Source organism: Yoonia sp. SWMV100 (assembly GCF_056108365.1).
Map to the genome: position 1 here is coordinate 621,224 of NZ_JBWBAQ010000003.1, position 114,804 is coordinate 736,027.

A 114,804-nucleotide genomic window follows, 5' to 3' on the forward strand; every position below is an offset into this window, starting at 1 on the left:
CGTTCCAAATTGAAATGCGGCTTTATACAATCATGGATGTTGCGTTGATGCTGTTGAACGGCGTCTTGATCGTAGGCGTCGTCGGTTGGGCCATTTATCTTTGGATGCAAGGCGTTGCAACGGTTGGTGTTGTGGCCGTGGCCACGTCGCTTGCGCTGCGCCTGAACGCGATGTCCGGCTGGATCATGTGGGCCGTCAGCAATTTCTTTCGCGAACTGGGCGTGGTGTCGGAGGGCATGAAAACGATCGCGCAGCCCACTACATTGCTTGACGAAAGTGGTGCGCACGCGCTGGAAATTTCGGCAGGCCAGATCGGTATTCGCGATGTGTCGCATCATTACGGTAAAAAACACGGCGGTCTTAGTGCGATTAACCTGACGATCGAGGCAGGAGAAAAGGTTGGACTGGTCGGTCAGTCAGGTGCCGGTAAATCGACCTTGGTGAAATTGCTCTTGCGGTTTTACGACTCTGAAAAAGGCCAGATTACAATTGACGGCCAAGATATCAAAAGCGTGAGCCAAGAAAGCCTGCGCCAATCGATCGGCATGGTGCAGCAGGATTCCGCGCTTTTGCACCGATCTGTGCGTGAAAACATCGTTTATGGGCAACCACAGGCGACTGAAGACGAAATGATTGCCGCCGCACAAAAGGCGGAAGCGCATGATTTTATCCTTGGGCTGGAAGATAGCGAAGGTAACACCGGATATGATGCCCGCGTTGGTGAACGGGGTGTGAAATTGTCCGGTGGGCAGCGACAGCGTATCGCCTTGGCGCGCGTTATTTTAAAGGATGCGCCAATCCTTCTGTTGGATGAAGCCACCAGCGCCCTAGATAGTGAGGTCGAGGCGGCGATTCAGAAGACGCTATACGGGATGATGCAGGGCAAAACGGTGGTCGCCATTGCGCACAGGTTATCCACCATCGCGCAGATGGACCGGATTATTGTGATGGATCAGGGCACGATCATCGAAGACGGTAGCCACGAGACATTGTTGGCGGCAAACGGACAATACGCACGGTTTTGGGCGCGCCAATCAGGCGGGTTTCTGGGCCAAGATGAACAGGATACGAAATGAGCGTTGCAGACTGGATCGATCCGCTAGAACCCGCTGACGGCCCACCGCCGCATCGGTTGCTGCCGTTCCTGCATTGGTGCATTCGCGGCAGCCTAAAAGTAGTCAGTTTCGCTGGAATAGTGTCTGCTTTGGCCGGTGTTCTTGAGGTGCTGACCGCACTGATGTTGGGATGGGTTATCGATGCGGCGCTGAATACGCAGGCAGATCAATATTTTTCAAACAACATGGTTTTGCTGATCGGCGTGACGTTGTTTTTTGTTGTTTTGCGACCTGTGGTTTTAGGGGCGGCAGGGCTTTTGCAGAACGTCACCATGGCCCCCGCGCTGGGCAATCTTATTTTGTCACGGCTTCACCGCCATTCATTGGGGCAGTCAGTCACGTTCTTTGACAACGACTTTGCCGGACGTATTGCGCAAAAGCAGATGCAAGCAGCGCGCGCCGCGACGGATCTGATGGTGGACATGATCCACACCGTGGCCTTTGCGCTTGCGTCGCTGGTCGGATCTATCGTGATGTTGCTGACGATGGATGTGCGGTCGGCCGGCTTATTGACGCTGTGGGTGGTCGCTTACATCGGGATGATCCGTTATTTTATGCCGCGTATCCGGCTTCGGTCCAAGGCGCGTGCGGCGACGCGGGCGATGGTCACCGGACAGGTGGTCGACACGATCACCAACATCAAAACCGTAAAGCTGTTCGCCCACGATGATTTCGAAGACCGTGCGGCGATCGATGCGATGGAAAATTTTCGCGGAACGGCCGTGCATTACGGGTGGCTGTCTGCGTCGTTCCGGTTTTGGTTGATGACATTGGGTGGGCTTTTGCCGATCCTTTTGGTGGGAACAACGCTGTATTTTTGGTCACAGGGCGCTGCAACAGCGGGGGATATCGCTGCCGCTGGCGCGATTTCGCTGCGGTTATCGCAAATGACGGGCTGGGTGAGCTTCACGCTGATGGGCATGTACGCCAACGTTGGCGAACTAGAGGATGCAATGCACACGCTAAGCCCGGCACACACGTTGTCAGATGCACCAGATGCGACGGTTTTGACGGCCGATCAGGGGGCGATCAGCCTGCGCGATGTCAGTTTTCGCTATGGCGGCGGACCCGGTGGGTTGGACCACGTGAACCTGACAGTGCATCCCGGCGAAAAGCTGGGACTGGTCGGGGCGTCCGGCGCGGGCAAATCCACGTTGGTTGCGTTGTTGTTGCGCCTATATGACACCGAAGAAGGCGCGGTGTTGATCGACGGTCAGGATGTGCGCGATGTAACACAAGAAAGCCTGCGCCGCCAGATCGCGATGGTGACGCAGGAAACAGCGATGTTTAACCGGTCAGCCGTGGACAACATCCGCTACGGTAAACCTGATGCCACAATGGAAGAAATTGAAGCTGCCGCGAAAAAGGCCGAGGCGCATGAATTCATCCAGCACCTTGTCGATCACAAGGGTCGCAAAGGATATGACGCGCATCTGGGCGAACGCGGCGTGAAGCTGTCAGGCGGCCAACGCCAGCGGCTTGCCATCGCGCGCGCCATTTTAAAAGACGCGCCCATTTTGGTGCTGGACGAAGCAACAAGCGCGCTTGATTCCGAGGTAGAAGCAGCGATTCAGTCTGCGTTAGACACTATTATGGATGGCAAAACTGTGATCGCGATTGCGCACCGCTTGTCGACATTGGCACAGATGGACCGGATCATCGTGCTTGACGCGGGGCGTATAGTTGAACAAGGAACGCACGATGACTTGCTGGCAATGGGTGGGCTTTATGCGCGCTATTGGGATCGGCAGTCGGGTGGTTTTATCAACGTAAAAGATGCGGCGGAATAAATGCTAACAATTGAAAGCCTGACACATCTGGGCATGGGGCGCGCATCCGATGGGCGGTCTTTGCTGCCGCGCGTTCTGCCCGGCGAAGAGGTCGAAGTGGCCCAAGACGGCACATTACGCATCATCACGCCGTCCGTTGACCGCGTTGCGCCGCCCTGTCGGCATTTCAAAACCTGCGGTGGCTGCGCCATGCAACACGCGACTGATGCCTTTGTCGCGGACTGGAAGCTGGATATTGTGAAAAAGGCGGTCCACGCCCACCGTATCGAAACTGAATATCTGCCTGTCCTTACATCACCTGCGCAGTCACGGCGCCGCGCCAAGCTGTCTGGTCGGCGTACCAAGAAGGGCGCGATGGTCGGATTTCACGGCAAGGCGTCGCACACGTTGGTTGCCGTTCCTGATTGCCAACTGTTAACCCCGGCATTGCTGACGGTCTTTCCGGCCCTTGAAGACCTGACAGTGATGGCCTGTTCGCGCAAAGGTGAAATTGACCTTACCGTGACCGATGGCGCGTTGGGTGCTGACGTGCTGGTCGAAACTGACAAAGACCTCACACCGCAACTGCGGCTCGAGCTGGCGGTGTTTGCCAATCAACATGGTCTGTCACGCCTTGTTTGGAACGACGAACCTGTCGTGACAATCAACCCGCCATATCAAGATTTCGGCGGGACCAAAGTTACCCCACCCCCCGGTGCATTTCTGCAAGCCACAAAACACGGCGAGGCCGCGCTGCTGGCGGCTGTTGAACGGATTACTGCCAAGGCACATCGGATCGTTGATCTGTTTGCGGGTTGCGGCACATTTGCCCTGCCACTGGCCAAACGCGCAGAGGTACACGCCGTGGAAGGTGAGGCGGATATGATGGATGCCTTGAACCGCGGCTGGCGCGAGGGGCATCAGCTGCGCAAAGTCACTACCGAAACCCGCGATTTGTTCCGTCGCCCGCTTGAGCCAGACGAGCTGCGCCATTTCGATGCTGCGGTCATTGATCCTCCGCGTGCGGGTGCCGAAGCTCAGATTGCGGCGTTGGCTAATTCGAACGTCAAAACGATCGCGATGGTGTCATGTAACCCGATCACTTTTGCCCGCGACGCCAAAACGCTGATTGACGCGGGGTTTGATATGCCTTGGGTGCAGACAGTGGATCAATTCCGCTGGTCGCCCCATGTCGAAATTGTCGCACCTTTCACGCGAAAATGAGCGATTACTGTCAAGTTCTTCTACCTTTTGCCACAATTTCCGGCTAAATTCCAGCAAAACGGCATAGACCGGGACAGTAGGCAGTAAAATGATAACAAGACGATCAGTGATGATTGGCGCTGCAGCGGGCTTGGCCGGCTGCGCGGCAGGACCAACCGTATACACCGGGCCAGAAGTGACCCGTATTCAGGTGTTTAAAGGCGCGCGACGGATGCAGTTGTTAAGCAACAACCAGCTTTTGCGCGAATACAAGTTTGAATTGGGATTTGCGCCAGAGGGCCACAAAGAATTTGAAGGCGATGGACGCACGCCAGAAGGCGCGTATCTGATTAACCGACGCAATCCCAACAGCCGTTATCACCTATCGTTGGGTATTTCGTATCCAAACACCAATGACGTGGCACATGCGCGTAGCCTTGGTTTGAAACCAGGCGGGGATATATTCATCCATGGCACGCCCGACCCTTGGGTGGGTCAGCGTGATTGGACGTGGGGCTGCATCGCCGTTTCAAACAAAGAAATGGACGAAGTTTACGCCATGGTGAACACGGGCACCCTCATCACGCTGTACGCCTAGAATCCAGCACCCGTGATTGGACGCGACATCGCGGGATCGCTGCCCATGTTCATGCACCACCACAGCTTGCCTGCGGGTTCTTGGTGCCACGCAAAACCCATATAGCGCGCGGTTGGATCAAGAATCACTGCGCGCGTGTCGTTCTGTTCCATCCACGCCGCGAGGGTCTGTAGTTCCGTCTCATAGGATTCAGAGATGTTTTCGCCCAAAAGTCTGCCGGAAAAGCCCGCGCGAATTGCGCGGTCAAGTGGGCTTGAACCGTCAGACCCGAACAACCAGGGGCGGTTTTGTACCGACATATCGCGTGCATGTGTTGCCGCAGCAGCGTTGAGCTGCGAATTCAGTTGCACAGGGGCGACACCCGCCTTGGCGCGCAATGCGTTAACGCTGTCGAGCATCCGAAACTGAATCGCAGCAGCGTCGCCAGGGTTGATCTGATAGGCGGTTGGTAGCGGAAGCCCGTCAGGTCCGAGATTTCGCGCGGGTTCACATGCGGCCAGGCCCATCGCAGCAAGTCCAAGGATCACTTCACGTCTTAACATAGATCATCCGCCTCATTTACCTGATCTCTCTTTATCTAACGGCGCGCGACACTTCAAACGCACATTCGCGTGTGAACCGCGTCCTGACATTTGTTTGAATTGCGGTGGCACGAGAGACACATTATAATCCGAAAATGAAACATGTCCTGGAGACTGCAATGAATAATGACCTGTCACGTCGCGGATTTATGGCGGCAACAGCGGCTGTGATCGGCACAGGGGCCGTTGCGCAGACCGCCAATTCGACTGAAATCGAAAGCGATATCTCGCAGGGGGTTCAACGCAATGTTGCAAGCTTCCGGTCACTTGACTGGCAGCCCTATTTTAGCAACCTGACAAACGGCGCGGTCTTGGTCGATATACAGTCGCGCACGCTGCATTACTGGTCCGAGGATCAGTCGATCTATAAGCTATTCCCGACAAGTGTGCCGCTGACCGATGATCTAACCCGCAAAGGCCGCACGGAAATTATCCGAAAGGTTGTTGGTCCAAGCTGGTCACCAACCCCATCGATGCGTGAACGCAATCCAGAATGGCCAGAATTTATCGGCCCCGGTCCAGATAACCCATTGGGAACACACGCTCTTTGGTTGTCTTGGCAGTATTACCGGATTCACGGCACTCACGATACGCGCAAAATTGGACGGCGGTCGTCAAACGGATGTGTTGGCCTGTTTAACGAACACATTTCAGAGTTGTTCGATTACACCAAAGTCGGCACGCAGGTTCTGTTGATTTAAGGCAATCTGCGGTTCAGCCTAGGTGCTGAACCGCTGCCGCAGCCATAACCACACGCGTGATTTTTGACGTTCCTGATAAACAGGCGGCGGAGAATATACCGGCACAGACCGTGGTTTTGTTTTGGCACGTTCATGCGATCGCGATGTTTCTTCGTTAAATTCTTCGACCCACTTCGGGACGGTTTTCTTTGGTGCTTCGACCACAGGTTGTTTGCGCGTTGATTCGAGTGGTTGTGAATTAAGCACGTATTCATTCGTTTCAGAAACGAGGCGGGTCAGGACCTGGCCTAAATTATTGCTTTGCTTCAGGATAAGCGGGCGAATCCGCTCTTGGGCGCCATCAATGATATCGAGCCATTCGCGTGCGGACTGAATACGGTCTTTTGGAAGCACGCTCATTGCTTTGTCGATGGCGGCCAAAAACGGGGCGTCATATTCATCGAACCTCCCTGCGAGAGGTTCGCAGGGGTCGGGGTTATTGCTTGCAAATTCAGCCATCCGTGTTTGGCTGTTTGGCGGCGGATTTCCGGAAATCAGATGATAAAAAGTAGCACCCAAGGCATATAGATCGCTGCTTGGTGCCTGCTTTCCGCCTGCAAAATAGAATTCTTGCGGTGAATACCCGTCTTTTACGACCAATACGGCAGATAATTCGCGTGTCTCGCGACTGGCTTCTTCGCGTGCAGCGCCAAAGTCGATCAGGACCGGACTTCCCCATTTGTCCAACAGAATGTTGTCTGGTGAAATATCGCGGTGCAACAAATCCTGTCGGTGGACCAAATCAACTGCATCAAGCAGCTTGATCATGATATTTTTCACTTGCTTTGGTCTAAGCGTCTGATCGGGATCTTTGATAATATCCAGAAGGTCACGCCCGGAAATCAGGTCCAGCACCATATAGGCGGTTTCGTTTTCTTCGAAAACACGGTGGACGCCGACAATGTTAGGGTGCCGCATTTTCGCGATAGTGCGCGCTTCTCGCATGAACATTTCGACGATCGAGCGGTATTTTTTGTAATGCGATTCAGACCGAACAAAGACGTTCTTTTCGTCGCGAAGGCAAAACACCTCTGGATAGCATTCTTTGATGACGACACTGCGTTCAAGATAGTTGTCTTCGGCAAGATAGGTAATGCCAAACCCGCCATTGCCAAGGCGCTGCTGAATCGTGAACTGGTCCCCTAACAGCGGAGTTCCGTTTGGAAGTGCCTCACCTTGGTTGGAGGAGCGTCTTCTTTTTGCCTCTGGCGCAGCAGCAGTCATCTTTCACCAAACCTAAGCATCGAAAATGATGCAATAAACACAAAATAACAAACCAAGGCATGCAGCCAAAATGTGGTTGGAATTGGGCAAACAGGCAATTTTCCGCCTACGCCGCGTTATCAAGTTGCACGATAAGCATACTTTTTAGCGTGCTATGTGACATTTGATACTAAATCGCCCAATTTTGTAACGACTTGATCAGTCCAGCCAGCCCTGCAAGTTGTTTTTGATCAACCCAGACAACGCATCAATATGCGCAGGAGAATCGTTCAAACAAGGCACATAAGTGAAATGTTCTCCGCCGGCGTGTTCAAAGCTTTCTTTGATCTCTTCGTTAATTTCTTCCAGTGTTTCGATGCAATCAGCAGAAAATGCGGGCGCGCAAACGGCTATATTCTTGATGCCATCTTCGGCGGCCAATCGCGCGACTTCTTTCACTGTATACGGCTTTAACCATTCTTCGGGGCCAAACTTGGACTGGAATGTCGTCATGATTTGCGTGTTGTCCCAGCCAAGCCGCTCCTTCAGCAAGCGCGTCGTTTTTTGGCATTGGCAATGATACGGGTCACCTTCGCGCAGGTATCGTTCCGGCACGCCGTGATAGCTGCAAATCAGCTTTTCTGGCTTTACCTCTGCCTTTGCGTAAGCTGTTTCGATAGATTGGGCGAGGGCGTCGATATAGGCCGGATCAGCAAAGTACGGTTCGACAATGCGCGCAACCGGCTGCCATTTTTCCTCCATGAGAGCGCGGAAAAACTGGTCATTGGCCGTTGCAGACGTCGCCCCGGCATAATGAGGGTAAAGCGGGAAGAACAGGATTTTGGTACAGCCGGCTTCGACCATCTCGCGCACCTTTGATTTGGTGGACGGGTTGCCGTAGCGCATGCAGAAATCGACCATGACCTTGTCACCGTAGGTTTCGTGCATCTTGGCTTTGATCGCGGCTGTTTGCTGTTTGGTGATCGTAAGCAGCGGGCTTTCGTTCGCTTCGTTGTTCCAGATAGACCGATAGGCGGCGCCAGATTTGGTTGGCCGGATACTTAGAATGATCAGTTGCAGAATTGGCTGCCATTTCCATGCCGGATAATCGACAACGCGTTTATCGGACAAAAATTCGCTTAGATACCGCCGCATCGGCCAATAGGTCGTGGCGTCAGGTGTTCCCAGATTGGCCAACAAGATGCCGACCTTGGCGGGTTTGATTGCGGGGTGATCGGCAGGTGCGTGTGCTGGGCAGGTGGCAGGTGGCTGGGTGTCGGACATATGCGTTGCCTTATCAGTCTGGGTTCTGTCGGAATTAGCGGGTTTACGTCCCACGTCAATCTTTGGATCGTTCAAGCGGCTGTTCTGCCGCACCTAGCGCATCGGCCAAACGCGTAATTGCGCTACCGGGGCGCAAGGGCTGTTGCTGGGTGTCGGACGGTGCCCAGCCGGTGAGCGTGATAATCTCGAATGTTGCGTCGATACGGTTGTCGGCATTGCTAAAATTTTCGGCATAGACGCTGGCCGCTTCTGTCATCACATTCCGCCGGGTAAAGTGTTTGATGCGGTCGGTCATCGCGTTTGTTTCACCCATTTTGCGCAGGTCATGCATCAGGTGGAACGCGTTGATATAGCTGACCGTCAGTGATGTGGCATCAGCGACGGGTAATGCAAATCCCGCCCTTTGCAGCAAGGCGCCCAAATCTCGAATTTCGCCCATTGGTGCTATTCTGGGCGACAGGCCACCTGCAACGACGGCCTCTGCCTCGGCCAGCGATGCGCGGAGTTCATGCAGTGTTTGCCCGCCCAAAAAACTACACAGCAACAGCCCATCGGGTTGCAGAGCGTGCCGGCATTGCACCAACTGCCCAACCGGGTCGTTGGCCCAATGCAATGCCATGGTGTGCAAGATCAAATCATGGGTGCCGGGGCTGAGTGATAGGGTATCATCATCAGGAACCACCGTTGCGCCGGGAAACTGCGCTGACCAAAAATCTTGGTAACGCGTCACAATGGCGACGGACGTAAAGGTTCTGTTAACCTCGTTCAGTCTTTCATGTAGTTCAGCGGCCAAGGTTTCATGCAAAAAAAGCGCCTCGATATCGGCGCGTGCGCGGTTGCGATGCAGGGTGGCGCGGTCAAACAGTGCGGGCATTTTTTCCATGCCCCTCATTTAGGGTGCAAACATGCAGATGCAAAGCATCATCCGCGCGATCTATCCTGCACAATGTGTTGCATGTGACGCGCAAACCGAATCCGAATTCGGTTTGTGCGGTGTGTGTTGGCGCGAAACCCAATTTATCGGGGGGCTGATTTGCGACACCTGCGGCACCCCACTGCCGGGCGAAGACACGGGCACACCCGAACAATGTGATGACTGTATGACGATTGCCCGCCCGTGGGATCAGGGGCGCGCAGCGTTGATCTATTCCGGCATCGGGCGGCGGATGATATTGGGATTTAAACATGGGGATCGTACCGATTTGGCCCGGCCTGCGGCAATTTGGCTCGCGCGGGTGACGAGACCACTGTTGCACGATGACACCGTATTGGTTCCGGTCCCGTTGCATTGGTTGCGCCGGGTAAAACGGCGATACAACCAAGCGGCGGTTTTAGCGCATGCGCTGGGTCGGGAACTGGGATGCGCTTTTGGTGCAGATGCGTTGTTACGCCCCAAAATGACAAAATCGCTTGATGGGCACAGCCGCGACGCGCGCTTTGCGGCGCTGTCCGGGGCGATTGTGCCAAATCCGAAACGGGTCGCAATGCTGCGCGACAAATCGGTCATTTTGGTAGACGATGTCATGACCTCCGGGGCAACGCTCGCGGCTTGCGCCGAAGCGGCCAAAACGGCGGGCGCCCGCGCTGTTTCGATCGTGACACTGGCAAGAGTAGTCAAAGACGCTTAGATACCGTTTAACGGCTCTAAGGACGAAGATGATGAAAACAGTTGAAATATATACCAAACCGACCTGTGGTTTCTGCCACATGGCGAAACGCTTGCTTTCTGCGAAGGGCGTCGGGTTCTCGGAAGTGAACATTACCGCAGAGCCCAATCGGCGCGCCGAGATGATCCAGCGCGCCAACGGCGGCAGCACGGTGCCACAAATTTTCATCGGCGGAAAACATGTCGGTGGCTGCGACGATTTGATGGCGCTTGATCGGAGTGGCAAATTGGATGCTATGCTATCTGAATGAAAGCAGCAGTTGTTCAATTGACCGCAAGCGATGATCCGGCAGCGAACCTGCCGGTCACGGTCGATCTGATTGCCCAAGCCGCCGCCCAAGGGGCAGGGTTTGTTCTAACGCCCGAGGTCACAAACTGCATTTCCCAAGACCGGGCGCACCAGCAAATTGTGCTGCAACACGAAACCGACGACCTGACGCTTGCGGGACTGCGCGCGGCTGCACAACAACACGGGGTCTGGTTGTCAATCGGGTCGCTTGCGCTGAAAACGAATGATGCAGATGGGCGTTTCGCCAATCGGTCGTTTCTGATCGATCCAAATGGGCAGATCGTCGCGCGCTATGACAAAATTCATATGTTTGATGTCGCGGTCTCTGACACTGAAACCTACCGCGAATCTGCGGGGTATCGACCGGGCGACAGGGCTGTGATTGCAGATACGCCGTTTGGAAAAATCGGTCTAAGCATCTGTTACGATGTCCGTTTCGCGTATCTTTACAGAGCATTGGCGCAGGCGGGTGCGCAAATATTGCTGGTCCCTGCCGCGTTTTCGCCTGTGACGGGTGCCGCGCATTGGACGACGTTATTACGTGCACGCGCGATTGAAACAGGGTCATATGTTCTGGCTGCGGCGCAGACTGGCACACATCGCAGTGGGTCGGGCAAGGGGCGTCAAACTTACGGTCATACGATGGCGATCTCGCCATGGGGCGAGGTTTTGGTGGACCTTGGCACAACGCCCGGGTTGGCTTTGGTTGATCTCGACCTTAACGAAGTGGCAGAAAGCCGGCGAAAGATCGGGGCACTGACCCATGATCGCGTGTTTGAAGGTCCGTAATGTCTGATGCATCCCATAATCTCGCGGTGTCACTGTTCAGTGAAATCTTGGTTGTCGACCAGTTGGCCCGCGCCAACGTGGCCCGCGTCCTTCCCAAGGGAATGGAGCTGTCACATTTTTCAGTTTTGAATCAGTTGGCCCATGCTGGGGTGGAAAGGACCCCTGCGCAGCTTGCGAAAACTTTTCATCTGACGCGGGGCGCGATGACAAATACTGTCAATAAGCTAGAGCGGGTCGGCTGGGTGCATATTCGTCCTGACTGGGATGATGCCCGCCGCAAATTGGTATCAATTAGCCCGGCTGGTCAGGCCGCGCGTGATGCGGCCTTGGCCGCGATCGCGCCAGTCATTGCAGAAGTCGTGGACAAAGTCGGTGCCGAAAAGGTGCGCATCGCATTGCCGGTGCTGCGTGAAATGCGGCAAAGACTAAGCGAGATCGATTAGACGGCTGGCTTTGTTGCGGTAGTCACATAGTTCACCGATAGGTCGCGATCCGAGATGGACCAAGTGAACCGCGCAAAGTTGAAAACAAATCCTTTGCGATCGACGGGGGTTAACCCGGCATCGCTGAGCAACTTGAACAATTCGTCGGGTGTGATGAATTTGGACCATTCATGGGTGCCTTTGGGCAACCAACGCATGACCCATTCAGCCCCGACAATCGCCATCGCAAAGGATTTAGGGTTGCGGTTGATCGTCGAACAAATGTGGATTCCGCCGGGGCGTAGCAGTTGTTGGCACGCGGTTAGATAGCCAAGCGGGTCTGCCACATGTTCGACCACTTCCATGTTTAGCACCGCGTCAAACTGTTCACCTGCCTCGGCGAGCGCCTCGGCGGTGGTGTGTCGATAGTCGATGGTCAGCCCGGATTGTTCCGCATGAATACGTGCCACCGGAATGTTGCGTTCGGCAGCGTCTGCGCCCACAATTGTCGCACCCAGTCGGGCCATCGGTTCGCACAGCAGTCCACCGCCACAGCCGATATCAAGAATACGCAGCCCTTTGAATGGCTGTGGTTGGGACAGGTCACGCCCGAATTCAGCGGCGATTTGCCGGGTGATATAATCAAGCCGGACCGGATTCATCATATGAAGCGGCTTGAATTTCCCGTTCAAATCCCACCACTCTGCGGCCATTGCCTCAAATTTGGCAATTTCAGATGGGTCGACAGTATTCGTGGCAGACATTTGCTGGCTCCGGATGGTCAGTTGTACTCAGACGCGATATAGGGTGAATATGGACAAAGTCGTAGGACAAAAGAGCGCATTCGCTTATTTATACGCCCCCATTGACCCGTTTGACCAGCGTATGCTGGACGTGGGCGACGGACACAAAATCTATGTCGAACAGTGTGGCAACCCGCTTGGGATCCCCCTTGTGGTGCTGCATGGTGGGCCGGGCGGAGGCTGTAGCCCTGCGATGCGCCGCTATTTTGATCCCGCAATCTACCGTGTTGTGCTGTTTGATCAGCGTGGCTGTGGGCGTTCGCGCCCGCATGCAAGCGTGGACGCAAACACGACGTGGCATTTGGTGGCCGATATTGAGAAAATCCGCACCGTTTTGGGAATTGACCGGTGGGTCGTCTTCGGTGGAAGCTGGGGTGCGACCCTTGCATTGATCTATGCGCAAGCCCATGCCGATCGGGCCTTGGCGCTTGTTCTGCGCGGCGTCTTTTTGATGACCCAGCCTGAACTTGATTGGTTCTATGGCGGCGGCGCCGGGAAGTTTTGGCCAGACCTATGGGACCGGTTCACCAGCTTGGTCCCGGTCGCTGAACATGGCGATTTGATTGCAGCGTACCACCGCCGTCTCTTCAGCGGCGACCACGCCCAAGAGGTGCGCTATGCCCGTGCGTGGGCTGCATGGGAAAATGCGCTGGCGTCTATCGACAGTGACGGCAGAACCGGCGAAAGCCCTGCCGAATATGCCCGCGCTTTTGCCCGCCTAGAGAACCATTATTTTGTGAACAACGGGTTCTTGGCCGCTGATCAACAAATTTTGCATCTTAACCAAATGGCTAAGATTGCCGATATTCCCGGTTTCATTGTGCAAGGGCGCTATGACATGATCTGCCCCCCGGCTTCTGCGCACCGCTTGTCAGAGGCGTGGCCGAAGTCGAAGCTATTGATGATTGGTCGCGCTGGGCACGCATTGTCTGAGCCGGGGATCAGTGCGGAACTGGTCCGGACGATGGATCTGATGGGTGCAGCGCCCGACATCTTGGGGCTTTAGGGTTTACAGTGCGCGTTCAGGCGCTAGGGTTATGTCTAGAATAACGAGGAAAACCTTATTTTGGACAACGTCCTAAAGATCATTTTGCAGCGCCTAGCATTAGGACTGCTGACTTTGCTCGTTGTGTCGATCGTTATTTTTGTGGCGGTGAATACGCTGCCCGGCGACTTTGCCGAGGCCACGTTGGGACAGGGTGCCACACCAGAGGCTGTCGCGGCCATTCGCCGTGATCTTGGCCTCGATCAACCGATGGTGGTTCGTTATTTTGATTGGCTGGGGGGGGTGTTGCAGGGTGACTTTGGCACCAGTTTTGCCAACGCGAATGCTGCAACTTTTTCAGGGACCGATTCCGGGGCGGCGACGATTGTTCAGCAAATCGCGCCGCGGTTTGCCAACACGATGTTCTTGGCGGGGATCACCGCAATGTTTGCCGTGCCGCTGGCATTGGTGTTGGGCGTTCTGACCGCGCTTTACCGTAATTCGCCGTTTGACCGTGTCGCGAACCTGTTCACGCTGACATCGATTTCGTGCCCTGAATTCTTTTTGGCGTACATCCTGATTTTGTTCTTCGCGGTGTTGAACCCGATTTTTCCATCGCTTTCCAATATTTATGACGGGATGACCTTTGGGGATCGGTTGGATAAATCGATGTTGCCCGCGCTGGTGCTAACCCTTGTTGTCACGGCACATATGATGCGCATGACGCGTGCGGCGATCATCAACCTACTTGCCAGTCCTTACATCGAAATGGCCCGTCTGAAAGGTTTGTCGCCGATGCGGGTCATTGTGAAACATGCGCTGCCGAACGCGTTGGCGCCGATTATTAACGTTGTGGCGCTGAACCTGGCCTATCTGATTACCGGCGTCGTCGTGGTCGAGGTGGTTTTTGTCTATCCCGGTATTGGCCAGCTGTTTGTCGATAGCGTGAAAACCCGTGATATCCCTCTTGTGCAAGCCTGCTGTCTGATTTTTTCGGCGGCTTATGTATTGCTGAATTTGACGGCGGACATCATGTCGATGCTGTCTAACCCCCGTTTGAGGCACCCGAAATGATGTTATGGAGTGCGATCATTCTGGTGGCGATTGCTGCCGTGGCCTGGGGTGGGCGTTTTGTGGCGCAAAAGGTTACGGGGAACGCACCTAAGTATCGCGATATGACATTTGGCGTGGCCTTTGGTTACGTTTTGGGTGCTGTCGCGGTGGGCTGGTTGATTTGGGCCTATGCCCAAGGCCGCAGCGCGGACCCTTTGGTCGCCAACAAGTTCTTTTTCCTGCGCATCGCGATCGAGGGTTTTGTGATCTTTTCGGTCGCGGCGTTTTTGTTTCGCATCGCAGGGCGCCATATCGGTACGGCATGGACGCGTAAAATGTTTCGTAGCATGCCGCTCACAGCCGCGTTCGGGGTACTGATCATTTTGATTTATGCGTTCGTCGCCATTTTTGCGGCGGCGCTTGCCCCCTATGGCCAAGAACAAATTCTGCAGGGTGTTGCCGCCAATATCACGCCCGGCGGTGACCCGACCCTTGGTGGTAACCCTGATTTCCCGTTAGGGACGGACCAAATTGGCCGCGATATCCTAAGCCGTTTGATTTATGGCGCACAAAACACAGTCGGAATCGCTTTTTTGACCACGGTGCTGGCCTTTCTTCTGGGTGGGTCTCTTGGGTTTTTGGCCGCCACTTTGGGTGGCTGGGTCGATCAGATTTTGTCGCGCACGGTTGACGTTTTAATGGCCACCCCGTCGTTGATTTTTGCGTTACTACTGATGACAATTGCTGCCGTATGGGCGCCGCGCATCGGGTTTCCGCTGACCGGGTTCATGGTGATCATTATCGCCGTGATCGACAGCACACGTGTTTTCCGGCTGGCCCGCGCTGTTGGCCAGAATATCGTGGTCATGGACTATATCGAAGCAGCAAAGCTGCGCGGCGAAGGTATGGGGTATCTGATTTTCAAAGAAATCCTGCCAAACGCCATGTCGCCTTTGTTGGCTGAATTTGGCCTCAGGTTCTGTTTCGTTTTCCTGACCATTGCGGCGCTTTCGTTTCTTGGGGTGGGCATTCAACCACCGTTGGCCGATTGGGGGACGATGGTCCGCGATCTGGCAAGTTTCATAAATTACGCGCAATTTGCGCCTATGGCCGCGACCGCACCACTGTTGGCGGCAGGCGCAATTGCTTTGCTGACTGTGGCGGTGAATTTTGTCGTGGATTGGATGCTGCATAAATCATCGGGGCTGAAAGAATGACCGAACCGCTGTTAAAAATGCGCGGTGTCAAGATCGAGGGCCGCAGTGACGAAGACTGGTCCCCGATCATCAACGGCATCGATCTGACCCTTGCCCGGGGCGAAGTGTTAGGCCTGATTGGTGAATCCGGGGCGGGAAAATCCACGCTGGGGTTGGCCGCGATGGGCTATACCCGCGACGGTGTGCGGATCAGCGAAGGCACTGTGGAATTCGACGGCGTTGATCTGCTTAACGCGTCTGCGTCAGTCAAACGTGATCTGTTGGGCAAACGGATCGCTTATGTCGCGCAATCTGCCGCCGCCAGCTTTAACCCCGCGCACCGTCTGATCGACCAACACGCCGAAGGCCCCGCACGCCATGGCGTAATGTCCCGATCCGAGAGTGAAGCGGACGGAATGGAGCTTTATCGTAAACTGCGGCTGCCAAATCCGGACGAAATCGGGTTTCGGTACCCGCATCAAGTATCGGGCGGTCAATTACAGCGGGCGATGACCGCAATGGCGATGTCGTGCCGTCCCGATCTGATCGTGTTTGACGAACCCACGACCGCGCTTGATGTGACCACCCAGATTGAGGTGTTGTCTGCAATCCGTGATATTGTCGATCAATTCGGGACGGCCGCGATCTATATCACCCATGACCTTGCGGTCGTGGCGCAGATGGCGGACCGGATCAAGGTTTTGCTGAAGGGTGACGAGGTCGAAACAGCCGATACCCGCACCATGCTGGATGCACCAACGCAGGAATACACCAAATCGCTTTGGGCTGTGCGTAGTTTTAAAACCCCAGCGAAACCTGCTGTGTCTAGGGGCGCCGTGCCTGTGGTTAGTGTGCAAAACGTGTCTGCGGCCTATGGCAAAACGCCTGTGTTGAATGACGTGAGCTTTGATATGCACGCGGGTCGGACGGTGGCGGTTGTTGGTGAAAGCGGATCGGGAAAATCGACGACCGCGCGCTGTATCACCGGGTTGTTGCCGCCCACATCCGGTCAGATCTTGCTGGACGGTGATGTGCTGCCACCAAGTTATAAGAAGCGCAGCAAAGACCAGTTGCGGCAAATTCAGATGATCTATCAGATGGCCGACACCGCGCTGAACCCGCGCATGTCGATCGGCCAGATCATTGCGCGCCCTGTGCAGTTTTATATGGGGCTCACGGGGGCCGCCAAACGCAAACGCGTTGACCAGTTGTTGGAACAAATCGAGCTAGAGCCAAGCGCGTATTACAATCGGCTTCCTTCCGAGCTTTCTGGTGGGCAAAAACAGCGGATCGGTATTGCGCGCGCATTGGCGGCCGAGCCAAAGTTTATTATCTGCGATGAGGTCACTTCGGCGCTCGATCAACTGGTCGCCGAGGGCATTTTGCGGCTTTTGGCACGACTGCAAAAAGAATTGGGCCTGTCCTATATGTTCATCACGCATGATTTAGCGACCGTGCGCGCCATCGCTGACGAAGTTGTAGTGATGAAGGATGGCTGTGTGGTAGAACAGGGGCCAAAGGCCGACATGTTCACGCCACCGCATCATGCCTATACCGAACTGTTACTCAGTTCGGTGCCGCAGATGGACCCCGATTGGCTGACTAACCTTCTGCATGAACGCGGCGATGATCCGTTTGGTGATCAAACCGTTCACAAGACGTAACACGAATCACGCATCCTTGGATGCGATAACGGGCCGAAACGGTCTAACCGATGAACTGGGAGAACGATGATGAATGGAATTAGCAGACGCGGATTGTTGAAAACAGGTGTTGCTGCCGGTGTGCTTGGCTTATCTGGCATGCCACTGCGTGCGCAATCACGGGGCGGCAAATTTACCGCTGGCGTTAATGGCGCAAACACATCTGATAGCTGGGATGGCCGTACACACGCAGACATGTTCATGATCGGTGCTGGGCAAGGCGCGGTGTTTGACTGCCTGACCGAGGTTGCGGCCGATGGGTCGCTTAAGGGCGAATTGGCTGAAAGCTGGGAAGCCAGCGCAGACGCCAAAACCTGGACATTCAACCTGCGCCAGGGTGTGACATTCCACAACGGCAAATCTTTTGGCGCGGATGACGTGATTGAATCACTGCAACTGCACGTCGCCGAAGGGTCAAAGTCTGGTGCGCAGCCGATTGTTGCCGCGATCACCGACATGACGAAACTGACCGATCATCAGGTGCAGTTCACATTGGAAGCCGGGAACGCTGACTTCCCTTATTTGATGTCCGACTATCACTTGCTGATTTACCCTGCGGGCCAGATTGACGAAGCGATCACCAAAGGGATTGGGACCGGCCTTTACGAGGTCGTTGCATTTGATCCGGGTGTGCGGTTTGTCGGTAAGCGCGTCGCAGATCACTATAAGGGTGACACCGCCGGTTTCTTTGACGAGATCGAGTTTATCGCGATCAATGACAACAATGCCCGGATGAACGCGCTTTTGACCGGTCAGGTCGATGCCGTTAACCGTATCGACTTTAAGGCAGAGGCGCTGTTGAAAGCCAACCCGATGCTGCGCATCCAAGAGGTGACTGGCAACCAGCACTATACTTTCCCAATGCTGACCGATGTTGCCCCGCTGAACGATGTGAACGTACGCAAGGCATTGAAATACGGCGTCAACCGTCAGGAAATGGTCGATAAAATCCTGCTGGGTCACGGTGCCGTCGGCAACGACAGCCCCATCGGTCCTGCGAACCAGTATTACAACGCCGACATGGAGCAGATTGCCTATGATCCGGATAAGGCCAAATATTACCTGCAGCAGGCGGGCCTTGATAGCCTGAATATTGACCTGTCCGCATCCAGCGCGGCGTTTGATGGTGCCGTTGATGCAGCACAATTGTATCAAGCAAGCGCAGCAAGTGCGGGTATCAATATCAATGTCGTACAGGAACCTGCGGATGGCTATTGGTCTAATGTTTGGCTGAAAAAGCCATTCAGCGCGGCATACTGGTCAGGCCGCGCCACCGAAGACTGGATGTTCTCTTCGGGGTATGAGGCAAGCGCGCCGTGGAACGACACCCATTGGAATAACGCACGTTTCCAAGAGTTGCTGATCGCCGCCCGTGCCGAGTTGGACAGTGATACGCGGCGTGCGCAGTACTATGAAATGCAGGAAATTCTGCGCGATGAAGGTGGCGCGTTGATCCCGATGTTCGCCAACTCTGTGCAGGCGGTGAACAACCGTATTGCGTCACCAGATGTCATTGGCAACCTGTGGCAAATGGATAACGTCCGCATGGCCGAACGTTGGTGGGTGGCCTAATCCGTTAATCTAGCCTTAAACGCCCCGCCGATTGGTGGGGCGTTTTTGTTTTGAAACGTCTTTCCGGGGTTGGGGCCGAAAATTAGTTTGGGTCAAACCCGATGCGCTCGCAAAAATTTAATATGCCGCGATCCTCGACCGTGTCTCGCTCCATTTCAAGCACACGGTTGGTTAGCTTTGTTGCGCGTTCATCCGAGCCTTTAAAGTCTTTTGTGAATTCGGATAATCCAATCGACCCTTTCGCGATCTTTTCTGCGAGCTGTTGATCTGATTTTGCAAAGTAGTGATTCAGCTGTAACGCGTGATGGGCATTGAATGTTGGCTTGTAGTGACCCCCAAATTGAAACTCTTGGCCCGCTGAGTTCCAGATTGTCTTGTTCCCATTCGTTTCGAATCCGTGAACATATACTTTTGTTGTCGCCGCAGGGCTCACGACACATTTGAAATTCAAAATACCTTTGACCGCGCTGGAATACGGGTCGCGATGGCGTTGAAGGTAGTTGGGCAGTACCTTTTCAGGTGTATGGCTAAAGCCCTGACGCCCAAACATTTGCCAAGGCAAAAGAATATTATCGACATGCGCCATTCCCGCCAGAGCGTCGGGAATACTATTTGCCATTGTGGGGTACAAAAATTCATCGATGTCGATAAAGCCCATCCACCTGAATCGATCGCGAAAGTTTGAAATCGCATGTGCAAATGCCAGACCCTGGCTATGGATCACCCGGCCTTGTGGCGAAGCATCGCGCAGCCGCTGAGACCAAGGCATCATTGTCAAATTTTCGGGCGGCAGTATTTGCCTTGCGATGCGGATAGTATCGTCGGTAGATCCGTCATCGTATAGGATAAAATGGTCTACCCCCGCCGCCTCGTGAAATCTGAGCCATTCTCCGATTGATGCCGCCTCGTTGTTAACGATCACAGCAAGGGCGATACCGGATCCATTCCCTGCAGAGCTTGGGGGCTGCACGTAAAATTGTGTTGCCTCCAGCTTTTTCGAGCGAGATGGAAAGATACGCATGTGCCGTCTCCGTGTTTGGGCGTCTCGATTTTTGTTGCCTACCCTTACACACGGCATCGCGTATTGGCCATATAAGCAGCCTGCGGCTGTGAACGGTCGACTGTTTATATTCGTTCTAAGAAACGAGCCTTGCAGACTCGGGCCATTCGATCTATATGAACCTCAATAGCGGCGCCTTGGCTTCCAAACCCAACGGTTCCACCGGGAAACATCAACGGGCCGCGCGCCCGTTTTTTTGTGCTTGAGAGAATTATGAACGACCTGATCGCCAAAGCGGCCATTGACCGCCGTATCGCCGAGATCATCACCCCTGTCGTGGAAGACATGGGGTTTGAGGTCGTGCGCGTCCGTCTGATGTCGGGCAAGGAAACCATTTTGCAAGTCATGGTCCAGAAACCGGACGGCACGATGGAGGTTGATGATTGCGGCCACGTATCCACAGCGCTGAGCGCGGTTCTGGATGTCGAAGACCCAATCGTAGAGATTTATAACCTCGAGGTGTCGAGCCCCGGTATCGACCGTCCGTTGACGCGGCAGAAGGATTTCGATCAGTGGGAAGGTTTCGAAGCCAAGCTAGAGACCGACATGCTGATCGATGGCCGCCGTCGGTTTAAGGGGCTGCTGGCCGGGACCGAGGGTGATGAAATTCTTATCACCATTCCCGAAGGCACAATCGGCCTTAAGTTTGAATGGCTGTCAGATGCCAAACTGGTGCTGACAGATGAATTGATCCGTGACGTTTTGCGCGGGCGCAAGGATGCGGGCCAGATCGACGAGGCCCAATTCGACGAGATTGAAACCATAATTGATGGTGAGGAGAACACCTGATGGCATATACTTCCGCAAACCAGCTGGAGCTTTTGCAAACGGCTGAAGCCGTCGCGCGCGAAAAGAATATCGATCCCGGCTTGGTTGTTGAGGCGATGGAAGAATCGCTCGCCCGGGCGGCAAAGTCCCGCTACGGCGCGGAAATGGACATTCGGGTGTCCATCGACCGTAAAACCGGCAAGGCGACGTTTACACGCGTCCGCACCGTCGTCGAAGATGACGCGCTTGAGAACTATCAGTCCGAATTCACCGTTGCCCAAGCCAAAGACTATATGACTGACCCAGAAGTCGGACAGGAATATATCGAAGAAGTGCCACCCGTTGAATTGGGCCGCATTGCTGCGCAATCCGCCAAGCAGGTGATCTTGCAAAAGGTCCGCGAAGCCGAACGTGATAAGCAATACGAAGAATTCAAAGACCGCGCAGGTACGATCATCAACGCGCTCGTTAAGCGTGAAGAATTCGGGAACGTCATCGTTGACGTAGGTTCCGGTGAAGCTGTGTTGCGTCGCAACGAAAAGATTGGTCGCGAGGCGTACCGCCCCAACGATCGCATCCGTTGCTACATCAAGGAAGTTCGTCGCGAGCAGCGTGGCCCGCAGATTTTCCTGAGCCGGACTGCACCAGAATTCATGGCCGAGCTGTTCAAGATGGAAGTGCCTGAAATCTACGAAGGCGTCATCGAGATTAAAGCCGTCGCCCGTGACCCGGGTTCGCGCGCGAAGATCGCGGTCATTTCCTATGATAGCTCGATCGATCCTGTTGGCGCTTGCGTTGGTATGCGCGGGAGCCGTGTGCAGGCCGTTGTGAACGAACTGCAGGGCGAAAAGATCGACATCATTCCATGGAATGAAGATATGCCGACCTTCCTTGTGAACGCGCTACAGCCAGCCGAAGTCTCCAAGGTTGTTCTGGACGAAGAAGCCGGCAAAATCGAAGTCGTTGTTCCTGATGAACAATTGTCGCTGGCCATTGGCCGCCGTGGTCAAAACGTGCGCCTTGCCTCGCAGTTGACTGGTCTGGATATCGATATTCTGACAGAAGAAGAAGAATCCAAGCGTCGTCAGGCCGAATTTGAGCTGCGGACAAAATTGTTCATGGACACTCTTGATCTGGACGAGTTCTTTGCCCAACTACTGGTATCTGAAGGCTTTACCAGCCTTGAGGAAGTCGCCTATGTCGAAGTTGGCGAATTGCTGGTCATCGAAGGCGTTGACGAAAGTACCGCAAGCGAGCTGCAAGCACGTGCCCGTGATTATCTTGAAGCGGTCGCCAACAAGGCAATGGAAGCTGCACGCGCGTTGGGTGTGGAAGATAGCCTTGTGAACTTTGAGGGGCTGACCCCGCAGATGCTAGAAGCGCTGGGTAAAGACGGCGTGAAAACGCTGGAAGACTTTGCAACCTGTGCAGACTGGGAACTGGCTGGCGGTTGGACTATTGTTGATGGTCAGCGCACCAAAGACGAAGGCGTGTTAGAGCAATTTGATGTGTCCTTGGAAGAGGCGCAGACGATGGTCATGACAGCCCGTGTGATGTTGGGCTGGGTTGATCCTGCTGAACTCGCATCCGACGATGAAGAACTGAACGAGGAAGAAGAGGCCTGAAATCAGGCCTTTAGGGGATAATTTATGGCGCGTGGTGGCCACAACAAAGATCAGGACGATGCGGCGGAACGTAAATGTATCGTCACCGGAGAAGTGCAGCCAAAGGCTGGGCTGATCCGCTTTGTTGTGGGTCCCGACAACGCTGTTTATCCAGATGTTTTGGGCAAATTGCCCGGACGCGGTATGTACGTGACGTCAACGCGCGACGCGTTGGATGCGGCCAGCAAAGGCCAATTTTCACGTGCGGCGAAACAGGCTGTCACTGTTCCTGACGGTCTTGCTGACGAAGTCGAACGCCAGTTGGCGCGTCGGACTCTTGATCTGATTGCGATGACCCGAAAAGCGGGCCGTGCGGTTTGTGGGTTTGAGAAAGTAAAGGGGTGGCTCGCAGGCGGCGAGCGAGTCCGCGTGTTGTTGCAAGCCTCTGATGGATCAGAGCGCGGCAAGGCGAAATTGTGGACGCCCGAAGGGGCCCGATACTTTGGTTGCTTTACAGCAGAAGAATTGGGTTTGGCTTTTGGGCGGCAAAGTGTGATACATGGCGCGCTTGCGACTGGTGGACTCAGCAACCGTGTTGTAGAGGAAGCCACAAAGCTACGTGGCTTGCGCGAAGTGGACGGTGGCGATACGGCCACCGAGAAGGATAAAGAAGCTAAATGAGCGATAACGACGGTAAAAAAACACTCGGTCTCGGTGGTTCGCGTCCAAGCAACGTGAAACAAAGTTTTAGCCACGGGCGGACCAAGAACGTTGTGGTGGAAACCAAGCGCAAGCGCGTTGTGGTTCCCAAGCCGGGTGCGCCAAAGACAACCGGTGGATCTGCCCCGATGGGCGGCGATCCATCAAAGCGTCCCGCTGGGATCTCTGATGCCGAGCTAGAGCGCCGGATGAAGGCGCTCGCGATGGCGAAAGCCCGCGAGACAGAAGAGCAAGCAAAGCGCGAAGCAGAAGAAAAAGAACGTGCCGCCGATCGCGAAGCACGCCGCGCCGAGATGGAAGCCAAAGAGGCTGAAGACCGCGAACGCGAAGAACGCGCCAAAGCGAAAGTCGAAGAAGAAGAGCGTAAGCGGGCTGAAGCCGCAAAGGCAAAATCTGCTGCCGAGGCACCACAGCCTTCTGCAGGGGCTGCGGCCGCTGCTGCTGCGCCGGGCGAGACGTCTATTTCGCGCCCCTCTGCTGCGCCGCGCAAAACGGACCGCGATGATCGTGAAAAGGCAACAAAAGCAAAGCCAGGCCGCGAAGACGATAGCCGCCGCGCTGGCAAGCTGACATTGAACAACGCCTTGACGGGTCGCGAAGGTGGCCGTCAGCGGTCGATGGCTGCGATGAAGCGGAAGCAAGACCGCGCGCGCGCCAAAGCGATGGGTGGTTTGGTTGAGCGTGAAAAGATTATTCGCGACGTTCAATTGCCAGAGGCGATCACTGTCTCTGAATTGGCGAACCGGATGGCCGAACGTGTATCTGATGTCGTTAAGGCATTGATGACAAACGGTATCATGGCAACCCAGAACCAAACAATTGACGCGGATACGGCTGAACTGCTGATCGAAGAATTTGGCCACAATGTTGTACGTGTGTCTGATGCTGACGTCGAAGACGTGATCAAGCCAGTTGAAGAAGATCCAAAGCACCTGAAGTCGCGTCCGCCGATCATTACGATCATGGGCCACGTCGACCACGGTAAGACATCTTTGTTGGATGCGATCCGGAACGCGAAAGTTGTCGCTGGTGAAGCCGGCGGTATCACGCAGCACATCGGTGCCTATCAGGTCAAAACGGCAAGCGGTTCACTGCTGACGTTCCTTGATACACCCGGCCACGCCGCGTTTACATCCATGCGGTCACGTGGCGCGCAAGTCACCGATATCGTGGTTCTGGTTGTTGCTGCTGATGATGCGGTGATGCCGCAAACCATCGAGGCGATCAACCACGCCAAGGCCGCCAAAGTTCCGATGATTGTTGCGATCAACAAGATCGATAAGCCGTCTGCGAATCCGGACAAGGTGCGCACAGATCTGCTGCACCATGAAGTGATCGTCGAAAAGATGTCTGGCGATGTTCAGGATGTCGAAGTTTCTGCGATGACAGGCCAAGGTCTGGATGAACTGCTCGAGGCGATTGCGCTGCAAGCCGAGATTCTGGAACTGAAAGCGAACCCTGATCGCGCTGCCGAAGGTGCCGTGATCGAAGCACAGCTTGACGTGGGCCGTGGACCAGTTGCGACTGTTCTGATCAGCACAGGTACGTTGCGTCAGGGTGATATCTTTGTTGTCGGTGAACAGTACGGTAAAGTCCGCGCACTGATCAATGACAAGGGTGAGCGCGTCAAAGAAGCCGGTCCATCGGTCCCTGTTGAGGTGCTTGGCCTGAACGGCACACCCGAGGCGGGCGACGTTTTGAACGTGGTCGCGACCGATGCGCAAGCGCGTGAAATCGCTGAATACCGTGAAAAGGCGGCGAAAGAAAAACGTGCTGCGGCTGGTGCTGCAACGACGCTGGAACAGTTGATGGCGAACGCAAAAGCGAACGAAAACGTCAGCGAACTGCCTATCGTGGTGAAGGCCGACGTTCAGGGGTCTGCGGAAGCTATCGTTCAGGCGATGGAAAAGATTGGCAACGACGAAGTCCGCGTACGTATTCTGCATTCGGGTGTTGGTGCGATCACGGAAACCGACATAGGTCTGGCCGAGGCATCTGGTGCCCCAGTATTCGGCTTTAACGTGCGTGCAAACGCGTCGGCGCGGAACACTGCGAACCAAAAAGGCGTCGAAATCCGGTATTATTCGGTGATCTATGACCTTGTGGATGATGTTAAGAAAGCGGCCTCTGGTCTGCTGTCTGCGGAAATTCGCGAAAAATTCATCGGCTACGCCAATATCAAAGAGGTCTTTAAGGTCTCGAATGTGGGTAAAGTTGCCGGTTGTATTGTGACCGAAGGCGTTGCACGCCGTTCTGCGGGTGTCCGTCTGTTGCGTGACAACGTGGTTATTCACGAAGGTACGCTGAAGACGCTTAAGCGCTTTAAGGATGAAGTGCCGGAGGTTCAGTCGGGCCAAGAATGCGGTATGGCATTTGAAAACTATGACGACGTTCGTCCAGGTGACGTGATCGAAATCTTCGAGCGTGAAGAAATCGAACGCAACCTGTAAGGCCAGCCTTATAACAATAAAAAAAGGCGACCTATTATTGGGTCGCCTTTTGTGTTTTCAACAGAAACGCTGCGATCAATCACGCTGATCGGTTAAAGCCAGTCACGCAAAATTGGGATCAGTGGGATGTCAGCCGCTGGCATCGGATAATTGCGCAGATCGTTCGGCCGCACCCATTTTAACGCCTGACCTTCGCGTGATTGCGGGGTGCCGGCCCATTTGCGGCAGGCAAACAGGGGCATCAGCAAATGGAAATCTTCATAGCTGTGGCTGGCGAACGTCAGCGGCGCAAGGCATGACGCCCAAGTATCAATCCCGAGCTCCTCTTGAAGTTCGCGGATCAGGGCGATTTCAGGCGTTTCACCCTGTTCGACCTTACCGCCCGGAAACTCCCAAAGCCCTGCCAATGACTTTCCCGCCGGGCGCTGTGCCAAAAGCACGCGCCCGTCGGAATCAATCAGCGCAACCGCAGAAACGAGCAGCGTTTTCACGACCGGTAGTCTGCGTTGATGTCGATATAACCGTGGGTCAAATCACAGGTCCACACCGTTGATGCGCCGCTACCCAAGCCAAGATCAACGCCGATCGTCAGCTCTTGGTTCTTCATATAGGCGCTTGTGACCTCTTCCGAGTAATCCGGCGATCGCCAGCCCTGTTCGGCCACAACGATGTCACCAAAACGGATGCTGAGCAGGTCACGATCCGCCTTTGCGCCAGATTTTCCAACCGCCATCACAACGCGACCCCAGTTGGCATCTTCACCCGCAATGGCCGTTTTCACCAGTGGTGAATTCGCGATGGCCATAGCAACCTTGCGCGCATCGGCGTCATCGGCAGCCCCGGTCACGTCCACGGTGACAAATTTTGTCGCGCCTTCGCCGTCACGGACAACCTGCAACGCAAGATCCAGCATGACATCGTGCATCGCCTGCGTGAAAACCGCGTTTCCGGTTACATCGACACCGGATGTGCCAGTCGCCGCGGCAATCAAGCTGTCAGATGTTGATGTATCGCTGTCGACAGTGATGCAATTGAACGTCTTGTCGTTCTGCGTACTGATGATTGCTTGCAGATCAGTCTGGCTGATTTTGGCATCGGTGAAGATATAGACCAACATTGTTGCCATGTCGGGGGCGATCATACCTGAACCCTTGGCAATACCGGCGATATTCACCTGTTTGCCGTCGATCGTGATCGTCGCGCTTGCCCCTTTGGGAAAAGTGTCGGTGGTCATGATGGCGCGCGCCGCATCCGCGATTTTGTTGGCAGCTTGATCGGCAAGCAGTTCTGCGATTTTCGCGGTGATCCGATCATGGGGAAGCCGTTCACCAATCACGCCGGTCGATGACGAGAAAACCCGGCTTGGGGGTGCGCCAACCGCCGCGGCAACAGCGGCACTGATCGCGGCGACGCTGTCGTCACCGTGACGCCCGGTAAAGGCATTCGAGTTGCCGGAGTTCACGATAATCGCGGCCTTGCCGCTTGGGTCACCCCCCAATTTGGCCTGACAATCCAGGACACAGGCCGATCGTGTGGCTGACCGCGTGAAGACTCCGGCGATTGCGGTGCCTTCCTGCAAAACAGCGAGCATGACATCGGTGCGCCCTGCATAGCGCACGCCCGCCGCTGCCGATGCAAAGGTAACACCTGCGATTTCAGGAAGATCTGGAAATTCGGCAGGGGCAAGTGGGGAAATGGTCATAGGTATTAGTCCAACAATTCGAGAGCGTTGATCAGGTTGGGATCAAACTGGCCATCTTCGGGTTTCGTAATATCCTGTTTTTCGGCCAGTTCACCCAAGTAGGCGGTGATAGCGGCCTCTTGCAGTTCAGAGGTCAACTGAGGGGTCATTTCGTCGAGCGTTGGCAAGGCCTGCACGCGCTGTTCAAGCAGCGTGGCAAGGTGCCAGCCGAATTGCGTTTCAAAAGGCTCGGATACTTCGTTAACCTCTAGGCTGGTGATTGCGTCTTCGAATTCGGGGACCATGGCACCCTTGCCGAACCATCCCAAATCACCACCCGTTGGACCTGTCGGGCCAGTTGACACATCGCGCGCCACATCCGCAAACTCTGCGCCCTCGTCGATGCGGACCTTTGCCGCTGCGGCCTCTTCTTCGGTTTCCACCAACAAATGCGCGGCGTGGAATTCAAGAACGTCTTCTGCGTCAGCAAAGCGTTCGTCATAAGCCGCCTGGATCATTTCGGGGGTGACAGATGTTTCGGCGATTTCCGTGATGACCGCGTCCGCGCGCAGCGAACGTTCTTCGTTTTTCAGCGTCAACGTAATCCCTGCAGGGACGTCCACCAATTCATCGGCTAGCAACTGCTGTTGGATAAGCTGGTCAACGAGACCCGGAAACAACATTTCATTTGGAAGCTGGGCATACTGTTGCGGTAGCAGTGTGCGGGCGATGATCAGCTCACCCAAGGTGATTTCAGTATCACCGACTGTCGCGACTACGGTCTCTGCGGTTGCATCTTGCGCAACTGCTGCACCAGTCAGCGAAAGCGAAAGGGCGGTAGCCCCTAAAAATGTGACATGTTTCAACATAAAACGATCCCTTGATAGGCCACGCTGGTGCGTGGCGTTGACACTGCATATCCGGCCCCTTACATCCCTAAGATGCCTCGAGGGGGCTGGTCTTGGTCCTTTGTATGTGGCCAGTCACGGGCCTACAAGCGACCTCCTCTCAAAATGATGTCAGACAGGCGCGGATGCGCCTCCGGAGTGAATATGCTGGGTATCGGAACGATCGCCAAAAAGGTCTTTGGCACAGCGAATGACCGCAAAGTCAAAGCCATCCGTCCTTTGATCGAAAAGATCAATGCGCTGGAAACCGAGTTCGCGGCGCTGTCCGACGAGGGCATAAAGCAAAAGACCGAAGAGTTCGCAAAGCGCGCGATGGGCGGCGAGAGCCTTGATGCGCTATTGCCAGAGGCATTTGCCAACTGCCGCGAGGGCGCTAAACGTGCCTTGGGACTACGCGCCTTTGATACGCAGCTGATGGGTGGTATTTTCCTTCACCAAGGGAATATCGCAGAAATGAAAACCGGCGAGGGGAAAACCCTTGTTGCGACATTCCCGGCGTACCTGAATGCCCTGACGGGCAAGGGCGTGCATATTGTCACCGTCAACGATTATCTGGCCAGCCGCGATGCGGAATGGATGAGCAAAGTCTATTCCTTCTTGGGGCTGACAACCGGTGTCGTGGTTCCCAACCAGCCTGATGCCGACAAAAAAGCCGCTTACGCCTGTGATGTGACGTACGCGACCAACAACGAGCTTGGTTTTGATTATCTGCGCGACAACATGAAATCTGAACTGTCCCAGATGTATCAACGCCCCCACAATTTTGCGATCGTGGACGAGGTTGACAGTATTCTGATCGACGAGGCCCGCACGCCTCTCATCATTTCTGGCCCGGCGCAAGACCGCAGCGAAATGTACGCGACGATCGATAAAGTTATCCCAGGTATTCTGCCCGAACATTATACCTTGGACGAAAAAAGCCGTCAGGTGACGTTCACCGAAGACGGCAACGATTTTCTGGAACAGCAACTGTCTGCATCCGGATTGCTGCCAGAAGGGCAAACGCTGTACGACCCCGAAAGTGCAAGCTTGGTCCATCACGTGAACCAAGCCTTGCGGGCGCATAAACTGTTCACGAAGGACGACAATTACATCGTGCGCAATGGTGAGGTCGTGCTGATCGACGAATTCACTGGTCGCATGATGGAGGGTCGCCGCCTGTCTGACGGCCTGCACCAAGCCATCGAAGCCAAGGAAAACGTGGCTATTAAGCCCGAGAACGTTACCCTTGCGTCTGTGACCTTCCAAAACTATTTCCGCCTTTATCAGAAACTTGCCGGCATGACCGGAACAGCGACTACCGAAGCCGAAGAATTTCTGGAAATCTACAACCTTGGCGTTGTCGAAGTCCCGACAAACCGGCCTGTCGCGCGCGTTGATGAGCACGACCAAGTTTACCGCACATCGAAAGAAAAATTCGAAGGCGTGGTAAAGGAAATCAAAGCAGCGCACGCAACGGGCCAACCTATTTTGGTTGGGACCACGTCGATCGAAAAGTCCGAAGCGCTGGCGACATTGTTGCGCGCAGAGGATATAAAATTTAACGTCTTGAACGCACGTCAACACGAAAAAGAAGCGCAGATCATTGCTGACGCGGGCAAGATGAATGCGGTCACGATTGCCACAAACATGGCAGGTCGCGGGACCGATATTAAATTGGGCGGCAACGTCGAAATGAAGATCATGCACGCGATTTCGGCCAGCCCAGACGGGGATCACGCCGTGATCCGCGCCCGGATCGAAGCCGAACATGCGGCGGATGAGCAGGCCGTGAAGGATGCCGGGGGGCTGTTTGTTCTGGCGACAGAACGCCATGAAAGCAGACGGATCGACAACCAGTTGCGCGGTCGGTCGGGCCGTCAGGGTGATCCGGGGCGGTCGTCATTTTTTCTGTCGCTTGAAGACGATCTGATGCGGATCTTTGGTTCAGAGCGTCTGGAAAAGGTACTGTCTGGCCTTGGCATGAAAGAGGGCGAAGCGATTGTGCACCCATGGGTGAACAAATCACTTGAGCGCGCGCAGGCCAAAGTCGAAGCACGCAACTTTGATACCCGTAAGCAGTTGCTGAAGTATGACGACGTGATGAACGACCAGCGCAAAGCGATCTTTTCGCAGCGCCGTGAAATCATGGAGGCCAGTGACCTGTCCGAGGTCGTTAAGGACATGCGCGATCAGGTCATTGAAGACATCGTCGTGACCTACATGCCGCCAAAAAGCTATGCTGATCAGTGGGATACCGCTGGTTTGTCGGATGCGGTGCGCGACCAGCTTGGGCTTGACTTGCCCATCGTTGACTGGGCAGCGGAAGAAGGCGTTGACGATGGCGATATCATCGAGCGGATCGAGAACGCCGCCGACGCGTATATGGATGAAAAGACCGAAAGCTTTGGCGCAGACACCATGCGACGTGTTGAAAAGCAATTTTTGCTACAAACCATTGACGGAAAATGGCGTGAACACCTTATGACGTTGAACGATTTGCGTTCAGTGGTGGGTTTCCGTGGTTATGCGCAGCGTGACCCGTTGAACGAATACAAAACCGAAGGTTTCCAGCTGTTCGAAAGCCTGCTGGATGGGCTGCGTGTTGACGTTACCAAGCAGCTTGCCCGGATTCGTCCGATGACGAAAGAAGAGCAAGAGCAGATGATTGCGCAGGCTGTGCAGCAACAAAAAGCGGCCGCACAACAGGATGCTACGCCAGTCGAAAGCGCGGGTTCCGCCCGCCCTGGATTTGATGAAAACGACCCACAAACTTGGGGTAACCCGGCGCGCAATGATGCCTGTCCGTGTGGGTCTGGTCAGAAATTCAAACACTGCCATGGACGCATAGTATAAAATCGCGCTTAATCACGCTGTAAGATATTTGGGACCACAGCGTGATTAAGCAATGGATACATTCATGTCCCGCATGAAAACGATCAAGACGGTCTTGTTCACATTCGCTGTGGCGTTGGGGACGGGTTTTCTAGTGCAGTCGACGGATCGCCCGGCGGCAAATCAATCCTCAACTGAACGACTACCACTGACCGTTCCGCGCGCGGTCACGGTTGTGACGAGCACGCATACGCAGTCTCTTTTCGGGTTCAGCAATGACACCCACTCACCAACTGATCATACGTCTGACCTGAGATCGGGAACCGAGATCGTTGGTGCGCATATCGACACGCTAACGCCAGACCTCGGGATACTCGCTGATACACCGGTCAATGACGACCCTTGCAAGGTGACGGCGTCGGCGGTCACGGCGCCTGCAGCCATGATTGTGTTGACGGTAAGGACACCTTGTTTGAACAGGGCGGCATTTGATATAATGCACGCAGGTTTGCGGTTTTCGGCGTCAACAGATCGCGACGGCGCGGCGCAGGTCGTGTTACCTGCATTAACTGTCGATGCTAAAATATCTGTTGTGTTCAATAACGTCGAACGCGCCACGCTGACCGTCAATATACCCGATGCTGCTGCATATGATCGTATGATCCTGCAATGGCGCGGCGCAAATAATTTTCAGCTTCATGTGTTGGAAGGTGATGCGAAATTTGGCGATCAAGGGCATATTTGGTCAGGGTCCGTGCACACTGCTGACTTTGCCGTGCTTGGTCAGCATGGGTACGTGCTAAAACAGGGTGGTATGTTCGGTGATGTTCCCTATCAAGCAGAGGTCTATACCTTTCCTGTTCGCGTTATGGGGCACGACCTGGCTGTAAAAACACAGATTGGTGCCATTATTACCCCCGACAACTGCGATCGATCTTTCGATGTTCAATTGATCACATCGACCGCAGGCATTCTGCGCCCCCCCTTTGTTCACAGCGTCAATACCCCTAATTGCGATGCTACGGGTCAATTTCAGATGTTAACCGACGCTTTGACTCATTAGTTTGACATCGTCTGCTAATGGGCCGGATCGAATAGGCCCTGAGCCCGAAAGCTAACTTCGCAGGATTTGCCGATAATCAGGTGATCATGTACCGTGATCCCCAACGCCTTTGCCGCTTTGTCGATTTGATCGGTCATCTGGATGTCGGCCTGCGATGGCGTCGGGTCGCCGGATGGATGGTTGTGTACCAAAATGATCGCGGCTGCATTCAATTCAAGGGCGCGTTTGACAACTTCACGGGGATAGACAGGCACATGATCAACTGTGCCTTTGCCTTGCTCTTCGTCCGCGATGATCACGTTCTTAGTGTCCAGAAAAAGAATGCGGAATTGTTCAGTATCGCGGTGGGCCATTGTGGTATGGCAATAGTCTAAAAGGGCGTCCCAGCTCGATACGACATGGCGTTGCATTACCTTGGCGCGGGCCAACCTGTGCGCCGCCGCCTCGACGATCTTCAGTTCAAGTGCGACGGCCTCGCCTACGCCTGATACCTGCTGCAATTTATAAATGGGCGCTGACAGAACCCGGTTATAGTCACCGAATATTTCAATCAGTTGGCGCGCCAAAGGTTTAACATCTTGGCGCGGGATTGCTCTGAACAGGACAAGTTCAAGTAGTTCGTAGTCAGGGATCGCCTGCGCCCCACCCGCCAAAAACCGTTCGCGCAATCGTTTGCGATGGTCGCGCAAATAAGATGGCGCACGATCAGATGCCATCGGCATAGCCTGTGCGACATCATCAAGGTCAGAGAAAAGAGAGCGGGATTCGGAAAATTGCGACATCATTTGAATGTCGTGCCAAGTGGGTTAAAAAGACGTAAATATTCGATGATATCCCGGGTACAACCCGGGATATCATCCTTTAGCCCTTCATCGAATCCCAAAAGCTTTTGACTGACTTAAAGAAGGTCGACCCTTGCGGGTTATTATCTTCGCTCAGTTGATCAAATTCTTTAAGGATTTCGCGTTGACGGGCCGTCAGTTTGACGGGCGTTTCCACCGCGAGTTCGATCAGCATATCACCGGCGCCGCCGCCACGCAGGGCAGGCATACCTTTTCCACGCAAACGCATCTGGCGACCAGTTTGCGACCCTTCCAATATCTTTACGCGACTGCGACCACCGTCAATGGTGGGCACTTCGATCTCTCCACCAAGGGCGGCAGTCGAGATAGAAACAGGCACGCGACAGAAAAGGGTTGGGCCGTCGCGTTCGAACAGGGCGTGATCCTTGACCTCGATAAAGATATACAGATCGCCTGTTGGTCCGCCGCGCATTCCGGCTTCGCCTTCACCGGCAAGCCGAATACGGGTGCCCGTTTCAACGCCGGCCGGAATGTTGACCGACAGCGACTTCTCTTTTTCGACGCGCCCTTGGCCGTGGCAGGATTTGCAGGGGTTTTTTATGGTTTGGCCCATGCCAGAACAGGTCGGACAGGTGCGTTCAACGGTAAAGAAACCCTGTTGCGCACGCACCTTACCCATACCCGCACAGGTCGGGCAGGTTTGCGGTTCTGAACCGCCTTCGGCCCCGGTGCCGTTGCACGAACCACAGCTGACCGCAGTCGGCACGGTGATCGTTTTCTTCAGGCCTGCATATGCGTCTTCAAGATTGATGCGGAGGTTATAGCGCAGGTCGTTGCCCCGCTGCGCGCCACTGCGGCGTGCACCACCGCGCCCACCGCCCATAAAGTCACCAAACAGGTCGTCGAACACATCGGAAAAGGCGCTTCCGAAATCGCCTTGACCGCCGCGCGGTCCGCCGCCGCCCATGCCATGTTCAAATGCTGCATGACCATAACGGTCATAGGCGGCCTTTTTGGTTTCGTCTTTCAGAACCTCATAGGCCTCGTTTGCTTCTTTAAACTTGGCTTCTGCGGTTGGGTCATCGACGTTGCGGTCTGGGTGTAGCTCTTTCGCTTTTTGGCGATAACCTTTTTTGATGGCAGCTGCGTCGGCACCTTTCGCGATACCAAGCACTTCATAATAGTCACGTTTTGCCATAGTAAATTTTTCCCTTAGGAAAGGAAAAGACCGACCCGGTGTTGGGCCGGTCTTCGTTCCTAGACGCGCGTTAGCTTATTTGCCACGCTTGTTTTCATCCAGATCTTCGAAGTCGGCATCAAGGATGTCGTCTTCGTCAGCGGCACGCGCTTCTGGTTCTGCATCGCCTGCTTCTTCCTGGCTGGCCTTGTAGATGGCTTCACCAAGCTTCATTGCCGATTCAGTCACGTTCTGGATGCCGGACTTGATCTTGTCAGGGTTGTCGCCTTCCAATTCGTCCTTCAGCGCTGCAATCGCAAGTTCAATTGCTTCGATCGTCGTCGGATCAACCTTATCGGCATGCTCTTCCATCGACTTTTCGGTCGAGTGGATCAGGCTTTCCGCTTGGTTTTTCGCTTCGATCAGCTCTTTACGGGCTTTATCGGCTTCGGCGTTTTCTTCCGCGTCACGGACCATTGCTTCGATGTCTGCGTCGGACAGACCACCGGAAGCTTGGATCGTGATCTTCTGCTCTTTTCCAGTGCCTTTGTCTTTCGCGCCGACTTCGACGATGCCGTTGGCGTCAATGTCAAAGGTGACTTCGATCTGCGGCATCCCGCGTGGCGCTGGTGGAATGTTTTCAAGGTTGAACTGGCCCAACATTTTGTTGTCGGCAGCCATTTCACGTTCCCCTTGAAACACGCGCAACGTCACGGCGTTTTGGTTGTCTTCGGCGGTCGAGAAGACCTGAGATTTCTTCGTTGGGATCGTTGTGTTGCGATCGATCAGGCGTGTGAACACACCGCCAAGCGTTTCGATACCCAACGACAGCGGGGTAACGTCAAGCAGAACAACGTCTTTAACGTCGCCTTGCAGAACACCCGCCTGAATTGCGGCACCCATCGCAACAACTTCATCCGGGTTCACGCCCTGATGCGGTTCTTTGCCGAAGAATTTGCTGACTTCTTCTTTGACCTTAGGCATCCGTGTCATACCACCGACCAACACGACTTCGTCGATGTCGGATGTGGACAGACCGGCGTCTTTCAACGCGGCCTGACAAGGCTTCATCGAAGCTTTGATCAGATCCCCAACAAGGCTTTCCAGCTTGGCACGTGTCAATTTCATAACCATGTGCAGCGGCTGACCATTCGCGCCCATCGAGATGAACGGCTGGTTGATTTCCGTGCTGGACGAAGACGACAGTTCGATCTTTGCTTTTTCTGCAGCTTCTTTCAGACGCTGCAACGCCATCTTATCTTTGGTCAGATCGACAGAGTTCTCTTTTTTGAACTCATCGGCCAGATAGTTTACGATCCGCATGTCAAAGTCTTCACCACCCAGGAACGTATCCCCGTTGGTGGATTTGACTTCGAACAGGCCGTCGTCGATTTCCAGAATGGTCACATCGAATGTACCGCCGCCAAGGTCATAGACCGCGATGGTTTTGGCATCTTTTTTATCAAGACCGTAAGCCAGCGCAGCCGCTGTCGGTTCGTTGATGATGCGAAGCACCTCAAGGCCAGCGATTTTACCGGCGTCTTTGGTGGCCTGACGCTGTGCATCGTTAAAGTACGCAGGAACCGTGATGACGGCCTGTGTCACTTCTTCGCCAAGGTAGCTTTCGGCGGTTTCTTTCATCTTGCCAAGGATGAAGGCAGAGATCTGGCTAGGCGAATATTTTTCACCTTTGGCTTCGACCCATGCGTCGCCGTTGCCGCCATTGACGATCTCAAATGGCATGTTCTTTTTCTCTTTGGCGAGGTCTTTGTCGTCAAACCGACGACCGATCAGACGCTTCACAGCAAAGATCGTGTTTTCGGGGTTGGTGACGGCCTGACGTTTGGCAGGCTGACCGACAAGACGTTCGTCGTCGGTAAATGCAACGATAGATGGCGTTGTGCGCGCACCCTCGGCGTTTTCAATCACACGTGGTTTAGAGCCATCCATGATGGCAATACAGGAGTTGGTCGTTCCCAGGTCGATACCAATAACTTTGGCCATTTCAAATCCCTCTACGCTAGGCGGTTTGAGTAGCGCGAACCCGTTTCGGCACCCGCGCCAGTTTCAGTCGTCTGATCAGGGGGAAGCCCCCAAACATTTGATCTAGGCGTATATAGGGGCGCGTAATCGGGCCTGCAACCGCAGTATCGCGAACAAATTTGCAAAAAACTTGAATCTTTTGGCGCAAGTGCGGTCTAAACCGCCAGTCACGAAGTCCGAACCTGCAACTGATTTCTTACTTACCTGCCGACCAACTCGCCGAGACATATTGACGGGTATAATATTCGCCCATCATTCCAATGAAAATCAGCACAATGGATACTTGCAGCGCGTAGTCGATGGATGTGACCCGCGGGGTATAATGCAAGAAAACAAAACCTTTATTCTGATCAATGATATGGAACAACGGGTTCCAAGAGAACAGTGCAATCATATTTGATGGCAGCGTGTTCACCAGAAACATCTTGCCAGACGCAATCATATTAGCGCGTCGATACAGATTTGAGGCGACAGTTGTGAATTTTGGAAACCATGGATTGAGGGCCGCAAAGATAAGGCCAACGCCCAGCCCCGAAAACCATGCTAAAATCAACATCCCCATCGCACCGATCGGGTTGTCGATCGTAATCGGTGTAAAGGCGAGGTGATAAATCCCCAAAATTACAATAATTGCGAAGACTTGTTTATACAGCGATGCCAACGCGGCTGAAGTGATTGAAATAATCGTGTTCATCGGTGCGTGCTGCATCATCGAACCAAGCGAGTTAGCCGCGCCTTGGGTGCTGCTCACGGCCTGAATATGCGTGCGGAACAGAAACACCCCTGACATCACGTAAAGCAGAAAATCGCCGCGGATCGGCGAGCTTTTCAGCCCGATAAGCAAATACATTGCCAAAAACATCGCGATCATCACCAGGCTTTGCACGATATTCAGCATGATACCGATAATGGCGTTGGTGTTACCGCCACGCACGCTGCGCACTGTGACGTAATAAATTACTTCGAGTGTGCTGAAAAAGCTTTGGGTTGTGTTAGCGTTCCTGCGAGTCTGGAGCATGATGTGCCTTTATGGCTATTTGTGGTTGCCAGAGTTCGGATCTGCTATGAAAGCCTTGCCGATAGGACAATGAGCACTCATAACCTCCGCAACGTAATTTTTCAATAAACAGGATAGCCAAGTATGAACTATGAGAAACTGACCCAGGAAATGCGCCGATTGGCGCTGTTGGCTGGCGATAAGATCATGGAGATATATGCCGCTGATGACTTTGACGTCCGCGCCAAAAGCGACCAAAGCCCCGTCACGGCCGCTGACGAAGCCGCAGACGCAATCATCAGCGCGGGGCTGCGGGCAGCGTTTCCTGATGTTCCGCTTGTGACGGAAGAGCAGTCAGCATCACATGGCCAGTCCGTCAGCACATTCCTGATCGTTGATCCCTTGGATGGCACGAAGGAATTTATCCAGCGTCGTGGCGATTTTACCGTCAATATCGCCTATGTACTTGATGGTGTGCCTGTGCGCGGTGTTGTTTACGCCCCGGCAAAAGGGCGCCTGTTCTACACGCAAGCCGACGGACAATCGGTCGAGGAGTTAGGCGATTTCGCGAAGGATAAAGTTGGCGAAACAGAGCCGATTTCTGTGTCGCGCCCGGACAATAACGCATTGCTTGTCGTCGCATCAAAATCGCACCGGGATCAGGCAACCGATGATTACATCAATAATTACAGCGTCAAAGACATGAAAAGCGCGGGGTCATCCCTAAAGTTTTGCTTGGTCGCGACCGGCGAGGCGGACCTATATCCGCGTCTTGGACGTACGATGGAATGGGACACAGCCGCGGGACATGCCGTGTTAACGGGTGCAGGCGGACAAGTCGTGCGTTTCGACAATCATAAGCCGCTGACCTACGGCAAGCCCGACTTTGCGAACCCATTCTTTATTGCGCTATCCCCCGACGTTGTATTGGAAAAAGTTTAGTGTCAGTTGTTATCATTATTCCCGCGCGCTACGCGTCAACGCGGTATCCGGGAAAACCACTGGTCACATTGCGTGGATCTGATGGAGAAGCGAAATCGCTCATTCGCCGGTCGTGGGATGCTGCGATGCAGGTTAACGGTGTGGACCGGATTGTTGTCGCAACCGATGACGAAAGAATTGCAGATGCTGCGCGTGCGTTTGGTGCAGAGGTTGTGATGACGTCGACCGGTTGTCAGAACGGGACCGAACGCTGTGCCGAAGCGTTGCGCAGTTTGGGTGATGACTATGAAATTGTCGTCAATTTGCAAGGCGATGCACCGCTGACACCGGCATGGTTTATCGAGGATCTTATCGCTGGCTTGCGCGCCCATCCTGACGCTGATGTTGCAACACCTGTTTTGCGCACTGAAGGGCGGGCGCTGAATGGTCTCCTCGAAGATCGTCGGGCTGGTCGTGTCGGTGGCACGACGGCTGTTTTCGGGGCTGACCACAACGCGCTATACTTTTCGAAAGAGGTTATTCCATATACCGGAAAAACCTACGCAGATGCCGATGAAACACCTGTGTTTCACCATGTCGGCGTCTATGCTTATCGGCCCACTGCATTGACTGCGTATGCCGAATGGCCCGCGGGCCCGCTTGAACAGCTGGAAGGATTGGAGCAATTGCGTTTCTTGGAACGCGGTACGCCCATGTTGTGCGTCGAGGTTGCTGCAAAAGGTCGCCAGTTTTGGGAACTGAACAACCCAGAAGACGTTCCGCGTATCGAGGCAATGCTGGCCGAGATGGGACAGCCTTAAACTTGTCTGAAACTTATGTCAGAACACGCTAAATATCTGCAGATGAAAGACTGAAAAATGACAAGAAAAGTGACCAAGGCGATTTTCCCTGTTGCGGGACTCGGCACCCGGTTCTTGCCTGCTACCAAATCCGTGCCCAAAGAAATCATGACTTTGGTCGATCGTCCTTTGATTCAATATGCGATCGACGAGGCCCGTGCGGCTGGGATTGAAGACTTTATTTTCGTGACCGCCCGTGGGAAATCCGCGCTTGAAGATTACTTTGACCATTCACCCGAACTGGAAAGTTCATTGCGTGATGCAGGTAAGACCGAATTACTAGACATTCTGCAAAGCACCAACATGGAAAGCGGTGCAATTGCTTATATTCGCCAGCACAAAGCTTTGGGTTTAGGCCATGCTGTTTCTTGTGCCAGCAAGCTGATTGGCGATGAACCTTTTGCGGTCATCCTGCCCGACGATGTTATCGCGGCAGAAAAACCGTGTTTGCAACAGATGGTTGAAGCCTACGAAGAAACCGGCGGTGCAATGGTCGCCGCGATGGAGGTCACGCCGGAACGAACCTCCGCTTATGGTGTACTGGATGTGGCTGGGCGGAACGATCGCATTTTGAACGTCCAAGGTATGGTCGAGAAACCGGCATTTGGGACTGCGCCGTCGAACTATGCGGTTATTGGTCGCTATATTCTGACCCCGAAAGTCATGCAAAACTTTGCAGAAATCGGACGTGGCGCTGGCGGCGAAATTCAGTTGACTGACGCCATCGCGCATGAACTGACCGCCGGGCGAGAGATCTTTGGCTACTTGTTTGACGGTGAACGGTTCGACTGTGGATCAAAAGCGGGCTTCTTACAGGCGACGGTTGCTTTTGCGCTTAGTCGTTCCGATCTTCGTGATGAACTTTCTTCGTTTTTGAGTCAGCTCAAACTGAACTCCTAAGGCAGGTTGGCTTGGCAGCACGAGATCTTTGGCTGACCTATCGTTTGCGCTGGAAACGACGCCGTATTCTATGGCGAATCTGGCGCAAACGGGGGCAAATCGCGAACCTAGTCGACCGCACAGATCTGATCCAACCCAACACGATTCTGGGCTTTGTGACGGTTCGCAATGAAATGCTGCGCCTTCCACATTTTTTGGAACATTATCGCAAGCTGGGGGTGGGGCATTTCCTGTTTGTCGACAATGACAGCAACGATGGCACCGTCGATTTTCTAAAGTCCCAGCCTGATGTGTCGCTTTGGCACAGCGCGCATAGCTATAAGTTGTCGCGCTTTGGTATGGATTGGCTGGGCTTGTTACAGTGGCGCTTTGGGCATGGACACTGGTGCCTGACTGTCGACGCGGATGAATTGCTAGTATATCCAAATTGCGACAGCCGTGACCTGCATGCGCTGACAACATACCTTGATGGCCAAAGCATTGCTGCCTTCGGGGCGCTCATGCTGGATCTCTACCCGAAAGGGTCTGTGACCGCGCCGTCGTTTCAACCTGGAGATAACCCGCTTTCCCTGCTGGAATGGTTCGACCCTACAGGTTACCGCGATCAAATTCATCCCGTTTTTGGGAATCATTGGATTCAGGGCGGGGTAAGGGACCGGGTGTTTTTCCCCGACGACCCAAGACGCGCCCCCACACTGAATAAAACACCGTTGGTCAAATGGCACTGGCGGCATGTTTACGTGACTTCAACCCACCACATGCTCCCGCGGAGACTGAACAACGTCTTTGACTGGCCCGATCGCAAGAAACTCACTGGTGCGCTGTTGCACACAAAATTCCTGCCCGATATTGCACAAAGATCAAAAGAAGAGATGGTGCGCCTTCAACATTTTGAAAATAGTGGTCTGTATGAACAGTACTATCAAAAATTGATAGCTGGCCCAGACCTTTGGTGTGATACGTCGCAGCGGTACGAGGCGTGGCACCAACTGCATGCGTTGGGGTTGCTGTCAGGCGGCAGCTGGGATGTTTAGTACGGTTTAGCCTTGTGGAGGGGTTTGAAGGGGTTGGGATTTTGGACGTCATATCGTCTTCGGCTAAAGCGTAAGCGACTACAGTTGCGTGCGCTGCACAAGCGTCGCGAATTGACCGTACAGCAGGACCGCACTGGCCAGATTAAGCCGGGTGACATTTTGCTATTTTGTGCGTGTCGTAACGAAGCTGTCCGATTGCCGTATTTCTTGCAATACTACCGGGATCTTGGGGTCCATCATTTTTTCTTTGTTGATAATGACAGTGATGATGATGGTGCAGCCTATCTTTCGCAACAGCCGGATGTATCGCTTTGGACAACGGGTGCACCCTACGGGCAGTCCCGATACGGCATGGATTGGTTAACCCACCTACAAGCAAAATATGCACACGATCATTGGGCGCTCACGGTCGATGTCGATGAATTCTTTGTTTATCCGTTTTGTGATACGCGCCCCATTGCAGCATTGGCAGATTGGTTGGATGCATCCGAGGTTCGTTCTTTTGGTGCAATGCTGCTGGATATGTACCCCAAGGGCAGGGTAAGCGCCCCGCTGTATCGTGCCGGGGAAAATCCGTTTTCGGTGCTGAATTGGTTTGATCCGGGCAACTATATCATTACGCGCAATCCGCTTTATCAAAATCTGTGGATTCAGGGTGGACCAAGAGCGCGGGCTTTCTTTGCGAACAAACCGAAACAGGCGCCAGCGCTGAACAAAATCCCCTTTGTGAAATGGCAACGCGGTTACGCCTATGTCAGTTCGACCCATATGGTGCTGCCGCGCGGCCTTAACTTAGTTTACGATCAAAGTGGTGGCGAAAAAACGTCCGGGATACTTCTCCATGCCAAATTTACGAATGCCTTTGGTCAACGTGCACCCGAGGAGGCAAGGCGCGGCGAACATTACGACGCTGCACGTGAATATAAGTTCTACGATCCAAATATCGATTTATGGTGTGAATGGAGCGAGCAATATATCAACTGGCGTCAACTTGATGAGTTGGGATTGATGTCAAAGGGAAACTGGGCATGACCGTAGGCGTCGTCATACTTGTGCATGATGACTTTGATCGTGCAGAACTTGTGATCCGTCTCTGGGTTGCAGGTGAATGTCCTGTGATCGTGCATGTTGACCGCAGTGTCGACGACCAGACTTTTGATGCATTTGTAAAATCCTTGGATGACCTTGATCATGTGCGTTTCAGTAAACGACACCGCTGTGCTTGGGGGACGTGGGGGTTGGTCGCGGCAACGCTGGATGCGGCAACGCTGTTGCTGCGCGACTTTTCAGCGGTTCGCCATGTCTATTTGGCGTCAGGATCCTGCCTTCCTTTGCGCCCGATCTCTGAGCTGCGCGCCTTTTTGGATGCAAGCCCGACCACCGACTTCATCGAAAGCGCAACGACCGCAGATGTGCCATGGACTGTTGGCGGTTTGGACCGAGAGCGCTTTACGCTAAGATTTCCGTTGTCTTGGAAAACGCACCGACGGCTATTTGATGGCTATGTCAGGTTGCAGCGCAGAATAGGTGTAAGCCGCCAGATACCGGAAGGTTTGGTGCCGCATATGGGATCGCAGTGGTGGTGCCTCACGCGGGACACCATCAGTGCGATTTTGAACGACCCGAGGCGGCCTATCTACGACAGGTATTTTAAACGTGTTTGGATACCTGATGAAAGCTATTTTCAGACGTTGTCGCGGCTGCATGGAAAAGAAATCCAAAGCAGATCACTGACCTTGGCCAAGTTCGACTATCATGGAAAACCACATATTTTTTACGACGACCATGCGGAAATTTTGCGTCGCTCAGGTAGCTTTGTAGCAAGAAAGATTTGGCGGGACGCGAATACACTTTACCAAAGTTTTCCGCGCGCATCCGATCCGGGCAGCCTGAATACCATACCCAATACAAATACGGTCGACCGTATTTTCGGCAAAGCGCGCGAGCGCAGGGCGCACGGACGTCCCGGACTTTATATGCAAAGCCGGTTCCCCAGTTCTACTCATGCAAACGGCATTTCAGCGGCACCCTATACCGTCGTGCAGGGGTTTGATGATGTCTTTCCCAACTTCTCAGGCTGGTTAGCGCAAGAAACACCTGCCCAAGTGCATGGTCATCTATTTGGACAAGATAAGGCCCATTTCTCTGGGGGCGCCGCGATTTATCGGGGCGGCTTAAGCGATGTGGCGCGTCTGCGCGATTACAACGCCGAGGGTTTTCTGAAGACGCTGATCTGGAACGGTCGGGAGAACCGACAGTGTTTTCAATTCGGGCCTGCTGACGCGCAACGCATCAGCGGTATGTTGACCCAGGACACGAATGCTCGCCTTTGGATTATCTCGGGGGCATGGGCTATTCCGCTTTTCATGTCGGGCCGCAGTGCCGCCGAAGTGCGCACGGAAGCTGGGCGATTGCAGCGCCGTGAACACCGTTTCTTGAAAAGCGTTACGAGCCCGCAGACACGCGCACGGGTGAGGTTGTATACTTTGGCCGAATTTCTTGAACAACCTTTGGATATTATGCAGGGACTTATTGATGAAATGGCTGGCCACCGCGCCCGAGAATTGACATCGTTGCCTGAAATGCACAATTTTGACGGTCTGCCGCGCTTTCTTCAGGAACTCAAGAATCACGGAATGCATCCGTTTTTGACCGGCGATTTGTCTGCCTTGCCCGCTGCGCAACCGGCACGCATCGCTGCACCAAAAACTTATGTGGCGACCCGCAAATGACGCGCTTTGATTACTTTGTCGTGTTGGCCGGCATGCGCACCGGGTCTAATTTCCTTGAGGCAAATATTAACGCGTTGCGCGGCGTGAAGAGTTTGGGAGAAGTATTCAATCCAGGTTTCCTTGGTTATCCCGGCATTGAAACGCTTCTGGGCATGACGTTAGATCAACGCGAAGCAGACCCGCGCGACATGATCGACCGTATCAAATCCGCGGACGAGCTTTGCGGTTTTCGGCTATTTAACGATCACGACCCGCGCGTTTTGGCGATATGTTTAGCTGACCCGCGCTGCGCGAAAATCGTGCTGACGCGTAATCCACTTGATAGCTACATTTCCCTTCAAATTGCCCAAGCGACCGGGCAATGGAAATTGACTAACGCGCCACACGCAAAATCCGTGCAGGTCGGCTTTGACGCTGATGTTTTTGCGGACCACCTTGAAACGACCCAGGCGTTCCACCTTCATATTCAAAACGCGCTGCAAGTTAGCGGACAAACCGCGTTCTATATTGGGTATGAAGATCTGAATGACCTTGCCGTTCTGAATGGGCTTGCCGCGTTTTTGGACACATCGTCGCGTTTGGATAGCATCGACAAAAAACTTAAAAAACAAAACCCGGAGCCGATGGAGCAAAGGGTCACCAACTTTGATCAAATGCAAGACGCGCTGAGCAAGCTTGATCCGTTTTCACTGGCGCGCACGCCCCATTTCGAACCACGTCGCGGGGCAGGTATTCCAACCTATATTGCGGCCAGCAACGCCAGACTTTTGTATATGCCGTTGCGGTCGGGGCCGGATTGGGCCGTCGTCAACTGGATGGCGGCGCTTGAAGGGGGGAAACCGCGCGACCTGCAACGCAAGTTTACCCAAAAAACGCTGCGTGATTGGCAGCAAACACGCGTTGGTCACCGTAGCTTTACTGTTCTGCGCCATCCGATCGCGCGGGCGCATGCGGCGTTCTGCGATCGCATACTCTCAAACGGTGCAGGCAGCTTTGCGGGTGTTCGGGCGTCTTTGCGCAAACAGTTTAAACTGCCAATCCCCGAAGAGGGGATAGGGTTGACGGGTCTTGCTGATTATGATGCCGGACAGCATCGGGATGCTTTTCTGGGGTTCTTGCGATTTTTGCGTGGCAATCTGGCGGGACAAACAAGTTTGCGCATTGATCCATCCTGGGCGGGTCAGCTGACCCTGCTGCAAGGAATGGCCGAATTCAATATTCCGGACATGATCCTGCGCGAAGACAGGCTGGCGCAAGATTTGCGGACACTCGCAGATCAGGTTGGCGTGAACGCGCCACCTGATTTGATACCTTCTGCCCATAATCAACACGGCGTTCTAGGTGCGATCTATGACAAGGCTATCGAAAACGCCGCCCGCGATGCATACGGGCGTGACTATGCTGCATTTGGGTTTGACGATTGGGCCTAGGCTGCCTGTGACGACTGGGCCTCTGTCAAAATCGTATGCAGGGTAGCCGGGTCGCTGTTCGCACGCAGTTTTGCGCAGATGGACGGGTCGCGCAAGGTGCGCGATACCAGTGCTAGCGCCTTCAGGTGGTCGACACCCGACGTCGCGGGCGCGATCAGGCAGAACACCAGATCAACGGGCTGGCGATCCACCGATTCAAAATTAAGCGGCTTTTCAAGTCGCAAGAAAATGCCCTGCACTTTGTCGACACCATTCATGCGCGCATGCGGCAAAGCGATCCCATGACCGACGCCCGTAGGACCAAGGCCCTCACGTTCGATGAGGGCCTCAATGACTTCGGTTGGGTTCAGGCCATAACTACTTTCGGCCAATTCACCAAGATCGTGGAACAGCCGTTTCTTGCTGGTGCAAGAAGAAATTGTCTTCACTGCATCTGACTTCAGAATATGTGCAAGTTGCATCGACCGTTTCTCTCACCAATTTCGCTAGGTTACCCCAGTGATTTTGGGTCAATCCAGCCAATATTTCCGTCGTCACGCCGGTAAACGACATTGATTCCGCTGTGTTTCTCGTTTCGGAAAACAAGTACGGGCGCACTCGCAATTTCCATCTGCATCACCGCTTCGCCGACTGATAACGATGGGATCTTGGTTTCCATCTCTGCGACGATCATTGCGTTTACTGTATCTTCGGCGGCCTCGTCTGACTCGTCTCTCGGTTCGAGGATATAGGACCCAGCATCAGAAAGTTCAACAGGCTGTGATCTACCGGCATGGTGGTCCTTTAGACGACGTTTGTATCGGCGTAGTTGTTTGTCCATTTTTTCGCCGCTGCTGTCGAACGCGGCATAAATTTCTGATGCGCGCCCAGAGGCTTGTGCCGTGAGCCCAGTTGACAGGTGCACAACGGATTCGCAGACATATTCGTGACCAGACTTGGAAAATACGACGTATGCTTCGGTCGGACGGCCAGCATATTTGGCTAAGATTTCGCCAAGCTCGGTTTTTACGTGAGTTTGCAGGGCTTCGCCAATGTCGATCTGCTTACCACTGATTTGATACCGCATCGTTTCTCCTATCTTATGGTTAAAGACACGCATTTTCGCGCTGCTATTGGCAGCGTAATTCCTAGGTGTCTAGTCGCTGGAAAACGATAACCCCTTGATTTCTTTTGGCTTATTTTGTTCGTCCGGTGCAATTGCCGGTTGAACAACGGGAAAGAAAGTCAGGTCTGTCATCCGTTACAGTTGGCGACGAATTGCGCCGAATGTCAACATTTCAGTCGTTAAAGCTGTCAAAGAATCAAATGGCGCGGAAACTATCGCCAAGATAGACCCTGCGGACGTTTTCGTCTGCGATCACTTCGGCGGTTGTCCCGCTCATCAATACGGTGCCGTCATGCAAAATATACGCCCGATCGACGATCTGAAGCGTTTCTTGTACGTTGTGGTCAGTGATCAGAACGCCAATTCCACGGTTTTTAAGATCGGCAACAAGGTGCCGTATTTCACCCACAGCAATCGGATCAACCCCGGCAAAAGGTTCGTCGAGCAGAACATATTTTGGCCCTGCAGCTAAGCACCTTGCGATTTCGACCCTGCGCCGTTCGCCGCCCGAAAGCGCCATGGACGAGGCACGGCGCAAGTGTTCGATTGAAAACTCTGACAAAAGCTCCTCGAGCCGTTCGCGCCGCCGGTGACGATCTTTTTCAGAAATTTCGAGTATCGACATGATGTTGTCTTCGACAGACATCCCACGAAAAATCGACATTTCCTGAGGCAGATACCCAATTCCCAACTGTGCGCGGCGATACATGGGCAAGGTCGTGACCTCGCGTCCGTCGATCATCACCTTGCCGCCCTCGGGGGTTACAAGGCCAGCAATTGCATAAAAGCAGGTGGTTTTTCCCGATCCATTCGGGCCCAACAGTGCGACCACTTCGCCTTGGCCCAGGTGAATGGACACGTCGCGTATCACAAGCCGCTTGCGATAGCTTTTGCGCAAGTTAACGATATGCAGACCCACATTCGGATCCTGCGTTGCGGTATCCATCAGTTGCCGCCTTGTTGCAGTACGGTGCGCACGCGCCCGTCCATTTGCGCCGAACCTGTCGCCACGTTAACCACCATACGTTGCGCAGAAATCGCACTCGCTCCTTGGGTCAGCAGGACATCGCCCGTCAGTGTCAGCAGCCCGGCGATTACGTCGTAATCGGCATTTTGCGCCTCGGCGGCTTCGTCTGCGGTCACAAATGTCACGCCACCCGATGCGATAAGACGGGAAATTTCGCTGGTATCGGCGGCATAAACCACTTCGACGCGTTCAGCGGATAACTTTAGGTCACCTTGGGCGACGATCACCGCGCCCGTGAAAACAGCAGTTCCAGTATCCTGTTCCACCGACAGGCTTTCTGCCGTGACCTCGATGGCGGATGACGTGTCAACTGTTACGCCGCCCAAATCAATATTGGTCTGCGCGTGTGCGACAGTGGTCAAACTTGCCAAAAGCGCGGAAATAATCACAAATTCTCTGAACAATTGTCTGGTTTCCTTGCCTTGGCCACATCTACTTTTGCGGATGGTATATCAGCTTGACGCCATTGGTGAACAGCATCTGTTGGTGCGTGTTGTCCCGCGACAGTTGAAAGGTAACTTTTCCGGCCGTCAGTTCGCCAAATGGTGCATGAATTTCAAGCACACCATCGGACGTGACCAGACCTGTGTCGAGTGCGGCAGTGAGCCCGTTGGTTTCCATTTGGTAACCTGTGGACGTTTCCAGACGCGCGAGACCAAGAAAATGCACGATCTTTTGTGGTCCATTCAGCGCGCCGTTGGTGGCGACTATTTCGATATGGCTTCCGTCGACGTTGTCCATTTGCATGCGGATTTCGTCGATTGAAACGATGCGCGGATCATCACCGCTTGGATAGGCGCTTCGGGCTGAAATGGCGACAATCGCGCCTTCGTTGGTCACACCTGAAAATTGCGGCGCTGTGAGCCGCTGTTCACGCGCAATTTCCGCTACTTCGGATAAATCGATATCGGAAGGCTGATTTTGACCGCGCGCGAACAAAAACAATGTAGAAAGCAAAGCCAGCGCACCGAGCGGCAAGGCGATTTTGGCTAGGTTAACAACTTGTGAATACAGATTATCACCGGCGCCCATCGTCAGATAACACCAGCGCGCAGGCAGTCGTGGATATGTAAAATCCCCGCAACTTTACCCTGACTGTCTGGGCTGATGGCAAACAAACAAGTGATTTTTCGGTCATTCATCACGGCAAGAGCCTCCGCGGCAAGCGTTTCGGGCGCTACCGTCTTTGGGTCCATGGTCATTACTTCGCCCGCAGTGTGGTCAAGCAGTTGGTCCATATGGCGCCGAAGGTCACCATCGGTGACAATGCCAATCAACCGTTCGTCGTCATCAATGACGCCAACCACACCGAACCCTTTTTGACTGATCGTAAGCAGGGTTTCGGACATTGGCGCATCGAATTTTACGATGGGCACACTTTCACCCAAGTGCATCAAATCGGACACTCTTGCGAGTTGCGCCCCTAATTTGCCACCCGGATGAAAGTCGCGAAAGTTTTCCGGGGTAAAATCGCGATGCTCCATCAACGCAACCGCAAGCGCATCACCAAGCGCAAGCGTCATTGTTGTTGATGTGGTTGGCACGACGCCCCGTCCACACGCCTCGCCCAGCTGAGGAAGAACGATGCTTACGTCCGCTTGTTGCAGCAATGTGCTCTCCGCGCGGCTTGCAACGCCGATCATCGGGATGCCGAACCGCCGGGTGTATGTGACCAAATCTGCCAGTTCCGGCGTTTCACCAGAGTTAGACAGGACCAACACAACATCGCCACTGGTCATCATACCCAGATCGCCATGGCTTGCCTCTGCTGGATGAACAAAATGCGCTGGCGTGCCGGTGCTTGCAAAGGTTGCCGCAATTTTACGGGCGATATGTCCGGATTTACCCATGCCGGATACAATCACGCGACCTTTCGCGTTCAACAAAAGCGCAACCGCCTCTGCAAATCCTTCACCCAGCCCGCGTGCGAGCTCTTGAAGTGCGAAGGCTTCGTCGGTGATAACGCGGCGTCCGACGTCCAATACTTTTTCTGAGTTTTCCATTAATGCGAAAAGATATCCATTTCAGGCCACCCCATAAGGTCCAGTTTTGCGCGGTTCGGTAGAAAATCGAAACAGGCTTGTGCGATGTCGGTGCGTCCCTCACGGGCGAGCATGACATCAAATGCGGATTTCAGTTGATGCAGGTAAATAACGTCAGACGCAGCATAGGTCAGTTGCGCGCCCGTTAGGGTTTTTGCACCCCAATCGCTTTGCTGTTGGTATTTGGAAATATCGATACCCAACATGTCGTGTAATAAAACCTTTAGCCCGTGCCGGTCCGTAAACGTGCGCACCAGCTTTGACGCTATTTTTGTACAGTAAACGGGCGCGGTTGTCGCACCAAAAGCGTGATATAGCGCAGCAATATCAAACCTACCATAATGGAATAGTTTAAGAACGTTCGGATTTTCCAACATGGCGCATAGATTTGGCGCCTCTTTTTGCCCTTTCGCGACCTGCACGAAATAGCAGTTCCCGTCCCCGCCCGACAACTGGACAAGGCACAATCGATCGCGATGTGGGTTCAGCCCCATCGTTTCGCAGTCAATTGCAACCATTGGCCCCAGGTCGAGCCCGTCAGGCAGGTCGTATTGATAGAGTTGGTTGGCCATGAGGCGTTCCTTCAAACCGTTCTCTATCAGATACGGCCTGCAACATGAATCCTCAAGCCCGGGTCACAAATTGCACCACGTCTGCACTGATGCTTTGTACCGGTCGTGCGTTCGCTTTTAGCCACTTGCCAAATTCCGCGGCTGGCATCGGTTTGGCATAGCCATAACCCTGACCAACAGCGCAGCCACGACTGTTCAAATGTTGCGCTTGGGCAGCTTCTTCGATCCCTTCAGCGATCACTTGCAGCCCCAGTTCACCTGCCATCGCAAGAATGGCCCGCACGATGCTGTCGGCGGCTGGGTCGGGTAAGGGTGCGACCAAAGAGCGATCGAGCTTAATGCCGTTCAGCGGCAGTTGCGTAAGTTTCGATAGCGACGCATACCCCGTGCCAAAATCGTCCAGCTCCAGGCTGATGCCACATTCCGACAGGCTGTCGATATTGATGGCGGCCATGTCATCCGACCCGTCGATCAGCGTTGTCTCGAGAACTTCGATGACCACCTGATTGGCATTCAAACCTGACTGGTGAAGTTCAAAAAGGAACCGTTCGATCAGGTGAGGGTCCGAAATCGTATCAGGAGCCGCATTCAGAGAAATGCGTGGATCCCATAGGTTTTCACGTTGCCACAGTACCGAATGGGCCATAGCTGTCCGCCAAACAGTGTGGTCAAGGTCAATCATCAGGCCGGCCCTCTCGGCCGCAGGTAGAAACCGATCAGGTGTCAGCATTCCCCGCGTCGGATGCCGCCATCTGGCCAACACCTCTGCCCCGTGAAGCTGCCCGTCTGAAAGTCTGATTTGCGGCTGAAACCATGGTTCGACTTCTCCGCGCTTGATTGCGTCGCCCAGCTCCATTTGCAGTGTCCGCAAACTTTCAAAATCGTCGCGTAGCGACTGTGTAAATTTTTGGGTTTGATGCCCCCCCGCGGTTTTCGCGGCTTTTAACGCGATTCCGGCATTGCCTACGGTGCTCGCAGGATCAAGGTCGTTCGAATCCACCTCGAGATACCCAATGCTCGCGCTGATCGTCAGGCGACGCCCCATAATTTCGAATGGGTCACTGAGCGATGCGCGCACGCGTCGGATCATTTCGACCGCCGGTTCGTCGGTGACGATGACAAATTCATCGCCACCAACACGTGCAACAAGGTTATGGTCGTCAATGCAGCATTTAAGGGTCTCGCCGACTGCGACAAGCAAGGCGTCGCCGTGATCGTGTCCGGCGGTATCGTTCATGGCCTTGAAGTTGTCCAAACCCAAAAACAAAACAGACAATCCGCGACTGTTTCCGTGTTTGTTCATCTGCGCCAGAAAGGCGAAAAGCCGCGCCCTGTTTGGCAGTCCTGTCAATTGGTCCTGATGGGACAGTTGCATCAGTTGCTGATTGGATCGGTTAAGAGCCTCGCGGTTCTCTTGAATCACCTTCGCCAGATGGCGCAATTTTTTGGTTGCCACCCGAAACGTCAGATGGATGGGGAAAAAGATAAATATCGCCTGCCCAAGCAAGCAGATCGTGGCCGCAATCAAGATGAAGCTTTGGGTTCTCGCAAATATACGCGTTTCTGCAGCGGCACTTTGCCTGATCATGTCCGCCGCATCCCGGAGCCCGTTCCGAAGACCATTATCGCGGTATAAAGTATTCATCTGCCCGACAACGTTGCGCAGCTGTGTCTGGGTTGCGGATTCGAGTCGCTGCGCGAGCGCAATGAAATCACGTATTTTAGCCTGCAAAGGGTCACGATTGCCAAAATATAGTTGCCGCTGGTTATCGGACCAAAAGGTATTTGATATCGTTCTACGGTAGCCGTTAGCGAACAGGAAAATCGCCTTACTGATATGCGCTGCATCCGTGACATCTTGGGTCGCCATATGTTCCGCAATCACCAAGATTTCCTGCGCATGCAACGCTTGTGACATCGCAATTTCAAGCGCGGCCTCAGCATCTGACCGGCGTGCCGCAGCTAGCCTATTGACGTTATGGGTTGACCCCAGCAAAGCCAAAATCACAGCAACCGCGACGCAGTACTGTATCCAGATACGTTCTGGGAATCGCCGACGGAGCAATTTTTTGGCGTATTTAAAAACTGTGCTTTCGGCGTTCATCACCCGATTCCCGATGTTTGGTCGTCTGCAAATTGCCCCTGATTGCTTAAGTTATCGTTAGGCACGAACCACCAATTTTGCCTTAAGTTTTCGTTAACCAGTTTCAGTCAGATTGTGAAAAGGGGAACTGGGGGTCGTCGATGTTGCGGACATGCTTCGGGATTTGTTGAACATCCACACTTGGCGCTGGTTGATCGTTGCCATTGGCGTTCAAGGGTGTGGTGTTGCGTATATTGCGCCGCAGGTTGATGCGGGTGACAGCCATGTCACATTACGACAACTGACGTTCGAGACGGTCGCATCTGCCAATCAGGCTGCCCATGCGCCGCACCAAATTCCACATGCGTTTTTTCAGTCAGTCGGTGCCACTACCGCATTGGGGACCATCGGCGACCTACCTGACGTGCGCGTGCCGCCCGGCCCCACTGTGCTGACGACGCGTATTCCGGACAGTACCGATCCCGGTCCTTATACGATTGGGGTGGGCGATGTTCTGATGTTGGCAACAAAGGTTGGCATACCGTCAGGCGATGGATTGCAGGCTGCGCAACACCAGCGCCAAACCTATACTGTCCAAGATGATGGAGCGATCGCTGTGCCAGAGGTGGGTCGTGTCCCCGTGACCGGCTTGACGCTCGCAGAAGCGGAAGGGCAAGTTTTTAGCAGCTTTGTTGCCGCGCGCATCGATCCCACCTTTAGTGTAGAGATTGCGGAATTTCATGCCTCGCAGGTCGCGCTGGGCGGTGCGGTTGCTTCGCCGATGATGATTCCAATCACGCTAACGCCGCTATATTTGGACGAAGCGGTCACGCGGGCAGGAGGGTTTTCCGCGCAAAATGGCGCAGAAACCTCGATCCGAATTTACCGCGACGGAAGCCTGTATCAGATTCCTCTTGGTCGCTATTTGGATGATCCGTCGCTGCAAAAGATACGGTTGGTGTCGGGCGATAGTGTATATGTGGACACGACTTACGAACTGGATCGCGCAAAAGACTATTTTGAACAGCGGATTGTCCTAAGCCAAGCGCGCCAGCAGGCAAAAGCACAGGCGTTGGCGGCGCTCTCGGCTGAAATCAACATACAGCGTGCGACGTTAGCAGATCAACGTGAGGCGTTTCAGGAACGCGTTGCCTTGGATGCGGTGCCGCGTGACTACGTGTACCTAACCGGTGAGGTCAGTGCGCCGGGACGGTTTGCGCTGCCGTTTGGACGCACAGCGTCCCTTGCTGATGCTTTGTACGCACAGGGGGGATTTTTGAGCCAAACTGGCAACCCCGCCCAGATCTATATTTTACGCGCCGATGGTCAGGGGGCCGTTACGGCATGGCAGTTAGATGCACGGAACATCGCGAACTTGGTGGTGGCAACACAGGTGGTCATGCAACCAAACGACATCGTTTTTATTGCTGAACAGCCGGTGACGCGTTGGAACCGTGTGGTGCAACAGATCGTACCATCGCTGATCACCAGCGGGGCAGGGTTGGCAACAGACTAAAGGCCAATCGCAATAATCGCGTCGACGGCTGTTGCTGTGCGAAGGATCATAATGTCGCCATCAGGGCTTTATGCAGTGCTGTAAATTCATCGCGGACCTGCGCCGGGGGGCGTAAGCGTATGGTTAAACGTTCAGTCAGCGCACTGTCTTGTTTGCCGAAAAATTTATTCGCTTCGGCCTCGGTGAAACCTGCGATCTGGACAGCCTCAAGCCACGCTGAAAGGTTATCGGCCTTTTTTATCTGGCGTTTTACATTTGCGGGGATCTGCGCGGGCAGGCCAAAGCGGATATGGATGGCCGTGGTTAATCGGGCATCTAACGCGCTGTAATCAGGGCCAACTGCCGCTTTTACCGGGCTGATCATATCGCCGATCACGTATTCCGGCGCATCGTGCAGCAGCGCCGCAAGCTGCCATTTCACCGGCGCGTTGGGCTGCTGCAGGGTGAAAATTTCGGTTACCAATAACGAATGTTCGGCCACAGAATAGGCAAAGTCGCCGCGCGTCTGTCCATTCCAGCGCGCGACAAACGCCAGCCCATGCGCGATGTCCGCGATTTCAATATCGACAGGTGTTGGGTCCAGCAGGTCAAGCCTGCGTCCGGAAAGCATCCGCTGCCAAGCCCGAGGTTGCTTCATGGTGATTCTGCCTTAATTGAATATTGAGCGATCTGGATAATACGTTGCTTTGGATTGTGGCAAGCCGCTTGGGGTGGTATCAGACCGCAACCTTCTTTGGAGAATAAATGATGTCACAAGACTATGTAGTCAAAAATATCGACTTGGCCGCCTTTGGCCGTAAAGAGCTGGATATTGCCGAAACCGAAATGCCCGGCCTGATGGCATTGCGCGCTGAATATGGTGCCAGCAAGCCATTGGCAGGTTCGCGGATTGTCGGGTCGCTGCATATGACAATCCAGACCGCGGTATTAATTGAAACGCTGGTTGCGCTGGGTGCCGATGTGCGCTGGGCCTCTTGTAACATCTTCTCGACACAAGACCACGCCGCTGCTGCGATTGCGGCTGGCGGCACGCCGGTATTTGCGGTCAAGGGGCAGACGCTGACCGAACATTGGGATTACCTGGATCGTTCGTTCCAGTTCCCTGACGGTGCGAACATGATCTTGGATGACGGTGGTGATGCCACACTTTATGTCCTGCTTGGCGCGCGCGCTGAAGCCGGCGAAGACGTTCTTGCTGTACCAACATCCGAAGAAGAAGAAGTTATCAAACTTCAGATCGCGAAACGGATGAAGCAGTCCCCCGGATGGTTCACTAAAACCCGCGACGCCATTAAGGGCGTGTCCGAGGAAACAACAACAGGCGTTCACCGCCTTTATGACCTGCACAAGAAGGGCCAGCTGCCTTTCCCTGCGATCAACGTGAACGACAGCGTGACGAAATCCAAGTTTGACAACAAATACGGTTGCAAGGAATCGCTGGTCGACGGGATCCGCCGCGCGACGGATACGATGATGGCCGGCAAGGTTGCGGTTGTTTGCGGTTACGGCGACGTTGGTAAAGGGTCCGCTGCATCGCTCAGCGGGGCTGGCGCACGTGTGAAAGTGACCGAAGTCGATCCAATTTGCGCCCTTCAGGCTGCGATGGACGGCTTTGAAGTTGTCGTGCTTGAGGATGTGCTGAATACCGCGGACATCTTTATCACCACAACCGGCAACAAGGATGTTATCCGGATCGAGCATATGCGCGAGATGAAGGATATGGCGATCGTCGGGAACATTGGCCATTTTGACAATGAAATCCAGGTTGCTGCACTGAAAAACCACAAGTGGACCAACATCAAAGAACAGGTCGACATGATTGAGATGCCATCTGGCAGCCGTCTGATCCTGCTTTCCGAAGGGCGCTTGCTAAACCTTGGCAACGCGACCGGACACCCATCGTTTGTCATGTCGGCGTCCTTTACAAACCAAGTTTTGGCGCAAATCGAACTTTGGACCAAAGGTGACGAGTACGCGCCCGGTGTGTTCATTCTGCCCAAGCATCTGGATGAAAAAGTAGCGCGTCTGCACCTTGATCGCATTGGCGTAAAGCTGACGCAGCTGCGCAAGGATCAGGCCGACTATATCGGTGTCACTGTTGATGGCCCGTTCAAGCCAGAGCATTACCGTTATTAATCGGTAATACGGCGCAGCATTCGCGACGCCGCATAGATGTCAAACGCGCACGCCTTCCAAAGCAAGGGGCGTGCGCGTATTTCGTTTCGCCGCGCGGTTGTGGCAAAAGATCGCCAACCTAGCCATTTTTTCTTTACGGATTGGGATTTGCCCCTTTAACGTGCCTCATAACGCGGCACACATCTGCGGCGTCTGCTTGCAAATCTAAACACCGGGGACAATCTTATGGGTAAAAGAGACGACTTGATCGCGAAATATGCTGATGATCTGAAAAACAAATGTGGCATGACGCCAGACATGGATCTGCTGACCAAAGTCACCATCGGCTGTGGTCCGGCGATTTATAATGCAGACGCGTCAACTGTTGCGGCCAGTCAACCAGCCGAGCTTGAAACTGTGAAGAACAACTTTCTGATCAAAAAGCTAGGGCTGAAAGACAGCGCTGAACTGATGACTGCTATCGATTCTGTGTTGAAAACCTATGGTCAATCAGAGCGTAACAAGTATCGCGCAGTAATTTATTATATGCTGACCAAGCATTTCGGCAAAGAGGCGGTTTATAGCTAACCTGCTGATAAATTTACAGTAATCGCCCGCCATCAGGTGGGCGGTTTGCATTTATGATAAATGCTTCGTGAAATTCATTTGCTGACGCATCCAATAATTCGATAAGCCTGATGCAGGACGAATATGGTCCGGTCCTAGATATTCATATGCGTGTGGTGGCTCGGGAGCACGCGGGGTGAAAAGAGGGTTCGGATTTTATCCGAGCCCTCTTTTTTCATAACAATGTTAGAACGGGGCCAATCAATACGCAGCCAAAGGTTGCGTAGCCGCCGTCAATCACCGCGAGCTTGATCGGTCGCATCGCACAATCCATCAAGCTGCCCTTGCGTAACGTGTGGGTCGACATTTCAAATTTGCCTAGGGCTTTGTGTCGCCCAAGGCACAGACGATTTCCCACTCGGTTTCAGTGACAGGTTGTACGGAAAGGCGTGCGCTTTTGACGAGGGCCATGTCGGATAACCGTGGGTCGTCTTTGATTTGTGCAAGACTGACTGGGGTCACAAACGGGCGTACCGCTTTGATGTCGACACAGTCCCAGCGCGCGTCATCCGTGGTGCTATCAGGATGGGATTCGGCGCTGACCTCGACAATACCCACGATTTCCAGTCCGGTCCGCGAATGGTAAAAGAACCCGCGATCACCGACTTTCATCGCACGCATGTTGTTGCGGGCCTGATAGTTTCGCACGCCATGCCATTCCTCGCCAACCTCGCCTTTGGCAACCTGCGCATCCCAGCCCCAAACGTCCGGTTCGGATTTGAAAAGCCAATAGGCCATCAGCCAATCACCTTTTTCCATGCCTGAATACGCACGTCACTGAACAGCCCGGCTTTGGCATAGGGGTCATTTGCCGCCCAATGCTGTGCAACAGCAAGGTCCGCGACGTCGAGAACGATCAGCGACCCACACATCTGCCCGTCTGCATTCAAAAATGGCCCCGCCATTTCAACCACGCCCGTGTCCGCAATATAGGCAAGGTGGGCATCGCGGTTGTCCAATCGCGTTTGCAGCGCATTGGGTTTGTCTGTTGTCATGATTGCAAAGCGCATTTATTCTTCCTTTAAAGGGCGCGATAGCAACGCATTGAGCGCGCGCGTCACGTCGGTTTTGTTTTCGGTCAAATCTGCGACGACCGTGCAGATCGGCATATCAATATTCAGATCATTGGCCAACTTGCGCACTGCACGTGCGGTGGCGGCCCCTTCGACCGTGGTGGCGCTGTCAAATTTTTCACCCCGACCTAACGCGAGGCCGTATCGGAAATTTCGCGACTGTTCGGATGTGCAGGTGAGCACTAAGTCTCCGAAACCTGATAGGCCGGACAGTGTTTCCGCCTGTCCACCCAATTCGGTCGCAAGGCGCTGCATTTCTGGAAACCCGCGTGTGATCAGGGCCGCGCGCGCGCTTTCGCCGAGCCCCGCGCCAATTGCCACCCCAGAGGCAATCGCCATCACGTTTTTCAATGCACCACCCAGCTCCGCGCCGATTGTATCTGTGGTCCGATATAGCCGTAGAGATGTCGTCGACAGGGCGGTTTGCAGGATCGCCCCTTGTGCGTCATCGGCGCAGGCAATTGTCAGCGCAGTCGGCAGTCCGCGCGCGATATCGGCGGCAAAACTTGGTCCAGTCAGCATCGCGGCGACTGCACCCGGAATAAGATCGCGAATGGTGCTGGCTGGGCCGGTCATCCGGGTCAGGTCGATGCCCTTACAGCAGGCGACAAGAACTTTGCCATCCAATGCGTCAGCATGTGTCGTCAGAAAGTCTGGCAAGGTCTGCGCAGGAATTGCCAATAGAATGGTGTCGCAGTCAAAAAGAGGCTCTAACATGGCAGAAAACACCATATTGTCAGGCAATGCGACGCCGGGAAGTTTGGGGTTGGTCCGGCTCTTTTGCATATGCGCGACGGCATCCGCATTGCGCGCCCACAGCAAAATGTCGTTTCCGTCACGCGCTAAGGCGACACCCAAAGCTGTTCCAAATGCACCGCCACCTGCGATCCCAATTTTCATGCCTTGGCCCCCTTTTTCCCCGATCCGAGCATGGGCGCGGCCTGTTGGTCAAGTGGCCATCGCGGACGTGCGGAAAGGGTGAGGTCGTCGCGTTGCCCCGATTGCATCATTTCGATCCCCGCATAGGCAATCATCGCCGCGTTGTCCGTGCAAAGACTTAGCGGTGGCGCGACAAAATCAGTGTCTAATCCAGCGCAAAGCCGCATTAATCCGTTCCGGATCGTCCCGTTCGCCGCGACACCACCGGCAATCGCAAAACTGCGTTTGGCGGGGTTCATACGCAAGTAAACCTGCATCGCGCGACGGGTTTTTCCGATCAATACATCCGTCACAGCAGCCTGAAATCCTGCAGAAAGATCAGCCTGATCTTGGGCGGTAAGCCCCCCCTTTTCCGCGACAACACGATCGCGGGCGCGCAGGATTGCAGTTTTCAGACCAGAAAACGACATATCGCAGCCGTCTTGGTTCAACAAAGGTCGCGGGAGGTTAAATCGCTTTGCGTCGCCGGATTTGGCGGCCTGTTCCACCGATGGCCCGCCCGGCTGTGATAACCCCAAAATGCGCGCTGTTTTATCAAATGCCTCACCAGGAGCGTCGTCAATCGTACCTCCGATGCGCTGATAAAGATCGTGGGCTTTAACAATCAGAAACTGGCAATGTCCGCCTGATACAAGCAGCATCAAATAAGGGTAGGCAATCTGATCAGTAAGGCGTGGTGTCAGGGCGTGACCTGCAAGATGATTAACCCCGATCAGTGGTAAACCCGTTGCAGCGGCAATTCCCTTGGCGCACATCACGCCCGACAGCACCCCGCCTATCAGCCCGGGCCCTGCGGTGACCGCAATCCCGTCAAGTTCGCGCAGATCAACATCTGCTTTTGTCAGGGCTTCTTCGATGCAATAATCAAGCTTTTCGGCATGTGCCCGCGCGGCAATCTCGGGGACGACACCACCAAACTCTGCGTGCAACGCGGTTTGTCCATATACAACCGAAGACAGGACGTCGGTGCCACGTACAACGGCCGCTGCCGTATCGTCGCAGCTGCTTTCAATGCCGAGAAGGGTCAGTGTCATGCGAAGTCCCGGTTGTGTGTTTGTACGAGGCAGTTAACACTGGACCAGCGTCCAAACAATGGTGAGCAGATGAACCTAAGCATGATCGTGACAAGACCAGAACCCAAGGGCGCTGCATTCGCCTCGGGTTTGCGGCCCTATTTGTCAGATGTGAAGGTGATGCTATCGCCCGCGTTCGATATTGTGCCAACATCGGTATCTACCGACCTTGGCAAGATTGAGGGCGTTGTATTCACGTCGGCGCATGGCGTTGGCGCGGTCGACCTTCCCGTTGGTTTACGCGCATGGTGTGTCGGCGAAAAAACTGCTGCGGCGGCAGTTGCGGCCGGTTTTGATGTTGTGGTTGGCCCGGGCGACGCCGCGGGATTGGTGGACGTGATAGGCAGACAATCACGCCGCGGCCATTTGGCACATATACGTGGTAAACATACCCGTGGCGAAGTTGCTGAAACATTGAGTAGGATGGGTATATCTTGCTTGGATATTGTCGCCTATGATCAGCGTCGACGCGATATTACATCAGACGCGTTGGCCGTGTTAAAAGGGGAAAATCCCGTGGTCTTGCCCCTGTTTTCGCCGCGAACTGCCGCCATATTAGCATCTCAGGGGCCATTTACGGCGCCTCTACACCTTGTGGTCATGAGCGATGCTGTAAAACGGGCAGCCGCAGGGTTAAGTGCTGAAACGGTAATTGTTGCTGCGCAACCCAACGAAAAAGCGATGCAGGACGCAACCGTTACATGTGTTGGTGCGTTAGCTCAAAAGCGCAACGGTTGAGGCTCGGCGTTTGCCGAGATAGAGTAAGTGGAGCAGTGGCAGATTCTGCGTGTGCTTCCGTGGAAAGGGAATGAACGTGGTAAAACCGCCGGCCAAACGCCCCGTAGAGGCGCAGATCAAGAGCGAACCTGCAACCGACAGGGTGACTTTGGTGGACGCAATCCCGGCTGAAGTGCATGAGGCGCCAGCGGCGAAAACGGTCGCATCGGCACCGCGACCTTCGGCCCCCCAACAGCAGAAGCCCACGGTTGCACCGCAGCCGCAGCCGGACGATCAGAAACGCAAAAGCGCTGGATTTTTGCCGTTGGTTCTGGGCGGTATCGTGGCTGGGGCAATCGGGTACGGCGTATCGACGCTGACCAATCCCGCGGTTGACAGTACGATTGCCAATCAGGTTGCGATGCAAGCGACCGCCATCGAAGCGTTAAAGCAGCAGATTGCATCCGCTTCGCAGATAGATTTGTCAGCGATCGAGGCGACGCAAGCCGATCTTGGTACAAAAATCGCTGCGATTGAAGCAGACCTTGTTACCCGTATCGCGGGCGTAGAAGAACGCACCGCCGTTCTCGAACAATTGCCGCGTAGTGCAGGTGGTGCATTTTCCCAATCTACTGCGGCGTTTGAAGAAGAAATAGATGCGTTGCGTAGCCAAATGTCAGAGATGACAGACGCCGCGCAAACACAGCTTGATGCGGCACGAGCCGAAGCCAAAGCCATCGAAGAAAACGCCGCCGCCGCCGCACAAAATGCGACCCTGCGGGCGGCAATCGCACGTGTACAATCATCGCTGGAAACGGGCGGGCCCATCGGCGCGGCGTTGGGTGATCTTGAAACGGCGATGGAGACGCGCGCACCAGCCGCATTGCTTGCTGTGCAAGACGGGGTCGCGACGATGGACAATCTGCGCGCGACGTTTCCTGACGCAGCCCGTGCGGCGCTTTCTGCGGCAAGGGATGCGGGCGCGTCCGGCGAAGAGACCGGGGGATTTCGCGCATTTTTGCGTGATCAGTTTGATGTAAGGTCCACGGCCCCACGCGAAGGTAGCGACGCAGATGCGATTTTATCACGTGCCGCAGCCGCATTGGACGCGGGACGATTGACGGATGCCCTGGCAGAGATCGGCGCGCTACCCGAGGTGTCGCGCGCGGCATTGTCAGGCTGGCTGTCAAAAGCCGAGGCGCGCGCGGCAGCGATCGCTGCAGCTGATACGCTTTCTTCCAACCTTAGTGACAATTAGAGGCGACACATATGCTTTGGTCCTTGATTAAAATTACTGCCTTTGTTGCTGCTATTATTGCGCTGACCTACGGCGCGATGCTGCTGATGGATGTTGAAGGTGGCGCGACGATTGGGGTGGCGGGCGTCGAGGTCACCCTCAGCACGCTTGAAATGGTCTTTGGGTTGATCGGTCTGATCGTTCTGGTCTGGCTGGGGCTGAAATTTATGGCGTTTCTTGTCGCCGTGTTCAGGTTTCTAAATGGCGATGAAACCGCGATTTCGCGCTATTTCGACCGCAACCGTGAACGCAAAGGCTATGAGGCGTTGTCAGAAGGCATGATGGCATTGGCGTCGGGGGAAGGTCATCTGGCGATGGCGAAAGCGGCGCGAGCGGACAAATATCTAAACAAGCCGCAATTGACCAACCTGTTGACAGCACAAGCTGCCGAAATGAACGGTGACCGCCGCAAAGCGGAAGAAACTTACAAAAAGTTGTTGAAAGATGACAGCACACGGTTCGTGGGTGTGCGCGGAATTATGAAGCAAAAGCTGTCTGAAGGCGACACAGAAACAGCATTGGCCTTGGCGCAAAAAGCGTTTGCCTTGAAACCCAAACACGAAGAAACACAAGACGTACTGCTGCGCCTGCAAGCAGAAAAGGCCGACTGGGCAGGCGCCCGCGAAACGTTGGGCGCAAAGCTGAAGGCGGGGTATTTGCCGCGTGATGTTCATAAACGGCGCGACGCAGTTCTGGCTTTGTCAGAGGCGCGCGACATTCTGGACGAGGGTAAAACCTTCGAAGCGCGCGAAGCCGCGGTTGAGGCAAACCGCCTGTCACCCGACCTGATCCCTGCGGCCGTCATGGCGGCACGCAGTTATATCGCGAATGGGAATGCACGCTACGCGACGCGCGTCCTTACCAAAACATGGAACGCTCAGCCGCATCCGGATATCGCCAGTGCGTTTGCTGAAATTGTGCCCGACGAAACCCCGCAGGCGCGGCTGAAGCGGTTTCAGGTGCTGACCAAAGCGACGTCTGAGCAGGCTGAAACAAAAATGCTGATGGCCGAATTGAACATCGCCGCAGAGGATTTTCCTGCCGCAAAACGCGCCTTGGGTGATTTAGTAGAGAAAGACCCAACCGCGCGCAGCTTAACGTTGATGGCCGCGATCGAGCGCGGCGAAGGGGCTGACGATTCTGTTGTGCGTGGGTGGCTTACACGCGCCTTGACCGCACCGCGCGGCCCACAATGGGTGTGCGAAAAATGTCAGCACATTCACACGACGTGGGCGCCAACCTGCGCGCATTGCGGGGCGTTTGATACCCTGGCTTGGAAACGACCAACCGCGGAAGATGTTGCGATGCCATCCGGGACAGAAATGCTTCCCCTCATTGTTGGTCAGGCGCAAAGAATTGACACAATCGCTGATGCAGAAATTTTAGAAGCGGGTAGCGAAAATTAGCACTTCTCGTGACAATTCCGTCCTGCTATGAGCTACACCGAAATGCCGCTGTAGCTCATCAGGTAGAGCACATCATTCGTAATGATGGGGTAGTAGGTTCGAGTCCTATCAGCGGCACCATCTGATCACTTTGTATTTTGGCGCGAACCTAGGAATCGTGGTTCTTTTAAACCGCACTCCCAGATTTCGACAAAGACCTGCGGCCTTTCGCGGGAACAAAGGGCCGCCCCTTTCGACGTGCTTGCAACTTTGGTGACCCCGACTGGATTCGAACCAGTAACCTGCCCCTTAGGAGGGGGCTGCTCTATCCAATTGAGCCACGGGGCCGCCTGTGCTTTCAATGCCGTTCTTTGTTCATCTGGTCAACGGGACAAAGGGCCGTTAACAATGTTGAATACAATGACAGGACTGACCCGTGACAAACCGAAATAAACGCCCTTTGACCCTGCGCGACGTTTCTGAAGCCTCCGGGGTGAGTGAAATGACCGTCAGTCGCGTTTTGCGCAACAAAGGCGATGTGAGCGCCGCAACCCGTCAAAAGGTGCAGGATGCCGCCAAACGGTTAGGTTATGTGCCGAATAAAATTGCCGGCGCATTGGCGTCACAGCGCGTGAACCTTGTCGCAGTTATTATTCCGTCTTTGGGAAACATGGTATTTCCTGAGGTTTTGGCTGGTATTTCGGAGGTTCTGGAGGGGACGCCCTTGCAGCCCGTCGTTGGGGTCACGGATTATATGCCCGAAAAAGAGGAAAAAGTCCTGTTCGAGATGCTATCCTGGCGTCCATCAGGCGTGATCATTGCCGGGCTGGAGCACTCTGAAGCGTCGCGTGCGATGCTGCAGCAAGCCAGCATTCCGGTCGTTGAGATTATGGATGTGGATGGTGACCCGATTGACGCGTGCGTCGGGATTTCCCATCGCCGCGCGGGCCGGAAAATGGCCGAAGAGATTATCGCCGCAGGGTATCGGCGGATCGGCTTTATGGGCACAAAAATGCCATTGGATCACCGCGCGCGAAAACGGTTCGAGGGATTCACGCGGACCTTGGCGCAGTCCGGAGTCGAAATCGCGGACCAAGAATTTTATTCGGGCGGATCTGCGCTGGCGAAGGGTCGCGAGATGACTGCAAAGATGATCGAGCGTACGCCTGACCTCGACTTCTTGTATTTTTCGAACGACATGATCGGGGCGGGCGGGCTGTTGTACCTGCTTGAAAAAGGCATTGATGTGCCGGGAAAGATCGGCTTGGCGGCGTTTAACGGTGTCGAACTCTTGGACGGCCTGCCGCGTCAACTGGCCACGATGGATGCCTGTCGGCGCGAAATTGGTGTAAAAGCCGCGCAGATCATCGCAGATTATCACAGGGGTGTTGATTATGCCGATGGGCAACTGATTACGCTTAGCCCCAAGCTCGCGTTGGGGGACACCCTGCGCCGCCGCTGACGGGTCCGTGCGGATAAGCACAGAAATAGGCCATTCATTTGCCGGCACTTTGGGCTATCTACACAGATAGACCAAAGGAATGTGCTGATGACTCCCGAACTCGCCCTTGCCAACCGCAAAGCCTTGCCAGACCCGCTTCGGGTTCTGGTCAAAGAGTTTCCGCGTGAGGAATGGAAGGTTAACCCAAATTACTCTCAGTTGATCGCGTTTTGGCTGGACAGGCACCTGATGTTTCGGCGCCTTCTTGAGCAGCTGAACGGTGACCTGGAGGGCGTGATTGACGCCAAAATGGACCCCGAGAATTACAAACGGAGCCTCGCCCGGTTTGGCGGCATGCTGATCAACCAATTGCATGGGCATCACCAGATTGAAGACGCGCAGTATTTCCCTGTGATGGCAAAGCTTGATAAACGTGTGTCGCACGGGTTTGATCTGCTTGATTCAGATCACCATGCGATGGACGGGCTGTTGTCGGGGCTTGCTGGTGGCGCGAACGACGTGCTTCAAGTTGAATCAAACAAAAAAGCGAAGTTCAAGGATCGGTTGGGTGATCTGCACGGCATCTTGGACAGCTTTGGCACAATGCTGAACCGACACCTGATTGACGAAGAAGAACTGGTGGTACCGGTCTTGCTAAAGTACGCGCCTGCGCAACTGCGTTAACACAAAAAAGGCGCCACGATGGGGCGCCTTTTTAACGTGGTGTGATGCGTTCACAGTCCCAGTTTCGAGTTCTTGTCGTACATGAACACCACGTTGTTCATGCGTGCTTCGATCCCGAGAAAGGCAAAGTAAACGTATTGGCGTGTTGCTGTATCCAGCTGTTCGCCTGCGATAGCGCGTTCGATTGTCGGTTGCAGTGTGGCCCATTCGCTGACCACAAATTGCAAACCATCTTTGATCTGTTCTGTTGGCGGAGGGCGCACGCCCACGCTTTCCAGACCGTTTGCTAGCGCTGACAACGTATCCGAGAACAATTTACTGGACCGCGTCAGATCTGCTATCGCGGTTTCTGTATTGATCCCCGATGCGATCAGGCACACGTCCTTTGACATTTGTTCGGAAAGCAAACGTTGACGGCCTGCCAGATCAATCAGCAGCGCATCGGCATGCAGCAGCGACACTGGATCGGCATACTGCCCGGTGATCTCAGAGACCAGGATATTAGCCGATTCAAGCAACGGACCACTGGCATCTGCAAGGGTACCAATTTGTGCAGCATCGTTTGCCGAAACCTCTGTCATGCGGGCCTGTTCAAGAAGCGGCCCCCACGCGTTATTGAGGTCTTCAATGACCCGCAGCGTTCTGGGGCGGGTTTCTTCGCCCAAGATCCCGAAACTACGGTTCCCGCCGAGTAGTGCATCGCTTATCCGGCCGAACTGATCGGCGGAGATTTGCAGAACTGCGTTACTTTCGCGCACGGTGATGCCCGAATTCAGGTTACAGGCAGATGCAATAATCCGCTGGCTAAGTGTCGACAGTTGGCCAGCAAGGTTGATGCGCTCGCTTGCACCCACATCGGTCGCGATGTTTTGCGCAAAGCTTGGCGATGCTGTGCTTAACCCGATCGCGGCGATTGTCGCAAGCCGGACAAATCCCGTTACAGCGTACTGCTGGGAAGATGCCAACCTTGCCTTCAAGATAGATATTTGTGACATTTTGTTTCCTTTATCGATCCCGTCTCAAGTCGTGGTGCCGAATGTAAAGCGCGGCGATGATACGTTGCCTTGCGATACTTGGTTTCAACTTGGTCTGGGCCCGTTGGTCATTGGCAGGGCAAGTTACACGGGTGACTTAATCCATACCTCGACGCGGCGGTTGATACGGCGACCTTCTTGGTTGGCATTGCAACCAGACGGAGCGATTTCGCCATACCCGAAAGAGGAAACGGTGATGCCAGGCAGACGATTTCCTGCGTAGTCGACCAATTCCTGCGCGACCTGCGCCGCACGTTCTTCTGAAAGCTGACGATTGCCATCGAACTGTCCGACATCATCTGTGAAACCGACCAGCAGCACTTCTGTGCCAGCAGGTTGTGTTTCAAGGTATGACACCAAGCGGTCCCGGTCGATCCGGCCACGTTCATCCAACTGCGATGACCCTGTGCGGAACCGGAACGTGGTGGACAGGCGGTCATAATCAACCATTTGCCCCAACATTTGACGCATAAAACCAGCTTCGTAAGCATCGGCGCTTGGGTCGAGCAATGCGCGGGCACGGTCGCTTTCCAGCGATTGTTCGCGACGATCAACGCCAAAACCGATGAACCCGGCTTTGCTGATCAGGCTATCTGCCGCGGGCGAGGTCGCGAAATCCAAGAATTCGCGGCTTTCTTGTGATGCAGTGTCTGCGCGGGTGTACAGGTACAAACGACGTTGAAGCGCGTATTCTTCGGTACGCGCCGAGAACGCGTCAGGCGTCATCGTGATCCCGCATTCGTTCACAAGGCTGACAGGGTTTGCACCGCGCTGGAACGAGTATCCCAAAAACCCGATGGCCCCTTGCGTTGCGTTGACGATTTGCGACACGTCACCTTCATTTTCGACGATTTGCGCGTCGGCGGTCAAAACTGCCTGTTCTTCACCAAAAATGCGGTCTTCGAAAACGGCGCGGGTGCCAGATTCAGCGTCCTGACCCACAACCACGATGTCCATGTTCGGACCCCCGACTTCGGACCAATTTGTAATTTGACCGGCGTAGATCGCGCGCAACTGATCTGTTGTGAGCGTTTCGATTTTGTTAGATGCGTTTGTAACAACGACAAGGCTATCGATGGCGATGATGTGCTCTTGTTCTGGGTCGACCATGTTGCCAGCGCCAGCATCCCGTAGGCTGCGAGCTTCGTCAGGGACAATTCGGCGTGACGACATTGCGATGTCAGCTTTTTCTTCCAACAAAAGAGTAAAGCCATCATTGGATCCGGTAGAAGACACCATAAAGGACGCCAGATCATCACCAAAACCCTCGTCAGCGACGAGTTTAGCGATAAGTTCTCCGTTTTGCCCGGTGTTCCCCAGTTCAGCGGATGCGCCAAGCGCGCCTGCGTAACCTTCAAGCAAAAGTGGCATCAGCCCGGATGCGACAACTTCGGAGCCGCCGATTGTGATATCGGCCTCCACCGTACCGAATGTCGGGCATGAATCGCCAATACAGTTTACGCGGCTGGCGGCAACGCGCAGTTCACCCAGTGCAGTACTGATAATATAGGCGTTATCACGGAAATCGACGAACTCGCCGGTCATATTCACTGTGCCATCGCTGGATTGCAGTGTGACCTCTCCTGCATTTGCGAGCCCCGCAAACGTCAGGCTACCCGCAAGGGTCAGCATGCCCATCGCGGTATATTTTCGTTTATTCAACATTTATTGTTCTCCTCCCCAGGCCTCCCATCCACCTGATCCCTCCTCACAGAAGCAGGCAAACGTCTTACCCAAGACAAATTGTTAAGACACCTGCTATAATCGGCGTAAATGTGCGCAAAATACGGCAAACCTTTTCCATTTTAAGGAAAATGACCGCAAAATACGCCAATAGCCTGATTTTCATTCGAATATGACGCAACGAATGCGACTTAAGTCGCATTGCTAACACTTAATCCATCGCGCAGACGAAAAACGATTCGCGGTCTGATTTCTCAGATCATACGGATGACGTCCTTGTCGATCGCCAGGATATACCCTTTTCGCGCGATGTTTTTGACCAGCAGTTCGCTGACCATCTGATTACCCAGCGTATCACGCAGCCGCTTGATCCGGGTAGCGCCCGCCGCCTCTTCGCAGTCGGTACTGTCGCGGCCGGAAATGACCCCTTCGATCTCGGCACCAGATAGAACCTCGTCGTCCATCCGGGCCTCGGCCAAGACGGAAAGCGTCTCTATCGCGGCTTCGGTAAGCTTGAATTCAAAGTTATTAAGGTAAACAGCCTTTTGGTCACGACTGATGATCAAAGAGTTCACTTCGATCCCCTGGCGTTCGATTTTACCCATGCGGCGGTTTAACGCGATGAGCATGACCAGAAACGCCACCGCAGCGATAAGCAACGCAGTGGCAAAGATCAGCAATACAAAGATCACAAACCGATAGGACGCGAGCGTATCGGAAAATGCTGTGCCGGACTGGGCCAGAATTTCAAGCAGCTTGATCTCGGCGTTGCCAGTCAGGGCATCGTTTTCAACGAACAAGCGTTCCACCCGCAAGTTGAATGCATTGGCGTCGGGAAGGTTGATAAAAAGCAGCACGGCAGCGATGGCCAGAATCAGAACAATCGCGGCAATCCCTGCCACGACGATCCGGTTGCCAATTTCACGTGCCTCAGTAGCGGAGGAAGTAGTCACCTGCGCTGTCCTTTCTTTCTTCAAGCCCGGCTTCGTCAAAGACGCCAAGCACATTCAATAATTGCCAACCATCGCTTGCCAGTGCGGGGCGCAACTGTTCGGCGGCGGTGTCTATACTACATGTGCCCTGAACTTGGGTCACACCATAGTGCAGCCGCAATGGTCCGTCCCGTTTGGCTTTGTAGTCGGCATAGCAATCAGCCTGCACGGCAGTTGCAGTCAAACAGAAGACCATGAATGTGAAAGAAAGGTGTTTCATGACGCTGATCTGACCCGCAAGCATTGTGATATTCAATATCGTTGGATGTTATCGCCTATGCCATCTTATAACCATCCCCCGATATTGTTTGGCGACAACCGGCGCAGCGATGTTGTTTCCACCAGCGTCACCCATCCGTCAGGGCGCAGTTGATGAAAGGAACCAACATGTACAAATCAATCATCGCAGGCATGACCGCGCTATCACTTTGTTTCGCGACAGCCGGCCCCGCGCAGGCCAACGGCTTTGATCGAGAGGATGCGGGAAAGCTGATTATCGGTTTGGCGGCGATTGCGGCTCTGAACGCGGCGCTTGAGAATCGGCGCCGGAACGATGACACGCCTGCGCCAGTCGTTGATCGCAACCATGGTCATCAAAACGGCGGCCATTGGAATCCAAGACCAAACCGCGCCCGTTTTGAACTGCCTGCGGATTGTCTGCAACAGGCCGAAAGCCGTGGCGGGGACTATCGCATGTTCATGCAGCCGTGCCTTGCACGCAATCAGGTTGCAGTGAACGATTTGCCGCGCCGCTGTGAGGTGCGCGTCTTTACCAACGACGGTCCACGCAACGGTTTTGACCCGTCATGCATGCACGACGAAGGCTATTATACAGATCGGCGCCGTTAAGACGCTGACACCTTGCGCGGCATCACGCCCCAGTTGCTGCGCCACCTTGGGGCAAGGGTCAGACATGCCTTTGCCCCTTTTTCCCTTGAACATAACGGTTTGTTCTGGTCACTGAAGGACATGACAAAACCTGACTATATGTTTGAACAGGCCGCGCGCGACCGTGGCTTTGAGTTGATTGCTGGCGTTGACGAGGTGGGGCGCGGACCACTGGCAGGGCCGGTTGTTGCCGCAGCGGTTGTGCTTGATCCGACCGATATCCCGGCAGGACTGAACGACAGCAAAAAGCTGACCGCGAAACGGCGGGACGCGCTGTATGACGAGATTTTTGCAAAGGCGGATGTCTGCATCGCGCAAGCGACTGTTGCGGAAATCGACGCACATAACATCCTGCGCGCGTCACATATTGCGATGACGCGGGCGATTGCCGGGCTGCGCTGGCCCGCTGATTATGCACTGATTGACGGCAATTTGATCCCGCGGGGGCTGAGCACCCCGAACGAGGCAATCGTCAAAGGCGATGCGCGCAGCCTGTCGATTGCTGCGGCCTCGGTGGTCGCGAAAGTGTGGCGCGACAGACACATGGTGGATTTGGCGCAACAGTATCCCGGTTATGGTTGGGACAAGAACGCCGGATATCCGACAGCGGCACATAAATTCGGGTTGGAAAATCTTGGTGTCACCCCACACCATAGACGTTCGTTCAAACCGGTACACAATATCTTGTATCAAGAACAAATCGTAAGTGATTGATTCAATAAAGCTTTTGACACCGATTCGTCTCTGACTCACATTAGGGGCAACCAGAGAGCGGACTAACCGCCGGGTGTATGAGGCAGAAAATGACGATTAAGACCAAAGCAAAAGGGGCTTCCACGCTCCCTCTCAATACGATTTTGGATGGTGACTGCATCGAGATGATGAACAGTCTGCCAGAAGGTTCTGTCGACCTGATTTTCGCAGACCCACCCTATAACTTGCAGCTTAAGGGTGATTTGCATCGCCCGGACAATTCCAAGGTCGACGCGGTTGACGATGCATGGGACCAGTTCGACAGCTTTGCAGTTTATGACAAGTTTACAAAGGCATGGCTTGCTGCCGCGCGTCGGCTTCTAAAGCCGAACGGGGCGATTTGGGTCATTGGCAGCTATCACAATGTGTTCCGTATGGGCGCAGAGCTGCAAAACCAAGGCTTCTGGATTTTGAACGACGTGGTCTGGCGCAAGTCGAACCCGATGCCAAACTTTCGCGGCAAACGTCTGACGAACGCGCATGAGACGCTGATTTGGGCCTCTAAAGAAGAGGCAAGCAAATACACATTTAACTACGAAGCCCTGAAAGCCCTGAACGAAGGCGTTCAAATGCGGTCAGACTGGGTGCTGCCGATCTGCACAGGTCATGAACGTCTGAAAAATGACGAAGGCGAAAAAGCCCACCCGACACAGAAACCGCAATCTTTGCTGCACCGTGTTTTGGTCGCGACGACCAATCCCGGCGACGTTGTGCTTGATCCGTTCTTTGGTACAGGTACAACGGGTGCCGTCGCAAAAATGCTGGGCCGCAATTTCATCGGGATCGAACGCGAAGCCGCTTATCGTAAAGTTGCCGAAAAACGGATCACCAATACACGCAAGTTCGATACAGATGCGCTTGAGGTTTCAACCTCGAAACGGTCTGAACCACGCGTTGCTTTTGGTGTCCTTGTTGAACGTGGCATGTTGCGCCCCGGCGAGGAACTGTGGTCGATGAACGGTCGTCACAAAGCCAAAGTGCGCGCTGACGGCACCTTGATCGGTGACGATATCAAAGGATCCATCCATCAGGTCGGAGCCCATCTTGAGGGCGCGCCCAGCTGCAACGGCTGGACCTACTGGCAATTTAAACGCGACGGACAAAAAGTTCCGATTGATCTGCTACGCCAGCAGATTCGCTCTGAGATGGCGAAGCACTGACGCCGGAAACCCGCGTCACATTCCCCAACGTTGATACCGCCGGTGTTTGCGGCAAGCCCTTTCATTGTGAAAGAGCGCCCGCACGCACTAACTTTAGCCCGCCGTCATTGTACGGCGGGTTTTTTTATGTGGAAAATTGACGCTGTGTTTCGGGTAATTGCCCTACTTTGGCATCGGGTTGGATGCTGTTTTGTAAGGTTCCCAGTTTTCAATTTCTGGGTAATAGAGTTCGCGCCATGCGCGGACACGTGGATGCATTGTTTTGCGCCACAACGTCGGAAAGAGTGCCGCCATTGTCATTACAGGATAGCCAAATGGCAGTTGCGGCGCTTCGATCTCTCCATAGTTTTGCAGCAATGGAAACCGTCTGTCAGGTTTATAGTGGTGGTCGGAATGGCGTTGTAAGTTGATGAGCAACCAGTTCGACGCCTTGTGTGCCGCATTCCAAGAATGATGTGGTTTTACATGTTCGTACTTGCCATCACCCAAGTGTTTTCGGGTCAGGGCATAGTGTTCGATGTAGTCCACAAGTTCTAATTGGAATACGGCCCAGAATGCTTGGGTCGCGAACAGGAACACGCCCCACCAGCCAGCGATCAGCCACGCGAGAAAAACAAAACCGATTTCAATAGCCCAGTAGCGCCAGAACGGGTTGGACAGGTGGTGCCAAGGCAGTGACTTGCGTGCCAGCATCGCCTTCTCTGCATGAAACGACGACGTCAGGCTTTGCCATAGGACGCGGGGAAAGAAGTGGTAAAAGCTTTCTCCATACCGTGCGGTGACCGGATCGCGCGGCGTCCCGACATATCGGTGATGAACAAGCAGGTGTTCTGACCGATAATGCCCATAAAGCACCGATCCCAGCAAAATATCGCCTAACCAGCGTTCAAATTTCGGCTTTTGATGCATCAGCTCGTGGCTGTAGTTGATCCCGATCGTACCCGACAAAATGCCGAGCGCGACAAATAGCATCCACTGCTCCACAGCGCTTAAGTGACCCGATTGGACCACATAGGCCAGTACGCCAAAAACCGTGATCAACTGGATGGGTGCCCAAATTATCGTGATAAGACGATACCAGAACAAATCCTTTACGCTGGTTTGGGGATCGGCATTATCAAGGTTCAGGCCTAAAATAAAATCCAGCAGCGTAAACAGATACCATGTCGCCAGCGGCAGCAGCGCGATGGTCCAGCCCCCATAAACCGCCGCCAAAACAGCAAGCGGGACAAGGCCAAGCGACAGCCAAAAGGGTAGGGCGGATTTGAATTTATGGGCCGACATGGGTCACCTACGTAAGTCGCCACAGCTTACGCGCGCCGTCAATCTGGCTCAAGTGTTGCGTAGCGTCGGCGCGGCAACGTCAAACACCTTGCGCATTGCGGTTGGTAAGGCAGCGGGGGTAAATTTTTCGGCGGCGATAAATTCGCCTCTTGTCGGGGTCGCATTCATGCCGACGACAGTTTTCATGATCGTTAGTCTAAGATGAAAATGCGTAAATGTATGCCGTGCCTCATGCGGTAGCTCTTCCCAGTCCGCGTCGAGCGGCGGATTGGGGGCTGGTGCCTCTCCCCACTCTGATCCGGGCCAGCCCAGCATGCCGCCCAACAACCCGCTTTCTGGCCGTGTTTCCAACAGCCAGGCTCCATCTGTTCGCTGTGCGACATAGACAATACCGATCCGGGTCGGTGTCTTTTTCTTCGGGGTTTTCTTGGGGAGTTCAGCCGCCGTTCCTGCCAGTCTTGCTGCGCAAGGGTCGCGCCAGGGGCAGATGCCGCAGGCTGGATTACGTGGGCTGCAGATCGTCGCGCCCAGATCCATGACGGCTTGTGCGTAATCGCCGGGCCGGTTTTCGGGGGTCAGCGCCCGCGCTTTTTCTGTGAGCGCCATTTTAGAACCGGGAAGAGGGGCGTGAATATCATAAAGTCGCGCCATCACGCGCTCCACATTGCCATCCACCACGGTTGCCGCCTGATCAAAGGCAATCGCAGAGACGGCAGCGGCGGTGTATGGTCCGACACCCGGCAGCGTAAGAAGTGTTTCATAGCTTTGCGGAAAGCTGCCGCCGTGATCTGCAACAATAGTGCGCGCACATTTCAGCAGGTTTCGCGCGCGGGCATAATAGCCAAGTCCAGCCCAGGCAGCCATGACATCTGCATCATCGGCAGCCGCAAGATCCGCAACCGTTGGCCATAACTGCATGAATTTATTATGGTATTCGCGCACAGCAGAGACGGTTGTCTGTTGTAACATGACTTCTGATAACCAGATGGCATAGGGATCCGGTTGAACGCCTGCTATCCGGTTCGCGGGTGACACACGCCACGGCATAATGCGCGCATGTACGTCGTACCAGTCCAAAAGCTGTAGGCTGAGGTCACGCAATGGTTATATACCTTTCATATCGCAGGCGCTGACTTGGCGCATCCGCTCACATACAGTAGAGCATAGATATGAAACAACCACGCCCCTCTGGCACCACGCGCGGATTTTCTCGTGCGGCGACGTTGATGCAAACCAGCATTCGGAGCGCAAGCGAAGAACGCGGTTTTGCGGTCACGCGTTTGCTCACCCATTGGTCCGAAGTGGTTGGCGAGGCAGTGGCAAGTATCGCCACGCCAGTGAACATTAGCTACGGCAAGGCGGGGATGGGCGCAACTTTGACTTTGTTGACCACAGGCGCGCAGGCACCCATGCTGGAAATGCAAAAAGAGCAGGTGCGCGAAAAGGTCAATGCCTGTTACGGCTACCGCGCCATTGCGCGCGTCCGGATCACACAGACCGCGCCAACCGGGTTTGCAGAGGGACGCGTCGCCTTTACGCCCGCCCCGAAACGCAAGGCAACGCCGACCCCCGCTGCGCAAGCGATTGCGCAGACATTGGCGGGAAATATCCAAAGCGACGATTTGCGCGCCGCTCTTGCGGCACTTGGCGCAAATGTCTTATCCAAACAAACACCCTGAGCAGAGGTAAACATGAAACGCAGAACTTTATTAGCGACCGGCGGTGCGGCCATTTTGACAGTTGGCGCGGGCCTTGGCCTGATGCCACGCAATCAGCAAACAGGTCTTTTGCCGGGGGCTGCGAATGCACAAGAGGCGACAGACGCGTTGCCACAAGTCATGGAGATGGTGGTCGGCAACCCGATGGCAAATGTGGAAGTCATTGAATATGCTTCTTTTACTTGCCCTCACTGCGCGTCGTTTAACGCCAATCAGCACAAATTGCTGAAGGCCAATTATATCGACACCAACAAAATCCGCTTCATTTATCGCGAGGTTTATTTTGACCGCCCCGGTCTTTGGGCCTCGATGATCGCACGCTGCACCGATAACCCAGAGTTCTTCTTTGGCTTTTCTGATGTTCTTTATGAAAAGCAGCGCGAATGGCTGGCAAGCGGTGATCCGGCGACAATTATCGAAGAACTGCGTCGGCTTGGCAAAACTGCCGGGCTGGACGACGCCACGCTTGATGCCTGTCTTAGCGATGGTGCAAAGGCCGAAGCATTGTACGCGTGGTATCAGGAAAACGCTGAACGCGACGACATCAATTCGACCCCGAGCTTTCTGATTGACGGCGAAAAGTATGCGAACATGAGCTACGATGAATTCGCTGCGATTTTGGACGAAAAACTGGGTTAGGCGTTTACAGGCGGGCCAAATGGCCCGCCTTTTTATCAAAGACCAAGCCTGTCAAAAGCAGCGTCAATTGGCGCCCAATTCGAAATCTGTAAACGCACAGGTAACGTCAGAACCTTGGCCTTAAAGCTATCTGGTAGCCGTACGGCGTCTTTTTCGGTCGTCACTAATTGCGCCCGCCGCGTTTGTGCTTCGATCTCAAGTCGTGCCATTAACGCGTCGGTCAAGGGCTGGTGATCTGCCAATGCCTCGGCTCGGACGACGGTGGCCCCCATTTCGCGCAACGTCATAAAAAACTTTTCGGGGTGCCCGATGCCTGCAAATGCCAGCAATTTCAGGCTCTGCCACGGCATACCCGTCGCCAAAGGGGCAAGGTGACCTGTCACATGCGGCTTGGCGAATTGCCAGTCCGCCGCAAATTTCGCCTGCGGCTGATCGGGACCAATCGACAGCAACAGATCGGCGCGTTGCAATCCCACAGCAACAGGTTCGCGTAGCGGTCCGGCGGGGATCACCCGACCATTGCCGAAACCGCGCACGGCATCGACCACGACGATAGAAAGATCTTTGGTGACGCTGGGGTTTTGAAATCCATCGTCAAGTATGATCACGTCCGCGCCTGCGGCCTCTGCGGCTTGCACCCCCGCGGCACGATCACGCGCGACCCATGTGGGTGCAAAAGCCGCGAGCAACAAAGGCTCATCGCCGGTTTCACTGGCTTTATGTGTCCGTTCAATCACTTGCACAGGACCGGCCAGCGTGCCGCCATACCCGCGCGAAACAACGTGCGGTGCGCACCCACGTGCCTTAAGACGTTCAATCAATGCAATGGTGGTCGGCGTTTTACCAGTTCCGCCCGCGTTAATATTGCCGACGCAAATCACGGGCACTGACGGACGTGCCGTTGCAGGCATCCGCAAGCGCCGGGCAGTCGCATGTGTGTAAAGAGCGGCGAGCGGCCATAACAGCCGGGCGATTAACGCCGGATTGTCCGGGGCAGTAAACCAAAAGGGCGGCGCGCGCATTTAATGCCCCAATTCTTCGATACGCAGGCGCAGATAGTCCGCAATACGATTGCTGACATGCGCCCCGCGTGAAGTCACGTCCCATGCCGCATGCGCCAACTCTGCGGCTTTATCGACTGACAGCAAAATTTCGATGATCGCGCCCAATTCGCTGCGCGACCGGATCAGACGGGACGCGCCAGCTGCATTCAGCCGGGCTGCATGTCGCTGATAAGGTGCCACCAACGGGCCATAGAGAACCGCCGACCCAAGCGCCGTCGCCTCGAATGGATCACGGCATCCGCCACCGCGCAGGGTCCCACCCATAAAGGTGATTGGCGCAATGCGGTACCACAGCCCGATGTCGTCGTCGGTGTCGATTACATAGACTTGCGTTAATTCGGTTGGTTTAGGCTCTTGCGATCGCAGCCTTACGTAAAAGCCTTGAGACCGCATGAATTCGGCGATACCCGCGGCCTCTGTGCGAACACGCGGAACGATGATCAGCAGCAATCGGTGTGCTCTGCGGCTTGCCTGTAAATGCGCCCGGCCAAGGTCTGCCAATTCAGCGCTATGTGCGGCGGCGGCAAGCCACCTTGGGCGTGTTCCCAACGCATTGGCGATTTCCTGGCGTTCGTCGTCATCGTGAGGAAGCGCGGGTGGGCAATCCTCCATGGCACCAGAGACCAGTACTTTGTCGGGATGTGCGCCAGCCCGCATCAATCGTTCCGCTGCGTTATGGTCCAACGCGAGGACTGCCTCGAATTCTGAAAGCAGTGACCGCAACGCCCCGGGGACCCAACCGCCAGCGACCTGTTCCAACCCATCTCCATTGGCGTCAACCAAGATGCTGTGCATATGCGCGGCGCGCATTTCATCCATCAAAAGCGGATCCAGATCGCCACGCACCCAAATGCCGATTAACGGTTTCCAATGCGCGATAAATTCGCGAATACTGTCTTTGCTGCGCGGTTCTTGTATCGCACGGCCGATCATCGCATGATCCCAGTCGCGCAAGGTTGAAACAATCGTAATCGGGTCACCGTCGATCGTTATTTTGCGCGCAAGCGTCTCGATCGCAGTCAACTGATCGATGTGGGTACAACGCGCCCAGATCACCACCCCATCAGGTCGCGCCGGGTAACTCAGAATACGCGTTTGTTCATAGGCCGATCCCCGGCCCACCAGATAGGCGGCAATGGAAAGGGATCGTGCCATTCTCTGAGGCCCTAGTTGCCCAACTCTTCGGTTGGTGACGCTTCGGTTTCTTCATCCCGCAAACGGTGAATATGGGCAATGAAATAACGCATATGTGCGTCGTCAACAGTGCGCTGGGCTGCGCCTTTCCACGCGTTGAACGCGGTGGCGTAATCGGGGAACATTCCGACGATGTCGATTTTTGACACATCTTTGAATGCGTTTTTTGTGGGGTCAATCAATTCGCCACCAAAGACGAGGTGAAGGCGCTGGGTCATGGTAAAGCCTTTTCAAGGGTTATTGTTGCGTTTACTCTACGGGTTTGCGGTCGGCGGCTCAAGAAGGTCAGCGAGATTGGCATGTAAACCGGGGCCTGCGGCCAATACCCCCGGCACTTGTGGGTGTAAGTTGTTGAATTGCAGTGAACGGTTGTGTTGATCGGTCACGCGCGCCCCTGCTTCGCTTGCAATTAATGCCCCTGCTGCAATGTCCCATTCCCAGCTGGGGCGCAGGGTCAGCATTCCGTCAAATTTGCCTTGCCCGACAAGACATAAACGGTAGGCCAGCGATGACCGGAATGCCTGTTTCACGGGGGGCGCCATCCCTCCGCGCCAGAAACTTCCGTCAAAGTTGGGCTTTGCCGCCAAAACGCTTGCGCCTGTGATGGGCGCTGCTGACGCGCGGATTGGGGCGCCATTCATCGCTGCACCGCCGCCCAAAGTTGCGGTGAACAGCACATCACGCACAGGCAAATACACTGCGGCGGACACAACTTGGCCGTTTTCGACCACTGCGATTGCATGACACCAATCCTTGCCGCCTTGGATAAACGCGCGTGTCCCGTCGATAGGGTCCACGACAAATTGGCGATGTGTCGACATACGCGCTGTCGTGTCTTCGGTTTCCTCGGACAGCCAGCCATAATCCGGACGCGCGGTCACAAGGCGGTCTTGTAACATGGCGTTCACTGCCAAATCCGCCTCGGTGACGGGGCCCGCGCCGTCGGGTTTGTCGATCACTTCCGGATTGCGTCGGAAAAACTGCAGTGCGATGTCGCCTGATTGGCGTGCGGCATCGGCGAGCAGTGCGGTGTCAGTCTCCGGCAAGGGTGAGCCCTTCGACAAGCAGCGAAGGCACAACCCGCGACAGATGTGTTTGCGCATCATTCGCGGGAACAATCGACATCAGCATCGCCCGCAGATTTCCGGCAACGGTACATTCGTTCACCGGATAGGTGATTTCGCCGTTTTCGATCCAAAACCCCGAGGCCCCGCGTGAGTAATCGCCGGTATTGGGATTGATCGTAGACCCGATCATCGAGGTCACAAGCAACCCGGTCCCCATTTGTTTGATCAGGTCATTGCGGGTTTGGTCGCCTTGGGTCAGCGCCACGTTGGTCAGGCTGGGGCTTGGTGGTGCGCTGGTGCCGCGGGCGGCATTTGCAGTGCTGTGCATACCCAACTGTCTGGCGGTTGCCAGATCAAGCGTCCATCCCGTCAGCACCCCATTATCCACAATCGCGCGCTGGCTGGTCGGTAATCCTTCGGCGTCAAACAGTTTTGATCCGGTCACGCGTGTGCGGTGCGGGTCTTCGATGATTGACAGCCCTGTGGGCAGAACCTGTTGACCCAGTGCATCGCGCAGCCAGCTGGACCCGCGCGCAATCATCATGCCGTTGGTCGCCTGTAGCAGGTGACCGATCAACGCGCTGGAAATGCGTTCGTCGAACAACACGGGATAGGATCCTGTCTTGGGTTTGCGCGCGCCCGTGCGCGCCACAGCCCGTTCGGCCGCGCGCACGCCAATAGCGTCCGCATCGCGCAAATCCGCCTGAAACACGCGGCTGTCGTAATCATAGTCGCGCTCCATCCCCGCGCCCGTTCCGCTAATCGCGACGCAAGACAGGCCGCGATCGGTGCGGGCGTAACCAGCGGAGAATCCATTGGTTGCAGCCAGATGGATGCGGCGACGGCTATAGCCCGCGGACGCAGATTGTACCTGACTGATGCCAGGGTTCCGCAGTGCCGCGGCTTCGGCGCGTGCGGCGTCATCTTGCAACATGGACGGATCAGGTTCGGCGCTGGGGTCGTAAAGCTCCAGCCAGCCGGTATCAAGATTTGTGGCAAGCTGCGCAGGATCAGCGAGGCCCGCGTGCGGGTCAGCGGGCGCTTCTTTTGCCATCGCAACCGCGCGTTCGGCCATTTGTTGCAGCGTTGCAGGTTTTGTATCAGATGATGACACACAAGCCTGCCGTTGCCCAACAAAGACACGCAGTCCGATGTCAACACCTTCGGAGCGTTCCGCCTGTTCCAATGCACCGCCCCGAACGCCAATCGATAACGATGTGCCATCAACGGCAATCGCATCGGCGCTGTCTGCACCCGCACGGCGGGCGACATCCAAAAGCTGCTGGGTAAGGTCAGAAAGAGGCTGTGTCATCGGGTTTCCTTTGTTGCCTCTGACGTAGTGTGCCGAACCCATCGCCGCAAGCCTACTTGACGCGTTCACCGTTCACGCGGATGTCGTCCACACCGTTAATTTCGAGGTTAGAGGTTAAAGTACCGTTGCCATCGTCGCGGGTAAACATCCCCAAAGAGATGCGGGCGGCAAATGCGTCGTCGGGCTGCAACACGCCGAGTGCAATCAGATTGTCCAGTAGTGTATGCGCACCGTCAATCGTGACAGCAGCATTGCCTGATGGAATCGGGTCGTCGGGGAATTCACTGTAGTCCACCGAAAATGTGCCTGTGCTAGAAACGCGCGCACCTGCGCCTTCGAACGAAAAAGCGTCCACAGTGATATCGGTCACAACGACTGGCAGATCACCGCGCGTGAACGCGCTTTCGAGGTTCAAAAAGTCGAGCAATTCAATGTACAATGTCACCGATGCGCCCAGATCAATGTTCATCTCGGCGGCATCACGGGGCAAAACGCGCTCTGGGTCGAACAGGTTCCACGTTGCGTCGTCAAGGGTCAGCCCGTCAATGCCGATTTGGTAACGTGCGCGCTGTGGCTCATTGGATGCGAGCAGCGGCAACTGGATGTTCGCGGAAACGGTATCCATGCGACCTGACCCGGCGATACCGACCAGGTTGGTGGCATCGAAGCTAGCAAAGATGTCGCTGTGGGATCCGGCAATGGACAACCCTTTTTCGGACAGTGATAGCGAGGTTTCAGTTTTGCCACTGATCATGCGCGTCGCCGATTGAACGTCGTCGTCTAGGTAAAATAGAGACTCTGATGCGCTGCCGTCTGACGACGATGCCACTTCAAAAAACATGCCCGCGCGGAGTGCTGGCGCGATGTTCAGCAGATCGACCCCTTCTGCGGGGATAGCATCACGAAAACTGATCGTGCTGGCGCCCATTTGGTAGCTGTCAACAGAGCGCACACCAAAGCCTTTGTTTGTTTCCATGGTCATGTCGGATGGTAAAATTGTGCCTGTGCCTTCGATCAGGATCAGGTCACCTTCGGTGAGGGTCATGGTCGTGCTAAACCCTTCGCCCGACCCAGCGAGGGAAAACCCAAAATCGTCAAATGCGGTGTTGAACGTAACGCCGCCGTCAATGGTATAGGCGTCACCGGTTTGTACGTACGTCACGGCGCCGGGGGTGCCTGACGCGGTTCCGCGAAACCCTTGGTGGTTTATGGAAATTGTGCCACCAAAGCTGGAAAGCTCTTCATCGTCAAATTTGACGGCGATGCCATATTCAATGGACTTCGGATAGATCATGGTGACGGTGCCGTCTGGCTGGTCGATCCATGTCATTGGCGGCAAGCTAACGCGCACGGACACAAAATCAAACGGCAGCGTGTAATCAAGGCGCATGTCGTTTACGAATACCGTATCGCCATCGCGCTGGCGATCGGCTGTCAACGCGCCGCCTGTCGCCGCGTAAAATGCAACTGTATTGGCCCAGACATCGTCTGCGGTGATATCAGCGAAGGCGGGGCTGCAAAGCAGGGCGGCGACAGCGGTAAGCGTAATACGATGAGACACAGAATTTCCTTGTTCAATCAAAACATAAAAGCGCGGCGATTTCTCGCCGCGCCGTTCATTCAACTATGAGGATTATTTCATCCGTTGTCCATTGACCAATAGATGACCTTTGTCGTTGACCTCGACGGTGGTCTCAAGCTGGTCATCACCTGTGGTGCGGGCGAACATGCCCAGCATCATCCGTGGGCCCATGACCTGATCTTCGGGGATCAGGCCCATAGCAACCAGATTGTCGATCAGGGCATTCAGGCCATTGATCTGAACAGACGCTTCGCCTTCGGGGCGCGGCAGCGGCGCAAAGCTTTGCATGTCAGATGGATCAAAGGTGAAAGCACCGTCGCCTGTCACCGTTGCACCAACGGCTGCGATGTTCAGCTTGTCGATGGACACAGTGTTCAGCTCGACGGGTGACGCGCTATTCATCAGCATTGTCTGATCCGGATCGAAAACGTTGATCAATGGTGTTGCAGTGCCTGACACAGCGATTTCGATTGTGGCCGGATCACGCGGCAGGACAGATGCGGGATCAAACATGCCCCAAATGATATCGTTGACCGAAAGATCCACCAAACCAAGGCTTAACCGGAAATCTTGTGGCTGGTCTGCTTTGCCAAGCGGCATTTCAAAGCCAAGGTTGTACTTGTCCAGCGCGATTTCGACAGGGAAAGGGATCTCTGAACCGGTGATGTTGAAAGCAATATTTTCGGAATCGGCATCGTAAGCGACTTTGTCGTTATTGAACTCGACCGCCAATGTGGTTGCTCCAGCAGAAAAGGATCCCGCGGCTTGGTCTCCGTCGGTATTGACGTCAAAGATAAAGCTGCTGCCATCAACGGAATAGCCACCGTCCATCGCAAACCCATCCTTAAAGAAATTTTCGGGATGTTCAGCATCCATTTCCAATGGCAGTGCCATCGTGGCCTGCATGTTGATGCCTTCGATCTTGGCACCGCCGGTGAAATAATCACCTTTGCCGCCGGGTACTTTTACATCAACCAAAAGATCGATTGACGCGATATCGATGTCGTAAGCAATATTGTTGGTTTCGGTTTCGCTTGTGCTGTACGAACCGGTCATATCGTTGACCATCAAAATGGCGTTGCCGGTAAAGGTGACATCGCCATCCACCACGTCACGCAGCGCAAGTTTGGCGGTATCCGCTGATACATCATAGTTCAGTTCCGTGTCGTCGCCGGTCACGACCATTTCCAGACCGGAATAGGTTGTGTCGACGGTAATCACCGCACCAGATTGCGCGGTAAAGGTCATTGGATAGCTTTCGCTCATCGTGATCCGAACGCTGCCATCGCCCTGTTCTTCAAAGGTCATCTGGTCGATAGCGACTTCTGTCGACATCTCTGGCGACGTTGTTTTGACAGAAAGACCCGTCACTGTCAGGGTGTCGCCGGACATGTCCTCGGATGTCGTGGTCAAAGCAGTTTCAGGATACATCGACATCTGCGATTTCCAGCTATCCCAAACTTGTTGCGCAGTGACGTCTGCGTTGGCAGCGCCACCAACAACGAGTGCTGCAAAACAGACTGCACCGCGCAGCTTTGAAGAGTAACCCATTCTAATTCCCCTTGGTTAAAATGCTTTCCGAACTGAATGGGCTTACCTAGTGTATGCCCTGAAACGGAAATATTGATTCCCAAACTAATCACCATTTGGGGCCACCGAAAGGGATCAGCGTGAAAAACATGGACATGGTCGGGAAAACCGTACTTATCACCGGCGCAAGCCGGGGGATTGGCGCTGCTACGGCGCGGGCGTTTGCTGCTGCGGGGGCCAATGTTTCCTTGCTTGCCCGCAGCACAGACGCGATCGCGACGCTTGCGGGTGAGATCGGCGAAAAAGCGCTCGCAATTCCGTGCGATGTGTCGCGGTATTCTGAGGTAGAGGCAGCTATCGGTGCCACTGCCCGCACCTTTGGCGGGCTTGATGTCCTGATCAACAACGCGGGTGTGATCGACCCGATCGGCGATTTGGCTGACTGTGACCCGGATGCATGGGGGCGCGCCATTGATATCAATCTCAAGGGTGTGATGTACGGAATGCGTGCCGCCTTACCGGGTATGATTGCCCAAGGTCACGGCACCATTATCACCGTGTCATCGGGTGCGGCACATGGTCCGGTCGAAGGGTGGACAGCATACTGCAGTTCAAAGGCAGGGGCCTATATGCTGACCCGCGCGGCGGATCTGGAAAATCGCGACAAAGGGTTGCGCATCATGGGGCTATCACCCGGCACCGTGGCCACAGATATGCAACGCGATATCAAGTCGTCCGGCATTAATGCCGTTAGCCAGCTTGACTGGTCCGTCCACATTCCGCCCGAATGGCCCGCGCAAACGCTGGTTTGGATGTGTACGCCAGAGGCTGACGCCTATCTGGGAATGGACGTCAGCCTGCGTGAAGAATCCATCCGCCAGCAGGTCGGGCTTGCATGATACACTGCGATCGCCAAGGCGACATATATTGGATCACAATTGACCGTCCGGAAAAAGCCGGCGCACTGACACGCGAAATGTTAGTCGCGCTGACGACGGCGATGACGCAAGCGCAGAACGCAAAAGTCTTTATAATTAAGGGTACAGGTACGGTTTTTAGCGCAGGGGCCGATCTGGACGAGGCCCGCGCCGGTTTGGCACTGGACCCGGTGTGGGAACATCTGTCATCGGCTGTGGCGGCGTTGCCAGGGTTAACAATTGCCGCGCTGAACGGAACCGTGGCCGGAGGTGCGTTTGGCATGGTTCTGGCCTGTGATTTGCGCATCACGGTTGACCATGCAAAGTTTTTCTACCCCGTCATGAAGCTGGGCTTTTTGCCGCAACCCTCTGACCCAGTCCGCCTTGCGGCGCTGATTGGTCCGTCGCGGGCGAAAATGATTTTGATGGCGGGACAGAAGATCACTGCAAACGAAGCACTGCAGTGGGGGCTGGTAGACAGGATCGCACCCGCAGACACATTGATCAAAACCGCCGAAACTTTGGCGCAGGATGCGGTAAACGCAGCGGGTGCGCATATTCATGCGATCAAAAAAATGATTCCCTGTGGTCAGTAAAGTGTACTTGCTCAATCGCGAGGGCACATCCAAAACGACACGAACACTTTCGGGGGAAACATGGCGGAAAACGGCACTTTGATAGATCAGGCGTCAGACGCCATGACGCAGGGAATCGCGCTCGCGCAAAACTGGCTGCTGTCACCAGCGGCATGGTCGCAATTTGCACTTTTGGTAGGTGCCTATCTTTTGGCGCGTATCACAAATTTGATTATTGCGCCCAGACTGAAAAAGCTGCTTGCCACAGAACCTGAAAACACGACGGTGTTGGCCAAAGCGCGCCGGTTCATTCTGCTGTTTATGCCAATCCTGCTGCCACTTTTAGCGTATGGTTTTACAGCGATTGGCGAAGTTGTAACCCGCTCTGTTTTCGGGTCCGGGGCGGTCATTGCATTTGGCAAACGCGTGTTTTTGTTTCTGGCTGTGCGGGCCTTGGCGCGGGACATAATCCAGGATTCGTTCCTGCGCTTACTGGGCAAATACGTGTTGGTTCCGGTGACCGCGCTTTATGCGGTTGGATTTTTGGATCAGGTCATTGCTGCCCTTGCAGGCACCGTTGTCCACCTTGGCAATATTAGTTTTTCGGTGCTGGCGATTATACGTGGCCTGATCGCGGGCAGCCTGCTTTTCTGGCTGGGACAATGGTCAAATTCGCAATCTGCGTCCTACATTGACAAACAGCCGATGCGGCCCGCGATCCGGCAACTGGCTGTCAAATCGATCGAGTTTCTGATTTTCGGGATCGCGTTCCTGTTATTGATGAACATTATGGGGATCAGCCTGAGTTCGCTTGCGTTGATCGGGGGTGCCGTTGGTGTCGGCCTTGGTTTTGGTCTGCAAAAAATCGCCTCGAATTTCATTTCAGGGGTAATCCTTTTGATCGAAGGGCAAGCGACGGTGGGGGATTACGTCGCGCTGGACGGCGGCGAAGCGGGCACCATTATCAAAATGAGTGCGCGGGCGACATTTCTGGAAACCTTTGATGGGCGCTGGATTGTTGTCCCGAACGAAGATTTCATCACGACGCGCGTGGTCAACTATTCCGACAGTGGTTCAGCCAACCGATACGAAGTCCTGTTTTCCGTCAGCTATGACACCGACATCAACAAAGTCCCCGATATTATCACAGCAGCCGTGGCGACGCACCCTGACGTACTGAAAGCGCCAGAAGGTCCGGATTGCGAATTGCGCGGATTCGGCGACAGCGGCGTCGATTTTGCGGTTGAATTTTGGGTGAACGGCATTGACGACGGCAAGAACAAATATACGTCCGACGTCCTGTTCCTTGTTTGGAATGCTCTTAAAGACAACGATATCGAAATCCCCTATCCGCACCGTGTTGTCGAAATCAAAGGTGGTCTGCCTGCGTGACGGATGCTGTCGTCATTGGTGCCGGACCTGCGGGCCTTATGGCGGCTCAGGTCTTGGGCGAGGCCGGGCTTTCGGTCACGCTTGCTGACGCAATGCCGTCCGTGGGCCGTAAGTTTCTGATGGCTGGCAAGTCGGGGCTGAATCTGACCAAAATTGAACCCGATGTGCAATTTTTGCGGGCTTACGGTGACGCGCCACATGCGTTGCAGGGCGCGGTCGCGGATTTTGGCCCGCAAGCAGTTGTTGATTGGGCGCAAGGATTAGGACAGTCCGTTTTCAGCGGATCGACCGGGCGCGTATTTCCGACTGTGATGAAAGCATCGCCGCTGTTGCGTGCGTGGATGGCACGGTTAGATCGGCTCGGCGTCCGTTTGGAAACACGGTGGCGCTGGTCAGGCTGGGATGGGCCTGAACTGCTGTTTGATACGCCTGTGGGACAGCAACGCGTCAGGCCAAAGGCGACGGTTTTGGCACTGGGTGGCGCAAGCTGGGCGCGTTTGGGGTCCAATGGGGCTTGGGCGCAGTATTTGCCGGATGTCACAGCGCCATTTGCGCCCGCCAACATGGGATTTATTGTGCCGTGGTCTGATCATATGGCGCGTCACTTTGGGACGCCCGTGAAATCCGTCGCCTTGCATGCTGGCGATCAGACAACGCGCGGCGAATTTGTGGTGTCCGCGCGCGGTATCGAAGGTGGCGGTATTTACATGTTGTCGCGACCGATGCGTGAAGGGGCGCCGCTGTCTGTCGACCTGATGCCAGACTGGCCGATACAGCGGGTGCGGGACGCGTTGCAAAAACCGCGCGGCAAGCAGAGCCTATCTAACTTTTTGCGCAAGGCGCTTCGGTTGGACGCTGTCCATATCGCGCTGCTCGCCGAACTCGGGCGGCCATATCCTGACGATCTTGCCGCGCTGATCAAGGCTTTGCCCATCATTCACCAAGGTCCGCGACCGATGGACGAGGCAATTTCGACTGCTGGTGGGGTCCGGTTTGACGCGCTCACCGATGGCTTGATGCTGCGCAACCGTGCCGGGGTGTTTTGTGCTGGCGAAATGCTGGATTGGGAGGCACCGACCGGCGGCTATCTGATCACCGGATGTCTTGCGACAGGCTTACTGGCGGGGCGTGCTGCTGTGGATTATGCCACCAAACTTGCCCCCCCACACGACCACCCGTGAAGGTAGCCATTTTGATCTACCCGGGCTAAACAATGACAACGGGCTGATGGAGTGAACTGAATGCTAAAAAAAGCGCTATTTACAACAACTGCGTTGACGACGGCCATTGGTGTGCCGGTCGCAGCACAAGAGACGCCGTTGGGGTACGGGTTAAATGGTTTGCCCGGCGTGATCGAGATGCCCATCGCCCAAAGTGATAGCGAGGGTGCGCTGGCGGTTACAGCCGCGATGCAAGAGGGAATTTTCCGGCTCAATTTTGGTCTGCAACTTACCGACCGTCTGTCGGCGAGCGCAGGTTTCAACATCGCCGATGTCTATGATAGTACCGGATCATCCGTGATTGCTGGTGAAAATGCACGCGCGTTTAGCCTGCAGTATCGTTTGACAAACGAGACGGAATATCTGCCGCAGATCGCAATTGGGATGCGCGACATCCTGACGCCGGGGCGTTTGCAGTCTGAATATATCGTGGCGACAAAATCAATTGGCGACAGCCTGTCGGTGACGGCTGGTTTGGGTTGGGGCGCAATGGCGACCGCTGGCGGGTTCGATAATCCGATTGGTGGACGTGCCGAGCGTCCCGTGTTTGATACTGCGTCCGCGGACGGGCAGCTTGCCACTGATCAGTGGTTCGCGGGGGACGCGGCGTGGTTTGGCGGCGCGTCCTACCAAATCAATGAAAAATGGGGCGTTGCGGCTGAGTATTCTTCGATCGCTTATACACAGCAGCCCGATGGCCTCGTGCTGGAAACAGACAGCCCTTATAATTTTGGCGTGACCTATCGGCCTGCCGACGGCGTGCAGCTGTCATTTGTGTCGCTTTATGGTCGCGATGTCGGGGTGTCGGGTACTTTTGCGCTGAATGCGCATAACCGTCCCAGCATGGGCGGAGCCGAGCGCGCACCCGTCCCGGTCAAAGTCCGCAGTGAAAATGCACGTGCCGCCCGAGAGTGGGACCGCACCCAAGTGTCTGAACCTGCATTGCGCACCGCGATGGCAACTTTGATGGAAAGCGAAGGTTTGACGCTGACCGGATTGGAAATCACGGACACCTCTGCGCGCGTGCGCTACATCAACGGGCGGTATCGGTCCCAAGCGCAGGCGATGGGGCGCGTGGCGCGGTTTTTGACGCAAGTGATGCCCGGATCGGTTGAGGTGTTCATTTTTGAACCCGAATCGCGTGGCATCCCGCTGTCTGCAACACGGATTGCGCGTTCTGATGTCGAAGCACTGGAAACACGTTCAGGTGGTGCGGATGCCATGTTGCAGCGGGCCGTTTTCGTGGATGCCGGCAGCGCCGAAGGATTAACACCTGTGCCTTCGGAGGCTGCGGCGTTTACATGGGGGCTGGGCCCATATTTCGTCATCAACCCCTATGGTCCAGACGGCGCGGCGCAGATCGACGCAGGGTTAAAGCTGCAAGCCAGATATCAGATCGCCCCGCAGATTGTCGCTGCTGGGTCCGTTGTGCAAAGTGCGCGACCTGCTGATCCACAAGACCCTATCATTGACGCAACACCTGACTTGCAAAATGTCAGGTCTGACGGCGGTTTTTATGGCGATGACGGCGTCCCCGTGCTGCAAGACTTAACAATCAGTTATTACGGCCGGCCCGGACCCGACCTGTTTAGCCGGATCAGCGCTGGCTACCTAGAGCGGATGTATGGCGGAGTTTCATCAGAAATCCTATGGATGCCGGTCGATAGCAACCTTGGGCTTGGTGCAGAACTAAACTATGTCGCGCAGCGCGACACCGACATGGCATTCGGGTTTAGCGAATATGACTACGACGTAGTTACCGGACATGTTTCTGCCTATTATGACTTTGGGAATGGCTATCACACGCAGCTTGATGTTGGGCGGTATCTGGCGGGCGATTGGGGTGGCACCGTCACCGTGGCCCGCGAATACGACAATGGAGTGAGGATCAGCGCTTATGTTGCGCAAACCGAAGTCAATTATGATGATTACGGTGACGGATCCTACAACAAGGGCATACAAATCGCGATCCCGCAGGATTTCCTGCTTGGGAATCCATCGCGCAAAACCTATGCGGCAACGATTCGCACGCGGTCTGGTGATGGCGGTGCAATGCTGAATGTCGACGGGCGGCTATACGAGGTCGTGCGCGATGCGCACACCAACGATCTTTCAGATACTTGGGGACGGTTTTGGCGATGAAAAAGCTTGGGAAAATGACCTTTGGTCTGGCGATGCTGGCTTTGGCAGCGTGCGGTCCGATGAACAAGGGTGGGATGGGTGAAAAGTTGGCCATTGTCGCCAGTCAGCGCGGGACCGCACCCGCCGCCCCCGACACAAATGTGCCTGCCGAGGTGCTGCTTGCGAACCCCGGAAAATACATGCGAGTCAATATCCGTGACCAAGGCATTTGGACCGCTATGGTTGTGGGCGGGGAGAATAACGGGCGCGTGACTTGGGTTGATGCAAGCAACCTTAGCGTGACTGTTTCGAACGGATTGGTGGTCGCCACGCGCGGTCTGTCGCGTGATTTGATGGGTGCAGATGTCGCGGCATCATGGTTTGCGGTCCAAAGAGGGGGCGGAACAGCCGAAAGGCGGCATGATTTTCTGACTGACCAAGACAGAATTTCGACGGAACTGTTGCAATGCAGCATCGTTTTGGACGGGACAGAGGTGGTCGCACGGGGCGATACTGGCATCCAAACACGCCGCTTCAACGAGAAATGCGAGGGGGAAAACCTCACATTTTCCAATGTTTACTGGGTTAATGCGTCCGGAAACATGGTGCGCAGTTTGCAAGCTGTGTCGCCATCCGCTGGCTATCTGCAAATTGATGTTTTTTGATCTTTCGTGAGACCCCTTGGATTTTGCCCACCACACTGATTTAATATCAAAATGTGGATCATCACGACGTGATAGACCACCCGTGCATTAATTGGAGTACCGACATGCGCCTTACAACTACACTTGCCGCTGCAGCTTTGGCTGTTTCCGCTGTTGCTGCCAACGCTGGCGGCATGGCACCTGCAACAATGGAAGCTCCTGTTGTTGTTGTTGAACCAGCACCTGCTGGCTCGTCCATCAGCAGCACATACATCGTGATCGGCGTTCTTGCCGCTCTGGTGATCGCTGCTGCAGCAAACGCTCAAGACTAAGAAATAATCAGATCTTCGGATCTGAAAAAAGGCAGGCCCTAGGGCTTGCCTTTTACTTTTTCAGCGGCGCGCCATCATCGCAAGCCGCATCAGCGCCCGCTCCATTAACGGGCCTTGCGGGGCCGTGCTGGCCGAGCGCAGTTGCAAGTCCACATCCGTGATCACCGTCAGCGCCCGCTCCAGCCGGGGGCGTCCCCAGTGGTTTGCTTGCCGAACCACCTTGTCACGCCGTGGACCAAATACAGGTGGCCGTAACCGACCGATTCCCGCCGCAGCACCGCCCGGATCAGAGGCGACAATGTGCAGCCGCCTGAAATGGCGCATGGCACCAATGCACAGCGTCACAGGTGTCACACCTTGCGCGTAAAGGCTGCTAAGCACAGGCCCTAATTGTTCGGCGTGGCCCATTGTCACCACGTCCAGTACGTCGTCCACATCGACTTCGGCAGATTGCGGCGCGTTCAGCAAAACATCAGCAACCGATAGCGGTGCGCTGTCATCCAGTTTGTATAGGCTGACTTTTTCCAGCGTCTGCCGAAAATCGCCTGGCTCAAGCGAGGCGGCAAGCGCCATAAGCGTATCCATGACATCGCGGGCGGGTTGCGCGATGTTCGCTTTTTCCAGCGCCTGTTCAATATCGGCCACCGTTGGTGGTTCGTCATAGATGCCGATCGCCATCGCGTTGCGATGGTTTTCAAAAAGCTTACGCAACGCGGATTTTGCGGTCAGCTGGCTGGCGGTCACAATGATCTGTGCGTCACCCGGCTGCCAGTCAACCAACGCATTTGTCAGGGCCTTGACGGCGGTATCCGTGGCATCTTCGACAAACGCGACCCTGTGTCCGGGAAAGAACCCTTGGGCTTTGATTGCATCATCCAGTATCGCGGGGTCTTTGCGTAGGTCCGACGCCGCAATCCGTGTCAGGCGCATTTCGGCTTCGCCTTGCGGGCCGACAAGCGCTGCGATGGCCTGCTGTCGTTTCTCAGCGACGCGCATGGGGTCAGCACCGAAGATTAGCAAACCAGTATGTGTTGGATCGGGTTTGCGAAAATAGGCCGCAGCAGATGACCCCGACAGTTTCATTGCGTGATCTTCGGGCCAAGGAGCAGCAGGCGGCCAACGATCATATCTGCAAGAATCACGGACAGACGGGCCACCGCATCGGTTTCTGCGGATTGCGTGGCCGTTGTTGATGCTGTCGTGGAATAGCTGGTAAAGGCGTCGACGGCACCTTTTTCGATCTCGTCTCCTGTCGCGTTGTCGCGCAGCACCCAATTTCCGCGACCGATAATTTTGAATCTGGTGGTGTTACCATCTTCGGTAATGGCAGAGCTTGCGCGGCTTTGGGTCAATGTCACTTGCAATGTGTAGCGGGGCGCGTTGGCCACGCCCAGCCTTTCCTCAAGCCGTTCGCCCAGACGATATCCGGCGACGGTTTCAGGCGTAGTGAACGCGATGCTGCCATGCAAACGCCCAGCATCGCCGTAAACGGGCGCAAATCCGCAGCCGGCAAGGACAAAAAGCCCCAGCACGACTGCCCGACGAGAGATCCGGTCAGATGACAATGTTCACAATCCGTCCCGGTACGATGATCAGCTTCTTTGGCGCGTTGCCGTCCAATGCCTTTTGGACAGCGTAGTGATCCATGACGATCGCCTCAATAGCTGCTTTATCGGCGTCAGCCGCAACGGTGATTTCAGCGCGTCGTTTGCCGTTGATCTGGATCGGCATTGTGACGGTATCCTCGACCAGCATGGCCGTGTCAGCAACAGGCCACGGTGCGTTCGCGATCAACCCTGTGCCGCCCAGCAGCGACCAGATTTCCTCGGACAGGTGCGGGGTCATGGGCGACATCAGCTGCGCCAATATGCGCATGGCTTCGGATTTTGTCGCCTTGCCTGCCTTTGATTTCGACACCACAGCGGTAAAGCCATACAGCTTGGCAATTGCGGCGTTAAAGCCAAAGGTTTCGACGCCCATGGTCACGTCGTGAATGGCCTTGTGCGTGGCGCGCAGCAAAGCATCATCATCTGTACCGGGCGTATCGTCCATAGCGGCGATGTCATTGGCGATGCGGAACACACGTGAAAGGTGCTTGTATGTCGCCTCTGCGCCGGACGCCGTCCATTCCACGTCCCGTTCCGGCGGGCTGTCTGACAGCACAAACCAGCGCGCGGTATCGGCGCCGTATTTCGCGAGAATATCGTCGGGGTCGACGACGTTCTTTTTGGATTTCGACATTTTCGCAGAGGGAATGATTTCGACTGCGGTGCCATCAGCCAGCTTGCCGTCGGTGACGTCCTCTGGGAAATGATACACCGCGCGGTCGTTGGCATCTTTTGTCTGGTAAATTTCATGTGTCACCATGCCTTGGGTGAACAATGCGTTGAACGGCTCGATTGCGCTGTCAGGCAGGTGGCCGGTGATATTCATCGCGCGGGCAAAGAAACGGCTGTAAAGCAGGTGCAAAATCGCATGCTCGATCCCGCCGATATATTGGTCGACGTTCATCCAGTACGCAGCATCTTCGGCATTGGTGGGCGTCGGGGCATGGGGCGATGTAAAGCGCGCGTAATACCAGCTGGAATCCACAAAGGTATCCATCGTATCGGTTTCGCGCTGCGCGGGCTTGCCACACGACGGGCAGGCGCAATCACGCCATGTCGGGTGGCGGTCAAGCGGATTGCCGGGGATGTCGAACGTGACATCATAGGGCAGTTCAATCGGCAGGTTTTCTTTCTTTTCCGGCACCGCGCCGCAGTCTTCACAGTGGACAATCGGAATGGGGCAGCCCCAATAGCGCTGCCGCGACAGTCCCCAGTCGCGCAGGCGGAATTTGGTGACGCCCCCACCGATGCCGTTCGCCTCGCAATACGCGATGGCGGCATCCACTGCCGCATCCCCGGTTTGCACGGTTTCACCCGCGAAACCTTTGACATAGGTGACAGTTTCCGATTTTGCGGGCACGTAGGCCTCGGTCAAGGTGGCGTCGGCATCTGGCAAAAACACAGGCATGATCGGCAGCCCGTATTTCGTCGCAAAGTCATAATCGCGCTGGTCGTGGGCCGGGCATCCGAAAATCGCGCCGGTGCCATAGTCCATTAGAATAAAGTTTGCGATATAGACAGGCAGTTCCCACGCTGGGTCGAGCGGGTGTTTCACCTTCAGTCCGGTGTCATAGCCCAGTTTTTCGGCCTTTTCGATCGCTTCGGCGGTGGTGCCACCTTTGCGGCATTCCGCGCAGAATGCAGCGACCTTGTCGTCTTTGGCTTCCAACTCCTTTGCCAGCGGATGGTCGGGTGAAATACCCACAAAGGACGCGCCCATCAATGTGTCGGGGCGGGTGGTGTAAACCTCGATCGCGCTGCCATCGGTGCGCTCAAATGCAAATTGCAATCCGCGCGATTTACCGATCCAGTTCGCCTGCATCAGTTTGACCTTGGCCGGCCAATCATCCAGCCCGTCGATGGCTGACAGCAGTTCCTCGGAATAGTCGCTGATTTTAAAGAACCATTGCACCAATTCGCGGCGTTCAACGTCGGCGCCTGAACGCCAGCCCTTGCCGTCAATGACCTGTTCGTTGGCCAGCACTGTCATATCGACCGGATCCCAGTTCACCACGGCCTTTTTGCGATAGATCAGGCCCTTTGACAGAAAATCGATGAACAGCGCCTGCTGTTGGCCGTAATATTCCGGGTCACAGGTTGCAAATTCGCGAGACCAGTCGATGGAAAGGCCCAGCGGTTTCATCTGTGCCTTCATGTCGGCGATGTTTTGATAGGTCCAGTCCTTTGGATGACCACCTGACGCCATCGCCGCGTTTTCGGCGGGCATGCCAAAGGCATCCCAGCCCATGGGGTGCAGAATGTTGTGACCCGTCGCCAGTTTATAACGCGCGATCACGTCACCCATCGTGTAGTTGCGCACGTGGCCCATGTGGATACGGCCCGACGGGTAGGGGAACATTTCGAGCACATAATATTTCGGCTTGTCGGCGCTGCGCGTGGCCAGAAATGTCTGGGCCTCGGCCCAAGCAGATTGCCATTTCGCTTCGATGTCAGCAGGGGTGTAGGTGGTCATCAGAACGGTCTTTCAAGAATGCAAACGCCGGGCGACTGGGCCCGGCGCAAGTGATAATCGGGCGGGATGCCGAAAGCTAGAGGGCGCCGTCAGCAATCCGAAGCTGGCGGGCGCGGGCAAGGATCGCATCCTCGATGGCGGTCTGTACTTCGATTGATACCGGGCCGCTTTGGCTTTGTAGGGCGACGTGCAGCGCGCGGGCGTCCATTGCCGGATCAGTCACGCGAATGGTGGCGCGGTAGGCGCGGTTGCTGCCGGGTGGCGTGCCGTATCCGGTTGAAATAACGCCGGTAAACGGATCAGCAGACTGCACAGGCAGGAAATCAAGCACATCCAGCGATGCGGCCCACAAATAGCGGTTTACCGCCACGTTTTCGGCGGCACGCGGGGTTGGTGCGGGTCCGCCGCAAGCGGCCAGCGTACCGACGGACAGGGCCAACAGGCCAGTGCGAACAAGTTTCATCATTGACGTCAAACCATTTCCCCTATGCCGGGACCTTTTGTCATTCGGGAAATATGTAGCGAAGCGGCGGTCAGGTCACAAGTGATTATGCAAATAGCGAACCCCGCAAACGCAAAGAGCGACCCCAAAGGGTCGCTCTCGCTTAGTTGGATATCGGTTCGCTTAGAATGCGAAGGATACTTCAACAGTTGCACCGCGCTTGTAGTCGTTCGCGCCGATTTCGTCGTCTGTGTTGTCTGCGCCACCGGCGTAGGAAACAAGAACAGCTGCGCCGCCGCCCAGATCGTATGTGCCTGCAACGTAGAATTCGTCATCGTAAGCAGAGCCGTCTTCGTTGTCCTGGACGTAGTAGCCAGCCAGAGCTGCGAAACCGTTACCAATGTCGTAAGAACCGTCAACCGCAGTTTTGGTTGTACCCTGGTCATCCTGGTAGTCCAGAGCGACAGCAATCGGGCCGTTTGCATAAGCAACTTTTACACCGTAGTTTGGATCGGTGTCAGTCCCACCAGCTTCGTCGACGTAGTAAGCTGTCGCTGTAACTGGGCCGAATGGGTACGCAACTTTGATACCTGTAGAAGAGGTGCCAGCAGTTGTGTCTTCAGCGTATGCGATTGTAAGGTCTGCACCCGAGAAAGAAGTCGAAGCGGAGATACCGTATACTTCGCCAGCGTTAAAGTCGCCGTTTGCAGCTTCAGCAACAGTAGCAAAGCCAGCTGCGTCAGCTTCTTCTTGGTAGGCGGCAGCTACAGTGAACTGACCGAATGTTGCAGCAACACCAACCGAAATCTGGTCGTAGTCGTCTGCACCAGCACTTGTTGTGGTAACAGTAGCGCCATCTGCATCAGTAATTGCCATCGAAACGGCTGCTTCTACGCCTGCAACAGCAAATTCGCCACGCAGAACTGTTTCGCCGTCAGCTTCGGAGAAAGCATCAGCTTCCATGTCGCCAGCAGAAGCCCACTTAGTTTCAGCAGCAAATGCTGTGTCACCGTAGTACAGGCCAGCTTCGTCTGTTGTCAGCGACAGAACGTAACCGCCAGAAGAAAGGGCTTGACCGTTGTTCATGTCTGCAACGTCGAAGTCAAAAGATGCAGCAGCTGTTACGCCGTTGTCCAGTTCCTGTGACATGGCAACCGCAACATTTGCGTCCCAGTAGAAGCCAACTTCGTCGTCAGCAATGTTTTGTGCGTCGAAGTCGTTGTAGCCCAGTGTTGCTTCACCGGAGAAAGATACTTCAGCAGCTGCAGCGCCAGCAAAGGCAACGATTGCAGTTGTTGTAAGAAGGATGCTTTTCATGGATTTATTCCCTCGTGTTGTGCATTCCCAAGAATGCCAGTTATTCCTAGCATTGAGGTGTAAGTGCGCCCATTGGCCCCGACACTCAAGTAAATTAGACCCTGATTTTGCGTGTTCGTAAAAAATGATGCATCAAGGACACACAGTGTTTTCGGCGGTGACATCCTGCTAGATTGGCATTATTTCCGCCTGAAATCTTACGTGACCCTTATTTTTCGGAGCCTTACATGCCTTTAGCTGATATCAAAGACCGTATCCGTGTGGCCTGTGAAGCCGTTGGACGCAAAAATGATGATGTGACCCTGATCGCCGTTTCCAAGGTGCAGCCCAACGATCGTGTAAGAATTGCGTTGGATCAAGGACACAGAATCTTTGGTGAGAACAAGGTCCAAGAGGCCGCCGGCAAGTGGCCGGATTTCCGCACACAGTATAATGACATCCAGTTGCATTTGATCGGGCCGCTGCAAACCAACAAAGCGCGGCAGGCGATAGAGCTTTTTCAGGCCATCCACACGCTTGACCGCCCCAAGCTGGCCACCACGCTTGCACGGTTGGCCCAAGAAACGGGATCGTGCCCTGATTTGTTCGTTCAAGTGAATACAGGTGAAGAGCCGCAAAAGGCGGGCGTCGCCCCAAGAGATGCTGACGCGTTTATCGCCGAGGCGCGCGCGCTGGATTTGCCAGTGAAAGGGGTGATGTGCATTCCGCCCGTGGACGAGGAACCATCGTTACATTTTGCATTGCTTGCCAAAATCGCGGCGCGGAATGGGTTAGCAGGGTTATCGATGGGCATGAGCAGCGATTTTGAACGTGCAATCGCGCTGGGGGCCACACATATCCGTGTCGGATCGGCCATTTTTGGCGACCGCGTGCCCGCGTGAGCAGCGACTATAACCCTCCCCACGATCCGCTGGTGATTTTGCATCATGATCACGAGGTTGTCTTGGTTGATAAACCTGCGGGCCTTCTTTCGGTGCCGGGCAAAGGCGAACACCTTGCCGATTGCCTGATCGCGCGGGTTCAGGCCGTATTTCCGACCGCGTTGTTGGTGCATCGTTTGGATCGGGATACGTCAGGCGTGATGATTTTTGCGCTGACACCCCATGCGCAGCGTCATCTTGGGCTGCAATTCGAAAAGCGTCAGACGAAAAAGACCTATGTGGCGCGTGTTTGGGGGACGATAGCGGACAAGACGGGGACCGTTGACCTGCCGTTGATTGTGGAGTGGGAAAATCGCCCTAAACAGATGGTGGACCATGAAAACGGCCGACAAGCGGTGACCGATTGGCGGGTTGTTCGGTCTGATGCATTTGAAACGCGCGTGCGGTTAATGCCTAAAACCGGACGCTCGCACCAGTTGCGCGTGCACATGCTGGCGCTGGGGCATCCGATTTTAGGCGATCCGTTTTACGCTGATGGGCCCGCGGGGGACTATCCGCGGTTAATGCTGCACTCGGAAACCCTGCAATTTCGCCACCCAGATGGCGGGCAGGGGATGCGGATCACCGCAAAGTGCCCGTTCTAGGCCCGAACTTAGGCCCGGACAAAGCTGGTGATCGCATCAATCTCTGACTGCGTGATTTCATGTCCGCCGGTGTGCCAATGCAGGGTCACATCGGCACCTTGGGCGATCAAATAGTCAGCCAAGGCCTGTGTTGTCGCTGCGGGGCATATCGGATCGCGCCGCCCGGCAGTCATAAGCACCCGGCGTCCCGCCAAAGCAGGCTGTGGTGACGGGTTCCACGGGATCAGCGGATGCATCAACACCAGATCATCCACCAGCTCTGGTTCAGCCAGCGCGACCGATGCCAAAATATTGGCGCCGTTCGAGTAGCCAATCCCAAATGTCCGCGTCGCCGCGGTGTTGCTGATTTCATCGCGGATAAACCCCGCCATCGCAGCAGTGCGCTGGGCAAGGTCGGCCATATCATAGACGCCCTCGGCCGTTCGTCGAAAATAACGCAACGCGCCATGTTCTGACACATCGCCGCGTGGCGATGTGACATGTGCCTGCGCGACCAGTTGTTCTGCAAAGGCGTGAAACTGTTCATCGGTGCCGCCAGTGCCATGAAATGTCAGGAACAGCGGTTTCCCCGCTGCGCCTTTTGTACGTTTGGCTAAATAGGTCATTTTATCCCTCAAGCGGCTGCAGATAACGTTCCAGCTGCGCGCGCAAATGTTCGTGCTGGCTTGGCAGCTTAAGAGCTTCACCCAAGTGCGCGGAATCTTCATCGCGGTCGAAGCCGGGTTCGTTGGTCGCCACCTCGAACAGGACACCGCCGGGGGTCCGGAAGTAGATCGCATAAAAATAGTCGCGGTCAATCACAGGCGTCACCTGATATCCGGTGTCCAGCAGGGCCTCGCGGACCTCGAGTTGACGTGCGCGGTTTTCAACGGCAAAGGCGATGTGGTGCACTGACCCTGCCCCTTGGGCCGCACGACGCGCGCCCGGCATCACCTCAACATCCAGGGTGTTGGCGTCATTCCCGCCTGGCACGATAAAACGTGTCACGTCACCTTCTGTGTCCAGCTTTTCATAGCCCATAAAGTTGAGCAGTTCGGCGGTCTGTGCGTTGTCACGCAGGCGCATATCCGTCGAATGAAATCCACGGATCCCGATGTCAGCGCTGACGCCGTTGCCCGTCCACGGGGTGCGGTCATCGTCGCTTTCGACCAGCGCGAATTGGTCGCCGTCAGGCCCGGAAAACAGAACACGGTTTTGACCAAAGCGTATGTCGCGTCCCAAATCCGCAGTTTCAAAGGTAGACAGCCGGTCGGTCCACGCCTGCGCTGTCCCGGTCGGAATGCTGAATGAAGTCCTGCCAACTTCGCCCGTGCCTGCGACGCCGCGGCCGGCATTCGGGAACGGGAAATAGGTCATGACTGTTCCGGGGGTGCCGGCTTCGTCACCATAGTAAAGGTGGTAGACGTCTGGCGCGTCAAAGTTCACGGTTTTCTTAACGCGGCGCAAGCCAAGGACATTTGTGAAAAATGCATTGTTCTCACGGGCGTCGCTGGCCAGTGACGTCACATGGTGCAGGCCTTTGATTTGTTTCAGCATGGCAGTTCTCCTTAATTCTTTGCACCAATATAACCCGCCAGACGAAAGCACGAAACGTCCAGAGGCGCACTGTGATGGTTTAAAAATGCACATGAAGTGCGACATAGCGTACGACATGGTGGTGCTCGCGATGGTGAATGCTTATGTTGTAAAGAACGCATTGCAACAGAAGGAGACCACAATGGGCCTGCGCATTAACGATACGATTCCTGACCTGACCGTCGAGACGGATCAGGGCACAATTTCTTTGCATGACTGGATTGGCGATAGCTGGGCGATCCTGTTTTCACATCCCAAAGACTTTACGCCTGTCTGCACAACCGAGTTTGGCGCGGTGGCGCAACTGTCGGAAGAATGGGCCAAGCGCGGCACCAAAGTGCTTGGCATCAGCATTGACGGTGTCGAGGACCATAAAAAGTGGAAAAGCGACATTGAAAAAGTTGCAGGCACCAAAGCCGGCTTCCCGATTGTCGCTGATGAAGGTCTGGCAATGGCCAAAGCCTTCGACATGCTTCCTGCCGAAGCCTACATGCCGGATGGCCGGACCCCGGCCGATAGCGCGACAGTGCGTGCTGTCTTTATCGTCGGGCCTGACAAAAAGCTGAAGCTTTCAATGACGTACCCGATGAACGTCGGTCGCAACTTTGCCGAAGTTCTGCGTGCATTGGATGGTCTGCAAACCGCCGCCGGTCAGGGAATCGCGACACCTGCCAACTGGAACGTTGGCGACGACGTGATCATTCCGACATCCGTCAGCAACGAAGACGCAAAGGCGAAGTACGGCGATTTCAAAACCGTGCTGCCGTATCTTCGGACAACCAAGTTATAAGAAACAATGGACCGCATTCAAAAATTGAATGCGGTCCACATGAGTTTGAGCCTTAGAAGCGGTATCCAAGCCCGAAGCTCAGGTACGGATAGATGTTTAGATCATCCGCGTCATCGCGCGCTTCTTGGTAATCAACGCTGCTGTCGATCTCGGCTTGCAACGTTGCATCGTCAGATGATGCTGAAAAATCAACACCACCAATGAAAATTGCACCGATTTCACTGCTGAACGTCCAGTTATTTGCGAAGTGCAGATCGTACCCTGTTGTCAGGACAGGCGAGACTGTATTTTTGAACTCTGCCTTTGATGTCACAGAACCGCTTGTGTAGTCTGTTCCGTCGATTTCGATTGGGTTGGACGCCGTTGCTTCTGCAATACCGTTGAAATCCGTATTGGACAGGAACAGGCCACCCGACAAACGCCAGCCGCTTTGCGTTGGGTAATAATCCGCCAATACGGCAACGCCGCCAAGGCTTGCATCAAATTCATACGAACCTTCACCAGATTCTGCGCCGGACTCCTCGTAAGAGAAACCACCCATCAGCGCACCGCGCACGCGAAGCTGTTCGTTGATAACATATGATGCTTCTAGGTTGCCGCCGAATGTCGAAACACCAAGTCCGACAGACATATCGCCTGCTTCTTGTGCCTGAGCTGCCGTGGAGCAGATAAGCAGTGCGATGCAGCTAGCAAAAGTATTATTCATAAAGAGTCTCCAGAAAGTGAATAGGGTTTACCTAAAGGATTTAGATAGCCATCAAAGCCGGGGCGAACGTGGCTCGTGGAATTTCAAGCGGGTGCGACAATAGCGCAACGACTGCCTCGCGGGTCGAATTGCCATCATACGTTTTCTTGAATACGCAGCAGAAGTTAAAAAGGCCCTGACAAATTGATGTCAGGGCCTTCAAGTAGATTAAATGTGTGCTGAATTACTCTTCAGCTTCTTCTTCTTTTGTCAGCTCTTTGCCGGTTTCCTGATCGACCATTTTCATCGCCAAGCGTACTTTGCCACGATCATCAAAACCCAGCAGCTTAACCCAAACATCCTGACCTTCTTTCAAGACATCCGAAGGATGGTTCAAGCGGCGGTTTTCGATTTGGGACACGTGGACAAGACCATCGCGTTTACCGAAGAAGTTCACGAAAGCCCCAAAGTCGACCAGTTTCACAACTGTACCTTTGTAGATCACGCCTTCTTCCGGCTCTGCCACGATCGAATAGATCATGTCGTAGGCTTTTTTGATCGCTTCGGCATCGTTCGAGGCCAACTTGATCACGCCATCATCATTGATGTCGACTTTTGCGCCGGACAATTCAACGATTTCGCGGATGACCTTGCCGCCAGATCCGATAACTTCGCGGATTTTGTCCGTTGGGATCTGCATCGTTTCGATCTTAGGCGCGTGAACGCTGAATTCCTGTGCGCCAGACAGGGCTTTGCCCATCTCGCCAAGAATATGCAGACGGCCTGCTTTGGCCTGCTCAAGTGCTTTTTTCATGATCTCTGGCGTGATGCCAGCAATCTTGATGTCCATTTGCAGCGATGTGATGCCTGCTTCGGTGCCTGCAACCTTAAAGTCCATGTCACCAAGGTGATCTTCGTCACCCAAGATGTCGGACAGAACGGCGTAAGATCCGTCGTCTTCCATCACCAGACCCATGGCGACACCCGCGACAGGTGCTTTCAGCGGTACGCCGGCATCCATCATCGACAGCGAACCACCGCAAACAGACGCCATAGACGAAGACCCGTTGGATTCAGTGATCTCTGAAACAACGCGGATGGTGTACGGGAAATCAGTTGCGGCAGGCAAAACAGCCTGAAGCGCGCGCCATGCAAGTTTGCCGTGACCGATTTCACGACGGCCCGGGCCAGAGACACGACCAACTTCACCAACTGAATATGGTGGGAAGTTATAGTGCAGCATAAAGTTGGATTTATACATGCCTGTCAGCGAGTCGATCATCTGTTCGTCATCGCCGGTGCCCAATGTGGTCACAACCAGACCTTGGGTTTCGCCGCGTGTGAACAGCGCGGACCCGTGGGTCCGTGGCAGGATGCCGGTTTCAGATACGATTGGACGAATAGTGTCCAATGCGCGTCCATCAATCCGCTTGCCGTTTTTCACAACATCGCCGCGCAGAACCGAAGATTCCAGCTTTTTCAGTGCGGGGCCAAGGTTGGTATCGGCTTGCTGTTCTTCTGTCAGGGTCGCAACGATATCGGCTTTGGCAGCGGAAACGGCTGTTGTGCGTTCTTGCTTGTCGGTGATCGCGTAAGCGGCGCGCATTTTGTCTTCGCCAGCAGATTTGACAGCTGCGAACAGGTCCGAGTAGTCATCTGGCTGGAAGTCGAACGGCTCTTTTGCGCAGACTTCGGCCAGATCAATGATCAGGTCGATGACAGGTTGAATTTGCGCATGTGCGAATGTGACCGCACCAAGCATTTCTTCTTCGGTCAGCTCGTATGCTTCAGATTCCACCATCATCACGGCGTCTTTGGTGCCGGCAACAACCAGATCCAAACGCTGCTCCGGGTTTTGACGCAGGTTATGCATGTCGTCAATTTCTGGGTTCAGGATGTATTCACCATTCACGAAACCAACGCGACAGGCCCCGATTGGGCCCATGAACGGTGCGCCCGAAATCGTCAGCGCGGCCGATGCAGCGATCATCGCGACCATATCGGGATCATTTACCATATCGTGCGACAGAACGGTACACATCACCAAAACTTCATTTTTGAAGCCGGGGACGAAAAGCGGACGGATGGGGCGGTCGATCAAGCGGGATGTCAGCGTCTCTTTTTCAGTTGGACGCGCTTCGCGTTTGAAAAAGCCGCCTGGTACTTTACCGGCGGCATAGTATTTTTCTTGGTAGTGCACGGTCAGAGGAAAGAAATCCTGACCCGGCTTTTGTGATTTGGCAAATGTCACGTTGGCCATGACAGATGTCTCGCCCAGAGTGGCGATGACAGAACCGTCGGCCTGACGGGCAACTTTGCCAGTTTCCAGGGTCAGCGTCTCTTCGCCCCACTGGATTGATTTTTTCACTTCGTTAAACATCTATATTTCCTAGTCGGGCCACAGCCCATTTTGCGTAGGGGGCGTATTCCCCCTCATCCCGGTATCTTCTTTGTCAGGCGCTGGAATGCGGGCGCCGGTCTCTCAAGATTGTCGGGCCATAGCGGAAAATTAGACATTTGGGAAGAGAGATGCGTACAGACACCCAATTCGAGACCGGCACTGGGTGGACGGAACAGGCGTCTAGGCTGGCGACAATGGCGTGCGTGGCTTAGGTCAGCTGGCCCTGCGGAATTGTGGCGACCGTGAATGCCGCGCGCTGTGGCTGCCGCTTTCGCTGTAAAACCGTTGAACCTGAACGTTCATGTGGTTGACGTTCTGACACAGGGTTGCGTTCGCGGATGTCACATTCTCGACCATGCCCGCGTTTTTCTGTGTCATAGCGTCAAGGTGTGTGACGCTGGTGTTAATGTCATTCAAGGCTGTCGCCTGCTCTGACGTACTATTCGCGATTGTTGAGACCCGATCAGTGATAGATTTCACATTGGCGATGATTCGTTTCAATTCGTCGCCTGCCTGATTCACCAGTTCGACGCCGTTCGCCACATGACCCGAGCTTTCGGAAATGAGGCTATTGATGTCTCTGGCTGCCTCTTGGGATCGATGCGCAAGCGCACGGACCTCTGACGCGACGACGGCAAAGCCGCGCCCAGCGTCGCCTGCACGCGCGGCTTCAACGCCGGCATTCAGGGCAAGCAAATTTGTTTGAAACGCGATATCGCCAATGACAGAGATGATTTTCGAAATCTCGCTGGAAGACTGTTCAATCTGCGCCATCGCATCGATCGATTTTGCGACGACGACCTCGCTGTTTTGCGCGACTTCGCGGGTGCGGGTCGATTCCTTTAGGACGGCGTTTGCACCTTCCGATGACGCACGTACAGCAATTGTGATTTGTTCAATCGCTTCTGCTGTTTGTTCAAGGGTGGCGGCCTGCCCCACTGTCCGCGCAGACAGATCGTCAGACGCGTGGCTGACCTGCTGGACGATTTCTGTGATATCGGCTGATATTTCGGTCATCGCATTGACCATTTCGCTCAACTGTTCAGAGGCACGGTTGAATGCGCCGTTGATAGAATCGACATCTGCAATTCCGCTGGCTTTGAGGCGATACCCCAAATTTCCGTTGCTGAGTGCATCAAGAGCCTTTGCAACCCGCTCGATTGCTTGGCGCCTTTGCGTGATGTCGCTCGCGACTTTTATGACGCCACATACCTGTCCGTCAGTATCAAAAATTGGCGCATATGTGGCCTGAATCCAGACGATTGATTTTGATTTTGTGACGCGCGGAAACTGGTTTGATGTAAATTTACCTTCAGAAATGTCATGCCAAAACGTTTTGTACGCATCGCTCGCGACCATTTCGGCCGACACAAAAATCGAGTGATGTTTGCCGACGACCTCTGGCAGCGTGTATTCTAATGCGGCTAGAAAATTTTCGTTGGCATCTAAAATTGTCCCGTCTGGGGCAAAGTGGATGACGGCGTGTGTGCGATCAATCATCTCTAGCAAAAATCGATCATTCAGGTCGCTTTGAGATATGGTCTGCTTTCGCCAGAAAGAATGCATTTGGTTCCGTTCTGATTTAAGGTGCGTAAACCACATCCTATGAGACCAATGGTAAAGATGGGTTTAAGCCGCGCCAGTCTTGCGGGCACACCCTCGGTTGTTGCGCGGGGAAACACGAATTGACCAAAGTTCGTGACGGCAGGGGTGCGGCCAAGCACCCGGAAATAAAAAACGCCCGCTAAAATAGCGGGCGTTTGTGCGTTCGTTTCGTCTGATGAGTCAGCTTAGCGACGCAGACCCAGGCGTTCGATCAGAGACTGATAACGTGCCTCATCTTTAGATTTTGCGTAGTCCAAAAGCTTACGACGCAGGGCAACCATTTTCAGAAGACCGCGGCGACCGTGGTTATCTTTTTTGTGGGTTTTGAAGTGCTCTGTCAGGGTCGCGATGCGCGACGACAAAATTGCAACCTGAACTTCGGGCGAACCTGTATCGCCTTCTTTGGTCGCGAATTCTTTCATGATCCGTGCTTTTTCTTCAGCAGTAATCGACATCGGGGTCTCCTTATATTGAAGGGTTGATGGCACGATCCGGGATGTCGTCCAGAAAGGCCCGTGGAGGATCCGACAGGGGGATTCCCTGCGCAGATGGCTGCGTTTAAGGGGATTTGCGTAAAAAGAAAAGCAGTTTATGCGGCGACCAACGCGATGCTGGCTAACTCAAGCGTGTCAAGATTGGCGAAAGTCGCCACAAGCTGCCCGTCGGCCAACAGTTGCAACCCATCATCGGTGGCGGCGGTGGACAGCGTCGGCAGTTCGCCGCTGTAACTGACCTCGATGCGGTCTTCATCGGGGTTAAAATCTTTGATAATGCTATCTGCATCGGCACCCACAACAAATGTATCGGCACCCGTTCCGCCATTCACGATGTCACCAGACCCGCCCGATAAAATGTCGTCCCCTGCGCCGCCATTCAGGAAATCGCGAATATTATCTGCGCGATCTTCTAAAATGTCGTTGCCATCGCCGCCGTGCAACGTGTCGGCACCGCTGCCGCCGATAAGAGTATCATCGCCCAGTGACCCCAACAGGGCATCGTCGCCATCGCCGCCCACCAGCACATCATCGCCGTCGCCACCGTTCAGGGCGTCATCACCGTCGTCGCCAAACAACGTATCGTCACCAACATGGCCAAAAAGCTGATCATTGCCTGCGCCACCGTTCAGCACATCATCGCCCGCACCCCCGTGCAGCGTGTCGTCGCCATATCCGCCGATAAGCAGATCATTGCCGCCTTCTCCGTCGATATAGTCGTCGCCGTTGCCTGTTGTGACAGTGTCATTGGCATCGCCGGAAAAGATCACCGCGTCTGCGTCGATCCCGTCAACAAATTGGTCCATTGGCACGACATCAAGCGCTTCGTCAGTGGTCGCGTCGTCATCGTCCGCATCATCAACGGGTTTAGCGTCGTCAAAATCCGTCTCAGAGAGCATGAACGCTGACATGGCGAAACCCATCAGCCCCAAAATGGCGAGCATGGTGAAATCCTGCATTACTGCGGGTCACGCTGGACCCCTTTACACAAGGCATTCTAACAGAGTTTTCGGACGTTCAGCGGTGAAAGTGACTCGATGGTTAATGGTCGATGTAATGTATCATGCAATGGGAAACAGGCGATCTTACCGTACAAAAACGCGGCTTGGGTGTATTTCGCCGCCGCGATAGGTGCCGACGGCGATAGCTTTGCCATCATAAGACGCCCAAACTTCCTCGCCGTATTCAATATTGGACGCGATGACCGAAGCCGGGTTGCCATTGCGTAGCTTTGTAACGCTTTCGGCAAGGCAGCGCACCTCTGGCAGGTCGGCCAACCCAATTTCCAGCGGTTGCACAAACGCGTCAAGGTCAGGCGTTTTGGCCAGTGCATCCACTTGGTCAAGGGTGATGCCAGCGGTCGCCTGAAAAGGCCCGGACCAGATGCGGCGCAGCGATTTTACATGGGCCTTGCAGCCCAAGGCATCGCCAAGATCGCGGGCGATTGACCGCACATAACCGCCTTTGCCGCATGTCATTTCTAGCACAATATGATCAACGTCTGGGCGGTCGATCAGCAACAGTTCTTCCACCCAAAGATCACGGGCGGCCAGGTCCATTTCTTCGCCGTCGCGGGCTTTTTTATAGGCGCGTTCACCGTCGACTTTGACCGCAGAAAACTGTGGCGGAACCTGCTGAATATCACCAATAAAAGCACCGAGTGCGGCCTTGATGGCGTCATCGGTGGGGCGCAGATCGCTGGTTGCGATGACTTCGCCTTCGGCGTCGTCGGTATTGGTGGCCTGCCCCAGCCTAACGGTAAAGGTATAGGCCTTTAGCGCATCGGTGATGTAGGGAACGGTTTTTGTCGCTTCGCCCAACGCGATTGCAAGAACGCCGGTGGCTTCGGGGTCAAGGGTGCCGGCGTGCCCCGCTTTTTGCGCGTCCAACGCCCAGCGAACTTTGTTCACGACATTGGTGGACGTGATGCCCGCAGGTTTATCAACCACGAGCCAGCCCGAAATATCGCGTCCCTTGCGTTTGCGCGCCATCACTTATGTCCTTTATCCGATAGCGCGCTTGCTAGTCGTCCTATGGGCAGGGGTCAAGCGTTGCTATCGCCCGCCTTTTGACAAAAAGAAACCGCGCGAGCCTGCGCCCGCGCGGTGCATAAACATGATGTCGGGATTAGATCCCAGACTTGCTTGCTTCGATATACAGCGGAATGATGGCTTCGAATTGGTCGTTGATCGTATCGAATTTGCGGTAGATCGACAGGGCCAGCACAACGTCATTCGACCCTTTGACTTGCGCCAATTCATCCTTAAGCGTCGTCCATTCGGCGCTCACAGATTCAAGGGCGGCGCGTGCCTCTGGTGTTGGTGGCGCGGAAACGCCCACACCTTCGAACCCATTGACAAGCGCACCCATCGACGCGTCGAAACGCTCGACGGATTTGTCAAAACGTGCGGCACTGCCCATCACGGTGTTCCCGGTGATCAATCCGCATGCCTCTTTGGCAATTTGAAAGCCGATCGCGGGCTGGCGTGTCAGCACATCCATTGTGAACGCGTCGCTTTGCAGCAGCGCGGGCGGAATGGCATAACCTGCGATGATTTCGCGCAAAAGGTACTGCGAGGTGTGCATCATGTTCAGGTTATGACGGCTGACATAATCGGTGCCATCCATGACACCGCCGCCTTGCAGGCGCGCATGTGACGCTTCTTTGAACGGAGTCCACTGCGATGTCACGCTGTAGATCGTTGACAACAGCTTGCGACCCTCTTCGGGTGTTTGGACCCCTAACGCGGCGTTCCCGTCGCGCAGGGCATTGATGTTGTCGTCGAATACTGTGACGCTTTGGTTGATCTGTTCGCGGAAAGTATCAGCTTCGATCCCTGCATCCAGAAAACAGGATGCAACAGCGATCTGCTGCGCGGCTGTACGCATGTGCCCACCTGCGGTAACCCGTTCTGCGCCAGACATATACACAGCTTCGGTTGACGCGGTGTCTTGCGCCAGAACCGACGAGGTTTGGACAGATGCGCAGGCCAGAACTGCGGCAAACACACCTGTCAGGCTTTTGGCTTTGGTGAACTTTGCTGTGGACATGGCGAACCTCTTACTGCGTGACAATGTGGGGTGCGCGCGGGCGCGCTCCTGTGATGTCAAAATGTTTGCAAACTGATTGAACCCGCTCATTGTGTGCTGATCCATGTTTCAACGCGACGGTTAATCTGACGCCCAGAGTCAGAGCTGTTGCAAGCCGCAGGGGACAATTCACCAAATCCAGTCGACGTGAACGTCACATTGCTGAGGCTGCCACCTGATGCTGCTTCGAGAGCTGATTGCACCTGTGCGGCGCGCGCTTGAGCCAACGACAGGTTTGCCCCGAAGTCACCCATCGAATCTGCAAAGCCCACAAAAGTGACCTGTGTCCCGGCAGGCGCGTCAGCAAGGTAATGTACAAGACGTGTCAGATCGGATTCAGCACGTTGGTCAAGGATGGCTGACCCGGTGCGGAACCGGAATGTTGATGACAAGCGATCATTGTTCGCCAGCATCGTCAACATGTCGTTTGCAAGGCGCTGTTCTGATGCGTTGGTGCCGGATTGCAGAACCTCACGTGCGCGTGCGCTGCCCAGACCCATCTCAACCCGCTCAACGCCAAGGTTGATAAAGCCGGACTGCGTGATGACGCCGTTCGCATCGTCAGAGGTCGCGAATGATACGAAATCACGCGCCATCTGATCGCTTAGATCGCCGCGGTTATACAGGTAGAGGCGGCGGAAAAGGTTGTATTCTTCGGTTTTCACAGAGAACGCGTCGGGTGTGCTGCCGATACCGCATTCGCTGACCAGCGTAAGCGGCTTTTGACCGCGCTTGAACGCAAAACCAACATACGCGATCGCGCCGGGGTTCTTGTCGACGTAATTCGAGGCTTCGACGTTATCGGTCGCTGCAAATGCGCTAGGGCCGGTTGCAGGCGCGTCGCCACCAAAGACACCCGCGTTAAATACGGAGGCCGTATCATCATCGCCGGTCACAACTTCGATCGGCATGTTTGGCCCACCGATCTCGGACCAGTTGGTGACTTCGCCGCGATAGATCCGCGCCGCGTCTTCAAGGGATAGCGCGCTGACGGGGTTGGATTGGTTCACAATAAGAACCAGACCATCAAGCGCCAGAATATGCTCTTGGTCACCGGCAGTCATGTCGCCTGCGCCACTCGCCGCCAATGTTGCGGCTTCGTCAGCGGTGATCGTGCGCGTCGACATTGCGACCTGCATGCTGCCGTCTGTCAAACCGGCGAAGGCGTCGCCTGACGGGGTTGATTTCACCAAATAGGTCCCAAGTTTGTCGCCAAAGCCCTGCTGACCAACAAGAGTTGCCGCAAATTCGCCCGCGTTCGACGTGGTCTCGACAGTTGATTCCGCATCCTGCGAGGTCGCATAACCGGCCATCAGCAGGGGCATCAGACCTTCAGCGATCGTATCGGACCCGCCGATGGTAATATCGGCAACAACTGCTTTGGTTGTTGGGCAAGCCTCGCCTTCACAGCGGACCCGGTTGGTCGCAATCCGAAGGTCACCCAGTGCGGTCTGCATCAGGTAAAAGTCGTCGACAACGCCGATAAGGTTCCCTTCGAGGTTGATCGTGCCGTCTGTCGACCGCAGCATAACCGTGTCTGCAAATGCATTGGTGGAAAGGGCCGTCGTACCAGCAAGAATAATCGCTGTGACGAAAGAACGCTTTTTATGGCCAGTAGTGTGTTTCAACGAAGAACTCCATTTTTACTATGCTCCGACGTCGGGGTTGCAATACAATAATTGTTCCCCTGACCTCTGGGATTGGAAGATACGAATACTATTGGACCACATCCTGTAAACAATTGTGGTCCCATTATGACAGGGATCGGGCATCATCGGATACGATTACGACGACCGCCACGATAAATGCTGATTTGGATGGCGCCGCGGATTTGAGTAAAGAGCGCCTAAAATTTGTGTAATCACAATGAGATGCGATGAAATTTGCGTCGCTTCAGTGACGCGGTCCCGCGGAAATTTGGCTAATTTCATGCCCGGAATCTTTTTTCGCATGATTTTACAAATTCGTAATATTTTATTTGTGTAACGGCGCAGGCACAGTTTCTCTGGCTTAGTCAGAGGCAATAACTTCAAGAAAGGCTTCGCCAAATCGTTCTGCGTGGCGGGCACCAATGAGTCTTTCAAGTTGGACCAGATCGGCGGTACGCATTTGCGCGACCTTTGCCAGCACCGACGCGCTACAGCTCATTGGCTTGTCGGCGCCGTGCGGGCCACGCGCAAGGTTGGCCTGCGCAGCAAGCAAGCGATCATACACAGACCCTTCGTTGCGCCCGGCAAGCTTGCGGCGCGCCGGATGGATATCGTTCACCGCACCCGTAATCACCGAGAGAAAATCGCGCCCGTAGCTTTCCAGCTTTTTTGCACCGACCCCGCCAATATGCGCCATGTCATCCAGCGTCATCGGACGCTTTTCGGCCATTTCGATCAGGCTGCGGTCGTTGAAGATAATATAGGCGGGCACCCCGGCTTGTTCGGCCAGATAGCGCCGCTTGGCCTTGAGTGCCGAGAGCAGCGGCGCATCTTCGTCGCTGACCAATGCGCGGACTTGCGGCCCTGTGCCTTTGGCGGCACGGATGGTGTCGCGGCGCAGTTCGATGGTTGCTTCGCCGCGCAAAATGGGCCGCGCGGCTTCGGTCATCCGCAGCGCACCATGACGGTCCCGATCGGGGCGTAACAGGTCGTGGCCCATCATTTGCCGGAAAATCGCCTGCCACTGGCGTTTATCATATTCCTTACCGATCCCAAAAGTCGGGAGGCTGTCATGTCCGCGCTGTTGGATTTTATCCGTAAGATCGCCCCGCAGGATGTCAATCAAATGCCCCGCGCCGAACCATTCGTCGGTGCGCAGCGCGGCGGATAGCGCCATGCGCACGGCGGTTGTGCCGTCAAATATCTCGGCGGGTTTGTCGCACAGGTCGCAGTTCCCGCAGGGTCCGGGGTTTTCGCCAAAATATTCAAGCAGGTTTTGACGCCGGCAGCGCAGCGCCTCGGCCAGTCCAAGCAGCGCATTCAAACGGCCGTGATCCGCCGCACGGCGTTCGGGCGGCGCAAGGCCTTCGTCAACTTGCTGGCGACGAAAGCGGATATCGTCGGGGCCAAACAGCGTAAGTGTTTCCGCTGGCGCACCATCGCGGCCGGCCCGACCGATTTCCTGATAATACCCTTCGATCGACTTGGGCAGATCGGCATGGGCCACCCAACGGATGTCGGGTTTGTCGATCCCCATGCCAAAGGCGACGGTGGCACAAACGATCAACCCGTCATCTTGCTGGAATTTGCGTTCGACAATCCGGCGGTCTTCGGCATCCATGCCGCCGTGATAATGGCAGGCGGCGTGACCTGCTTCGTTCAATGCCTTCGCAAGGGTTTCGGTTTTGGCACGGGTGCCGCAGTACACAATGCCGGATTGACCTTTGCGCGCGGCGGCAAAGTTAAGAATTTGGTTGCGCGGACCGTCTTTGACAGCAAAGGCCAAATGAATGTTGGGGCGATCAAATCCGCGCAGGAATGTTGCGGGCGGGACACCATTAAACAGTTTCTCGATGATCTCGGCTTGGGTTTCTGCATCAGCGGTCGCGGTAAACGCCGCGAGCGGGACGTCCAGCATGCTGCGCAATTCACCGATACGCAGATAGTCGGGGCGGAAATCATGGCCCCATTGGCTGACGCAATGCGCCTCGTCCACCGCGATCATGCTGACGCCCGCGCGCCGCAGCATATTCATGGTCCCGCCAGAGGAAAGCCGTTCAGGCGCCATATAGAGCAACTTGAGCGTGCCGGCTGCAAGCGCGTCAAAGACGGCATCGGTTTCGTCTTGGGTGTTCCCGGATGTCAGCGCGCCTGCGGCAACGCCCGCCTCGTGCAAGCCGCGAACTTGATCGCGCATCAACGCAATCAACGGCGATATCACCACGGTAACACCGTCACGCACCAAAGCTGGCAACTGGAAACACAAGGATTTACCACCACCCGTCGGCATAATGGCCAGGGTATTATGTCCTGCAATGACTGCATCCACGATTTCTTGCTGGCCGGGGCGGAAGGCATCAAAGCCAAAAACATCGCGAAGCAGCGTGGCAGCGGGCATTAAGAAAGACCTATCGGTGGCTGAGTGTTGGCGCACACATTCCCACGTTCAGAATCGGGCGGCAAGCACCGGATGCAAAAAGACCGCCTTCTTTGCAGAAGACGGCCTTTGAAGGGAATACCGCTTGCGCGGATCGGTTAGCGGATAACGTCGTAATCTTTAGATACGACAACTTCGCCGCCAACTTTGAGCAGGGCAATAACGTCTTGGTTTGGCGCTGTGCCAACGTTGACGCGGACATCAGAGTTCGCACCAGCGTGTACGTTTTCTGTACCGATCAGGTTGCCCAATTCGCCGCCGTTGTTTGTGTAGATTTCAACAACACCGTCGTTCTGTGCGCGGACCAGACCCAGTTCCAGTACCGAGTTTGCGTTCAGGTTTTCACCGACTTCAAAGTAGCTTTCTGCAGAAGCGACAGTACCCAGAGCAGCGACAGTTGCAGCAGCGAATGCGATTGTTTTGATAGACATGATATTTTCCTTTTATCTTTATTTATTGCGACCTTAGTGTCGCGGTTTAACTTGTCTCGGCGGCGATGTTTGCCGTGTTGATGATTGGGATATCGGGTAGGTTGACGCATTTGGAAAGGCCTACGGCGATCACGAAAATGGTGATCAAAGTGATCAGAAATAAACCTTGAAATCTGTCACGGGCGACCCATCGGCATACTTCTGTGCGTTTATGAACAGAGAGAAGTCCAAAGCCGTGCGCAGACGTGGCGACAACGGGTTTTCCGCCTGAAAGCTAGATCACTTTGGGCCGGAAAATTCTTTTTTGTGATAAGATATTTTTTGCAAAATCCGGTTTGTCGCGCGGCACGGCAACGGCTTGGCGCGTTGCAAAGCGGGATTTGAACCCGTAACTCTGGTCCGAAACAGGAGGCCGGGTATGGGTGAGATTCTTTTTGTGCGCCACGGGCAGGCCAATTCTGGCGCGAAGGACGAAGAAAGCTATGACAAGCTGTCCGATCTGGGACATCAACAGGCGCGGTGGCTGGGTGAATATCTAAATCATCGCGAAGCTCCGTTTGACAAGGTGATATCCGGAAGCCTGCGGCGTCATCGTGAAACCGCGACCGGCATGGGTTTTGGTGACCCGATGATTGATCCACGCTTGAACGAGATGGACTACTTTAACCTTGGGAGGGCGCTGCATGATGTGCATGGCGTGCCGATGCCTGGTCCAGATCAATTTGCGGCCCATATCCCGCAGGTGATGGAAGCATGGCACCGCGCGGAAATCCAGGGTGTCGAAACCTTCGCATCTTTCGAAGAACGGGTGACAGGCGTGTTGCAAGAAGCAGCGCAGCCGGGTGTACGGGTGCTATGCGTGACGTCGGGTGGGGTCATCGGCATGATTATGCGCCATTTGCTGCGGTTGGACCCGACACGTTTGGCGCATGTCTTGCTGCCGATCATGAATACATCGCTACATCGGGTGCATGTGATCCCGCAAGGGCCGATTTTGGCCAGCTTTAACGCCGTACCGCATTTGGATCACCCCGATCGTGCAAGCGCCGTCACACATTACTAAGGGAAATCCGATGCTCAGCCTTCATTACGCGCCTCACACCATCTCTGTCGCTGTTGCGATTGTGCTTGAGGAAATCGGCGCGGACTATCTCGCGGTTCCGGTCAACTTTGCCGCAGCCGAACAAACGATGCCTGCGTATCGCGGAATCAATCCCAAGGGTCGGGTGCCCGCGCTGGAAACCGCGCAAGGGGTTTTGACCGAAACGGGTGCAATCCTTGAATATATTGCACCGGATATGGTGCCGCGCGACCCGTTCGCGGCCGCACAGATGCGGGCGTTGATGTATTATCTGGCCAGCACGATGCATGTGAACCATGCGCACAAGCTGCGTGGTGCACGCTGGGCGGACGAAGAAAGTTCGTTCGCGGACATGGCCCGCAAGGTGCCGCAGACCATGGCAGCCAGTTGTGATTACCTCGAGGCGTTGCTGCCGCGCCTGCCATTTTGGGGGGACACCGATATGGTGTTGTCTGACCCCTATCTTTATGTCGTTCTTTCATGGTTGCCAGGTGATGGTGTCGATGTATCACGCTATCCGCAGGTACAGGCATTCCAGCACAAAATGAACGCGCGGCCATCGGTGCAGCGTATCTATGATAAAGGAATGTTGTGATGGTTCATCTTTGGGTGCGTTCTGAAAGCCGTGCGCACGAGGAACGTGTCGGGATCACGCCGTCAGGTGCAAAAGCGCTGATCAATGACGGATTTCAGGTCACTGTCGAAGAAAGCCGCCAACGCATCATCCCGATCGCTGACTATGCGGCGGTGGGGTGCGCGATTGCGCCCGAGTTTTCGTGGGTCGATGCCCCGCGCGATGCGATTGTATTTGGCCTGAAGGAACTGCCCGATGACGGCACGCCATTGCGGCATCGCCACATCATGTTTGGCCACGCCTACAAGGGCCAACCTGCGGGCCGGGTTTTGTTGGACAGGTTTAAGGCTGGCGGTGGTGCGCTTTATGATCTGGAATACCTGACACATGCGGATGGTCGCCGGGTTGCTGCCTTTGGATATTGGGCGGGCTATGCGGGGGCGGCGGTGTCTTTAATGTGCTGGATTGCGCAGCAAGATGGCGGTCAGGTCGGGGCAGTTCATGCGTACGCGGATGCCCCGGATATGCGTGCTGACCTGTTGTCACGTCTGGGCGCAACCCGCCCGACGGCGTTGATTATCGGGGCGCTTGGCCGCGTGGGGACCGGTGCTGCGGGCCTGTGCGAAGCGATGGGGATGCAGGTGGCAAAATGGGATATGGCCGAAACCGCGTCAGGCGGGCCTTTCCCGCAAGTACTGCAGCGCGACATTTTCCTGAACTGTATTTTGGCGCGCCCCGGCACCCCTGTGTTTGTACCCGCCAGCGCCAAGACAGATCCGCGCAGATTATCGGTGATCGGTGATATTGCCTGCGACCCAGACAGCGACTTTTCCCCGATCAAGGTATACGACCGCACAACGACGTGGGATGAACCGGCGATCAGGGTGCATGACGT

At 54.8% G+C, this 114,804-nt stretch carries 111 protein-coding genes and 2 tRNA genes (2 of these 113 only partly in view); 55 read left to right on the top strand and 58 right to left on the bottom strand.

Translation table 11 applies throughout. The features are described from left to right. From ACXJGX_RS07865 to ACXJGX_RS07880, 4 genes are all read left to right on the top strand, one after another. On the top strand, positions 1-1,076 hold the 3' portion of the coding sequence (locus ACXJGX_RS07865) for an ABC transporter ATP-binding protein (protein ID WP_474780315.1). Its footprint begins 772 nt before the window's first position; 1,076 of the gene's 1,848 nt are visible here — the last part of the coding sequence; its start codon lies off the left edge, out of view; it ends in the stop codon at positions 1,074-1,076. Continuing rightward, positions 1,073-2,905: an ABC transporter ATP-binding protein gene (locus tag ACXJGX_RS07870; protein WP_474780317.1), complete on the top strand. Its 1,833-nt coding sequence runs from the start codon at positions 1,073-1,075 to the stop codon at positions 2,903-2,905. The genes ACXJGX_RS07865 and ACXJGX_RS07870 overlap by 4 nt, the downstream gene beginning before the upstream one ends. Continuing rightward, positions 2,906-4,108: a class I SAM-dependent RNA methyltransferase gene (locus tag ACXJGX_RS07875; protein WP_474780319.1), complete on the top strand. Its 1,203-nt coding sequence runs from the start codon at positions 2,906-2,908 to the stop codon at positions 4,106-4,108. It abuts the gene before it with no gap. Positions 4,109-4,196: 88 nt separating this feature from the next. Next, entirely contained in the window at positions 4,197-4,685 is a 489-nt protein-coding gene (locus ACXJGX_RS07880; protein ID WP_474780321.1) for a L,D-transpeptidase family protein, read from the top strand. Here ACXJGX_RS07880 and dalA read toward each other — a convergent pair. Next, a complete protein-coding gene (gene dalA / locus ACXJGX_RS07885) occupies positions 4,682-5,227 on the bottom strand; it encodes a divisome-associated lipoprotein DalA (protein ID WP_474780323.1) in 546 nt (181 codons plus the stop codon). The genes ACXJGX_RS07880 and dalA overlap by 4 nt on opposite strands. Before the next feature lie 158 nt (positions 5,228-5,385). Here dalA and ACXJGX_RS07890 point away from each other — a divergent pair, with 158 nt between their 5' ends. Beyond that, complete coding sequence (locus ACXJGX_RS07890) at positions 5,386-5,967, top strand: L,D-transpeptidase (RefSeq protein WP_474780325.1); 582 nt, start codon at positions 5,386-5,388, stop codon at positions 5,965-5,967. 18 nt (positions 5,968-5,985) lie between these two features. Here the strand turns inward: ACXJGX_RS07890 and ACXJGX_RS07895 are convergent, their stop codons facing one another. From ACXJGX_RS07895 to ACXJGX_RS07905, 3 genes are all read right to left on the bottom strand, one after another. After that, positions 5,986-7,230 carry a serine/threonine protein kinase gene (locus tag ACXJGX_RS07895; RefSeq protein ID WP_474780327.1) on the bottom strand — a complete coding sequence of 415 codons (1,245 nt, stop codon included), beginning with the start codon at positions 7,228-7,230 and terminating at the stop codon, positions 5,986-5,988. 198 nt (positions 7,231-7,428) lie between these two features. Beyond that, entirely contained in the window at positions 7,429-8,493 is a 1,065-nt protein-coding gene (hemH, locus tag ACXJGX_RS07900) for a ferrochelatase (protein WP_474780329.1), read from the bottom strand. Positions 8,494-8,548: 55 nt separating this feature from the next. Next, positions 8,549-9,376, bottom strand: coding sequence for a methyltransferase domain-containing protein (locus ACXJGX_RS07905; protein ID WP_474780331.1), 828 nt, complete (start codon positions 9,374-9,376; stop codon positions 8,549-8,551). A gap of 22 nt (positions 9,377-9,398) precedes the next feature. Here ACXJGX_RS07905 and ACXJGX_RS07910 point away from each other — a divergent pair, with 22 nt between their 5' ends. Genes ACXJGX_RS07910 through ACXJGX_RS07925 form a run of 4 tightly spaced genes read left to right on the top strand, consistent with a single transcriptional unit; the run spans position 9,399 to position 11,680 of the window. After that, the gene (locus tag ACXJGX_RS07910; protein WP_474780333.1) at positions 9,399-10,121 is read left to right on the top strand and encodes a double zinc ribbon domain-containing protein; all 723 of its coding nucleotides are present in this window, start codon (positions 9,399-9,401) and stop codon (positions 10,119-10,121) included. A gap of 31 nt (positions 10,122-10,152) precedes the next feature. Then, the gene (grxC, locus tag ACXJGX_RS07915; RefSeq protein ID WP_474780778.1) at positions 10,153-10,410 is read left to right on the top strand and encodes a glutaredoxin 3; all 258 of its coding nucleotides are present in this window, start codon (positions 10,153-10,155) and stop codon (positions 10,408-10,410) included. Continuing rightward, positions 10,407-11,237 carry a carbon-nitrogen hydrolase family protein gene (locus tag ACXJGX_RS07920; protein WP_474780335.1) on the top strand — a complete coding sequence of 277 codons (831 nt, stop codon included), beginning with the start codon at positions 10,407-10,409 and terminating at the stop codon, positions 11,235-11,237. Before grxC ends, ACXJGX_RS07920 begins: the two co-directional genes overlap by 4 nt. Then, positions 11,237-11,680, top strand: a complete 444-nt coding sequence (locus ACXJGX_RS07925) for a MarR family winged helix-turn-helix transcriptional regulator (protein WP_474780337.1) — start codon at positions 11,237-11,239, stop codon at positions 11,678-11,680. The genes ACXJGX_RS07920 and ACXJGX_RS07925 overlap by 1 nt, the downstream gene beginning before the upstream one ends. On the opposite strand, the gene ubiG is transcribed toward ACXJGX_RS07925, so the two are convergent. Next, positions 11,677-12,423: a bifunctional 2-polyprenyl-6-hydroxyphenol methylase/3-demethylubiquinol 3-O-methyltransferase UbiG gene (ubiG, locus tag ACXJGX_RS07930; protein WP_474780339.1), complete on the bottom strand. Its 747-nt coding sequence runs from the start codon at positions 12,421-12,423 to the stop codon at positions 11,677-11,679. The two genes, ACXJGX_RS07925 and ubiG, sit on opposite strands and share 4 nt — an antisense overlap. 49 nt (positions 12,424-12,472) lie before the next feature. Between ubiG and pip the strand changes: the two genes are divergently transcribed. The 5 genes from pip (at position 12,473) to ACXJGX_RS07955 (ending at position 18,971) form a co-directional block, all read left to right on the top strand. Beyond that, on the top strand, positions 12,473-13,468 hold the full coding sequence (gene pip, locus ACXJGX_RS07935) for a prolyl aminopeptidase (protein WP_474780341.1): 996 nt from the start codon (positions 12,473-12,475) through the stop codon (positions 13,466-13,468). Between the two features lie 60 nt (positions 13,469-13,528). Further along, positions 13,529-14,521, top strand: a complete 993-nt coding sequence (locus ACXJGX_RS07940; protein ID WP_474780343.1) for an ABC transporter permease — start codon at positions 13,529-13,531, stop codon at positions 14,519-14,521. Next, a complete protein-coding gene (locus ACXJGX_RS07945; RefSeq protein ID WP_474780345.1) occupies positions 14,518-15,717 on the top strand; it encodes an ABC transporter permease in 1,200 nt (399 codons plus the stop codon). The genes ACXJGX_RS07940 and ACXJGX_RS07945 overlap by 4 nt, the downstream gene beginning before the upstream one ends. Continuing rightward, positions 15,714-17,360, top strand: coding sequence for an ABC transporter ATP-binding protein (locus ACXJGX_RS07950; protein ID WP_474780347.1), 1,647 nt, complete (start codon positions 15,714-15,716; stop codon positions 17,358-17,360). Before ACXJGX_RS07945 ends, ACXJGX_RS07950 begins: the two co-directional genes overlap by 4 nt. Before the next feature lie 69 nt (positions 17,361-17,429). Then, a complete protein-coding gene (locus tag ACXJGX_RS07955; protein ID WP_474780780.1) occupies positions 17,430-18,971 on the top strand; it encodes an ABC transporter substrate-binding protein in 1,542 nt (513 codons plus the stop codon). Between the two features lie 82 nt (positions 18,972-19,053). Here the strand turns inward: ACXJGX_RS07955 and ACXJGX_RS07960 are convergent, their stop codons facing one another. Continuing rightward, on the bottom strand, positions 19,054-19,992 hold the full coding sequence (locus tag ACXJGX_RS07960) for a glycosyltransferase family 2 protein (protein ID WP_474780350.1): 939 nt from the start codon (positions 19,990-19,992) through the stop codon (positions 19,054-19,056). A 252-nt stretch (positions 19,993-20,244) separates the two neighbouring features. On the opposite strand from ACXJGX_RS07960, the gene rimP reads away from it, so the two are divergent. From rimP to infB, 4 genes are read left to right on the top strand one after another with little or no spacing between them, the layout of a single operon-like run. Then, a complete protein-coding gene (gene rimP, locus ACXJGX_RS07965; RefSeq protein WP_474780352.1) occupies positions 20,245-20,820 on the top strand; it encodes a ribosome maturation factor RimP in 576 nt (191 codons plus the stop codon). After that, the gene (gene nusA, locus ACXJGX_RS07970) at positions 20,820-22,424 is read left to right on the top strand and encodes a transcription termination factor NusA (RefSeq protein WP_474780354.1); all 1,605 of its coding nucleotides are present in this window, start codon (positions 20,820-20,822) and stop codon (positions 22,422-22,424) included. Before rimP ends, nusA begins: the two co-directional genes overlap by 1 nt. Positions 22,425-22,448: 24 nt before the next feature. Then, a complete protein-coding gene (locus ACXJGX_RS07975; RefSeq protein WP_474780356.1) occupies positions 22,449-23,084 on the top strand; it encodes an RNA-binding protein in 636 nt (211 codons plus the stop codon). Then, positions 23,081-25,573: a translation initiation factor IF-2 gene (infB, locus tag ACXJGX_RS07980; protein WP_474780358.1), complete on the top strand. Its 2,493-nt coding sequence runs from the start codon at positions 23,081-23,083 to the stop codon at positions 25,571-25,573. The genes ACXJGX_RS07975 and infB overlap by 4 nt, the downstream gene beginning before the upstream one ends. A 92-nt stretch (positions 25,574-25,665) precedes the next feature. On the opposite strand, the gene mutT is transcribed toward infB, so the two are convergent. From mutT to ACXJGX_RS07995, 3 genes are read right to left on the bottom strand one after another with little or no spacing between them, the layout of a single operon-like run. Then, on the bottom strand, positions 25,666-26,064 hold the full coding sequence (gene mutT, locus ACXJGX_RS07985; protein WP_474780360.1) for an 8-oxo-dGTP diphosphatase MutT: 399 nt from the start codon (positions 26,062-26,064) through the stop codon (positions 25,666-25,668). After that, complete coding sequence (argJ, locus tag ACXJGX_RS07990; RefSeq protein WP_474780362.1) at positions 26,061-27,275, bottom strand: bifunctional glutamate N-acetyltransferase/amino-acid acetyltransferase ArgJ; 1,215 nt, start codon at positions 27,273-27,275, stop codon at positions 26,061-26,063. The genes mutT and argJ overlap by 4 nt, the downstream gene beginning before the upstream one ends. Before the next feature lie 5 nt (positions 27,276-27,280). Next, positions 27,281-28,123, bottom strand: coding sequence for a peptidylprolyl isomerase (locus ACXJGX_RS07995; protein ID WP_474780364.1), 843 nt, complete (start codon positions 28,121-28,123; stop codon positions 27,281-27,283). Positions 28,124-28,306: 183 nt separating this feature from the next. Between ACXJGX_RS07995 and secA the strand changes: the two genes are divergently transcribed. Then, on the top strand, positions 28,307-30,997 hold the full coding sequence (gene secA, locus ACXJGX_RS08000) for a preprotein translocase subunit SecA (RefSeq protein ID WP_474780366.1): 2,691 nt from the start codon (positions 28,307-28,309) through the stop codon (positions 30,995-30,997). A 487-nt stretch (positions 30,998-31,484) separates the two neighbouring features. Beyond that, positions 31,485-32,039: a hypothetical protein gene (locus ACXJGX_RS08005; protein ID WP_474780368.1), complete on the top strand. Its 555-nt coding sequence runs from the start codon at positions 31,485-31,487 to the stop codon at positions 32,037-32,039. 14 nt (positions 32,040-32,053) lie between these two features. Here the strand turns inward: ACXJGX_RS08005 and radC are convergent, their stop codons facing one another. The 4 genes from radC to ACXJGX_RS08025 form a co-directional block, all read right to left on the bottom strand. After that, positions 32,054-32,821, bottom strand: a complete 768-nt coding sequence (gene radC / locus ACXJGX_RS08010; RefSeq protein ID WP_474780782.1) for a RadC family protein — start codon at positions 32,819-32,821, stop codon at positions 32,054-32,056. A gap of 79 nt (positions 32,822-32,900) precedes the next feature. Continuing rightward, positions 32,901-34,040: a molecular chaperone DnaJ gene (gene dnaJ / locus ACXJGX_RS08015; RefSeq protein WP_474780370.1), complete on the bottom strand. Its 1,140-nt coding sequence runs from the start codon at positions 34,038-34,040 to the stop codon at positions 32,901-32,903. A 75-nt stretch (positions 34,041-34,115) separates the two neighbouring features. Continuing rightward, positions 34,116-36,023 carry a molecular chaperone DnaK gene (gene dnaK, locus ACXJGX_RS08020; protein WP_474780372.1) on the bottom strand — a complete coding sequence of 636 codons (1,908 nt, stop codon included), beginning with the start codon at positions 36,021-36,023 and terminating at the stop codon, positions 34,116-34,118. A gap of 235 nt (positions 36,024-36,258) precedes the next feature. Continuing rightward, positions 36,259-37,080 carry an ABC transporter permease gene (locus ACXJGX_RS08025; protein ID WP_474780374.1) on the bottom strand — a complete coding sequence of 274 codons (822 nt, stop codon included), beginning with the start codon at positions 37,078-37,080 and terminating at the stop codon, positions 36,259-36,261. 123 nt (positions 37,081-37,203) lie between these two features. Between ACXJGX_RS08025 and cysQ the strand changes: the two genes are divergently transcribed. From cysQ to ACXJGX_RS08060, 7 genes are read left to right on the top strand one after another with little or no spacing between them, the layout of a single operon-like run. Further along, positions 37,204-38,001, top strand: a complete 798-nt coding sequence (gene cysQ, locus ACXJGX_RS08030; protein ID WP_474780376.1) for a 3'(2'),5'-bisphosphate nucleotidase CysQ — start codon at positions 37,204-37,206, stop codon at positions 37,999-38,001. Then, positions 38,001-38,801, top strand: a complete 801-nt coding sequence (gene kdsB / locus ACXJGX_RS08035) for a 3-deoxy-manno-octulosonate cytidylyltransferase (protein WP_474780378.1) — start codon at positions 38,001-38,003, stop codon at positions 38,799-38,801. The genes cysQ and kdsB overlap by 1 nt, the downstream gene beginning before the upstream one ends. Before the next feature lie 57 nt (positions 38,802-38,858). Next, on the top strand, positions 38,859-39,740 hold the full coding sequence (gene galU, locus ACXJGX_RS08040) for a UTP--glucose-1-phosphate uridylyltransferase GalU (RefSeq protein ID WP_474780380.1): 882 nt from the start codon (positions 38,859-38,861) through the stop codon (positions 39,738-39,740). 11 nt (positions 39,741-39,751) lie between these two features. Beyond that, on the top strand, positions 39,752-40,774 hold the full coding sequence (locus ACXJGX_RS08045) for a glycosyltransferase family 2 protein (protein ID WP_474780382.1): 1,023 nt from the start codon (positions 39,752-39,754) through the stop codon (positions 40,772-40,774). A gap of 33 nt (positions 40,775-40,807) precedes the next feature. Next, positions 40,808-41,806 carry a glycosyltransferase family 2 protein gene (locus tag ACXJGX_RS08050; RefSeq protein ID WP_474780384.1) on the top strand — a complete coding sequence of 333 codons (999 nt, stop codon included), beginning with the start codon at positions 40,808-40,810 and terminating at the stop codon, positions 41,804-41,806. Further along, positions 41,803-43,506: a DUF5927 domain-containing protein gene (locus ACXJGX_RS08055; protein WP_474780386.1), complete on the top strand. Its 1,704-nt coding sequence runs from the start codon at positions 41,803-41,805 to the stop codon at positions 43,504-43,506. The genes ACXJGX_RS08050 and ACXJGX_RS08055 overlap by 4 nt, the downstream gene beginning before the upstream one ends. Further along, complete coding sequence (locus tag ACXJGX_RS08060; protein ID WP_474780388.1) at positions 43,503-44,936, top strand: sulfotransferase domain-containing protein; 1,434 nt, start codon at positions 43,503-43,505, stop codon at positions 44,934-44,936. The genes ACXJGX_RS08055 and ACXJGX_RS08060 overlap by 4 nt, the downstream gene beginning before the upstream one ends. Here ACXJGX_RS08060 and ACXJGX_RS08065 read toward each other — a convergent pair. From ACXJGX_RS08065 to ACXJGX_RS08100, 8 genes are all read right to left on the bottom strand, one after another. Continuing rightward, entirely contained in the window at positions 44,933-45,397 is a 465-nt protein-coding gene (locus ACXJGX_RS08065) for a PTS sugar transporter subunit IIA (protein WP_474780390.1), read from the bottom strand. The genes ACXJGX_RS08060 and ACXJGX_RS08065 overlap by 4 nt on opposite strands. Before the next feature lie 29 nt (positions 45,398-45,426). Continuing rightward, the gene (hpf, locus tag ACXJGX_RS08070) at positions 45,427-46,002 is read right to left on the bottom strand and encodes a ribosome hibernation-promoting factor, HPF/YfiA family (protein WP_474780391.1); all 576 of its coding nucleotides are present in this window, start codon (positions 46,000-46,002) and stop codon (positions 45,427-45,429) included. Positions 46,003-46,237: 235 nt separating this feature from the next. Further along, entirely contained in the window at positions 46,238-46,987 is a 750-nt protein-coding gene (lptB, locus tag ACXJGX_RS08075; protein WP_474780392.1) for an LPS export ABC transporter ATP-binding protein, read from the bottom strand. Beyond that, the gene (locus ACXJGX_RS08080; protein WP_474780394.1) at positions 46,987-47,472 is read right to left on the bottom strand and encodes an LptA/OstA family protein; all 486 of its coding nucleotides are present in this window, start codon (positions 47,470-47,472) and stop codon (positions 46,987-46,989) included. Before ACXJGX_RS08080 ends, lptB begins: the two co-directional genes overlap by 1 nt. Before the next feature lie 28 nt (positions 47,473-47,500). Then, a complete protein-coding gene (locus tag ACXJGX_RS08085) occupies positions 47,501-48,025 on the bottom strand; it encodes a hypothetical protein (RefSeq protein WP_474780396.1) in 525 nt (174 codons plus the stop codon). Positions 48,026-48,102: 77 nt separating this feature from the next. Further along, the gene (locus ACXJGX_RS08090; protein WP_474780398.1) at positions 48,103-49,071 is read right to left on the bottom strand and encodes a KpsF/GutQ family sugar-phosphate isomerase; all 969 of its coding nucleotides are present in this window, start codon (positions 49,069-49,071) and stop codon (positions 48,103-48,105) included. Then, complete coding sequence (locus tag ACXJGX_RS08095) at positions 49,071-49,682, bottom strand: ribonuclease H-like domain-containing protein (RefSeq protein WP_474780400.1); 612 nt, start codon at positions 49,680-49,682, stop codon at positions 49,071-49,073. The genes ACXJGX_RS08090 and ACXJGX_RS08095 overlap by 1 nt, the downstream gene beginning before the upstream one ends. Before the next feature lie 52 nt (positions 49,683-49,734). Continuing rightward, positions 49,735-50,994, bottom strand: a complete 1,260-nt coding sequence (locus tag ACXJGX_RS08100) for a putative bifunctional diguanylate cyclase/phosphodiesterase (protein ID WP_474780784.1) — start codon at positions 50,992-50,994, stop codon at positions 49,735-49,737. On the opposite strand from ACXJGX_RS08100, the gene ACXJGX_RS08105 reads away from it, so the two are divergent. Together ACXJGX_RS08105 and ACXJGX_RS08110 are read left to right on the top strand one after the other, a co-directional pair. After that, positions 50,893-51,318 (top strand): hypothetical protein, encoded by a 426-nt coding sequence (locus tag ACXJGX_RS08105; protein WP_474780799.1) that lies wholly within the window; start codon positions 50,893-50,895, stop codon positions 51,316-51,318. The two genes, ACXJGX_RS08100 and ACXJGX_RS08105, sit on opposite strands and share 102 nt — an antisense overlap. Positions 51,319-51,937: 619 nt before the next feature. Continuing rightward, a complete protein-coding gene (locus ACXJGX_RS08110) occupies positions 51,938-53,281 on the top strand; it encodes a polysaccharide biosynthesis/export family protein (protein WP_474780402.1) in 1,344 nt (447 codons plus the stop codon). 46 nt (positions 53,282-53,327) lie between these two features. Here the strand turns inward: ACXJGX_RS08110 and ACXJGX_RS08115 are convergent, their stop codons facing one another. Beyond that, positions 53,328-53,918, bottom strand: coding sequence for a hypothetical protein (locus ACXJGX_RS08115; protein ID WP_474780404.1), 591 nt, complete (start codon positions 53,916-53,918; stop codon positions 53,328-53,330). A gap of 110 nt (positions 53,919-54,028) precedes the next feature. Between ACXJGX_RS08115 and ahcY the strand changes: the two genes are divergently transcribed. Next, complete coding sequence (gene ahcY, locus ACXJGX_RS08120; protein WP_474780786.1) at positions 54,029-55,417, top strand: adenosylhomocysteinase; 1,389 nt, start codon at positions 54,029-54,031, stop codon at positions 55,415-55,417. Between the two features lie 225 nt (positions 55,418-55,642). Continuing rightward, a complete protein-coding gene (locus tag ACXJGX_RS08125; protein ID WP_474780406.1) occupies positions 55,643-55,984 on the top strand; it encodes a DUF2853 family protein in 342 nt (113 codons plus the stop codon). 214 nt (positions 55,985-56,198) lie between these two features. On the opposite strand, the gene ACXJGX_RS08130 is transcribed toward ACXJGX_RS08125, so the two are convergent. Genes ACXJGX_RS08130 through tsaD form a run of 5 tightly spaced genes read right to left on the bottom strand, consistent with a single transcriptional unit; the run spans position 56,199 to position 59,069 of the window. Next, on the bottom strand, positions 56,199-56,330 hold the full coding sequence (locus tag ACXJGX_RS08130; protein ID WP_474780408.1) for a hypothetical protein: 132 nt from the start codon (positions 56,328-56,330) through the stop codon (positions 56,199-56,201). Between the two features lie 11 nt (positions 56,331-56,341). Beyond that, on the bottom strand, positions 56,342-56,761 hold the full coding sequence (locus tag ACXJGX_RS08135) for an EVE domain-containing protein (protein ID WP_474780410.1): 420 nt from the start codon (positions 56,759-56,761) through the stop codon (positions 56,342-56,344). Further along, on the bottom strand, positions 56,761-57,033 hold the full coding sequence (locus ACXJGX_RS08140) for a YciI family protein (RefSeq protein ID WP_474780412.1): 273 nt from the start codon (positions 57,031-57,033) through the stop codon (positions 56,761-56,763). Before ACXJGX_RS08140 ends, ACXJGX_RS08135 begins: the two co-directional genes overlap by 1 nt. Then, positions 57,034-57,996, bottom strand: a complete 963-nt coding sequence (locus ACXJGX_RS08145) for an NAD(P)H-dependent glycerol-3-phosphate dehydrogenase (protein WP_474780414.1) — start codon at positions 57,994-57,996, stop codon at positions 57,034-57,036. Further along, complete coding sequence (gene tsaD / locus ACXJGX_RS08150; RefSeq protein WP_474780416.1) at positions 57,993-59,069, bottom strand: tRNA (adenosine(37)-N6)-threonylcarbamoyltransferase complex transferase subunit TsaD; 1,077 nt, start codon at positions 59,067-59,069, stop codon at positions 57,993-57,995. The genes ACXJGX_RS08145 and tsaD overlap by 4 nt, the downstream gene beginning before the upstream one ends. A gap of 81 nt (positions 59,070-59,150) precedes the next feature. On the opposite strand from tsaD, the gene ACXJGX_RS08155 reads away from it, so the two are divergent. From ACXJGX_RS08155 to ACXJGX_RS08170, 4 genes are all read left to right on the top strand, one after another. Beyond that, positions 59,151-59,846 carry a uroporphyrinogen-III synthase gene (locus tag ACXJGX_RS08155; protein ID WP_474780418.1) on the top strand — a complete coding sequence of 232 codons (696 nt, stop codon included), beginning with the start codon at positions 59,151-59,153 and terminating at the stop codon, positions 59,844-59,846. A gap of 70 nt (positions 59,847-59,916) precedes the next feature. Continuing rightward, positions 59,917-61,083 (top strand): COG4223 family protein, encoded by a 1,167-nt coding sequence (locus ACXJGX_RS08160; protein ID WP_474780420.1) that lies wholly within the window; start codon positions 59,917-59,919, stop codon positions 61,081-61,083. An 11-nt stretch (positions 61,084-61,094) separates the two neighbouring features. Next, positions 61,095-62,528, top strand: a complete 1,434-nt coding sequence (locus ACXJGX_RS08165) for a heme biosynthesis HemY N-terminal domain-containing protein (RefSeq protein WP_474780422.1) — start codon at positions 61,095-61,097, stop codon at positions 62,526-62,528. 44 nt (positions 62,529-62,572) lie between these two features. After that, positions 62,573-62,648: transfer RNA gene (locus ACXJGX_RS08170), tRNA-Thr, on the top strand. Positions 62,649-62,778: 130 nt separating this feature from the next. Here the strand turns inward: ACXJGX_RS08170 and ACXJGX_RS08175 are convergent. Next, positions 62,779-62,855 (bottom strand) — tRNA-Arg (locus tag ACXJGX_RS08175). An 88-nt stretch (positions 62,856-62,943) separates the two neighbouring features. On the opposite strand from ACXJGX_RS08175, the gene ACXJGX_RS08180 reads away from it, so the two are divergent. Both ACXJGX_RS08180 and ACXJGX_RS08185 read left to right on the top strand, forming a co-directional pair. Further along, positions 62,944-63,969, top strand: a complete 1,026-nt coding sequence (locus tag ACXJGX_RS08180; RefSeq protein WP_474780423.1) for a LacI family DNA-binding transcriptional regulator — start codon at positions 62,944-62,946, stop codon at positions 63,967-63,969. Positions 63,970-64,056: 87 nt separating this feature from the next. Further along, the gene (locus ACXJGX_RS08185; RefSeq protein WP_474780425.1) at positions 64,057-64,632 is read left to right on the top strand and encodes a hemerythrin domain-containing protein; all 576 of its coding nucleotides are present in this window, start codon (positions 64,057-64,059) and stop codon (positions 64,630-64,632) included. Positions 64,633-64,682: 50 nt separating this feature from the next. Here the strand turns inward: ACXJGX_RS08185 and ACXJGX_RS08190 are convergent, their stop codons facing one another. From ACXJGX_RS08190 to ACXJGX_RS08205, 4 genes are all read right to left on the bottom strand, one after another. After that, complete coding sequence (locus ACXJGX_RS08190; RefSeq protein ID WP_474780427.1) at positions 64,683-65,627, bottom strand: type IV pili methyl-accepting chemotaxis transducer N-terminal domain-containing protein; 945 nt, start codon at positions 65,625-65,627, stop codon at positions 64,683-64,685. Positions 65,628-65,750: 123 nt separating this feature from the next. Beyond that, positions 65,751-67,331: a phosphate ABC transporter substrate-binding/OmpA family protein gene (locus tag ACXJGX_RS08195; protein ID WP_474780429.1), complete on the bottom strand. Its 1,581-nt coding sequence runs from the start codon at positions 67,329-67,331 to the stop codon at positions 65,751-65,753. A 272-nt stretch (positions 67,332-67,603) separates the two neighbouring features. Then, a complete protein-coding gene (locus ACXJGX_RS08200; RefSeq protein ID WP_474780431.1) occupies positions 67,604-68,356 on the bottom strand; it encodes a winged helix-turn-helix domain-containing protein in 753 nt (250 codons plus the stop codon). Beyond that, positions 68,280-68,561: a hypothetical protein gene (locus ACXJGX_RS08205; RefSeq protein WP_474780433.1), complete on the bottom strand. Its 282-nt coding sequence runs from the start codon at positions 68,559-68,561 to the stop codon at positions 68,280-68,282. Before ACXJGX_RS08205 ends, ACXJGX_RS08200 begins: the two co-directional genes overlap by 77 nt. Before the next feature lie 167 nt (positions 68,562-68,728). Here ACXJGX_RS08205 and ACXJGX_RS08210 point away from each other — a divergent pair, with 167 nt between their 5' ends. From ACXJGX_RS08210 to ACXJGX_RS08220, 3 genes are all read left to right on the top strand, one after another. Further along, positions 68,729-69,190, top strand: a complete 462-nt coding sequence (locus ACXJGX_RS08210; RefSeq protein WP_474780435.1) for a hypothetical protein — start codon at positions 68,729-68,731, stop codon at positions 69,188-69,190. 120 nt (positions 69,191-69,310) lie between these two features. Then, positions 69,311-69,943, top strand: a complete 633-nt coding sequence (locus tag ACXJGX_RS08215) for a ribonuclease HII (protein WP_474780437.1) — start codon at positions 69,311-69,313, stop codon at positions 69,941-69,943. Positions 69,944-70,032: 89 nt separating this feature from the next. Then, a complete protein-coding gene (locus tag ACXJGX_RS08220) occupies positions 70,033-71,142 on the top strand; it encodes a DNA methyltransferase (protein WP_474780439.1) in 1,110 nt (369 codons plus the stop codon). 162 nt (positions 71,143-71,304) lie between these two features. Here ACXJGX_RS08220 and ACXJGX_RS08225 read toward each other — a convergent pair whose 3' ends face one another. After that, a complete protein-coding gene (locus ACXJGX_RS08225; protein WP_474780441.1) occupies positions 71,305-72,426 on the bottom strand; it encodes an alkane 1-monooxygenase in 1,122 nt (373 codons plus the stop codon). A 48-nt stretch (positions 72,427-72,474) separates the two neighbouring features. Then, positions 72,475-73,473, bottom strand: a complete 999-nt coding sequence (locus ACXJGX_RS08230; protein ID WP_474780788.1) for an A/G-specific adenine glycosylase — start codon at positions 73,471-73,473, stop codon at positions 72,475-72,477. Positions 73,474-73,595: 122 nt separating this feature from the next. Here ACXJGX_RS08230 and ACXJGX_RS08235 point away from each other — a divergent pair, with 122 nt between their 5' ends. Continuing rightward, on the top strand, positions 73,596-74,105 hold the full coding sequence (locus ACXJGX_RS08235) for a DUF721 domain-containing protein (protein ID WP_474780443.1): 510 nt from the start codon (positions 73,596-73,598) through the stop codon (positions 74,103-74,105). 12 nt (positions 74,106-74,117) lie between these two features. After that, positions 74,118-74,783 carry a DsbA family protein gene (locus tag ACXJGX_RS08240; RefSeq protein ID WP_474780444.1) on the top strand — a complete coding sequence of 222 codons (666 nt, stop codon included), beginning with the start codon at positions 74,118-74,120 and terminating at the stop codon, positions 74,781-74,783. 35 nt (positions 74,784-74,818) lie between these two features. On the opposite strand, the gene lpxK is transcribed toward ACXJGX_RS08240, so the two are convergent. The 7 genes from lpxK to ACXJGX_RS08275 all read right to left on the bottom strand — a co-directional run bounded on the left by lpxK (position 74,819) and on the right by ACXJGX_RS08275 (position 82,553). Further along, positions 74,819-75,805, bottom strand: coding sequence for a tetraacyldisaccharide 4'-kinase (gene lpxK, locus ACXJGX_RS08245; protein WP_474780446.1), 987 nt, complete (start codon positions 75,803-75,805; stop codon positions 74,819-74,821). After that, positions 75,806-77,002, bottom strand: coding sequence for a 3-deoxy-D-manno-octulosonic acid transferase (locus ACXJGX_RS08250; protein WP_474780448.1), 1,197 nt, complete (start codon positions 77,000-77,002; stop codon positions 75,806-75,808). A gap of 11 nt (positions 77,003-77,013) precedes the next feature. After that, on the bottom strand, positions 77,014-77,259 hold the full coding sequence (locus tag ACXJGX_RS08255) for a DUF4170 domain-containing protein (RefSeq protein ID WP_474780450.1): 246 nt from the start codon (positions 77,257-77,259) through the stop codon (positions 77,014-77,016). Positions 77,260-77,295: 36 nt separating this feature from the next. Next, on the bottom strand, positions 77,296-78,087 hold the full coding sequence (locus ACXJGX_RS08260; RefSeq protein ID WP_474780452.1) for a 3'(2'),5'-bisphosphate nucleotidase CysQ: 792 nt from the start codon (positions 78,085-78,087) through the stop codon (positions 77,296-77,298). Then, positions 78,074-79,420, bottom strand: coding sequence for a TldD/PmbA family protein (locus ACXJGX_RS08265; RefSeq protein WP_474780454.1), 1,347 nt, complete (start codon positions 79,418-79,420; stop codon positions 78,074-78,076). The genes ACXJGX_RS08260 and ACXJGX_RS08265 overlap by 14 nt, the downstream gene beginning before the upstream one ends. A gap of 52 nt (positions 79,421-79,472) precedes the next feature. Beyond that, positions 79,473-80,981, bottom strand: coding sequence for a DUF2125 domain-containing protein (locus ACXJGX_RS08270; RefSeq protein ID WP_474780456.1), 1,509 nt, complete (start codon positions 80,979-80,981; stop codon positions 79,473-79,475). Positions 80,982-81,053: 72 nt separating this feature from the next. After that, positions 81,054-82,553, bottom strand: a complete 1,500-nt coding sequence (locus tag ACXJGX_RS08275) for a DUF2125 domain-containing protein (RefSeq protein ID WP_474780458.1) — start codon at positions 82,551-82,553, stop codon at positions 81,054-81,056. A 128-nt stretch (positions 82,554-82,681) separates the two neighbouring features. Between ACXJGX_RS08275 and ACXJGX_RS08280 the strand changes: the two genes are divergently transcribed. From ACXJGX_RS08280 to ACXJGX_RS08310, 7 genes are all read left to right on the top strand, one after another. Continuing rightward, positions 82,682-83,431, top strand: coding sequence for an SDR family oxidoreductase (locus ACXJGX_RS08280; protein WP_474780790.1), 750 nt, complete (start codon positions 82,682-82,684; stop codon positions 83,429-83,431). After that, entirely contained in the window at positions 83,428-84,045 is a 618-nt protein-coding gene (locus ACXJGX_RS08285; protein ID WP_474780460.1) for an enoyl-CoA hydratase/isomerase family protein, read from the top strand. Before ACXJGX_RS08280 ends, ACXJGX_RS08285 begins: the two co-directional genes overlap by 4 nt. A 102-nt stretch (positions 84,046-84,147) precedes the next feature. Next, positions 84,148-85,416, top strand: a complete 1,269-nt coding sequence (locus ACXJGX_RS08290; RefSeq protein ID WP_474780462.1) for a mechanosensitive ion channel family protein — start codon at positions 84,148-84,150, stop codon at positions 85,414-85,416. Further along, complete coding sequence (locus ACXJGX_RS08295; protein ID WP_474780464.1) at positions 85,413-86,597, top strand: TIGR03862 family flavoprotein; 1,185 nt, start codon at positions 85,413-85,415, stop codon at positions 86,595-86,597. The genes ACXJGX_RS08290 and ACXJGX_RS08295 overlap by 4 nt, the downstream gene beginning before the upstream one ends. A 60-nt stretch (positions 86,598-86,657) precedes the next feature. Next, positions 86,658-88,778, top strand: coding sequence for a YjbH domain-containing protein (locus tag ACXJGX_RS08300; RefSeq protein WP_474780466.1), 2,121 nt, complete (start codon positions 86,658-86,660; stop codon positions 88,776-88,778). Next, the gene (locus tag ACXJGX_RS08305; protein ID WP_474780468.1) at positions 88,775-89,422 is read left to right on the top strand and encodes a YjbF family lipoprotein; all 648 of its coding nucleotides are present in this window, start codon (positions 88,775-88,777) and stop codon (positions 89,420-89,422) included. The genes ACXJGX_RS08300 and ACXJGX_RS08305 overlap by 4 nt, the downstream gene beginning before the upstream one ends. A 104-nt stretch (positions 89,423-89,526) precedes the next feature. Beyond that, on the top strand, positions 89,527-89,733 hold the full coding sequence (locus tag ACXJGX_RS08310) for a hypothetical protein (RefSeq protein WP_474780470.1): 207 nt from the start codon (positions 89,527-89,529) through the stop codon (positions 89,731-89,733). 60 nt (positions 89,734-89,793) lie between these two features. On the opposite strand, the gene holA is transcribed toward ACXJGX_RS08310, so the two are convergent. The 5 genes from holA to ACXJGX_RS08335 all read right to left on the bottom strand — a co-directional run bounded on the left by holA (position 89,794) and on the right by ACXJGX_RS08335 (position 95,572). Further along, positions 89,794-90,816, bottom strand: a complete 1,023-nt coding sequence (holA, locus tag ACXJGX_RS08315; RefSeq protein ID WP_474780472.1) for a DNA polymerase III subunit delta — start codon at positions 90,814-90,816, stop codon at positions 89,794-89,796. Beyond that, complete coding sequence (gene lptE / locus ACXJGX_RS08320; RefSeq protein ID WP_474780474.1) at positions 90,813-91,298, bottom strand: LPS assembly lipoprotein LptE; 486 nt, start codon at positions 91,296-91,298, stop codon at positions 90,813-90,815. The genes holA and lptE overlap by 4 nt, the downstream gene beginning before the upstream one ends. Next, positions 91,288-93,813: a leucine--tRNA ligase gene (gene leuS / locus ACXJGX_RS08325; RefSeq protein WP_474780476.1), complete on the bottom strand. Its 2,526-nt coding sequence runs from the start codon at positions 93,811-93,813 to the stop codon at positions 91,288-91,290. The genes lptE and leuS overlap by 11 nt, the downstream gene beginning before the upstream one ends. A gap of 76 nt (positions 93,814-93,889) precedes the next feature. Beyond that, positions 93,890-94,276, bottom strand: coding sequence for a DUF3576 domain-containing protein (locus ACXJGX_RS08330; RefSeq protein ID WP_474780792.1), 387 nt, complete (start codon positions 94,274-94,276; stop codon positions 93,890-93,892). A gap of 162 nt (positions 94,277-94,438) precedes the next feature. Next, positions 94,439-95,572, bottom strand: coding sequence for a porin (locus ACXJGX_RS08335; protein ID WP_474780478.1), 1,134 nt, complete (start codon positions 95,570-95,572; stop codon positions 94,439-94,441). Between the two features lie 227 nt (positions 95,573-95,799). Between ACXJGX_RS08335 and ACXJGX_RS08340 the strand changes: the two genes are divergently transcribed. Together ACXJGX_RS08340 and ACXJGX_RS08345 are read left to right on the top strand one after the other, a co-directional pair. Next, complete coding sequence (locus ACXJGX_RS08340; RefSeq protein WP_474780480.1) at positions 95,800-96,453, top strand: YggS family pyridoxal phosphate-dependent enzyme; 654 nt, start codon at positions 95,800-95,802, stop codon at positions 96,451-96,453. Next, the gene (locus tag ACXJGX_RS08345; protein ID WP_474780482.1) at positions 96,450-97,097 is read left to right on the top strand and encodes a pseudouridine synthase; all 648 of its coding nucleotides are present in this window, start codon (positions 96,450-96,452) and stop codon (positions 97,095-97,097) included. Before ACXJGX_RS08340 ends, ACXJGX_RS08345 begins: the two co-directional genes overlap by 4 nt. A gap of 8 nt (positions 97,098-97,105) precedes the next feature. Here ACXJGX_RS08345 and ACXJGX_RS08350 read toward each other — a convergent pair whose 3' ends face one another. Together ACXJGX_RS08350 and ACXJGX_RS08355 are read right to left on the bottom strand one after the other, a co-directional pair. After that, a complete protein-coding gene (locus ACXJGX_RS08350) occupies positions 97,106-97,702 on the bottom strand; it encodes an alpha/beta hydrolase (RefSeq protein WP_474780484.1) in 597 nt (198 codons plus the stop codon). A 1-nt stretch (position 97,703) separates the two neighbouring features. Further along, a complete protein-coding gene (locus tag ACXJGX_RS08355) occupies positions 97,704-98,633 on the bottom strand; it encodes a ring-cleaving dioxygenase (protein WP_474780486.1) in 930 nt (309 codons plus the stop codon). Positions 98,634-98,814: 181 nt separating this feature from the next. Between ACXJGX_RS08355 and ACXJGX_RS08360 the strand changes: the two genes are divergently transcribed. Next, positions 98,815-99,462 (top strand): peroxiredoxin, encoded by a 648-nt coding sequence (locus ACXJGX_RS08360; RefSeq protein ID WP_474780488.1) that lies wholly within the window; start codon positions 98,815-98,817, stop codon positions 99,460-99,462. Positions 99,463-99,514: 52 nt separating this feature from the next. Here ACXJGX_RS08360 and ACXJGX_RS08365 read toward each other — a convergent pair whose 3' ends face one another. The 10 genes from ACXJGX_RS08365 to ACXJGX_RS08410 all read right to left on the bottom strand — a co-directional run bounded on the left by ACXJGX_RS08365 (position 99,515) and on the right by ACXJGX_RS08410 (position 112,254). Then, the gene (locus ACXJGX_RS08365) at positions 99,515-100,168 is read right to left on the bottom strand and encodes a hypothetical protein (RefSeq protein ID WP_474780490.1); all 654 of its coding nucleotides are present in this window, start codon (positions 100,166-100,168) and stop codon (positions 99,515-99,517) included. A gap of 223 nt (positions 100,169-100,391) precedes the next feature. Beyond that, positions 100,392-102,527 carry a polyribonucleotide nucleotidyltransferase gene (gene pnp, locus ACXJGX_RS08370; RefSeq protein ID WP_474780492.1) on the bottom strand — a complete coding sequence of 712 codons (2,136 nt, stop codon included), beginning with the start codon at positions 102,525-102,527 and terminating at the stop codon, positions 100,392-100,394. Between the two features lie 234 nt (positions 102,528-102,761). Next, on the bottom strand, positions 102,762-104,048 hold the full coding sequence (locus tag ACXJGX_RS08375; RefSeq protein WP_474780494.1) for a methyl-accepting chemotaxis protein: 1,287 nt from the start codon (positions 104,046-104,048) through the stop codon (positions 102,762-102,764). Between the two features lie 290 nt (positions 104,049-104,338). After that, positions 104,339-104,608 (bottom strand): 30S ribosomal protein S15, encoded by a 270-nt coding sequence (gene rpsO, locus ACXJGX_RS08380; RefSeq protein ID WP_474780496.1) that lies wholly within the window; start codon positions 104,606-104,608, stop codon positions 104,339-104,341. Between the two features lie 134 nt (positions 104,609-104,742). Next, complete coding sequence (locus ACXJGX_RS08385) at positions 104,743-105,591, bottom strand: calcium-binding protein (protein ID WP_474780498.1); 849 nt, start codon at positions 105,589-105,591, stop codon at positions 104,743-104,745. Positions 105,592-105,732: 141 nt separating this feature from the next. Next, positions 105,733-106,638, bottom strand: coding sequence for a tRNA pseudouridine(55) synthase TruB (gene truB, locus ACXJGX_RS08390; RefSeq protein ID WP_474780500.1), 906 nt, complete (start codon positions 106,636-106,638; stop codon positions 105,733-105,735). Positions 106,639-106,774: 136 nt separating this feature from the next. Beyond that, positions 106,775-107,698, bottom strand: a complete 924-nt coding sequence (locus ACXJGX_RS08395; RefSeq protein ID WP_474780502.1) for a type IV pili methyl-accepting chemotaxis transducer N-terminal domain-containing protein — start codon at positions 107,696-107,698, stop codon at positions 106,775-106,777. Between the two features lie 86 nt (positions 107,699-107,784). Beyond that, positions 107,785-109,365: a phosphate ABC transporter substrate-binding/OmpA family protein gene (locus tag ACXJGX_RS08400; protein ID WP_474780504.1), complete on the bottom strand. Its 1,581-nt coding sequence runs from the start codon at positions 109,363-109,365 to the stop codon at positions 107,785-107,787. Positions 109,366-109,747: 382 nt separating this feature from the next. Beyond that, positions 109,748-111,784: a DNA helicase RecQ gene (gene recQ / locus ACXJGX_RS08405; protein ID WP_474780506.1), complete on the bottom strand. Its 2,037-nt coding sequence runs from the start codon at positions 111,782-111,784 to the stop codon at positions 109,748-109,750. 137 nt (positions 111,785-111,921) lie between these two features. Beyond that, positions 111,922-112,254: a hypothetical protein gene (locus ACXJGX_RS08410; RefSeq protein WP_474780508.1), complete on the bottom strand. Its 333-nt coding sequence runs from the start codon at positions 112,252-112,254 to the stop codon at positions 111,922-111,924. 418 nt (positions 112,255-112,672) lie between these two features. Between ACXJGX_RS08410 and ACXJGX_RS08415 the strand changes: the two genes are divergently transcribed. The 3 genes in view from ACXJGX_RS08415 to ACXJGX_RS08425 are tightly spaced (at most 10 nt apart) and all read left to right on the top strand, a layout consistent with a single transcriptional unit that may run on beyond the window. Continuing rightward, on the top strand, positions 112,673-113,317 hold the full coding sequence (locus tag ACXJGX_RS08415) for a histidine phosphatase family protein (protein ID WP_474780510.1): 645 nt from the start codon (positions 112,673-112,675) through the stop codon (positions 113,315-113,317). 10 nt (positions 113,318-113,327) lie between these two features. Next, positions 113,328-113,930 (top strand): glutathione S-transferase family protein, encoded by a 603-nt coding sequence (locus tag ACXJGX_RS08420; RefSeq protein WP_474780512.1) that lies wholly within the window; start codon positions 113,328-113,330, stop codon positions 113,928-113,930. Next, positions 113,930-114,804, top strand: the 5' portion of a protein-coding gene (locus ACXJGX_RS08425; RefSeq protein ID WP_474780514.1) for a saccharopine dehydrogenase. 166 nt of this gene lie beyond the right edge of the window; 875 of the gene's 1,041 nt are visible here — the first part of the coding sequence; its start codon is at positions 113,930-113,932; its stop codon lies beyond the right edge, outside the window. The genes ACXJGX_RS08420 and ACXJGX_RS08425 overlap by 1 nt, the downstream gene beginning before the upstream one ends.

Excerpts from the sequence above, each read along its gene's own strand:
- nusA (WP_474780354.1), top strand. The coding sequence starts at position 20,820 with ATGGCATATACTTCCGCAAACCAGCTGGAGCTTTTGCAAACGGCTGAA.
- rimP (WP_474780352.1), top strand. The coding sequence starts at position 20,245 with ATGAACGACCTGATCGCCAAAGCGGCCATTGACCGCCGTATCGCCGAG.
- ACXJGX_RS08210 (WP_474780435.1), top strand. The coding sequence starts at position 68,729 with ATGTACAAATCAATCATCGCAGGCATGACCGCGCTATCACTTTGTTTC.
- ACXJGX_RS08285 (WP_474780460.1), top strand. The coding sequence starts at position 83,428 with ATGATACACTGCGATCGCCAAGGCGACATATATTGGATCACAATTGAC.
- lpxK (WP_474780446.1), bottom strand. The coding sequence starts at position 75,805 with ATGCGCGCGCCGCCCTTTTGGTTTACTGCCCCGGACAATCCGGCGTTA.
- ACXJGX_RS08235 (WP_474780443.1), top strand. The coding sequence starts at position 73,596 with ATGAAACAACCACGCCCCTCTGGCACCACGCGCGGATTTTCTCGTGCG.
- ACXJGX_RS08130 (WP_474780408.1), bottom strand. The coding sequence starts at position 56,330 with ATGTCGACCCACACGTTACGCAAGGGCAGCTTGATGGATTGTGCGATG.
- ACXJGX_RS08225 (WP_474780441.1), bottom strand. The coding sequence starts at position 72,426 with ATGTCGGCCCATAAATTCAAATCCGCCCTACCCTTTTGGCTGTCGCTT.
- ubiG (WP_474780339.1), bottom strand. The coding sequence starts at position 12,423 with ATGTCTGCCACGAATACTGTCGACCCATCTGAAATTGCCAAATTTGAG.
- ACXJGX_RS07925 (WP_474780337.1), top strand. The coding sequence starts at position 11,237 with ATGTCTGATGCATCCCATAATCTCGCGGTGTCACTGTTCAGTGAAATC.
- ACXJGX_RS07875 (WP_474780319.1), top strand. The coding sequence starts at position 2,906 with ATGCTAACAATTGAAAGCCTGACACATCTGGGCATGGGGCGCGCATCC.
- ACXJGX_RS08205 (WP_474780433.1), bottom strand. The coding sequence starts at position 68,561 with ATGAAACACCTTTCTTTCACATTCATGGTCTTCTGTTTGACTGCAACT.
- ACXJGX_RS08415 (WP_474780510.1), top strand. The coding sequence starts at position 112,673 with ATGGGTGAGATTCTTTTTGTGCGCCACGGGCAGGCCAATTCTGGCGCG.
- ACXJGX_RS08385 (WP_474780498.1), bottom strand. The coding sequence starts at position 105,591 with ATGCTCGCCATTTTGGGGCTGATGGGTTTCGCCATGTCAGCGTTCATG.
- dnaJ (WP_474780370.1), bottom strand. The coding sequence starts at position 34,040 with ATGGCAAAACGTGACTATTATGAAGTGCTTGGTATCGCGAAAGGTGCC.
- leuS (WP_474780476.1), bottom strand. The coding sequence starts at position 93,813 with ATGACCACCTACACCCCTGCTGACATCGAAGCGAAATGGCAATCTGCT.
- ACXJGX_RS08215 (WP_474780437.1), top strand. The coding sequence starts at position 69,311 with ATGACAAAACCTGACTATATGTTTGAACAGGCCGCGCGCGACCGTGGC.
- galU (WP_474780380.1), top strand. The coding sequence starts at position 38,859 with ATGACAAGAAAAGTGACCAAGGCGATTTTCCCTGTTGCGGGACTCGGC.
- ACXJGX_RS08160 (WP_474780420.1), top strand. The coding sequence starts at position 59,917 with ATGAACGTGGTAAAACCGCCGGCCAAACGCCCCGTAGAGGCGCAGATC.
- recQ (WP_474780506.1), bottom strand. The coding sequence starts at position 111,784 with ATGCCCGCTGCCACGCTGCTTCGCGATGTTTTTGGCTTTGATGCCTTC.
- ACXJGX_RS08360 (WP_474780488.1), top strand. The coding sequence starts at position 98,815 with ATGGGCCTGCGCATTAACGATACGATTCCTGACCTGACCGTCGAGACG.
- truB (WP_474780500.1), bottom strand. The coding sequence starts at position 106,638 with ATGGCGCGCAAACGCAAGGGACGCGATATTTCGGGCTGGCTCGTGGTT.
- ACXJGX_RS08410 (WP_474780508.1), bottom strand. The coding sequence starts at position 112,254 with ATGTCTATCAAAACAATCGCATTCGCTGCTGCAACTGTCGCTGCTCTG.
- ACXJGX_RS08290 (WP_474780462.1), top strand. The coding sequence starts at position 84,148 with ATGACGCAGGGAATCGCGCTCGCGCAAAACTGGCTGCTGTCACCAGCG.
- holA (WP_474780472.1), bottom strand. The coding sequence starts at position 90,816 with ATGAAACTGTCGGGGTCATCTGCTGCGGCCTATTTTCGCAAACCCGAT.
- ACXJGX_RS08305 (WP_474780468.1), top strand. The coding sequence starts at position 88,775 with ATGAAAAAGCTTGGGAAAATGACCTTTGGTCTGGCGATGCTGGCTTTG.
- ACXJGX_RS08420 (WP_474780512.1), top strand. The coding sequence starts at position 113,328 with ATGCTCAGCCTTCATTACGCGCCTCACACCATCTCTGTCGCTGTTGCG.
- infB (WP_474780358.1), top strand. The coding sequence starts at position 23,081 with ATGAGCGATAACGACGGTAAAAAAACACTCGGTCTCGGTGGTTCGCGT.
- hpf (WP_474780391.1), bottom strand. The coding sequence starts at position 46,002 with ATGCGGTATCAAATCAGTGGTAAGCAGATCGACATTGGCGAAGCCCTG.
- ACXJGX_RS07895 (WP_474780327.1), bottom strand. The coding sequence starts at position 7,230 with ATGACTGCTGCTGCGCCAGAGGCAAAAAGAAGACGCTCCTCCAACCAA.
- radC (WP_474780782.1), bottom strand. The coding sequence starts at position 32,821 with ATGTCGCAATTTTCCGAATCCCGCTCTCTTTTCTCTGACCTTGATGAT.
- ACXJGX_RS07870 (WP_474780317.1), top strand. The coding sequence starts at position 1,073 with ATGAGCGTTGCAGACTGGATCGATCCGCTAGAACCCGCTGACGGCCCA.
- tsaD (WP_474780416.1), bottom strand. The coding sequence starts at position 59,069 with ATGACACTGACCCTTCTCGGCATTGAAAGCAGCTGCGACGATACGGCA.
- ACXJGX_RS07890 (WP_474780325.1), top strand. The coding sequence starts at position 5,386 with ATGAATAATGACCTGTCACGTCGCGGATTTATGGCGGCAACAGCGGCT.
- ACXJGX_RS08255 (WP_474780450.1), bottom strand. The coding sequence starts at position 77,259 with ATGACCCAGCGCCTTCACCTCGTCTTTGGTGGCGAATTGATTGACCCC.
- dnaK (WP_474780372.1), bottom strand. The coding sequence starts at position 36,023 with ATGGCCAAAGTTATTGGTATCGACCTGGGAACGACCAACTCCTGTATT.
- ACXJGX_RS08220 (WP_474780439.1), top strand. The coding sequence starts at position 70,033 with ATGACGATTAAGACCAAAGCAAAAGGGGCTTCCACGCTCCCTCTCAAT.
- ACXJGX_RS07910 (WP_474780333.1), top strand. The coding sequence starts at position 9,399 with ATGCAGATGCAAAGCATCATCCGCGCGATCTATCCTGCACAATGTGTT.
- ACXJGX_RS07945 (WP_474780345.1), top strand. The coding sequence starts at position 14,518 with ATGATGTTATGGAGTGCGATCATTCTGGTGGCGATTGCTGCCGTGGCC.
- ACXJGX_RS08155 (WP_474780418.1), top strand. The coding sequence starts at position 59,151 with ATGATCGTGACAAGACCAGAACCCAAGGGCGCTGCATTCGCCTCGGGT.
- ACXJGX_RS08060 (WP_474780388.1), top strand. The coding sequence starts at position 43,503 with ATGACGCGCTTTGATTACTTTGTCGTGTTGGCCGGCATGCGCACCGGG.
- ACXJGX_RS08065 (WP_474780390.1), bottom strand. The coding sequence starts at position 45,397 with ATGCAACTTGCACATATTCTGAAGTCAGATGCAGTGAAGACAATTTCT.
- argJ (WP_474780362.1), bottom strand. The coding sequence starts at position 27,275 with ATGACCATTTCCCCACTTGCCCCTGCCGAATTTCCAGATCTTCCTGAA.
- ACXJGX_RS08275 (WP_474780458.1), bottom strand. The coding sequence starts at position 82,553 with ATGGGTTACTCTTCAAAGCTGCGCGGTGCAGTCTGTTTTGCAGCACTC.
- ACXJGX_RS08165 (WP_474780422.1), top strand. The coding sequence starts at position 61,095 with ATGCTTTGGTCCTTGATTAAAATTACTGCCTTTGTTGCTGCTATTATT.
- ACXJGX_RS07905 (WP_474780331.1), bottom strand. The coding sequence starts at position 9,376 with ATGGAAAAAATGCCCGCACTGTTTGACCGCGCCACCCTGCATCGCAAC.
- ACXJGX_RS08375 (WP_474780494.1), bottom strand. The coding sequence starts at position 104,048 with ATGATTGATCGCACACACGCCGTCATCCACTTTGCCCCAGACGGGACA.
- ACXJGX_RS08185 (WP_474780425.1), top strand. The coding sequence starts at position 64,057 with ATGACTCCCGAACTCGCCCTTGCCAACCGCAAAGCCTTGCCAGACCCG.
- ACXJGX_RS08350 (WP_474780484.1), bottom strand. The coding sequence starts at position 97,702 with ATGACCTATTTAGCCAAACGTACAAAAGGCGCAGCGGGGAAACCGCTG.
- hemH (WP_474780329.1), bottom strand. The coding sequence starts at position 8,493 with ATGTCCGACACCCAGCCACCTGCCACCTGCCCAGCACACGCACCTGCC.
- ahcY (WP_474780786.1), top strand. The coding sequence starts at position 54,029 with ATGTCACAAGACTATGTAGTCAAAAATATCGACTTGGCCGCCTTTGGC.
- ACXJGX_RS08055 (WP_474780386.1), top strand. The coding sequence starts at position 41,803 with ATGACCGTAGGCGTCGTCATACTTGTGCATGATGACTTTGATCGTGCA.
- ACXJGX_RS08355 (WP_474780486.1), bottom strand. The coding sequence starts at position 98,633 with ATGCTGAAACAAATCAAAGGCCTGCACCATGTGACGTCACTGGCCAGC.
- ACXJGX_RS08365 (WP_474780490.1), bottom strand. The coding sequence starts at position 100,168 with ATGAATAATACTTTTGCTAGCTGCATCGCACTGCTTATCTGCTCCACG.
- ACXJGX_RS08240 (WP_474780444.1), top strand. The coding sequence starts at position 74,118 with ATGAAACGCAGAACTTTATTAGCGACCGGCGGTGCGGCCATTTTGACA.
- ACXJGX_RS07960 (WP_474780350.1), bottom strand. The coding sequence starts at position 19,992 with ATGCGTATCTTTCCATCTCGCTCGAAAAAGCTGGAGGCAACACAATTT.
- ACXJGX_RS08140 (WP_474780412.1), bottom strand. The coding sequence starts at position 57,033 with ATGCGCTTTGCAATCATGACAACAGACAAACCCAATGCGCTGCAAACG.
- ACXJGX_RS07975 (WP_474780356.1), top strand. The coding sequence starts at position 22,449 with ATGGCGCGTGGTGGCCACAACAAAGATCAGGACGATGCGGCGGAACGT.
- ACXJGX_RS08300 (WP_474780466.1), top strand. The coding sequence starts at position 86,658 with ATGCTAAAAAAAGCGCTATTTACAACAACTGCGTTGACGACGGCCATT.
- ACXJGX_RS07950 (WP_474780347.1), top strand. The coding sequence starts at position 15,714 with ATGACCGAACCGCTGTTAAAAATGCGCGGTGTCAAGATCGAGGGCCGC.
- ACXJGX_RS08395 (WP_474780502.1), bottom strand. The coding sequence starts at position 107,698 with ATGTCCACAGCAAAGTTCACCAAAGCCAAAAGCCTGACAGGTGTGTTT.
- dalA (WP_474780323.1), bottom strand. The coding sequence starts at position 5,227 with ATGTTAAGACGTGAAGTGATCCTTGGACTTGCTGCGATGGGCCTGGCC.
- rpsO (WP_474780496.1), bottom strand. The coding sequence starts at position 104,608 with ATGTCGATTACTGCTGAAGAAAAAGCACGGATCATGAAAGAATTCGCG.
- ACXJGX_RS08115 (WP_474780404.1), bottom strand. The coding sequence starts at position 53,918 with ATGAAGCAACCTCGGGCTTGGCAGCGGATGCTTTCCGGACGCAGGCTT.
- ACXJGX_RS08090 (WP_474780398.1), bottom strand. The coding sequence starts at position 49,071 with ATGGAAAACTCAGAAAAAGTATTGGACGTCGGACGCCGCGTTATCACC.
- ACXJGX_RS08125 (WP_474780406.1), top strand. The coding sequence starts at position 55,643 with ATGGGTAAAAGAGACGACTTGATCGCGAAATATGCTGATGATCTGAAA.
- ACXJGX_RS08195 (WP_474780429.1), bottom strand. The coding sequence starts at position 67,331 with ATGTTGAATAAACGAAAATATACCGCGATGGGCATGCTGACCCTTGCG.
- ACXJGX_RS08095 (WP_474780400.1), bottom strand. The coding sequence starts at position 49,682 with ATGGCCAACCAACTCTATCAATACGACCTGCCTGACGGGCTCGACCTG.
- pip (WP_474780341.1), top strand. The coding sequence starts at position 12,473 with ATGGACAAAGTCGTAGGACAAAAGAGCGCATTCGCTTATTTATACGCC.
- ACXJGX_RS08335 (WP_474780478.1), bottom strand. The coding sequence starts at position 95,572 with ATGAAAAGCATCCTTCTTACAACAACTGCAATCGTTGCCTTTGCTGGC.
- ACXJGX_RS08230 (WP_474780788.1), bottom strand. The coding sequence starts at position 73,473 with ATGCCGTGGCGTGTGTCACCCGCGAACCGGATAGCAGGCGTTCAACCG.
- ACXJGX_RS08280 (WP_474780790.1), top strand. The coding sequence starts at position 82,682 with ATGGACATGGTCGGGAAAACCGTACTTATCACCGGCGCAAGCCGGGGG.
- cysQ (WP_474780376.1), top strand. The coding sequence starts at position 37,204 with ATGAACTATGAGAAACTGACCCAGGAAATGCGCCGATTGGCGCTGTTG.
- pnp (WP_474780492.1), bottom strand. The coding sequence starts at position 102,527 with ATGTTTAACGAAGTGAAAAAATCAATCCAGTGGGGCGAAGAGACGCTG.
- ACXJGX_RS08110 (WP_474780402.1), top strand. The coding sequence starts at position 51,938 with ATGCTTCGGGATTTGTTGAACATCCACACTTGGCGCTGGTTGATCGTT.
- ACXJGX_RS08135 (WP_474780410.1), bottom strand. The coding sequence starts at position 56,761 with ATGGCCTATTGGCTTTTCAAATCCGAACCGGACGTTTGGGGCTGGGAT.
- ACXJGX_RS07955 (WP_474780780.1), top strand. The coding sequence starts at position 17,430 with ATGAATGGAATTAGCAGACGCGGATTGTTGAAAACAGGTGTTGCTGCC.
- ACXJGX_RS08200 (WP_474780431.1), bottom strand. The coding sequence starts at position 68,356 with ATGTGCTTGGCGTCTTTGACGAAGCCGGGCTTGAAGAAAGAAAGGACA.
- ACXJGX_RS08310 (WP_474780470.1), top strand. The coding sequence starts at position 89,527 with ATGCGCCTTACAACTACACTTGCCGCTGCAGCTTTGGCTGTTTCCGCT.
- grxC (WP_474780778.1), top strand. The coding sequence starts at position 10,153 with ATGAAAACAGTTGAAATATATACCAAACCGACCTGTGGTTTCTGCCAC.
- ACXJGX_RS08340 (WP_474780480.1), top strand. The coding sequence starts at position 95,800 with ATGCCTTTAGCTGATATCAAAGACCGTATCCGTGTGGCCTGTGAAGCC.
- lptB (WP_474780392.1), bottom strand. The coding sequence starts at position 46,987 with ATGGATACCGCAACGCAGGATCCGAATGTGGGTCTGCATATCGTTAAC.
- ACXJGX_RS08265 (WP_474780454.1), bottom strand. The coding sequence starts at position 79,420 with ATGACACAGCCTCTTTCTGACCTTACCCAGCAGCTTTTGGATGTCGCC.
- ACXJGX_RS07880 (WP_474780321.1), top strand. The coding sequence starts at position 4,197 with ATGATAACAAGACGATCAGTGATGATTGGCGCTGCAGCGGGCTTGGCC.
- ACXJGX_RS07995 (WP_474780364.1), bottom strand. The coding sequence starts at position 28,123 with ATGTTGAAACATGTCACATTTTTAGGGGCTACCGCCCTTTCGCTTTCG.
- ACXJGX_RS08330 (WP_474780792.1), bottom strand. The coding sequence starts at position 94,276 with ATGAAACTTGTTCGCACTGGCCTGTTGGCCCTGTCCGTCGGTACGCTG.
- ACXJGX_RS08025 (WP_474780374.1), bottom strand. The coding sequence starts at position 37,080 with ATGCTCCAGACTCGCAGGAACGCTAACACAACCCAAAGCTTTTTCAGC.
- ACXJGX_RS08250 (WP_474780448.1), bottom strand. The coding sequence starts at position 77,002 with ATGGCACGATCCCTTTCCATTGCCGCCTATCTGGTGGGCCGGGGATCG.
- ACXJGX_RS08145 (WP_474780414.1), bottom strand. The coding sequence starts at position 57,996 with ATGAAAATTGGGATCGCAGGTGGCGGTGCATTTGGAACAGCTTTGGGT.
- secA (WP_474780366.1), top strand. The coding sequence starts at position 28,307 with ATGCTGGGTATCGGAACGATCGCCAAAAAGGTCTTTGGCACAGCGAAT.
- ACXJGX_RS07920 (WP_474780335.1), top strand. The coding sequence starts at position 10,407 with ATGAAAGCAGCAGTTGTTCAATTGACCGCAAGCGATGATCCGGCAGCG.
- ACXJGX_RS08190 (WP_474780427.1), bottom strand. The coding sequence starts at position 65,627 with ATGTCACAAATATCTATCTTGAAGGCAAGGTTGGCATCTTCCCAGCAG.